The following is a 115,343-nucleotide window of genomic DNA, read 5'->3' on the forward strand; positions in this document are numbered from 1 at the left end:
TTTCCGCCAATCTTGGCGCACAAACGCCAACTCAAGCGCGAAAGCTTGGTATTCCCATTCAGATTCTGCAACTCGATCCCCGTCAGACAGTCAATGTCCAATGCTGTCTCAAATGGCTGTCAAATGCGGTCACACGATGGCAAAAATGCCACACATGATCAACCTTTTCTTTATAGAGTGAACGAGCTGCTAACAAGTGGTTTATGGACGGTAACCAAATGTGGTTGCCTTATTCTTAATAAAAAGGCGCCTATGCCGCATCTTTCTGAGGATTATCGGGGTCGATGCCGTAGTCCTTGAGCTTTCTGTAAAGTGTGGATCGCCCGATACCTAGCTTTCTTGCCACTTGACTCATTTGTCCTCGGTAGAACTTCAAGGCAAAACGAATCAGTTCTTCCTCGACATCGGCAAGACGCCTGACATCACCGGACTGATTGACGCTTGATATCGCGTTATCGGAAGCCTCGGTCCCGCGGCGCATCGTCTCGGCGACTGATTCCGCCTGATAATCCTCAGGGAATTCCGCGTCCGGATCGAGGTGCGAATTGTCGGCAACGAGCGCCAGATGATCCACGACCTCGTAGTTCGGAAGCTGGGCGGCGATCTGCGGGAAGTCCGCTTCAGTCAGCTCCGGACCTTCAGCAAGCACGACGGCGCGGAAGATCGCGTTTTCGAGCTGGCGGATATTGCCCGGCCAGTCATAGGCGGTCAGCAATGCCAGCGTGCCGGCATTGACCGTCATGCGGCGGCCGTTCTTCTGTTCGCTGGAGAAGCGGTCCGTGAAGACGCGCACCAGATGCGGAATGTCCTCCTTGCGCTTGCGCAGCGCCGGAATGGTGATCGGGAAGACGTTCAGGCGGTAATAGAGGTCTTCGCGGAAGTGGCCGTTCTTGACCTCTTCGATCAGATCCTTGTTCGTCGCCGAAATGAGTCGAACATTGACCTTGTGCGCAGTGCGCGCACCGACGGTCTCGATCTCGCCTTGCTGAACGGCGCGCAACAGCTTCACCTGCACCTCGAGCGGCAGATCGCCGATCTCGTCGAGGAAGATGGTGCCACCATCGGCTTCCATGAACTTGCCGATATGCTTTTCAGTCGCGCCGGTAAACGCACCCTTTTCGTGACCGAAGAGGATGCTTTCGACGAGATTGTGCGGAATGGCGCCGCAATTGACCGTCACGAACGGTTTGGTGGCGCGATCGCCCCCCGACTGGATGGCGCGTGCCACCAACTCCTTGCCGACACCCGATTCGCCTTCGAGCACGACCGGGATGTTGGACTGCGAGGCGCGCTGCGCCAGATCGATGACGCGGATCATCGCCGGGCTTGCCGAAACGATGTCGTCGAAGCCGACGGAGCCCGAACGTGAACGGCGGCCGGTACGGGCCTTCACCTCACGCTGGTCGAGCTTCATGGCATTGGAAATCGACGTGTTGATACGCTCAGGAGAAACCGGCTTGACGACGAAATCGAAGGCGCCGGCGCGCATGGCCTGCACGACTGTTTCGATGCCGCCCTGCCCCGTCTGGACGATGACCGGGATCTGGGTGCCGAAATCATGCAGTGCTTCGAGGAATTCGAGGCCGGTCATTTCCGGCATCATCAAATCGAGCACGATGACGTTGAAAAGGCCGGGATCGCGCTTCACCATCTCCAGCCCGATGCGGCCGTTTTCGGCCTGATGCACCACATGGCCGCTACGCTCGATCGCGTTCTTGAGCAGACGGCGCTGCACGGGATCGTCCTCGACCACAAGGATCTGCCCTGCCCCTTTGAGCTCATTGTAACCGGTCATTGTCGCCTCACTTCATGCGAAACCATAGAGCGCACTCTGACAGAAAGGCTTGAACATCCTGTTTTGAGAAACAATTGCATTTTAACTGTTATGACAGGCCGTTTTCGTGCCGTTACAGGCCCTTTCACACGCCGAAAACCCCTTGATGCTGGACCTTTCGGCGCTTAGACAGTCAGACCTGTTATAAAAGAGGAAGAGGAACCGCCCCATGAGACATATGCTTGCACACGCCGATCTTCACCTTTCGGCAACGGCTCCCGCTGCAGCATCGGACCCGGCTCTGGGCGAGCTTCCCTCCTGGCGACTGCAGGATCTCTACCCCTCGGCCACCTCCACCGCCTTCGTCGCCGATATGGAAAAAGCAGGGAAGGCCGCTTCCGCTTTCGAAGACAAATGGAAGGGCAAACTTGCCGAAGCAGCCGCCAAGAAGCGCGAGGAAGGCATCGGCCAGGCGCTGAAGGAATATGAGGCGCTCGACGATATCATGGGCCGCCTCGGCTCTTTCGCTGGCCTTACCTATTTCTCGGATACGTCCAACCCGGCAAACGGCAAGCTCTATGGCGACGTCCAGGCCAAGCTTACCGACTATTCCGGCCGCCTGTTGTTCTTCGCTCTCGAACTCAACCGCATCGACGATGCAGTGATCGATGCCTGCATGGCGAACGATCCGCTTGCCGGCCATTACCGCCCCTGGCTGGTCGACCTGCGCAAGGACAAGCCCTACCAGCTGGAAGACCAGCTCGAGCAGCTCTTCCTTGAAAAGTCGATGACATCAGCTGCCGCCTTCAACCGTCTCTTCGATGAGACGATGGCGGAGCTGCGCTTCGAGATCGACGGCGAGAAGCTGCCGCTCGAAGTGGCACTGAACATGCTGCAGGAAAAGGATCCGGAAGTGCGCCGCAAGGCGGCAATGGCGCTTGCCGAAACCTTCAAGACCAACATCCGCATCTTTACGCTCATCACCAATACGCTCGCCAAGGACAAGGATATCTCCGATCGCTGGCGCAGCTTCGAAGACATTGCCGACAGCCGCCATCTGGCGAACCGCGTCGAGCGCGAAGTAGTCGATGCTCTCGCTGCGGCCGTCAAGGAAGCCTATCCGCGCCTCTCGCATCGCTATTACAAGATGAAGGCGAAATGGCTCGGCATGGAGCAGATGAACTTCTGGGATCGCAATGCGCCGCTTCCGGAAACCTCGAGCGCCATCATCTCCTGGTCCGAAGCAAGGGACACGGTGCTGTCCGCCTACGGCAATTTCGCGCCGGAAATGGCTGCGATCGCCAAGCGCTTCTTTGACGAACAGTGGATCGACGCCCCGGTTCGCCCCGGCAAGGCACCTGGCGCCTTCGCTCACCCGACCGTTCCGTCGGCCCATCCCTATGTGCTCGTCAATTACATGGGCAAGCCGCGCGACGTGATGACACTCGCCCACGAACTCGGCCACGGCGTGCATCAGGTTCTTGCCAGCGCGCAAGGCGCCCTCATGTGCCAGACGCCGCTGACGCTTGCCGAAACAGCTTCAGTCTTCGGCGAGATGCTGACCTTCCGCGCACTGCTCAACCGGACGAGCGACAAGCGCGAGCGCAAGGCCATGCTTGCCCAGAAGGTCGAGGACATGATCAATACGGTCGTGCGCCAGATCGCCTTCTACGAGTTCGAGCGCAAGGTTCATACCGCCCGCAAGGCCGGCGAACTGACCGCCGACGACATCGGCGAGCTCTGGCTTTCCGTCCAGTCGGAAAGCCTTGGTCCGGCGATCAAGATTTCCGAGGGTTATGAGACCTACTGGGCCTATATCCCCCACTTCATCCATTCGCCCTTCTATGTTTACGCCTATGCTTTCGGCGACTGCCTGGTGAACTCGCTTTATGCCGTCTATCAGAAGGCCGAGAAGGGCTTTCAGGACAAGTATTTCGAGATGCTGAAGGCCGGCGGCACCAAGCATCATTCCGAACTGTTGAAGCCCTTTGGCCTGGATGCAACCGATCCTTCCTTCTGGAGCAAAGGCCTGTCGATGATCGAAGGCCTGATCGACGAACTCGAGGCACTGGACAAGGCATAAGACCGCCCAAAACGCGGCTTCGCTGGAAAGGCAATGGCAGCGTCCGAACCCTTCATCCTGTTCCGGGACGACACGACCGGCGAAGTCATGCTCTTCGCCGGCCCGGTAAACATGATCATCGCCCGCACGAAGGCGGAATTCCCGCCGGCGCTCAAGCGGATGGAAGAGGCGCGACAGGCCGGCAAATGGCTTGCCGGTTACATCGCTTATGAGGCCGGCCATCTCTTCGAAGAAAAGCTTGCTCCCTTCGCGAAAGAGAACCGCGAGACACCGCTGCTGCTGTTCGGTGTCTTCGACGCGCCGCAGCCAGATGATCATCCTCTAGCAAGGCCACGGCAGCGCCACGAAAACGAGGAATTCCTGACCGCACCAAAGGCAGCCTGGAACTTCGCTATATATAAAGAGCGTTTCGAGCGCCTCCACCGGCATCTGCGCCTCGGCGATATCTATCAGGCCAACCTGACGATGCCGATCGAAGCCCGTTGGAGCGGCGATCCGCTGGCCGCCTTCTGGTCGCTGATCGATCGCCAGCCCGTGAAATATGGCGCGTTTGCCGATCTCGGCGGTCCCATCATTCTTTCCCGCTCGCCAGAACTGTTTTTCCGCACCGACGAAGATGGCTGGATCGAGACGCATCCGATGAAAGGTACGGCCAAACGCGGTGCGACGCCGGCCGAAGATGCCGAAATCGTCGAAGCGATGAAGGCCGACATCAAGACACAGGCGGAAAACCGCATGATCGTCGATCTCTTACGCAACGATATCTCGCGCATCACTGAGGTCGGCACGCTCGACGTTCCAAAACTCTTCGAAATCGAGACCTATCCGACCGTCCACCAGATGGTCAGCCACGTCCAGGCGAAGCTCCTGCCTTATCTTTCCATCCGCGACATCTTCGCCGCCCTTTTTCCCTGCGGCTCGATCACCGGCGCGCCGAAGATCCGCGCCATGGAAATCCTCCACGACCTCGAGGATGGTCCGCGCGATGCCTATTGCGGCGCAATAGGCATGATCGCGCCCAACGGCGCGATGCGCTTCTCCGTTGCCATCCGCACCATGACACTCTTCGACGGTGGCAAAGCAGTCTTCAATGTCGGCGGCGGCATCGTCTTCGATTCCACAGCTGAAGCCGAATATGAGGAATGCCTGCTCAAGGCCCGCTTCGCCATCGGCGACCAATGGATTGCCCGATGACGGATTTTTCGCTGATCGAAACCCTGCGCTGGCAACCGGACGAAGGGTTCATTCGCCTGCGCCTTCATCTCGCCCGCCTCTCCCGCTCCGCCCGCCGCATCGGTTTTCCCGAACCGATGGATGTGGTCACGAAGCTCGAAGATGCCGTAAGAGATGGTAAGGAGCCGCGTCGTGTCAGGCTGACTTTCGACAGCCAGGGCCGGATCGATATTACCACCGCGCCCTTCACGCCGCTGCCGCAAGACACGATCTGGAAACTCCGTATCGCCAGCACGCGTCTCGATTCCACCGATAAGCTGCTGCGTATCAAGACCACATGCCGGGCTGTATATGACGCGGCGCGCGCCGAGTTCACGCCGCAGCAAGCGGATGAAGTCATCCTGCTCAACGAGCGGCAGGACGTCTGCGAGGGAACCATCACGTCTGTCTTCCTTGACGACGGCTCCGGCATTCTCAGGACACCGCCGATCTCCTGCGGCCTGCTCGCCGGCGTGCTGCGCACCGAGTTCATCTGCCAGCGAAAGGCCCGCGTCGGTCGCATCACGCTCGATGATCTGGACAAGGGTACGCTTTACGTTGGAAATTCGCTGCGCGGCCTGATCCGCGCCACGCTGCAAAAGGACTGACCATGCTGATCCTCTCCCTGACCTATGTGAAGCCCAATGAAGAGGCCGACAAGCACATGGAGCCTCACATGGCCTGGGTGAAGGAAGGATATGCGAAGGGCTGGTTCCTCGCTTCCGGCCGGAAGGTACCGCGCACCGGCGGAGTCGTTCTCGCCGTCGGCGACCGCGCCCAGATTGAAGCCTATGTCGCAGCCGACCCTTTCACCATCCATGGTGTTGCCGAATATGACATCACAGAAGTCGCGCTGACGACGGTGACGGAAGGGTTGGAGGTTCTGAAGCGCTGAGTTACAAACCGCACCCGGCAAATCGTCAGGCTCAAAAAGGAGCGGCGATGAAACGTCCGACCTACACGCCCTATGACGGCTCGGCCCGACCCTTCACGATCGGCCTGATGCCGCTCGATACCGCCCGCTGGATCGAACCCGACGACGATCTCAACCGCTACCTCGAGGAAAAGGCGCGGCTGGCGGGCGAGCGCCTCGACGACGTCTTCGTCGCAGAGGATGGGACGGAAGCAGCCCAGCAGGAGGCACTGAATATTCTCCTCGCTCACCTTGCCGATCGGCATCCGGCGATGCTCCGGCAGGATACGTCCGATCTGCCGCCTCTCTTTAAGGCCGGTTCACTCATCCAGGATGATCTCGTTCTGATGCGCCGCAAGGCCGATGGCTGGCATCTCGTTGCGGCCTATGTCGCCTTTCCCTCCTCGTGGTCGCTACATGAGAAATTCGGTCGGCCGATGCACGAGATCCATGCGGATGTGCCGGGCTTCGGCGAAGGCACGCGCAATGCCACACTGATTACCCGCATATTCGACAGCCTGCAGAGCGCCCAGCCGGTCGAGCGGCTCAACTGGTCGGTCAACACCACTGATGATCTCTTCCTTCCCGTCTCGAAACATCGCCGGCCGCCTTACACCGACGCCTTCACGCTTGAAGAGCGTTTCGTCCGCGTCGAGCGCCAGACCCTTCGCAAGCTGCCTGTCTCGGGCGACATTCTCTTCACCATCCGCATCTATATCGATCCGGTCGCCGTCATTGCCCGGCATCCGCAGGCGCGGAAACTCGCAGCCAGCTTTGCCGATCAACTGGAAACGCTCGACGACCAGCAGACCGCCTACAAGGGGCTGACCCTGCAGCGGACGGAACTCGTGCGGAAATTGCGGGCACTTTGCAGCCCCGATATTTGACCTTTCCAGGGGAACGCTCTTTATTGTGACGCCATTTTGTGATTAGAGCCGGTCACTTCGCGAGCTTCGCGGCATTTTCACATGAATTCTTTAGGCTGAAAGCCTTCGTTCCCTTCCAATAGGAGAAAAGAATGACGGAACAGAACTATCCGGTATATGGCGAAATTACCGGTCCGATCGTCATGATCGGCTTTGGCTCCATCGGCCGCGGCACGCTGCCCCTGATCGAGCGCCACTTCAAATTCGACAAGAGCCGGATGGTTGTCATCGACCCGCGCACGGACGATGCCCACATTCTGGAAAAGCACGGCGTAAAGCACATCCAGGCGCATGTGACGAAGGACAATTACAAGGAGCTGCTGAAGCCGCTCCTGACCGAAGGCGAAGGCCAGGGCTTCTGTGTCAATCTCTCGGTCGACACCTCGTCACTCGACATCATCAAGCTCTGCCGCAAGCTTGACGTGCTCTATATCGATACCGTCGTCGAGCCCTGGCTCGGCTTTTATTTCGATAAGGACATGAAGAACGAGGAACGCACCAACTACGCGCTGCGCGAAACCGTTCGCAAGGAAAAGGCCAAGAACCCAGGCGGCACCACGGCCGTTTCCACCTGCGGCGCAAATCCGGGCATGGTGTCCTGGTTCGTCAAGCAGGGGCTGCTGAACCTTGCCCGTGATATGGGCCTCAAGTTCGATGAGCCGGGCCAGGACGACCGCGAAGAATGGGCAAAGCTCATGAAGAAGGTCGGCGTCAAGGGCATCCACATCGCCGAGCGCGATACCCAGCGCACCATCCACCCGAAGCCGTTCAACGTCTTCTGGAACACTTGGTCCGTCGAAGGCTTCATCTCCGAAGGCCTGCAGCCGGCAGAACTCGGCTGGGGTACCCACGAAAACTGGATGCCGAAGAACGCCAAGAAGCATAAGAAGGGCTCCAAGGCCGCCATCTTCCTAGAACAGCCCGGCGCCAACACCCGCGTGCGCACCTGGTGCCCGACGCCTGGACCGCAATACGGCTTCCTCGTCACCCACAACGAGTCGATCTCGATCGCCGACTTCTTCACGGTGAAGGACAAGGACGGCGACGTCTCCTATCGTCCGACCTGCCACTACGCCTACCATCCTGCCAACGATGCCGTTCTCTCGCTGCATGAGATGTTCGGCAACGGCGGCAAACCGCAGCCCGTTCTCCACGTTCTCGACGAAAACGAACTGGTCGACGGTGTCGACGAACTCGGCGTACTGCTCTATGGCCACGACAAGAACGCCTACTGGTACGGTTCGCGCCTGTCGCTGGAAGAAACCCGCCGCATCGCCCCCTACCAGAACGCGACTGGTCTGCAGGTAACCTCTGCCGTTCTCGCCGGCATGGTCTGGGCTCTTGAGAACCCGAAGGCCGGCATCGTCGAAGCCGACGAGATGGATTACAAGCGCTGCCTCGAAGTGCAGCTGCCCTATCTCGGCCCGGTCGAAGGCCACTACACCGACTGGACCCCGCTCGATGGCCGGCCGGGCCTGTTCCCGGAAGACATCGACACCAAGGATCCGTGGCAGTTCAAGAACATCCTCGTTCGCTGAGCCCTGCCCTACGCTTTCGAAGATGCCCGCTGTTAGGCGGGCATTTTTGTAACGCCTGCTGTCTAAATGCCGGCCGACCTCCGTCGAAGGCTTGCCTTCGCGGAAGGCCCGCGCCATGTTTTTGGCGGACTGTCGCGGAAAGCTTCCGCTTAGATTCGCCGGGAGAAGCCTTATGAAAGTCAGAACTGGTCTCGTTCTTGCGGTTGCATCGGCAGCTCTTGCCGCCTGTGTTTCCTCCGGCCCGCGCCCCCTCCCCGTCGCATCATCACCCGCTCCTGCCGGTGTCGAAGGAACCTGGGCCGATCCGAACGGCATCGTCTCCACCTTCCAGTCCGGCACTTTCACGACGCGCACGACCGACAGCAACCAGCTTCTGGCCTCCGGCACCTATACCAATACCTCGCCGACGCTGGTGGAAATCAACATGACCTCGCTGGTTCGCAACACCCAGTCGAAGGTCAATTGCGCCCTCGTTACGACGAGCCAGCTGAACTGCACCTCGGATGCCGGCGCACAGTTCGTCCTGACCCGCCGCAGCTGAAAAGAGCAGATGGGGTGAAGGCTAAGCACCATGCGGGCTTTCGCTGGTTACCTCGTCCTGTTTCTCGCGACGCCGCTTGCCGCACTTGCGGTCATTTTGCCGGCTAATGTCTATCGTGCCCAAGGTATCGCCGCCCCCGATTGCGACGGGCCGCTGCAGGTGCTGATCTTCGCCGTGCCGGCGGTCCTGATCTACGGCGCAGGGGCAGTCCTTGCCTATCGGGCCGGCCGGCGCTTTCACCGCATCGTTTCCCTTCTTTGCTTGATCATTGCGCTCGCCACATTTCCGAATATTGCAGAGGCCATGCACGAACTCTACCGAAACGCTGCCGCCGGAGAATGCGTGGGATAACCAGTCGGTTTTTTGCCCGGTTCCCCCTTGGAAAGCGACTCTCCTGGCCCAGCTTTCCCTTGCGGCGGTGCATCGTCTGATGGAACATCCGCATGCCGGGAAACCACCCCGGCTGACTATGGAAGGGGCTGGCGAGGATCAGGGGGATCTTCGCCCTTAATCAGGAGAACAGGGATGACGAAGTCTTTCAGCTTCGGTCTTTTGACTGCGTCCATGCTGGCGCTGAGCACAGGCGCCGCTTTCGCGGATTACGAACTCAATATTCTTCATATCAACGATTTCCATTCACGCATTGAATCGATCAACAAGTTCGACTCCACCTGCTCGGCCGAGGAGGAAGGCAAGAATGAATGCTTCGGCGGCGCAGCCCGTCTGAAGACCGCCATCGACCAGCGCCGTCAGGCTCTGGCGGGCAAGAACGTGCTGCTGCTCAACGCCGGCGACAACTTCCAGGGCTCGCTGTTCTACACGACCTACAAGGGCGCGGCTGAAGCCGAAATGCTGAACCTCATGAAGTTCGACGCCATGACGGTCGGCAATCATGAATTCGACGACAGCGAGGATGGGCTCGCGACCTTCCTCGACAAGGTGCAATTCCCCGTCGTCACCGCCAACGTCAAGGCAAGTGCTGCCTCCAAGCTTGGCGACCGCGTCAAGCCTTCTCTCGTGCTTGATGTCAGCGGCCAGAAGATCGGTATCGTCGGTGCCGTCACCAATGACACGCCGGAGCTTTCTTCGCCCGGCCCGAACGTGACGATTGCCGATGACGTCCAGAGCATCACGGCAGAGGTCGAGAAACTGAAGGGCGAAGGCGTCAACAAGATCATTGCGCTCACCCATGTCGGCTACCCGCGCGACCTCGCCATGATCGCCAAGATCCCCGATGTCGACGTGGTCGTCGGCGGCCATTCGCACAGCCTGCTGTCGAACACCGATCCGAAGGCCGAAGGCCCCTATCCGACGATGGTCGACAATCCCGGCGGGTACAAGGTGCCGGTGGTGCAGGCAGCGTCCTACAGCAAATATCTCGGCGATCTCGTCGTTAATTTCGATGACAATGGCGTCGTCAAGGAGGTCAAGGGCGATCCTATCCTGATCGATTCTTCCTTCACGCCCGATCCGGCTGTCGCGGCACGCATTGTCGAACTGGCAAAGCCGATAGACGACCTGCGCAAGAAGGTGATCGGCTCCTCAGAAGGCCCCATCGAGGGCGACCGCAAGGTCTGCCGCGTCAAGGAATGCTCGATGGGCAATCTGGTGGCCGATGCCATCCTCGACCGTAGCAAGAACCAGGGCGTGACCATTGCCATCCAGAACGGCGGCGGCCTGCGCGCCTCCATCGACGGCGGCGACGTCACCCAGGGCGAAGTCATCACCGTGCTGCCCTTCCAGAACACGCTCGCAACCTTCCAGCTGACCGGTGCCGATATCGTCAAGGCGCTCGAAAACGGCGTCAGCCAGATCGACCAGGGTGCCGGCCGTTTCCCGCAGGTCGCCGGTCTGAAATTCACCTTCGACCAGTCGAAGCCGGTCGGCAGCCGCGTCAGCGATGTGCAGGTCAAGGATGGCAACAATTTCGTGCCGATCGACAATGCCAAGACCTATAGCGTCGCCACCAACAATTTCATGCGCGCCGGCGGCGATGGCTATGTCGCCTTCAAAGACGGCCAGAATGCCTATGACTACGGTCCGGACCTGGCCGACGTGACAGCCGAATATATTGCCGCGCACTCGCCCTATAAGCCCTATACAGACGGCCGCATTACTGAACTTGCGCAGGCGGCACCTGCTCCTTCCGCAGAGCAGGCTCCCGCAGCCCCTGCACCCACGGCCCCGGCTCCATCTGCCGAACCGACCCCAGCTCCTGCAGCACCGGCCCCGGCCGCTCCCGCTCCGGCAGTTGAACCTGCCCCGGCGGCCTCCGCACCGGCCACGCCCTCGACCCATGTCATCGTTGCCGGCGATACCTTCTGGGATCTCGCCAAGACCTTCTACGGCGACGGCGCCGAATGGCGCAAATTGTCGGAAGCCAATGGCAGCCCGAACCCGCGCCATCTGCGGGTCGGCGAGGAAATCCAGGTTCCCGCCAAGTAAGACGATTTGTCCCGATCATCAGAGCCGGTCCGGGGTTCCCCGGGCCGGCTTTTCTTCTTATAGGGTGAACCGTGATCGGCTGGCTGCGTATGAGCCGGCGAGACACGAAAGCGCGTTGGGGCCAGAATGACAGATACTACACTCCGCCCGGCGGACCATCCCGCCGTCAAATTCGGCAAGGTCGGCGTCCTGCTGGTCAATCTTGGTACGCCGGATGGTACTGATTACACCTCCATGCGCCGCTACCTGCGCGAATTCCTGACCGACAAGCGTGTCATCGAATGGTCGCCCTGGAAATGGTATCCGATCCTGTTCGGCATCGTCCTCAACACGCGCCCGCAGAAGGTGGGCAAGGCCTATGAGACGATCTGGAACAAGGATCTGAATGAAAGCTGGCTACGCACCTATACCCGCAACCAGTCTGATTTCATGGCCGAACGCCTGAAGGACCTGCCCGATGTCAAGGTGGACTGGGCGATGCGCTATGGCACGCCATCGATCCCTTCGCGTATCGAAGCGCTGAAGGACGAGGGTTGTGACCGCATCCTGCTCTTCCCGCTCTATCCGCAATATGCGGCGGCTACCACCGCGACCGTCAACGACAAGGCCTTCCAGAAGCTTCTGACCATGCGCTGGCAGCCGGCGTTGCGCACGGTGCCTGATTATCACGACGACGAGACCTATATCGAAGCGCTCGCCAAATCCGTCGAGCGGCACCTTGCCACCCTCGACTGGAAGCCCGAGATGCTGCTCGCCTCCTTCCACGGCATTCCGCTCTCCTACTTCCAACAGGGCGATCCCTATTACTGCCAGTGCCAGAAGACCGGCCGGCTGCTGCGCGAGCGCCTCGGGCTAACAAAGGAAAATTTCATGGTCACCTTCCAGTCCCGCTTCGGACCGGAGGAATGGCTGCAGCCCTATACCGACAAGACCGTCGAGAAGCTGGCGCAGGATGGCGTCAAGCGCATCGCTGTCATGAACCCCGGCTTTGTTTCCGACTGTCTGGAGACGCTGGAAGAGATTGCCGAACAGGCCGCCCATTCTTTCAAGCACAATGGCGGCGAGCAGTTCACGCATATTCCCTGCCTGAATGACGGAGAGGACGGCATGCAGGTGCTGGAAAAAGTCGTGCGCCGTGAGCTGCTGGGCTGGGCATGACAGACGCGGCGCCAGATTTTCTGGCGCCCTGCAATAGATAAAAATATCCCGCGCGCCAGATCTAAAGAATGGCCGATAGGCGATCGCAATCGCGTCAGATACGCGGCTGCGGCCCCGCAGATTCGCGGCCTGCTGCTTTATTGATCTGGACGTACTTTATGATTTCGGGTTTCAGAAAATTGATTGTCCTCGCCTGCTTGCTCGTCATCGCAGGTGGCGGTTATCTCGCGTGGGAGCACTATCAGCGGGTCTATGCCAACGCCCCTCCCAAAGGCATCGTCGGTCAGGTCGCGTGTCAGCTTCGCCTCCGCGATGTCAAAACCAGCAATCTGAAGCCGGACGATCAGCCGTTTCTCACCAATTGCCTGATGGGCGGCTACATCACAAAGAGCGACCTCGATGATGCCGGCCTATCACCCTGATTTGACRGGCGAGGCTGTCATTCCTTCCTTGCAAAGAACATGATAACTCACCACGTCAGATAGGTGGGCTTAGGGAGGAATGCATGCTGCTGAGCGGCTTCGATATCGTCGTGATCGTATTGGTGATTTTTGTCATCCTGGTGCTGTTTGCGGGCATCAAGACGGTTCCACAGGGCTACCGTTATACGATCGAGCGTTTCGGCCGCTATACGCGCACGCTGGAACCCGGCCTTAACCTGATCACCCCTTTCATCGAACGCGTCGGCGCCAGGATGAACGTGATGGAGCAGGTGCTGAACGTGCCGACCCAAGAGGTGATTACCAAGGACAATGCCTCGGTCTCGGCCGATGCCGTATCCTTCTACCAGGTGCTGAATGCCGCTCAGGCCGCCTATCAGGTTTCCAATTTGGAAAATGCTATCCTGAACCTCACCATGACCAATATTCGCTCCGTCATGGGCTCTATGGATCTTGATGAGCTGCTCTCCAATCGTGATGCGATCAACGACCGGCTGCTGCGCGTCGTGGACGAAGCCGTGCAGCCTTGGGGCATCAAGGTCACCCGCGTCGAGATCAAGGATATCCAGCCGCCGCGCGACCTCGTCGACGCTATGGCTCGCCAGATGAAGGCCGAGCGCGAGAAGCGTGCCCAGGTGCTGGAAGCTGAAGGTTCGCGCAACGCGCAGATCCTGAGAGCCGAAGGCGCCAAGCAGTCCGCCATCCTTCAGGCCGAGGGCCAGCGCGAAGCCGCCTTTCGCAATGCCGAAGCCCGCGAACGCTTGGCCGAAGCCGAAGCCAAGGCGACGAAGATGGTCTCGGAAGCGATCGCCGCCGGCGACATCCAGGCAATCAACTATTTCGTTGCCCAGAAATACACCGAGGCGCTCGCTTCGATCGGCTCGGCGCCCAATTCCAAGATCGTCATGATGCCGATGGAAGCGTCTTCCATTCTGGGCTCGCTTGGCGGCATCGGCGCGATTGCCCGGGAGGTCTTTGGGGAAGGCAACAATCCGCCGCCTCCGCCGCGTCCGCGGGCAGATTCGGCACGCTCCACGCCGTCGGTGGGCCCGGCCCCGGCCAATCCCTTCAATCCCAATCCGGAGCGATAAGCCATGCTGGCGAAGATCGTCGGCGAACTTGGGCCATGGAGCTGGTGGGTGGCAGGCCTCGTGCTGCTTGCCGCCGAGATGATCGTGCCGGGCTTCTTCCTGGTCTGGATCGGGCTTGCCGCACTTGCCGTCGGTGTTCTGTCACTGCTCTTCTGGGATGCCGCCTTCTGGGTCTGGGAACTTCAGTCGATTCTCTTCGCCGTCCTCGCGGTCGCAGCCATGCTTATCGGCCGGCGGCTGACACTGCGCAACGCCACGACGGATGAGCCGTTCCTCAACCAGCGCGGCGCGAGCCTCGTTGGCCGTACCGCGACGCTGCGCGAGCCGATCCGCGAAGGCCGCGGCCGCATTCGTCTGGATGACACGACGTGGCAGGTCATGGGGCCAGATCTTCCGGCCGGAACGCAGGTCAAAGTGGTTTCGAGCAATGGCCGCGACCTGACGGTCGAGCCGACCTGATCAGGCGACACCGATCCGCAAGAGATCATGGAAGTGAACGAGCCCGATCGGGCGCTGCTCGTCATCGATGACCATAAGCGCACCGATCTTGTATTGTTCGAGCAGTGCCAGGGCCGCAGTCGCCAGTATCGTCGGCCTGACCGTCTTCGGCGCGCGCGTCATGATGTCATCGACTGTCAGCTCCGCGAGATTGCGGCTGAGGTTGCGGGACATGTCACCATCAGTAACGATGCCGCAAAGCCGGCCCTCCGCATCCAGCACGCCGACGCAGCCGAAATGCTTGTGAGACAGAACCTTGATCGCCGCCGGCACAGACGTGCCCTGCGCGACCAGCGGCAGGCGGTCACCGGTATGCATGATGTCGGCAACATGCATCAGGCTCGCGCCCAGCTTGCCGCCGGGATGGAAAACATGGAAATCCGTCGCCGTGAAGCCACGCGCGTCCAGAAGCGCAATCGCCAGTGCATCGCCGAGCGCAAGCTGCATCATCGTCGATGTGGTCGGCGCCAGCCCGTTGGGACAGGCCTCCTCCTCATTGGGGATCAAAAGCGCGATATCTGCAGCCGTCGCAAGCGACGACTGCGGGCTGCAGGTCATCGCGATCAGCGGAATGGAAAAACGCCGTGTGTAGGAAATGATGCTTTTCAGTTCCGCGCTCTCGCCGCCCTTGGAAATCGCCAGCACGACATCGTCGCCGGCGATCATGCCGAGATCGCCGTGATTGGCTTCCGCTGCATGCACGAAAAAAGCGGGCGTTCCCGTTGAAGCGAAGGTGGCGGCGATCTTCGTGCCGATATGGCCGCTCTTGCCGACGCCGGTCACGATCACGCGGCCAGTATTCTCGCCAATCATCTCGACCGCACGAGTAAAGGGTCCGGCCAGCCCATCATCGAAGGCACGTTCGAGTGCTTCGAGAGCGCGCCTTTCGATGCTGACGGTGCGCTTGCCCGACTCCAGCACGCTGTTTTCGACGAGTTTTACCGCTCTCCTGATCATGGCAATGCGTTAGACCTTTTCACTTTACCTGTCCACCCGACAATGTTTCCCATGTATGAACGCGCAGCCCGCACGGCAACGAATGGTTAACCACAAGGCTTTAGTACACTGTTGTTTTACATACACAGCGCAATGCACCACTTTTTTAACGGTGACGTGGTGAAATTGCGCTGAGGTGAGAAATGGAAATTAGAGTGAGACCAAAGGCTTACTCGTACATTCGTATGAGTACGGAGCGGCAACTTTCCGGTGACAGTCTTAGACGCCAGTTACAGAACAGTCGCGACTACGCGCTGGCGCACGGTCTCGATTTGGATGAGACACTGCGCGATATAGGCGTTTCGGCCTATACCGGCGCCAACGTCGAGAATGGCGCGCTCGGAAAATTCCTTCAGTTAGTCAAATCTGGGAAGATCGATCAGGGCAGTCACCTGATTATTGAAAGCCTCGACCGATTGTCACGTAAGAACGTGCTTGAAGCGTTGCCGCCATTTTTGGCTATCATTAACGCGGGCATCATCATCGTTACGCTTGCAGACGAGCAAGTCTATTCTCAGCGCACGATTGAGAACAACCCATACCAGTTAATGGGCAGTCTCGTTGTGATGATCCGAGCGAACGAGGAAAGCAGCACAAAAAGCAAGCGCATCAAAGAAGCCATGACAAAGATGCGCGAAGCCGCGATGCGTGGCGAAAGCCGCTACAATATCAACCTGCCCTCGTGGATCGACGCCAGCAAAGGCGCAAAAGGTGAAATCACCTATAAGCTCAATCACCATGCTGCGACGGTAAAGATGATTTACGAGTTGGCGGCAGAAGGCTTAGGCCAGATGGAGATTTGCCGCATTTTGCACCGAGAGAACACGCCGGTTTTCAAGAAAGCGAAATCTGGCTGGCATCAATCCGCAGTTAGTCACTTGTTGAACTACCCCGCCGTGATCGGCACATATCAACCAAAAGAGCATCGGAACGGCAAATATTTCGACGCTGGGCCACCACAGAAGAACTTCTTTCCCGCCGCGATCGATGAAGACCTTTATCTTCGTGCGATGAAGGCGAAAAAGGCTCGCCCCCATAGAGGCCGCAAAGGTGAAACGTTCACCAACCTGTTTCAGGGCATGGTCACATGCGGGGTTTGCCAAGGTTCGATGACGCTCTATTTCGGTCGAAAAAAGCAGCAAAAGTACCTGCGCTGCTACAACCGAATGCGAACATTCAAACGCTACGGGGAAGAGAAAAAGCAGCATCAGTGCACGAATGGGAAAGGCATCAATTATGATCGTCTTGAAACCGCCATGCTGGATTTCGTACCCGAATTTCGATTGCACGAGATTTTCAAAATTCAGGACAGCACTGGCGACCTCAATCTGGTCGCGAGACGACTGATCGATATCGAAGCCGAGATTAAGGCTCTCGACCAGAAAAACATGTCGCTGATTGAAGAGATATCGACTGCACCGAAAAACCTCCGGCACCTCTTCCACAAGCAGTTGGATGCCAATTCTGAGAAACAAAAACAACTCGAAGCCGAGCAAGTCGATTTAGAAGCGCGACGCGCTGGTATTCTGACGGCGAACAAAGCCAAGATGGATATTGAAGCGGAGATTGCCGAAGAACGCGCCCGCTGGCCTACTCTGTCAAAAGAGGACCGTTATCGGTCACGATCTCGCGTGCATTTCGCTTACAAGCGTTTCATTCAGATGATGACGTTTGACCCTGAAACGCAGGAAGTGACCGTCTTCATCGCGAACGGTCTTCGCGCACACAAATTCAAATACGGGAAATTCACAAAGAGTTTCGATGCAGTCGCGGCAGGCTTCATCAACGACAAGCCCGGTTCAATGCGGCCTGAACATTTCGTGACTGATATACGTCTCGAACGCGATGATGAAAAAAACTTGCTGCCCAACAGCCAACGGGATTTGGCCGACGGCTTAGTAGTGGTCAAGACGCTCCTTGAAGCAAAAGAAAATGGGGCTCTGCCAAATCCAACTAATCCGCGTCTCAACGATCCCGATGTTATGAGAATGAAAGCCGAACGTCAGGCTCGTGCTGAGGCGTGGGTCGCTAGTCGTAATCAGCGACGGGCAGAGAAAAATCGCTAGTCGCCAACGCCGAGAGGCGCATCGAAGGACGCGGATTTTCGATTGGGAGATCAAAGCATAGCTATTTGATTTTTTAAACCGTTGGGCCAGTGCGCTATGTCTGCGCTAAAATTTGCGGATACGCTCTCTGGAGAGTAACCGAGCAATCATCAATTCCAGATCGTTGAGCGAAAGGGACTTTACGTATTCATTATACCGAAGAGTAGTGTCTTTAAGTTCCATGTCCCCGCACTCTTCTGTTGCGTCGACAAACCGCAACCTCCCCGCCTCCACGAGCTCGGGCCGGTTAAAAAGTATCTTGGTACGGGCCGCGTGCATCGCCTTAGAAAGGGGGTCAGTTGCCATCGGAATTGGACGTGGGTTGTGAGTTATTGTTTTTGTGAGACTGACTCGACTATGTGCTTCCTTCCATGCGTTATCGCGAGAAGAACCACACGCGTGAGTGTCGGACCCCGGGCGCGCTTCTGTCGAGCGACAGAACCACTTTGTGAAAGCAAGCAACTATTAGATAAGGCGATCCTGGCCGGCGCCACCAGGCCAATCTTTATTCTGCGATATGTTGATCATCAGCGGGTAATCATCCTTACTCCGAAGCGTGATCAATTGTGCAGAATGAGGATCCCGCAGCCTTAAAAGTTCATTCCTCACAACAGGGGCTGCTTCGGAGATTACTAAGTTAGCCTGGATTTTTGGCTCCGCATTGGCGCGATCAAGAGGCGTCGGGTACGGTACCGCCAACCATCGACCGTACTCCAACGCCGCCCTCGACGCGTGCAAGCTTCCGCCTTTTAGGTCAGACTGAATCATCACAACACCTTGGGCTAACCCCGCTTGCGTCCGGTCGCGTTTCACAAATTGTTGCGGCCTAGCGCCTTCACCAACCATATATTCCGACACCAGCGCGCCGCCGCGCTCAAGGATCATATCTGCAAGCTTTCGGTGCCGGCTAGGTGCTATGGTGTGAAGTCCGTGTGCCAAGACCGCGACCGTGTGCCCATGCGCATCAAGAGCCTCTTGGTGCGCGATAGCATCGCAGCCAATAGCTAACCCGCTGATAACGCTCCACTGCTGCTCCGCAAAGAAACGCGTGATACGCTTGGCGATTTCTTTGCCATGCGCAGTCGGCTCACGCGTGCCGATAATCGCCACTGCCTTCGACGGATCGCTATGAAGTCTTCCTCTCACGTATATCAGGAAAGGGTCGTCTTTCGTTGCTGCGAGAAGCGGAGGGTAGCCTTCATCTAAGGGGGACAAGATTTGAGCATTGAGCATTGCCGCGTCGTGAATTTGTTTGTCTGCCGCATCTTCTGCCCTGGTCCAATCAGCTAAGCTTTTAACGCCTCTTGAGATTGCTGGAGTCGATGAAGCTATCTGCTCGATAGACATATCGAGAAACCCGATGGTTCCGGATACTCGACGAAGCGTCGCGGGGCCGACGCCATTCAGCATCGACAGGGCAAGGAGTTTTCGGGTCGCTTCAGATATGTTATTCATACAGCACATTGCTAATGTTCATCGCTAGAGACAAACAAGTAACCTCTTTCGCTCCAGCGGCCACCAAATATTTTTTTGCAAAGATCAAGCTCGATCCAGTTGTTGATACGTCATCAATGACCAGAACCCGCGCGGCCCTTGCCGCAATCTCAGGTTTGTTGACGAACAGATGGTCTCGAACATTCGCAAAGCGCTCTAACGCACCTAGCTTATCATTGCTGTTTGATTTTACGCCCTCCTTGTACGCGAGTAGGTCTGGCACGAATGAAAATCTAACGATCTTGTTGATGGCAGTCTCGTCGTTTGACTCGCTGACTTGCCGCAGAAAATTCTCCAGGCGAGGTGTTCTGCCGGGCCTTGCCGGGATTACGGAAATTAGGTGCTCTGCCGCGAAGGGCCATCCAATAAACTGTCGCTTGATAAAAGTTCGCACGACTTGAATCCATTCATCAGGAAAAGTCGTGGCATCCTTTTGTTCTTGAATCTGTTTAGATAGCTTGTGCCATTTTCGTCGCCATTCGAGAGACGGGTATGCCGAAAAAGAACGGCCAGATGAGTAGATAGGAAACGCTGAATTATCGCCCCCAACGTCTTTGGGAATGAATTTGTTGATCTTATCGAAACGCGGTTGAGTACTACGGCTTTCCGCACCGGCCAGAAGACGCTCCAATTCTGGCAAGTAATCCTCATACGCACTCAGCACGTCGATCAGACTTTCAGGAGTATCAATGATCGCATCAGGTATCCACTTCAAGGAGTTCCAGTTATCCCGAGTATTCCGATGCCCCCACGAGGACCGATCCAGGACCACAACGCAGCCAGCATTGTAGGCAGCGCGTATGTCAACCTCGCCGTCACCTACAAGTATTACCTTCTTGATACTGGTGTAATCGAACGACCACATCGCCTTATCAATGCCTTCACCATAAGGCTTCGTGTGTTCTACGTCTTCATAGGCTATAATGACGTCCCAATCGATGCTCGGATACGCCAGCTGCAATATAGTTTCAGCATAGCTTCTCGGAGATCGGGTGAAAACTCCCAACTTCAGTTCTGGAAATTTCTTTCGTATGCTAAGTATAAGATTTTCAGAATAATAGTGCCTTTCTGAATTTTCATGATAATTCTCATTTACCTTGAGCTTGTATTTTTTGCTGCTATCGCCTTTTCCGGCTAGCCTTACCTCTTCCATGTCTCCTGTTTCTATTAGCGTTTGATCGAGGTCAAAGAGACATACTTGGAATTTTCTGGCCATGCCTGTTTCTCTTCTAAATAATTGTTCGTACTTAATCAGCGCGGAGAGAGTCCGTAAGCGATATCACCCCGTGATAGGGGCTCGATGGCGAATCACACCAACCTGGCGTATCTATGCATTAGATCGCATTTCAACTTAGAATACGTGAGATAATATGCTTTCATTTGAACAGGCAATAGTGGATTCAGCTCGTTTCTCGAAACGGCACCTGATTTTGGGAAATGGTTTCAGTATAGCCCTGAGGCCCGACATTTTTCTTTATGGCTCTTTGTTTCAGAGAGCGGATTTTTCGAAAAGACCACGGCTACCAAATGTGTTTGCCTCCCTCGGCACCCAAGACTTTGAATTCGCGATCCGGAGCCTTGAAGCTAGCGCGCGCCTTGCTTCGATTTACGGGGCGCCGCCGTCTGCCACACAAGAAATGTTAGATGACGCGGAAGCGCTCAAAGATATTCTCGTTGAGACAATTGCGGCTAACCACCCCGATATCCCGGCAGACATTCCTGACGCGAAATTTTGGGCGTGCAGAAATTTTCTCCGACATTTTCTGGGACCGAATGACGGGCAAGTTTTTACCCTCAACTATGATTTGCTGCTTTATTGGGTGCTAATGCACGAAGACAATCCATTCGTTCCATCGGCAGGGTCTTTGACTACCAATGACGGTTTCGGTAACGATGAAGACGATCCGTTGGCCGACTACGTTGTTTGGCAGGGCGAAGTCGGCGCCCATAATGCGAAAGTGCACTTTTTACATGGAGCACTGCATCTCTTCGACGCGGGCACCGAGCTTCAAAAATATACTTGGGTTAGAACAAATGCCCGCTTAGTCGATCAGGCACGTGCCGCGATCTCCGCAAACAAATTTCCTCTATTTGTTGCTGAGGGAACTGATCGCCAGAAAAAAGCAAAAATTCGGCACAATGCCTATCTTTATCAAGGTTTTAAGCAGCTTGTGGCCAACGCGCAACAAGCAAAGGTATGCTTCTTCATTCATGGCCACTCGCTGGCTGAAAACGACGACCACATTTTAAAGCGACTAGGACTTTCTAAGTTTCCACAACTTTACGTTAGTCTGTTTGGTGATCCACATTCGCCAAGTAATATGCAGATCATTCTGAGAGCGAATGCTTTGGCAGCAATGAGGAGGTCGTCGTCACCGCTTAACGTTACGTTCTATGATGCTCAGTCCGCTCGCGTCTGGGGCTAGGTTTGGCTTGCAAGCAGGATAGCGCGACCGTTCCTCAAGACGGCTTTGGTGCCGCACATTAAAGCGCGGTTGTGTGGGCAGATCTCCGAAAGTAGATCTTGGCTAATTGCTTTCTCGAATTCCGGCTGACTGTCTGGCGTTAGCGTTCTGATCCCGGTCGGGCCAGCATCACCGCCGGCCTGGCGCGAAAATTAAGTAGTTATTTTTCTTTTTCAATCCGGCAGACTATCTCCACGCGGTTGACCCGTACAGAAAGGTACTCCATCACATAGCCAAGTGAGAACTCGTACCGATGTAACACCGACAACCGCATAACACACTTCGTCTTTGCTTGAACTTAACTATGTGGGGGCGATAGTTCTGTTGAGAAACGCCTCTCGCGGGCGATGTTCAATTTGTTACGAAGATAATTTTAGAACGGCGACGGCAAGGTTTGGCTTCGGGAGACGGGGAATGAGCTATAAGAAATTGGCGCTTAAAGCGCTCCTGGTGAACAGCGCAAACGACCGGCACGGCGAACTGGAGAACGAAACGGCCGCCATCGCTTGGCTCTTCACGCATCACGAAAGCGCCATGCGAAAGCTGGCAAAGGACCTGACAGAGACAGGCGAGATTTATGAACCACCGCTGGTTTGGCCGGACGGCATGAACTACATCGTCTTCGATGGCAACCGCCGTGTCACCTGCCTCAAGCTCATTTTGCAGCCGAAGCGCGCACCTAGCCTGGAGCTGCAAGCCTTCTTTAAGGGGTTGAAGGCGAACTGGAAAGGCGTCTTTCCGGACCGGCTAGACTGCCAGATTGAGACCGACCGCGAGCGGATCGACGAAATCCTCTTGAGGCGACACACCGGCACGCGGGGTGGAATCGGTCGCAACCCTTGGACAGACCGGATGACGGCCACATTCGTCGAGCGAACCGGCAAGGGCGGTGGCGTGAACGTCGCCGACGAGATCGAAAAGCGCCTGGAGTCTGCCGGTATGCTGCCGGGGAAAAAGATACCTTGGTCAACGGCCAACCGGCTTCTCTCCTCGGAAGGACTGCGCAACCGCGTCGGCATCAGCGTCAGCCGAAGCAAATTCCAGCTCACTCACCCTGAGCCTTTGGTGCTGCCCATCTTCCGGCGCATCGCCGAGGATCTGACGAACCGTACTGTTGTGCTGGGCGACCTGTGGGACAACGAAGGTAAGGTTGCCTACCTTGATCGTCTGGAGACCGAGGGGGTTCTGCCGTTGCCGCCGTTACCTTCCCCATCAGCGGCGGGGCAACTTAAGCGACGCACTGGTCATGACGATGTTTCAGGATTGGGTGCCGGGCAGGGGTCAAGCAGCGGCGCCACCCCTAGTCCTGGCGCTCCTGCCAGCACGGCACCGCTCGCCAAACTGATCAAGCGCACGAGCTTAATTCCCCAGGTGAACCACGCAGTAGTCTGGCAGGCTCACGTGCAGCGGCAGCGGCAAATTTGGGATGAACTCCAGTTCAAGCTGAAGCTCGACGATCATCCCAATGCTATCTCAGTGCTGTTCCGTGTGCTCTTCGAATTGTCAATCGACAACTACATCTCCCGTACAAACCTCGTAAGCGTCAGTGCTAACGACAGTCTGAAGAACAAAGTCAAGAAAGTTGGCCTCGACCTTGAAGCAAACCGGAGAATTGACGGTAAATATGCTGGCGTGATCCGAAAGCTGGAGAGCGCTGACGGCATCTTTTCCATCGACACGATGAATCGATACGTCCACTCACCAGACTTCGCACCTTCACCGAGCCATCTCACAGCATTGTGGGATCAGGTATCGCAGCTCGTCGTGATCTGCTTAAACGCGTGACCGACGGCGATGAGCTAATAGAACTAGGGCTGGCCTCAGCGACGCCAAATACACGGCTGGCTATTAGATCTTACCACAACTGTTGAAGTATGAATCGGGTCTGTGACAGTCAAGACACCCGCACAGCAGCCATGCCATCTTCTTCTCTGAGAATCGCCAATCGCTAGCGCCGAAAGATGTCGAACTGATGCGTCAGACAAAAAGGAAACGCCGCGTGCTGGATATGCTCGCTCAGAGCCAACCACCTGGAGTGGCTCTACTGAATGAGCTTTGCTGCCGTTATTTAGAGGCGGAGCCGCCTCGCGGAAGGTCGGGAAGAGCAGACCGGCGAAAGTCATTTAATAGGACCGTCTTGTCTGGTTACGTCGTGGAAGTCCACCATCTCGCTGACAAGCAGTTCATTTACGGAGAGCTCACTGCCGGAATTTTCGCGCGTTGGGCGATTTGGGAGCTGCTTGATCAGAAATATCTCTCTGCAATCCCGCGACCAGAAGAGATGATCGTTGCTGTTGGAAAAGACGCGTGCGCCGCTTTTTCAGTTCTTAAAGGCGGGCAACTGGCTGTCATCGGACCAGCGACATTCATGAAAGATATTGTCGTGCTCGGCAACCGAGAGCTAAATTTCTCAGATTTCTATAAGTTGTCCGAGATACCATGGGCGTTATGGTGTTTCGCCGAAGACGGTGTAACGAAGGATCCCCACTGCCCTGTTGTCAAACTATCGCCGCTTCCTTATCACATTGAAATTGCAGGGAAGTCCGAGGTATCCACTGCGAGAAAGCGCCTCCTTTACCGCTGAAACTGGCTAGCTTATCGTCCTTAGACTCCCGGACATTAATTGCCTTTTTTTGAAGGAGGCGATGCCGATGACGGCTATCGTGAGATTTAGAACAGCTGTAAGAATATCGACGAACTCCATATCCGCAGCTTACCGATAGATGTGAAACAGCACAAGGCACCCCGGCAAGTTTAGGCATAGCAGATAATCAAGGTTAGCAAACACATGACTTTAGTTGCAGGTTTAAGTATTGGGGGACTTCCTGCGTTCATGGGCGATTTACTCCTGTCCTGGGGAATGCCGTCCGAGGTTGATCTGCCAACCTTGCGTAGCCCGGGAGTATTTCCTGGAACGGATAGGGATTACGCCGCGGGACTCGCCCAAAAACTTATCATTGTCAGACCCTATCTATTAATCGCTTGGGCGGGGCTGAAACGCGAGGCGACCAGAATTATAGAAGAGCTGGATAAAGCCTTGCCTCGGACCAAACAGTTGGAGGAACATCCGGAAGCTCTTTTCGAGATTCTAAACTCATGCAGTGAAGGCACCGAGATAATTGCGTTAATTATTGCAGGCACGTCGATATTTCCATTTTGCGTTCGAACGCGTGGTTTCGAGATTGACGACAAAAGGGTATATCTGTTGGGATCAGGTGCGGGCGATTTTTTCAGCTTTCTTCAGGAATGCCCTGAGCTCGTTCCATCGCAAGAACAAGTAGATGGGCTGCTGGCCCGAACCACTATGCTCCGTTTTGCTGCGAGGGCAATGGCATTTCAGGTCATTGGCAAAGGATTGGAAAATTCATGGGGCGGAGGATTTGAAGTTGCTTATCCAACATCCAATGGCTTTCAAAAGATTGATCGGCTCATGTTTCGAGCATGGAAATTATATCACGACGGTACGTATGAGTATTCGGGCCACTCGTTTTTCTCGCGATATGTCGGTCAAGATCTTCTTTTGAGCCGCTTTAACCCAGAGGAGAAGACTTATGTGGTCAAGTCTCCTCTGAGCGAATTGTCAATGCCGGAGGGCCATGAGAAAATCTGGCCAGAATGGACATTCGAGCTTTTTATCTTGTCTACAGGACAACTTGTCGAGGCCGCGCGATACCATCCTCCCGATCGCCCTGTAGGTGATTTCGTCGAATACTTTGATGGTGTCCTTGTTGGTTGGAGTTGGGACAAGGCACACGTTGACGAAGTTGCGCGACAAGCTGCTGCATTCGTTGCGGAGGGGAGCGCGTTCAAGCGACTTAATTATTAAAGTGCGTCGCTCTAAATGGGTATGCCGGTCAAATTGTAACATTTTCAAAGAATGAGCCATACCAGACACGTCCCCGGCGCGAATTTAGGCGCGGGCCTCCTAGACTCCACTATGAATCAGAACGCAACCGATACTGATTTTTGCACGTTATTACCTCGACAACTCTCTTTTGGCGTGAACTCAAGCGAACACCTTCTTTTCTGGCCAACACGTTGCCAAAGGCGATAGTCTATTGCCGGGCCCAGATTGGTTACTTATCCAAACAATGTGTATATCCGCTTTAGGCGCCGAACTTTAAACCGGCAAAACTTGAATGTTTGCATTATGTGGCTCGAAATTATTCGAGCGTCGCCATCAAGTAAGAATTAATGATCGCGCCAGCCGCTATAGCGAGGTGTTCAAGAGTGGGGGAAATTGATGCGGAACGAATTGCTGAGGATTGCGGCAGAGTTCACAGCTGAAGCGGCAAAAAATATCGCCGATAACACTTTGGCAGCCTTCATTCGTCATGACGCCCCCTCTGCCGTCAATAGGGTCGTCGACAGCCTGTTCGGATTCGGATTTAAGGTTGTAGGCAGCCCAGGTCAGGGAAATTGGGCTCGTATACCATGGATTGCGGTGTTCAATCCGGCGATTACGACAACCGCAACGCGCGGCTATTACGCAGTTTATCTTTTCTCTGCCGATATGGCCCGACTCTACCTAACCCTCAACCAGGGCACGACCGCCATCGAGCAAGAGTTTAAATCTCGTTATCTTCCGGAACTGGAACGCCGTGCGCAGCTCGGCAACGCGCGTCTCGGCAAGTTGCCATCTGGGATGAGCAAAACGGCAATCGATCTCGCCAGCAGTGGCACCTTACCGGATGGTTATGAGGCAGGCCACGTTTGCGGTTACAGCTATGACCTCACCAATCTTCCGTCTGAAGCCGTTCTCGCTCAACATCTAGGGGAAGTCTTGGGCATCTACCTAAAGCTCGATACCTTAGGCGGCCTAACCGACCTTCCGACCGCTGATGATGACGATGCCATTGAAGGCGACAGCGTTGATGAGCGCCGGAGATATCGCCAGCATCGAAGCATCGAACGCAATCCATCAACCAGCCGGAAGGTAAAGAAAGCTCTGGGCTATGTCTGCCAAGGCTGCAGTTTTGATTTCGAGAAGGTGTATGGGGAAATCGGGCATCAGTATATCGAAGCGCATCACTTAATCCAACTCGGCAATCTGCCACCGAACACAGTGGTACCTATGAATGTCAAAACGGATTTCGCAGTGTTATGTGCGAACTGCCATCGAATGATGCACCGGAAGAATGGGCCGGCGACGTTGGCGGACCTTAAGGCTGTTCACAAGCTTCCTGCACTAATAGAACTGTTCAACGGCAAATAGGCCATGTGTTCACTCGGCTCGCCTAACGAAAACCCAGATGATTCGGTTTCTGAACAGCGTCTCTCCGATAGATATGCCCCACGGTAGACCTTCTGCTTTCGGCCCCCAAAAGCGGTCACTCTTCCAACACGACCGCTATGTCTTCTACCGGCGGCGAATAGTCATCGCTTTCCCAAGGCGTCTAGAAAAGACAAACCTCACAAAACATACATTTTCTTAGATTTCGGCTTTCGACCCCTCTAACCTGCTGCGCTTGCAGAGCAATTTCCCTCCGGAAACAAACGCTCGCCCTCTTGGTTCATCAGTAACATAACGAACGGCACGGAAACGCTGTCTTTTGTGGGGTTCAGATGAAGCAAGCGCGGGTATTGACCGACGCGGAGTTCAAACGGCTGCTGGCCGTGGTCGCGCAGATGAAGCATGCTGGACGCAATCGGCTGGCGCTGATGCTGTCGCATCTCGCGGGCCTGCGCGTCGGTGAGATCGCCGCGTTGACCCAGTGCGATGTGTTCGAGAGCGACGGCAAGGTGCGGGAGCAATTGCGGCTCAGCGCGGAAATCACCAAGGGCGGTCATGCGCGCGTGGTATTCCTGAACGACAAGCTGCGCCGGGAGATCGAACGATATGCCGCCGAACACCTTGTCGACCGTGCATCGGACGCACCGCTACTGCTGACACAGAAGCGAACAGCCTTTTCCGCGAACACGCTCTGCCAGTTGATGGGCCAGCTTTATCGTGGTGCCGGGCTCGACGGTGCGACCTCGCATAGTGGCCGACGCTGGTTCATCACGCGACTTGCGCATTCTGGCGTCAGTCCGAAGGTCATCATGACGCTGGCCGGCCATCGGAACCTGACGACGACGCAACGCTATATCGATGTCCGCGACGAGATGATGAAGGCGGCCGTCGATCTGCTGTAACCCGTCGATCACGACCCTGCAGCTTCGGCAAGAGATCGTGTTACACGATCTCTTTACTGTTTGAGTTGTGTCTTTCTCCACGAATACTCGCGTAGGCTCGGCTTGGGGCATTCATCGAGGTCAACATGGCTCGCGCAGCAAGAACAACCAAAACACGCTCGCTTTCACCGCGAGCCGTTCATCCTGTTGTTGCTCGCCCCTTCATTCGGGCCGTCGAAGAGAACCGTGACAACTTTTTCAACGATATCAGAGCAGTCAGCGAACGCGATATCGAATGCCTCCTTGATAAGCTCGCGCCTATCTTTGAAGTGGCACGATCCAATCAAATGCTGTGGCAAGATTTGGTCGAGACCCGCGCAAAGCCTAAGCGCTCCTATGCATCCCGTTCCCGGCTCTTGACGCCGAAAGAGGGACCGATCGTACGGGGTCGTCAGGCAAACGATAGCGCCGGCTATGACAAACGCTCGCTCATCGAATACCAGATGCGCCGCCCCGAGTTCAACGGACCATCGCGGATCGATGCCATACGAGCCGACATCGATAGCATCTTGGCAACGGGTGAAAGCATTCGCGAACGCGAAATCAAGGCCGAACTGCACGAGCGCTTCGGCGTAGAGCTGTATCCTTCGTTCAGTCCTTCTCTGCTCAAGTTTTTCAAGGGACTGCAGCAGACCGAACGCTATGATTTCTTAGCAAGGATCGATGCGATTTCTTCCCACGATGCCAGCCGGCATCAAGCCGTGGCGGAAACGCTCACAGAAATCGCATCCTGGGTGCACAACCGTTCGTTCCGGACCTGCGAGCTTGTCTTCAATCTAGAGCGTCAATTGAACTCGCTTTCGGCAAAGGAATTGGCAGAAATGGCCACCCGGTATTGCGTTAGCCAGATGCCAGCATACCCGCAGCATGAGACATGGCTAACGCCGACATTGCTGATCGCCGTCGGCGTGGCTGCTGTCCAATCTTATTTGCCGAACCGTCTTAATAACTACATCGACCATTACGACGTCGATATCATCGTTCACAAGCTTGCAGCCTACGCTGCCGCTCAAAGGCTGCATACGCCGCTGAACGGTCGCCCGGATAGGGATCGCATGACGTCCCTCTATCCCCATTTCTTATAATATTTCGAAAAATGCCATACGGGCAGCTTCAACTCCCGGATCGGCGATCCTCCTGATCGTGACCTAACACGAACCAAGGAGGTTATTCATGTCACAAGCAGTAAACGTATCCGCAACTCTCATTGCTGACCTCAAATCCACGGCCGCCGCATTCGCTGAATTCGGCACACTGCAAGCTCGCGCCGACGCGGTGCTCTACAACGCTATCGCCTCTGTCGCCAAGGTTGCTGACAAGCACGAACGCAAGGACGTCATCGCTGCTGTTGCCGGCAAATTCACGATCCGCGAAGATACCCGGAAAGAAGCGATCATCATGAAACTCGCCTACGGGTGGGAAACAAAGACCAAGATCGCTCAGGTCAGCGCCTGGACGAAAGTCCTCAAGGTAGCGAAATCGGAAGGCATCGAACCCGATGGGCTGGTCGCGTGGATCGGGCGCTGCGGCGGCATCGAGGCCATCCGCAACGGCTGGTACAAGGAGACCGAAGAGGCGGCAAACGGGGCTCCGGCACTCGCTGAAAATTCGGCCGAGTCGGCGCAGCAGGATACGGCTTCGGTTGACGACGCCGTATCCGCAGAAGCGGTCGCCGTCGCACCGGCAACGGATGTGCCTGCTGCGCCTGCTCAGGACACACCTGCTCCGACCAGCGATGGCGAGACCGCCGAAAATGAGCGGAAGGTTCTTGCCGCCGTTGCGCAGTTTTCCGACGACGCGATTTCGGAGCTAGCCAAGCAGCAGCCGGTTTCTCCGCGTGCCCGTGCATTCCAGCTGCTCAACGGCCGCTACACGACACCTGCGACGATCCCGCAGTCCTTGTTGAACTTGGAGGCTGAGGCGAGCAACAGTGTCGCCTTCCCGCTCTTGCGGCAGAACGCCGCCGGCGATTGGGACGTGATTGCGGTGTGGACCGGCGGTCCAACTCATACCAACTCGCTCACCGCTCTCGGCGATTTCGTGCAACGGCTGGCCAAGGCGGAAAACGGCCAGGTTGAATTCTTCACGCTTTATGCCGAGGAAAAGGCGGATGCGGGCGAAGACGTCGCTGCCGTTGCTGATGCGGTCAGGAGCGAGAACGCCTCTGAGCAGCCCGATGAGGGAAAATACCGTTCCTTCATCGTTACGGATGCGGCGGACATTATTGCTGCTCGCACTAAAAGTCAGGTCGCCGAGCAATAAAAGCCGGCCGGCATCTCCGATGAGGTTCCCGCATCAGCGGGAGCCCCTTTCTCGCTGATAAAAAGGTAACTCACCATGTCTTTGCATCTTAAGCATGCGCCGGCAACACTTGCCGATTATTTGATCTGCGACGAGAAAATCGGCGCAGTGATCGGACGCTATCTGAACCGTACGTCCATGGACCCGCTGCTGCTGTACGGCCCGCCGGGAACCGGAAAAACGCAGCTTGCCCAGCTTCTCCCCCGAGCCGTCATCCCGAGCCTCGCGGAAACGCCTGCGGGGAAAGTCGAGCTGAATACGGGGGACACCCTCTTTCTGCGCAGCAACACGCTGTCCGGCAATCAGCTTCTCAAGCAGCTGGAAAGCTTTCTGAGCGTGACGAAACTAACCAATAATGAGGGAGCCAGCGTCATCATCATGGACGAAGTTGACACTCTCGGAGTGGCTTTCTTGAACGACCTGAAATCCACTCTGGATCATTACATGAGGGCGACGACCCCGTTGCTCGTCATCATGACTACGAACTACGTCGGAAAGATACCGCTAGCGCTCCAGAGCCGGTGCAACTGCGTTGAGATGGGATGCATCGCGCCGCAAAACCTTGTGCCGTTAGCCATGAAGGTTCTTATCGCGGAGGGGAAAACCTATACACCCGGTCAGGTCCATCGTGTGCTTTCGGCCGGTCTTACGACTTCACTCGACTTCCGCGAGATGTACAAGCGACTGGCACTACTCCTGTAGGCGCGACAAGAGATCGTGTAACACGATCTCTTGTCATGACACACGGTGGCGGCGATCGGTGATAGCGCGCCGCTCGATCTCGCTTGCGATCTGGTGCTGGAGTTCTAGCAGTGTCGGATCGGGCGCGGACTTGGACTGAGACCGCAGCTGTTCTAGTCGCCATTTGATCCCGCAAAGGGTGGCAAGGCCGGGCTCATGCCCGACGGCAATGAGGTGCGAATAATAGCGGTCGCTGCGGCCGAGCCAGATGCGCGAGAAATCGACCTGGGAATTCGTCAACCCTGCGGCTTTCATTGTGCCGTAAATATCTCTGATCATCGCGATTATCTCCTTGAAAAACTTATTTATCTCGATGTCGAACGGCATTGCGGCGGGCCTGCTTTATAAATAGTACATTGATTTATAAGGAGATTTTCATGTCAAAGGCTATGGATGAGTTGCGCGCCGCGCTGATGGTCAGGCGGCAGTTTCGCTGGGAAGAACGATGCCAACTGCGGTGGCTCTCACCGGGCAACGAAGAGCAACGCCAAACGGTCATGCACGCGCTCGGCTCGGACCATTCGTTGACGCCGCGCATGACCCGCTGCGGAGAAGTCAGCGAAACCAACAATGTGTTTTACTGCCAGATGCCGTTGTGCCCCCGTTGTTTCATGCGCGAGCGCGGCCGGCAGACACGTCAGGCCATCCGTGAGGTATTCGCCGGCGCCAACAACGAGGACTTGGCGTTCGTGACGATCCTGTTGCCGCCGTGCGAGGCGCTGAGCGATGCATCGGATCTGATCAAAAAGGAAAAGCGTCGGCTTACAAATTTCCTCGTACGCCAACGTAGCTTGGATGAGCGCTGGAATGATTTTCAGCTGTTCGGCTTTTGGGAAATGGGACGAACTACCCATGGAGATTTCCACAATGCCGGTCGCAAGACGAAGCTCGCGCTCAATCATCTGGGTTTCCCGATGGTCGGTGCTGATACCGATACCGTCTGGCTTCCCCACCTGCATGCGATCGTCGCGAGGGGACGGCTGTCAGATGCAGACATCGCCAAAGCTCTGCGCAACGACGGTCACAGCGCCCCTTATCAGGTCGATGTCCGCCGGTTTCACAGGTGTCGTTCGGTTGTAAAGAACCTGCAAAACGTCATTCGCTATTCACTGAAATTCCGCATCGAGAACGACACCGAACAACTGGACCCGCTCGATTTTATCGCATCTACCAAGGACGCGCCGCGAAGTCGAGACTGGTGGCCGGCGGAAGACATTAAGGCCTATGCGGAGTGGTTGCGCTTGCAGCGATCTGGCTTTCAGTCGCTTCGCTTTGTCTTGGGTCGTGGCGACAAAACCGGCCCGACTAATGTCTCCACCCAGCCGAATTGGCATGAGGTCGATGACTTTGCCGAAGGCTCGTTCGATCAGTCAGTGGTCTGTGAGGACGATGAGGTATTCGCAGAATATCGGAAAAAGGAAGAGGAGCAGAAGGCTCATGGGATTAATGATGTTGACTTTGATGTTCTTCGAAATGAAGAGCTTGGTGTCAGGTCCGTGGGTTCTTCCATGAGGTATTATTCTGTAAGGTATAATAATCCTTTACTAGATACTAACTGGACGGATGAGACCTACCAGAGGCGTTTCGGCGACTGTTCGGTGGCGAGCCGTACGGGCGAGAGAACCCGACTTCCGGCTTACGTGGGGAACATCGAGAGCTTGGCAGAACGCGTGCACCGTATCCGCGCCGATAGGTTTGCCGACAAGGCTTGATGTTGCTGGCGGCTCAGCTTGAGAACCGGTAATCCTCGTGGATTGTCCGACCGCGAAGCTGCTCAAGTGCAGGGCATTTCCGGCATTGATGATCGAAGATGCGCTGCACGGTTGCGGCTGGCTCAGGCAGTCGCAACCGCGGCACGCGCCCGGTGAGAGGCAAAACGGAAATCTCGTCTTCCCCTGCGATCCGGCCCGTCAGGGAGGCAGCTTCTATATAGGCGCCGATCGGTATGGTCGGCGCAAAGCTCTCATCCCGTATGAGCTTCATGCCGGTCTTGGCATCCAACCTCAGCAGGTCGGATATCCAAACCGGCTGGAACACTGGCCTCCCGTTGTCGAGATCATGCAGGACATCGACGGCATGGCCCATGCAGCGGCTGCGGCTGACGATGACGGTGGTCGGCCCCTTGGGATCGACAAGCTTCAGGACCGGGACGATATTGCGGCGGGCTTTAGCGTTTTCCTCAAACTGCCGCATGACGGCTTCGGGAAACAGTTCTGCCAGCCGTCCCGGCTCGTCCATCTCAAGGACGTTGAACTCCCGGCAGTCTTCCAGCGCAAACAGCATCAGCGCCCGCCAGGACAGTGCCGAGAAATAGGACCGTTCCTGTATGCGACCATCCGCTTCATAGCGTACCCAAAATGGCCTGCCGCCTTGGATGCGGTAGAGGGACCGGCCATTGACGTGCAGGTCGCTCATAAAAAGTAAGGCAAGGTCGATTTGGGTCTGGGATAATTGAGAAGTTTGCGTCTCGTCTTCGCTGTGTCGATGCATGCTGTTTCCGCTGGTTGCGGGCGCAGCAAAGTTCCATCGGGCGAAAAGGGCGAGCAAAGAGGCCGCGCGGTGAACGCAAAACCCAATCACCGGCCCGGCGTCATCCATATTGGGCAGGAATGAAGAAAGTGAAAAGGTGCTCCCACGCGCGCCGGACGCTGTCACAGGGGCGCATAGACATATCAAGGAACGTGGCGAAGGGCGAAAGCGCAGCTAGACAGCAGTCAGACCAGACGCGCGCCGTTGACGCTCCAATGGACCCGGAGGCAGAAAGCACGACCCCCATAAGATGATAATCCATCTTATGGGGGTCGTGCTTATCCGAGAGGAGAGAACACCGCTTACTTCGCCTTGCGCAGCAGCTTACCGCGTTCGGCCGCAGCCGCCGTCAGTTGCACATCAAGCTCACCGGTGCGGACGGCCTCAGCCAGCGTATCGATGATTGCCGGCAGTGCGGTAAGCTCGCCAACCTCGATGGCGTTCTTGTCCTTGGCGAAATCGATAGACCTGCCTGCATAGCGCAGGGCGAAGAACACCTCGCCCGCCGCATCCGCGAACCAGCCCTGACGAACGCGCTTAGCGGTTTCGACCTCGACGCGCTGGCCCTCGGCATTCTTGCGGCGAACGATATGCGTGGGTACGAATGCCTGACCGGCGATCTTCGCCTCGGCCATCTGCTTCTGCTCGATAAGGGCTGCGATCACCTTCTCCCGTGAACGCTGCACCGGATCGATGCTCGCGCGAACCGGAACTGCCTGAGCCAGCTTCAAACCCTTCAAATGAGACATGTCTTTGCCTTTCCCGAAACCGTTGATCGTAAATCCGGGAATACAGCCGTCTATCAAAAGGGCGAGCAAAGAGTTGGTAGCTACTTTGAAGGCAGTGCCGAACTTGTCGTCGTCGGAGCGCTGACTGGCGGCAATCTTATCACCGGATTGGGCTTGGAAATGAGCAAGACGATAAAGAGAACTACAAGCATGAAGCCGCCAATTAGGTAAAACGCTTTTAGCCTGCGTGTCGAATTCATCTTGAACCCGAAATGGGTAACCTCGCCGCTTGATTTTGTAATCGTTTCTCCCAAGCCGATCCCAGGAAGTCTATCCGCGTACATGGCTTCGATCTTGCTGGAATGGATCACCGCGCCCTTCAGAAGAACGTGGTACCAATGAGCATCCATCATGTAAAACGCGATCCATGATGCCATAGCGGCGATAACGATACCTGTGCCAGCCGGCAGCGTAATTCCGAAAACGCTCAACTGGAGCCCGTATTGGTAAGTGAAGCTGACAGTGGCGACGAGCGCGCCGACCACGGTGATTGCAAAGTTTCGAATACGCATGGAAAGGTCGTTGAAGTGCTGCTGCACGTCTACGGATTTTTTCCAGATCTCTAGCGCATTCTTCAATTCATCTTCGGCTTTGATCTCGCGCGTCCTTTCCTGTGTTGCAGGAACGAATTCACAATATTCAAAGATCTCTGAGAAACTCTCGTGAAGAGTGGCGCTGGGAATAAAATCAGCGCCGTTTTCGACGATTGATTTCTCACGTGCAATATCCGCATCGGTCCAATGCGAAACCGAACGAAGTAAGTCGTATTCGGGTAGCTTTTGTGCTTCGCCGTATTTGGCATGCAAATCAAAGATCCCTGCCTGACGGGCCATAGCAACGTCTTTGATTAGATTGTCTCCGACGTAGGCGCATCGAGATGCGTCGGCCCCGACCGATTTGATGATGTCTAGCAGCAGGCCGGGATTGGGTTTGAGTTCGCCTGCCGGCGTATGCCTGGTCTCTGTGACTTGCAGTTCGTAAAATTGATCCGGCAGGCTTCGAAATTTTGCTACCGACACGCCTTTGGGCATATCATGATCTTGGGGGCTGAAAAGCAGATCAATCAGACCATCAAGCCCGAGACGCTTCAGGCGGTACGCACTGTAGAAGCTCATGGATTCGGTATATGCGATAATCCTTGTCCCGGCCTCTTTCGCCGCCCATAGCGTTCGGAAAACACCTGGATATAACTGAAGTTTGCGGTCTCTCTCACTATGGGATGCCGCGACAGCGTCGGCAAAAAGCTCGCGGATCTCGTGCTTATTGCGGATCTCGCTGAGGACAGATACCTCCTCAAGCAGGAACGTATATTCGGAGGTGCCTCGTTCCTTGTGAACATCACGGATAGCTTTGTTCACATCATCGATCGGGACACCAGCAACCTTACAAATCTCGTCGTAGACTGGTTTGAATGTTCCATACCAAATGGCGAACCAATCATAGATCGTATTGTCCAGATCAATGATGAGCGTATCGATCTTTTTCCGCGTCACGCTGTCCACCTTTGGTTCCGTTTGTTTTCACCGCCTTACTGGCGAAGTGTGACAGCAATGTAAACGCAACTTGCGAAACAATCTCCGGGCAGCGAGGGTTCCTTATCGTTTCAAATTGATCAGCACGTCGAGTAAATCCGATCCGGTCTGGAAGACCTTGGAATTGGCCGTATAGCTGCGCTGGCTCTCGATCATCTCGGTGAATTCGAAGGCCAGGTCGGTGTTAGAGTTCTCCAGCGATCCCGACTTGATCGAACCAAAGCTCCCTGAGTTGGCAAAACCGATGACGGTGATGCCGGATGCGCCGTTGATTGAGTAGGCATTGCCGTTCAAGACCGTCAGATTGTCGGGGCTTGCTACATCGGCAAGCTGGATGCGGTATCTGGGATCGAACGTTCCATCCGCATATTTCAGGGAAACGATGCCGTCCTCCGAGATATCATAGCCAACGACCGAACTTGCACCATTGCCGTTCACATCGGCGTCGATGGCCATGAAATCGGCTGCAAGCTGCGTGGTGTCGGTAATATCGAGTTTTACCTGCTCGCCGTTCGGAATTGTGAATGTAATATTCGGCGAATTCGACAGCAACTCTCCCTGTAAGCCAAATCTTAGTAATGATTTGTCCGATTGCACCAATGGTTTATTCGAGAATTTTTATTTGGCGTTATTTTAATTTCAGCCTCACGCAAGCCTCGGTCCATAGCGTTCCGCCATATTCATTCGCATCAAGGATATATTGCTATGAGTTTGTTTGGCAGCATGAAGACCAGCGTGTCGGGCATGAACGCCCAAGCCAACCGGCTTTCCACCGTGGCCGACAATATCGCCAATGCCAATACGACCGGCTACAAGCGCGCGTCCACCAGCTTTTCCTCAATGGTGCTGCCGTCGGCTTCGGGCAATTACAATTCAGGCGGCGTGCAGACGAGCATTCGCCGCGCTATTTCCGAGCAGGGCGATATCAGCTTTACGACTTCCGACACCGATCTTTCCATCAGCGGGGCAGGCTTCTTCGTCGTGCAGGATGCTTCCGGCATTCCGGTGCTGACGCGCGCCGGTGATTTCACCAAAGATGCGTTCGGCAATCTGGTCAATTCGGCTGGTTACACGTTGATGGGATATACGTTTGACGGCGGGGCGCCGGCCGCCGTGGTCAACGGCTTTTCCGGTCTCGTGCCGATCAATCTCAATGGAAGCGGCCTGTCCGTCCATCCTTCGACCTCGGGTGTGTTCAAGGTCAATCTGCCAGCCAATGCGGACGAAGCCGCGACCGGCATGATGCATGCGCCATCGGACAACAAGTTACCGGCATCCTATGACCGCAAGTTCACGGTCTCCTCGTCCGATGTTACTGAGGATTTTTATGCTGACGTCTACGTGACTAAGGTTGGCGACAACAAATGGGAGGTTACGGCCTTCGGACGACATGGCGCGTTGTCGTCGAGCCTTCCCTATGACGTGTCCGATCCTGCGCCAATGGCGACGACCACGTTGACCTTCGATCCCGCGACGGGAGCCGTCGTCGGCGGCAATCCCATGCTGACGATCTCGGCCCTCGACGATCCCTTCACAATCGATCTTTCCGGCATGACGCAAGCGATAGGGCCGAGCACCAACAATATGGGAGCGCAGACAAACCTGCCGTCGGACGCTCCCGAGGTCGATACGGCAGGCGGCGAACTGCCGCCGTCTTCAAACGATCCTGCCAGCGTCTACGTTGCCAAGCAGACGTGGACAGGCTTTGTCGATTTTGGTCCGCCGACCTCGTTCGACGTCTATTACGCCAAGACCGGCCCCAACACATGGGAGGTCAGCTACTACAGCAGTGCAGCATCCACAGCGGGCGGCTTTCCCTATTCGACGCCGGCATTGACCACGCAGACCCTCACTTTCGATCCCTCGACTGGGGCGCTGCTTGGCCCGGCCTCGTTGACTGTGCCGATTTCGGCAGGCAACAGCTTCGATGTTGATCTGACCGGGATGACCTCGCTCCCAAGTAACGACCCGACCGTTGCTAATCGAAGCGGCGGCTTGAGCCTGTCCTACAATCTCTCACCATCAACCAGCATATTCAAACCCTTCCTGATCGGGCAGACACCGGCACAGAACCAGGCCGACAGCGTCCATACGAACAAGAGTTCGCTCATCGCCTATGACAAGCTCGGCGCTCCGGTTCAGTTGGATATCTATTACGCCAAAGGCCCCGATGGTGCCTGGGAGATGACGGTGTTCAATCATGCCGACGCGTCCAATGGCGGCTTTCCTTATGGCGCCCCTGGTTCGCCTCCGCTAGCCACAACATTACACTGATATAGCTGTTTGCACTTCCAGTCCGCCGACATCGGGTAGGAATATCGTCCGCCAAAAGGGCAAGCGAACAGTTCAGACAATGCGCAAGCTAAAGAAGGCGCAATCGGTCTTTGTTGTCGTTTCGCAAAGGTGGCGATGGATCGACCGTCAATCCAAATAGCAAGTCCTCGATCTCTTCCGGCGGAATGCGGAGGTCACGAGCGATATGATTTTTAGAAACGCCCTGCTTCCATAGGTCCTTGAGAACCATTTCCCACACCGCAGACTTTTCGTGAGGCAAGCCATCCGGTTCGGCTGTGCGATATCTGCGATTGAGTTGCACATATTGCCATTCCGTCAATCTGCCCAACTTGTTCAGTCGATAGGCAAGGGCCACAGCAGCAACCCCCCACCGCTTTTTTGCTCTGACGATTTGATCGACACTGCTGACGTAGGGAATATGAGACACCAGATCATCATGCGGCATCAAAAACGCTGATGCAAAGGCGTTTGCCTCGTTTTCAGCTTCTCGTCCTTGGGGCCCCCCATGCTTGTGCATCACCAAATGCCCAAGTTCGTGAGCCGCATCAAACCGGCTCCGCTCCGCTGTTTTGAACGTGTTTAAAAAGACGAATGCTTCATTGTCCCGCCAGCACGAAAAAGCATCGACGTTCTTTGTCTCCTCGGCGAGCGAGAAAACCCTGACGCCTTTGGTCTCAAGCAACTTGATCATATTGCCGATGGGCTTTTCACCAATCGCCCAATGCTGTCTTAATAGGCGCGCAGCCTTGCTCGGATCCCGCTCGTGGCTAAGATCGATAAGATCGATGATCGGCAAATCGTATCTTTGCTTAACCCATTCCAAGACGGCAAATGCCAACACGCCTGCCGACAGCGCGGCGTCACGCTCTCTTGCGCTCATAGATGTGAGGCTTCGAAAACTCGCAGCCTGAACATCAATGGGATTAACATCATCGAGAAAGAAAAAGTCACGCGGATACTTTAGCGCCTTAGCCAAAGCATCCACAGTGCTTTCATCAGGCGTTTGCTGGGCGTTAACTATGCGAGAGAGCGTGACCGGTGCTATTCCGGCCAACTCTGCTAACACCTTAGCCGTCACTCGCCGTCGCTGCCTAGCAAGTTCCAACCTCGTGAAATTGAACATCTTCCTACTTGCGTCGAACTACAGGTACGAACTCAACACCGTCTGGCTCAACGTCTTCCTTCACTCGAACATTTTCCCATTCACCTTTACGAATGATGAAAATGCGCTCCTCGAACTGCCTGAAATTTCCGTTAGAAACGCCCGCAGCTTTTGAAAGCTCCGCACGCACGTCCTCCCCATTGACGGACACACAGAAAAACCAAACGCCAACCGGGGGAGCCGTTACAGGCTGAAACGTCACCGCGTCAAGTTCGCCGTCGGGGAAAAGGCTGCCTTGAGCCAAGTCAATCGCTCGCTCGGCACCGCTGCCCTTTCCAGAAATAGCCTGCGGAATATGTTTCTCATCGCAAGCCACATCGACGCTCTGATAGATTATCTTGAGGTTGCTTTCAAAGTGGCGAACGGCCTCAATGTTTTCCTTTCTCTCGTGTCTCCAGCCCTTGGAACGAAAGAGAGCGCGGGTATGGCGTGTGCCATGAATATATGCGAACAAGCCAGCGGCGGTAATAGGGTCATCATCGACGGCATCCGCGCGCGCGCCCACCACTTCCCTTACGATGTTAATCAGCTCTTCACGAGTTGCATCAAATGCCGAAAGGCGTGTGTCAATTTCGATATCGTTGACGTAAAGATGGGCGGTCGCCATTATGTGCCTCGATAATTTTTTCTCCCTCATTTGTGATCGAAAAAATTATCGTCGTCAATCATGAAGTTTGCTCGATCACCGGATGCATCCATGCTAGCCCCAGGATAATACTGGAGGCAGTCATGCAGGGGTATTCGTCAAATAACCAATCATCGGGTCCAATTCGAGCCTATTCGTACGTGCGCATGAGCAGCCAACGGCAGCTTCGCGGCGATAGCTTGCGCCGGCAGCTTGAGCGGTCGCGGGCCTACGCTGACGAACACTCTCTGCTTCTGGACGACAGCTTGCAGGACTTGGGCGTGTCGGCATGGAAGGGAAAAAATTTCAAGCACGGTGCGCTTGGCCGATTTCTGGCGATGGTCGAGAATGGAGAAATCTCCAAAGGCAGCTATCTGTTGATCGAAAGCCTTGATCGCCTCTCACGGGAAGCAGTGCCGGATGCGCTGACGCTGTTCATGGCAATCATCAATGCGGGGATCGTCATCGTCACGCTCGGCCGCGACGGGCAACAGGTCTACAGCCGCGACGTTCTCAACGGTGACTGGACCAAGCTCATCATCGGGCTCGCAGTGATGTCGCGCGGCCACGAAGAGAGCCAGACCAAGAGCGAGCGCATCGGTGCGGCCAACAAGAGAAAGCGGGAAAAAGCCAGGGCCGGCGAAGGGCATATCACCGGACTGACGCCCGCTTGGATCGACGCCAGACGCATCGACGGCAACAGGTATGAGTTCACGTTGAACCACCATGCCGAGACGGTTCGCATGATTTACGAATTGGCGTCGCGTGGTCTCGGATCGACGGCGATTGCACGGCATTTCAATGCGAACGGCACTCCGACTTTCGGCACCAACAAAGGTTGGTATCAAAGCATCATCAAGCTTATCCTGAAACGCTCAGATGTCATCGGGACGTTCCAGCCGCATCGCGTGGTTGACGGCAAGCGCGTGCCGGACGGCGATCCGATAGAGGGTTATTTCCCTGCGGTTATCGACAAGGATTTATTTCTGCGGGTGCAGGCGATGCGTGATCTAATCGGCAAGCCGGGACGCAAGGGCAAGACGATCGCCAATCTCTTTACCGGGCTTTGCCATTGCGCTCATTGCCATGGGCCGATGACGATGAAGATCAGCCAGGTCAAAGACGGAGCTGCCCGCTACCTTGTTTGCGCGAACCACGTTCGAGGCCATCGCTGCAACGATGGACGCAAGAACTTCCGCTACGAACCCCTTGAAGCCGCTATTCTCGATCACGTCCGAGAACTCAATCTAGCCAATACACTACAAGCGACACGGTTCGACGCGGCACTTGCAGAGCTGGACCAAACCATCGCCAAACACACCCTAAAGCTCGATGATCTCCGCCGCAAGGAACAGCGGCTGGCACTACTGGTCGAGAACAGTAGCGAAGAGATCGAAAGCATCGTCCAATTGCTGAGAGCGCGTCAGATGGAACGGCGGATGATCGAGGAAGACTTGCAGCATTGCCGTGCGGAGCGGCAGCGAATCGTTCACCGCAACGCCGACCCCGCCGCGACAAGCAACCAGATTACGCAGCTACGCGAGGCGTGGGAGGCTTCCGACGACGAGCAGACGCGCTTTGCCCTTCGCGCTGAAGCCTACGCGGCGATCCGCGAGCTTATCAGCGAAACCACCTTTGACAGCATTAACAACATCACCACACTGGTCGTTGGCAGTGGTTTCCGAGCTTATCAGCTACGTGACGGAAAGCTCGTGAACGCTTTCGACGCCTTCAGGAGCGCAGCGGAATGACGAAATCTTTAGAGTGAAGCTTTCAGCTATCTCCGGCTGGCACCTGACAATGCCATTGTCCAGTTCGTCGGAGCGGATGACGACGTAAATGGATGTCGGATATTTTCACCAACTATTAACCATAAACTAACGTTTCCCGTTCAAAATCCAGTGCAAGCTCATTCGTAATTTTTATTGCTTGAAAACAAACACTTAAGCCGCTGCTCAATGTGTATGTAAAACAGCGATAGATATTACGCTTGGGTAAGACTTCGAAGCATTTCAGGCGCGGATTGAATGGGCCAGGGAAAACAGACGAGCAGTGTGACGCCGCTCCGCGCCATGAGCCGTGCCGTCTCCGTTGCGGCTATCGGCCTGCTGATTGCACCCATCGCTTACGCGCAGCAGACGACATCGCAGCAGCAGTCGGCAAGCACTACGAATTCGCGCACCGGGGCTACCTCCGCCACACAGCGCGCCGGCGCAAACAATGCGCCGCCGGACTTCGGTGACGCAGACGACGCCACGACCACTCCCGCCAATGCCGCTGCCCAAGATGCGAACTCCGTCGCAGCACCTGCTTCGGCGACGCAGCCCGATGACGAGATTACCGGCGCAATCCTCGACGAGGACATGCGCAGGCTGAACACTCGTGAGCCGCGCTTTGACGAAACGTCAACGCGAAAAGTGCCGGGGAGCGCCTCGACCGAAGAAACGCCGGGCATCCCCCTCGGCAGCTTCGTGCTGCGCCCAAGCGTCACCCAGACGATCAACAGCGAGACCACGAAGGACGGCGGCACGAAAAAGAGCCGCGGCTTCCTCGAAACCGATATGGGCGCAACGCTGACCTCCGACTGGAGCCGGCATCAGTTGACCGTCACATCGGAAGGCGCTTGGCAGAAGAACATCAGCGGCGAAGGTGAAGAGCAGCCTTCCTTCAAGATCGATGGCGATCTGCGGCTGGACCTGACGCGCGACACGGTCGGCCACATCACCGGCGGCTATAATTTCTATCGCGAGGATACGGATGATCCGGATGCGATCGCCAACGCCGATCAGCAATCCGATGTGCAGGAATTTACGGGCGGTGCTTCCATCGAGCACGATTTTGGAATCTTGCGCGGAACGGCCGCCGTTGCACTCTCCCGCTCGATCTATTCGGACGCCACGCTCTCGAACGGCACGACGGTTTCGCTGAGCGACCGCAATCAGACGACAGGCACGGTTCGCGGTCGCATCGGCTATGAACTGTCGCCGGCACTCATTCCGTTCATCGAAGCGTCAGTTGGCAAAACCAATTATGACGAACGCACCGATTCCTCGGGTTACCAGCGTTCGGGAGATAGCTACGGCGCCAAGGGCGGCGTGCAGGTCGATATGGGCGAAAAACTCAAGGGCGAGGTTGCGGTCGGTTATGCAACGGCGGATTTCGACGACAGTCGTCTGAAATCGATCGATACGGCAACACTCGATGCCAGCCTGCTCTGGTCGCCGATCCGCGGAACGAATGTCAATCTCAATCTCCAGACCAGCATCCAGCCCTCCACTTCGGCAGGCGAAAGCGGCTATGTCTCGCATCAGCTGACGACCACAGTCGATCATCAGCTGCGCGACAATCTGGTGGCGACGGTCATCGGCGGCGTGACGCTGCGCGATTATCCGAGCGGCAGCACCATAAATGACGAGACGGTTTACACCGCCTCGTCTGGTCTTGTCTGGAATATCAACCGCTACCTCGACTTCACCAGCACGCTTGGCTACGAGCTGACGACACGCAAGGAAGGCGACGACTCGCAGCAATGGCGAGCCGGCGTCGGTCTCAAGGTGAAGCGCTGATGAGCTTTAGCTCAGGCTGGCGAGAAGGTCCCTGAAGCCGCCCTCAACCGTCGGACGGATATCCGCACGCTCGAGAGCGAAGGCGACGTTGGCGAGGATGAAGCCGTCCTTGGCACCGCAGTCATAGGTCGCACCCTTGAAGTGGTAACCCGCGAAATCCTGCTCCTTGAGCAGCTTCAGCATGCCGTCGGTGAGCTGGATTTCGTTACCTGCGCCGCGTTCCTGGGTTTCCAGGATTTTGAAGATCTCCGGCTGCAGGATGTAGCGGCCGTTGATGAAGAAATTGGAAGGGGCCGTGCCCTTGGCCGGCTTTTCGACCATGCCGGTGATGCGAAAACCTTCGCCGATCGCATCACCAACGCCGACGATACCGTACTTGTGAGCCTGGTCGGGAGCGCACTCTTCAACAGCAATGATGTTGCCGCCGCTGTGCTCATAAAGTTCGATCATGCCCTTCATGCAACCCTTCTCGTCCTTCATGATCATGTCGGGCAGAAGAAGTGCGAAAGGTTCGTCGCCGACGATCTCGCGGGCGCACCAGACGGCGTGGCCGAGGCCGAGCGGCTCCTGCTGACGGGTAAAGCTCACCGTGCCTGCCTTGGGAAGCTGCTGCTGCAGCAGGGTGATTTCCGCCTTCTTGGCACGCTCCTTGAGCGTCTGCTCAAGTTCGAAATGAATATCGARGTAGTCTTCGATGACATGCTTGTTACGACCAGTAACAAAAACCAGATGTTCAATGCCTGCTTCAAGTGCTTCGTCGACAACATACTGAATGATTGGTTTATCGACGACCGTCAGCATTTCCTTTGGAACCGCTTTAGTGGCTGGAAGGAACCGCGTTCCCAGACCTGCGACTGGAAATACTGCCTTGCGAACTTTCTTATTCAGAGCCACACCGACCTCCTGTTTTGACTATACCGCTTTTAACGAAACGCTACATCGATTTGAACTAGTATAGAATTGCTACCGTTTTGCAAATGGTGACTGGACCGGCCGGGCATGGTAAAGAATTTGTTGACTCCGTTCCTGTAATTTCGGTGTAGGACGGACATGACGTACCGCCCAAGCTAAAACTGAAGATGACGGATACGACTGCCGATGACCCAGAAATATATAAACTCCCTTCGTGGTCTTGCTCTCGCCCTCGTTGTCGCCACCGCGACCGGACTGGCCCCCAATAATGCAAAAGCTGATGCCCGGTTCCAGAAGTGGATCGCGGACTTCTACCAAACTGCCGCGCAGAGTGGCATCAGTAAGGCAACGTATCAGAAAGCCTTTTCCGGGGTAAGCGAACCTGACCCCACTGTGCTGGAAAAGGCGACTTATCAGCCTGAATTCACATCGAAGATTTGGGATTACATCGATTCCCGCGTCAATCCCTACACTGTGGAAATCGGCCGCAAGATGGCCGCCAAGCATGCCAAGACGCTGGATGTGATCCAGCGCCACTTCGGCGTCGACAAATCGATTCTGCTCGCCATCTGGTCGATGGAATCAAACTACGGCGCAGTTCTCGCTAAGGATGAGCGCCTTCACTATGTGCCCCGCGCATTGGCAACGCTTGCCTTTGCCGATCCCAAGCGCGCGAAGTATGCCAAGAAGCAGTTGATCGCAGCCCTGAAGATTCTGCAGAACGGTGACGTGCCCGCCAAGGAAATGACCGGCTCCTGGGCTGGCGCCATGGGCCACACCCAGTTCATCCCGACGAGCTATCTTCTCTATGCGGTCGACGCTGACGGCAACGGCCATCGCGACATCTGGAATTCCGTTCCTGATGCGTTGGCGACCTCGGCTAATCTCCTCATGAAGAACGGCTGGGACGCTGGCAGAACCTGGGGCTACGAGGTCGCAGTACCGGCATCTGCCGCACAGCAGGTCGGCAAGACGCGCACGCTCGCCCAGTGGGCAGCCCTTGGTCTGAAGCGTCCGAATGGCAAGCCTTTCAAGGATGGCGACACCCGCGCCATGCTGAAGATGCCGGCCGGTGCGGATGGTCCGGGCTTCCTGATGACGGCGAACTTCTTCACCATCAAGAACTACAATGCCTCCGACAGCTATGCGCTCGCCGTCGGCCTGCTTGCAGACCAGATTGCCGGCTTTGGCGGCATGCAGCAGCGCTGGCCGCGTCCGGAAGGTGCGCTCGACATCACCGAGAAGTTCGAATTGCAGACGCGTCTGAAGACGCTTGGCTATTACAGTGGTGATGTCGACGGCAATTTCGGCTCCGGCTCCAAGGCAGCCATCGCCGCTGTTCAGGAGCGCATCGGCATGCAGCCGGATGGTGAACCTTCACTTTCGCTTCTCGACGCACTGCGCCGTTAGAGCCCCGTGCGTCCATTTGGACGCACAAAGGACATTCTAACTCCTTGAATCTACGTATCGTGCTTTCCGAAAATCATTCCGATTTTCGGGCCGATGCTGTAGAAGCGGGGAAAGCCTGACCTAAATAATATCGGTGGTGTGGACGGAAAGCAGCTGCCTATGCAAGATGCCCGGCAGATGCGGAACTGCCCGATGACGAGACAAATTGACCGGACCCGATGGATTCGTGGGCTTGCGCTTGCCGCAGCCACGCTATCCCTTTGCCTTGGTTCGATGCTGCCGGCCGACTATGCACAGGCGCAGGAGCTTCGCTATCAGCGCCGCTCCATCCTCGATTTCTTTCTCGGCCGCCGTTACATCGATGAGAACCCGCAGCCCGAAATACGCGGCCAACCGCGGCGGCAACAGCAACAACGTAGGCGCCCACCCGCGCAGAAGGCCGTGACGCCAATGCGCACGGCGCCCGTCGCGCCCGCTGAACCCGTGGTCCAAAAGCTGGACAATGCCCAGAAAATCCTGATCGTCGGTGATTTTCTCGCCGGCGGCCTGGGCGACGGCCTCACCGCCGCCTTTGAAACCTCGCCCGGCGTCGTGGTCGAGGCCCGCAGCAATGTCTCATCCGGCCTCGTGCGCGACGACTACTACAACTGGCCCGGCGAATTGCCGAAGATGATCGACGATCTGAAGCCGGCAATGGTCGTCGTCATGATCGGCGCCAATGATCGCCAGCAGATGGTGACCGATGCCGGCAAGGAAAAATTTCGAACCGACGGCTGGTTTACCGAGTATCAGCGCCGCGTGCTGGCCTTCGGCAAAGAGATCACGAGCCGCAAGATCCCGCTGCTCTGGGTCGGACTTCCTGCCTTTGAATCCGATTCGATGACGGCCGATGCCGTTCAGATGAACCAGCTCTACCGCAACCAGATGGAAAGCATCGGTGGCGAATTCGTCGACATCTGGGACGGTTTCGTGGACGAGAACGGCAAGTTCATCGTCACCGGCTCCGATGTCAACGGCCAGCAGGTACGCCTGCGCACCACTGACGGCATCAACCTGACCCAGGCCGGCCGCCGCAAGCTTGCCTTCTATGTGGAAAAGCCAGCGCGCCGCCTTCTCGGCACCCAGGCAAGTCCCGACTTGGTGCGCCTCGACCCCGGCAACCTGCCGGCGCTGACGCTGCCCACCAATCCGGTGGAACACACACAACCGATCAGCCTGTCCGACCCGAACCTTGATGGCGGAGCGGAACTGCTCGGCGCCAGCAAGACGCCACCGGTAACACTGACCAAATCGCCACGTGATCTGCTGGTCGAACAGGGAGAGATGGCACCGGCGCCGGCAGGCCGTATCGACGACTATCGCATGCCGACGCTGAAGACGACGGCGGAAGTTTCCGTGAAATGAGAAACGGCCGTTAGAGCGCCGTGCGCCCATTCGGACGCATTAGGGGCGCTCTAACTCTTTGAATCTACGCATTGACCCGAAAATCGATGGTCCCGAATTACTTGGCTGTCGCCTGCGGCCAAGTCAGATAGTAGAAGTCAGAGCCGATCTGGCCGAAATAGGCATTGCTGTTGTCGACCTTATCCACATAGTGACCGGCCTGCTTGACGAACGAGGCATCATCGCCGCGCTTCAGATGCGCGTTGAGAAAGTCGTTCCAGCCGCTGGCGTCGATATCGGTGCCGGGCTTGCTGTCCGTATTCGCTTCATCCGGATTTTCGACATCCCAAGCGGTGATGGAAACGCCTTGCGTCGGATCGGATACCGTCAGCGTACCGTTTTCAAGAGCTGCCAGCATGTCATGTGCCGTACCATCAGTGCCCTCCTGCTGGGCCGCCTCTTCAAGCTGCTTTTTGAGCATGGCCATGAAGGACGAACTCGTCACATCGGGATTTTCGCTTGATGTGTCCGTCGTCTCGTCAGTCTGATCGTTCTGCGTCGAAAGCGTGTCGAGCAGGCTTGCAAGCGCATTGTTGGAAAGCAGCGACGACGTGTCCGGGTCGAGACCATAGCTGCTGAGAATGCTGGCAGCGCTGGAGGAATCGGTGGCACTCTGACTGCTGTCGTCATCGGAACCGCGCAGGTTCTTCAGGGCGTATTGGGCTGAGACCAGCCGCGTACTGTCGATTGCGGAAACCATGGTTTGTCCTTTGTGATGGCCCGCAGCAACCATGTCCCTTGCGCCGCGGCCAACAGTGAAACGCCTCACGACTGAACGGGCGGGGGCATGTCCGGCCAGTCGCCGCAGGCCGGTTCGGGCCTGCATACGCAGGAAAACTGCAGCTCGGGAATTGCATGAAGCTTGCCGGAAGCCACGGCGCGTCAACCGGTCGCACCACGAAAAACTCCGCCGGAATGCGGCGGAGTTTTATTGCTCGACGAATTATTTGAGGCCGATCAGCGCGGCAGGACGGTGGAGCCCATCAGCGTCTCGTCGATCGCGCGTGCAGCCTGGCGGCCTTCGCGGATTGCCCAGACCACCAGCGACTGGCCGCGGCGCACGTCGCCCGCCGTCCAGAGTTTGTCGATCGAGGTCTTGTAGTCACTGTCGTTGGCAACGACGTTGGTCGATCCGCGCTTGTCGACATTGAGCGTCAGTTTGCCGTCGAGCTCCTTCAGCACGCTGTCGTTGAACGGACCGCTGAAGCCGATGGCAATAAAGGCAAGATCCGCCTTGATGATGAAATCCGTTCCCGGAACCGGGCGGCGGCGTTCATCAACTTCGCAGCACTTCACACCGGTCAGCACACCGTCTTCGCCGACGAATTCGAGCGTCGCCACCTGGAATTCGCGGATGACGCCTTCTGCCTGCGAGGAAGAGGTGCGCATCTTCGTCGCCCAGAACGGCCAGACTGCCAGCTTGTCTTCTTTTTCCGGCGGCTGCGGGCGAATGTCGAGCTGGGTCACCTTGACCGCACCCTGACGGAAAGCCGTGCCGACGCAGTCCGACGCCGTATCGCCACCGCCGACGACGACGATATGCTTGGCGCCGGCGAGGATCGGGTCGGATGGCCAGCCGGTGCTGTCGATGTTTTCGCGGCCGACGCGCTTGTTCTGCTGCACGAGATACGGCATCGCATCGTGAACGCCGGCAAGATCGGCGCCCGGAATGCCGGCTTCGCGCGGCGTCTCGGAGCCGCCGCAATAGAGCACGGCATCATAATCAGCCAGAAGCTGTTCGACCTTGACATCGACGCCGACATTGACGCCGCAATGGAAGGTCACGCCTTCGCCCTTCATCTGCTCGACGCGGCGATCGATGAAGTTCTTCTCCATCTTGAAGTCCGGAATGCCGTAACGCAGCAACCCGCCCGGCTTCGTCTCGCGCTCGTAGACATGGACGTCGTGGCCGGCGCGGCCGAGCTGCTGGGCCGCCGCCATGCCGGCCGGGCCAGAACCGATGATCGCGACCTTCTTGCCGGTATGGATCGTCGCTGGCTGCGGGCGGATGAAGCCGAGCTCGTAGGCCTTGTCGGCAATCGCCTGCTCGACCGTCTTGATCGCGACCGGAGCGTCTTCGAGGTTCAGCGTGCAGGCTTCCTCGCACGGCGCCGGGCAGACGCGACCGGTAAATTCCGGGAAGTTGTTGGTCGAATGCAGGTTCTGGATCGCCGCTTCCCAGTTGTTGTTGTAGACGAGGTCGTTCCAGTCCGGGATCTGGTTATGCACCGGGCAGCCGGTCGGGCCGTGGCAATAGGGGATGCCACAGTCCATGCAGCGGGCTGCTTGTTTCTGTACTTCCGGGTCTGACATCGGGATCGTGAATTCGCGGAAATGCCGGATACGATCCGACGCCGGCTGATACTTCGCTACCTGCCGGTCGATTTCCAGAAAACCTGTAACCTTACCCATATTTTCGTCCCTTACCGTCATGACCGCCTCGCCCGCGGCCAGTTGTCTGTTCAGCCTCGATCGCGGAGGCAGGTTGTTTGTCTTGACCGTCATTCGAACATATCCCCTGTCGCCATCCACGCAGTTGCACAAGCTTCAGGCTTGCGGCTGATCGTCGTGTGTCATTGAGATATTTCAGTCACCCGCCACGCGCTTTTCAGGCGTGGCGGATTGTTCGGTGCAATTACTCGGCAGCGATGCCCATCCGGCTGCGCTCCATTTCCTCAAGCGCACGACGGTATTCGACCGGCATGACCTTGCGGAATTTCGGGCGGTAATCGACCCAGTGCTCAAGGATTTCCTTGGCTCGGGTGGAGCCCGTATAGTGCAGATGGTTGGAGATCAGCTGATAGAGGCGCTCCTCGTCGTGACGCGTCATATCACCGGAAACGTCGACACGCCCCTTGTGCATGAGGTCGCCGCCGTGATGATGCAGCTTCTCCAGCATGTCGTCCTCTTCCGGAACCGGCTCGAGCTCGACCATGGCCATGTTGCAGCGGCTGGCGAAATCACCGGCCTCATCGAGAACATAGGCCACGCCGCCGGACATACCGGCCGCGAAGTTGCGGCCCGTTGCACCGAGCACGACGACCACGCCGCCCGTCATATATTCGCAGCCGTGGTCGCCCACGCCTTCGACGACAGTGATGGCGCCGGAGTTACGAACCGCGAAACGCTCGCCCGCAACACCGCGGAAATAGCATTCGCCTTCGGTCGCGCCATAGAGCACGGTATTGCCGACGATGATCGAGTTCTCAGCGACGATCCTCGAGTTCTCCGGCGGGCGGATGATGATCTTGCCGCCAGAAAGGCCCTTGCCGACATAGTCGTTGCCGTCGCCGATCAGGTTGAAGGTGACGCCGCGCGCCAGGAACGCACCGAAGCTCTGGCCGGCCGTGCCCTTCAGGGTGACATTGATCGTGTCTTCCTTCAGGCCGCGGTGGTTGTAGCGCTTGGCCACTTCGCCTGACAGCATCGCGCCGGCCGAACGGTCGACGTTCCTGATGTCGACTTCGAAGGCGACAGGTGTCTTCGATGCCAGTGCCGGTTCGGCCGCTGCAATCATCTTGCGGTCGAGAATGTCGTCGATCGGGTGCTTCTGGCGCGTCGTCCAGTAGGTCTCCTCCTTCGGCGCATCGACCTTGTGGAAGATCTTTGCGAAGTCGAGCCCCTTGGCCTTCCAGTGCGCCAGCATCTCGTCCTTCTCGAGCAGTTCCGAAGCGCCGATAATGTCATCGAGCCTGGTGAAGCCGAGAGAGGCCAGAATTTCGCGTACTTCGTTGGCGACGAAGAAGAAGTAGTTGACGACGTGCTCAGGCGTGCCCTTGAAACGCTTGCGCAGCACGGGATCCTGCGTCGCCACGCCAACCGGACAGGTGTTGAGGTGGCATTTGCGCATCATGATGCAGCCGGCCGCAATCAGCGGAGCCGTCGCAAAGCCGAATTCGTCGGCACCGAGCAGCGCGCCGATGATGACATCGCGGCCAGTCTTCAGGCCGCCATCGACCTGCAGGGCGATACGCGAACGAAGGCCGTTCAGCACCAGCGTCTGCTGGGTTTCGGCAAGGCCGATTTCCCACGGCGAACCGGCATGTTTCAGCGAGGTGAGCGGCGAGGCGCCGGTGCCGCCGTCGAAACCGGACACCGTGATGTGGTCGGCGCGCGCCTTGGCAACGCCGGCAGCAACCGTGCCGACGCCGACTTCGGAGACGAGCTTGACCGAGACATCCGAGGTCGGATTGACGTTCTTCAGGTCGTAGATCAGTTGCGCCAGATCTTCGATCGAATAGATGTCATGGTGCGGCGGCGGCGAAATCAGGCCGACGCCCGGGGTCGAGTGACGGGTTTTGGCAACGACAGCATCGACCTTGTGACCGGGCAGCTGACCGCCTTCGCCGGGCTTGGCGCCCTGCGCGACCTTGATCTGCAGCACGTCGGCATTGACCAGATATTCCGTCGTCACGCCAAAGCGGCCGGAAGCGATCTGCTTGATCGCCGAACGCTCGGGGTTGGCAGAACCATCCCGCAGCGGCATGTAGCGGTCGCTCTCTTCGCCGCCTTCGCCGGTGTTCGACTTGCCGCCGATCCGGTTCATGGCGATCGCGAGCGTCGTATGAGCCTCGCGGCTGATCGAGCCGAAGGACATAGCGCCGGTGGAGAAGCGCTTGACGATATCGATTGCCGGTTCGACGCTATCGAGCGGCACCGGCTTGCGGCCGAGCGCGTCTGCATCCTTGATCTTGAAGAGGCCGCGGATCGTGTTCATGCGCAGCGCCGACGTGTTCACCATCTCGGCGAACTCGCGGTAGCGATCCTCGGCATTGCCGCGCACCGCATGCTGCAGGGCAGCCACGGCATCCGGCGTCCAGGCATGGCTTTCACCACGCATGCGGTAGGCATATTCGCCGCCGATATCGAGCGTGCTTGCCAGGATCGGGTCGCGGCCGAAGGCGGACTTATGACGGACAACCGTCTCATCGGCGATTTCTTCCAGGCCGACGCCTTCGATGGTCGTCGCCGTGCCGAAGAAGTACTTGTCGACGAATTCCGACTGCAGGCCGATCGCATCGAAGATCTGCGCGCCGCAATAGGACTGGTAGGTCGAGATGCCCATCTTGGACATGACCTTCAGAATGCCCTTACCGACAGCCTTGATGTAGCGATAGACGACTTCGTTGGCGTCGACTTCCTTCGGGAATTCGCCCTTGGCATGCATGTCGAGCAGCGTGTCGAAGGCGAGATAGGGATTGATCGCTTCAGCACCATATCCGGCCAGCAGGCAGAAATGGTGCACTTCGCGTGGCTCGCCGGTTTCCACAACGAGACCGACCGAGGTACGCAACCCCTTGCGGATCAGATGATGGTGCACGGCGGCGGTCGCCAGCAGCGCCGGGATCGCGATACGGTCAGGCCCAACCTGGCGATCGGACAGCACGATGATGTTATAGCCGCCCTTGACCGCGGCTTCCGCCCGCTCACAGAGGCGGTCGAGCATCTCAGGCATGCCTTCGGCGCCGCGCTCCACGTCGTAGGTGAAATCGAGCGTCTTGGTGTCGAAACGGTCTTCCGTGTGACCGATGGAGCGGATCTTTTCGAGATCGCCATTGGTCAGGATCGGCTGGCGCACTTCGAGACGCTTGGCATTCGCCATGCCTTCATGGTCGAGGATGTTCGGACGCGGACCGATGAAGGAGACGAGACTCATGACGAGCTCTTCGCGGATCGGGTCGATCGGCGGGTTCGTAACCTGCGCGAAGTTCTGCTTGAAATAGGTGTAGAGCAGCTTCGACTTCTCGGACATGGCCGAGATCGGCGTATCCGTGCCCATCGAGCCGATCGCTTCCTGGCCCGTCGTCGCCATCGGCGACATCAGGATCCTGGTGTCTTCGCTCGTGTAGCCGAAGGCCTGCTGGCGGTCGAGCAGTGAAACGTCGCGGCGAAGCGCGCGCGGTTCGACCGGCTTCAGGTCTTCGAGGATGAGCTGCGTGCGGTTCAGCCAGCTGCGATAGGGATGCGCGTTCGCCAGCTGCGCCTTCACCTCGTCGTCGGAGATGATGCGGCCTTCTTCCATGTCGATCAGCAGCATCTTGCCCGGCTGCAGGCGCCACTTCTGAATGATGCTCTCTTCCGGAACCGGCAGCGTGCCGGCTTCGGAGGCGAGGATGACCCGGTCGTCGTTGGTGACGAGGTAGCGTGCCGGACGCAGGCCGTTACGGTCGAGCGTCGCACCGATCTGCTTACCGTCGGTGAAGGCAACGGCAGCCGGACCATCCCAAGGCTCCATGAGGGCGGCATGATATTCGTAGAATGCCTTGCGCTCCGGCGACATGGACTGGTTGCCGGCCCAGGCTTCCGGGATCAGCATCATCACCGCATGCGAAAGCGAATAGCCGCCGCGCAAGAGGAATTCGAGTGCGTTATCGAAACAGGCCGTATCCGACTGGCCTTCATAAGAGATCGGCCAGAGCTTGGAGATATCTTCACCGAACAGCGGAGACGAGACCGAGGCCTGACGCGCCGCCATCCAGTTGACGTTGCCGCGCAGCGTGTTGATTTCACCGTTATGGGCGACCATGCGGTACGGATGCGCGAGCTTCCAGGACGGGAAGGTGTTGGTCGAGAAACGCTGGTGCACGAGAGCGACCGCGCTTTCGAAACGCGGGTCCGCCAAGTCCTTATAATAGGCGCCGACCTGATAGGCCAGGAACATGCCCTTGTAGACAACGGTCGTGCTGGACAGCGACACCGGATAGAAGTGGCTCTCCTCACCGTCGAACTCGTCATAGATCCGGTTGGAGATCACCTTGCGGAGCGTGAAGAGCCGGCGCTCAAATTCGTCGTTCGTCGCAGCATCCTTGCCGGCACCGATAAAGACCTGCACGTGATGCGGCTCGGTCGCGGCAATCGCCGGCGCCTTGGAGAGCGAGGAATTATCCACCGGCACGTCGCGGAAGCCGATGAGAACCTGGCCTTCTTCGGTGATCACGTCCTTGATCACCTTCTTGAAGTGCTCGATCTGCTGCTCGTCGCGCGGCATGAAGATATGGCCGACGCCATATTCACCGGCCTTCGGCAGGGTGATGCCCTGCAGGGCCATTTCCTCGCGGAAGAAGCGATCGGGGATCTGCACGAGAATGCCGGCGCCATCGCCCATCAGCGGATCGGCGCCGACGGCACCGCGATGCGTCAGGTTTTCGAGGATGAAGAGACCATCTTTGACGATCTGATGCGACTTCTGGCCCTTCATATGCGCAACGAAGCCGACACCACAGGCGTCATGTTCATTTCGCGGATCGTAGAGCCCCTGTTTTTTCGGCAGGCCGGAGGCGAATTTACGCGTATTGGCCGTTGCGCGCACGTTTGCTGCTGCGAACTGGTCAATCTGCGTGGATGGCGTCTTCTTCGTCATCGTCTTCCTCCTGTCGAAGCCCGCGGGGCTGCGGGCGGCTTTTCGTCGCGCACCGCACCCTTTAAGATAGGTCCGGCGCGTGACAGCGCTGTTGCATTGTGAAGATCCGGTCGCAGACGTCTGCTTTTTAGGGAAAGCAAACCGTCGCGTTCCGCGCCTGCCATTCGCCTCCGCGCGCCGCCATGTGAAGGCTCAGCACTCGAAAGAACTATAGCGTGAAAGCCGCTCTGTTCCAGGGCTTTCGGCGCCTCTTCGGCCGGGAAGGCCAAAATAGGACAGCAACCCTGTCCTAGTTCATCAGTTCAATGACAGAAACAATTCCTCTTCGCAAGAGTGTGCTCTTAAAAAAACGTCAATTTGCGACGGAAGATTGCCAAATCAGCAAAAAGTGCGACATAAAATTACGCCATTTAATGTCATTTTGTTTATTGATTGCGCCGTTCAATTTTTGTRATGCATCCAGACTTCCGCCCTTGATCCCGTGAAGCTTTGGCGTAATGTCCCCATCCGAACCTCCCGCCCCATCATTTTCAATGGTTTCTTCCATGTTTTTTGCTTCTGACAATTGGGCCGGTGCCCATAAATCCATTGCCGAACGCCTGCTGGCTGAATCCGCTGGTTTTGCCGCCGCCTACGGCAACAGCGACTACGACAGGAAGGTGGAAGCCCGCTTCTCCGAAATCTTCGATCGCGAGGTTTCCGTCTTCTTTGTCGCCACCGGCACCGCCGCAAACTCGCTTTCGCTTGCAAGCGTGCAGCGTCCCGGCGGCATCGCCTTCTGCCATCAGGAAGCCCATGTGATGCAGGACGAATGTGGCGCTCCCGAATTCTTCTCCGGCTCCTCCCGCCTGGTGTCGGTCGCCGGCGATTTCGGCAAGATCGATCCGGCAGCGCTGTCTGCAAAGATTGCCGCCTTCCCCGAGGACGCCGTTCATCACGGCCGCGCCACCGCTGTGACCATCACCCAGGCAACCGAAATCGGCACCGTCTATTCTCTGCCGGAAATCGGCGAAATTTCCGCCATTGCCAAGAAGCGCAATCTGCCGCTGCACATGGACGGCGCCCGCTTCGCCAATGCGCTTGTCGCGCTCAACGCAACGCCTGCCGAAATGACCTGGAAGCGCGGCGTCGACATCCTTTCCTTCGGCGGCACCAAGAATGGCTGCTGGTGCGCGGAGGCGATCATCTTCTTCAATCCTGAACAGGCGAAGGAGATGCCCTTCATCCGCAAGCGCGCCGCCCAGCTCTTCTCCAAGTCGCGCTTTATCTCCGCCCAGTTCGACGCCTATTTCGAAAATGGCCTCTGGCTCGATCTCGCCCGTCACTCCAACGCCATGGCCGAACGTCTGCGCGCAGGCATCGGCGCCAGCAACTCGGCTCGGCTCGCCTGGCCGACCGCCTCAAACGAAGTTTTCGCAGTCATTCAGAAATCAGCGGCAAAGACGGCTGAGGGCAGAGGCGCAAAATTCTACGAGTGGCCGATTCCGGCCGGCATGCCGGACCTCGTTTCGGAGGGCGAAACGCTCGTCCGTCTCGTCACCAGCTTTGCAACGACCGAAGCCGATGTCGACGGCTTCCTGAAGTGCCTGGCTGCCTGATTTCTTCCGGCTCCAGGCATAGCATTGAGAAACAAAATCCCGCCGGCCCTGGCGGGATTCTTGTTTGAAGCGCTCATGCGGACCGCAAACCTCTGACCTTTTTCAGAATATCGTCCGAAAGTGCCGCCACGAGTGCCTGATCGGCCCCCTTGCGCGGCACCAGCACGAATTCGACGTCTTCCAGGACAGGCAGCCTGCCCGGCGCAATTTCCTTCAAGCCTGAAGGCGCCATGCTGCGCGGCTGAACGAGCACGCCCATGCCGGCGCGGGCCGCAGCAGTTAACCCACTGAGGCTGCCGCAGGTACAGACGATGCGCCAGGGCACGCCGTGACGACCGAGGGCTTCCAGCGCGATGGCGCGTGTGACGCTCGGCTGGGGGAAGGCGATCAAAGGTAGCGGGCCGGATGAAAGAATGTGCTCCGGATCCCGAGCCAGCCACACCAGCGGCTCCCGATAGACCAGCCGCCCATGCGCATCTCCAAGCCTTCGCTTGGCAAGCACGAGGTCGATCGCTCCTGCGTCCTGCATTTCATAGAGCACGCCTGAAAGCGCAACAGTCAGCTCCAGATCGACCGAAGGATGCGAGCGCACGAAATCCTCCAGCACCGCCGGCAATTGGCTTGTCACGAAATCCTCGGAAACACCAAGACGCAAACGTCCGCGCAGGCTGCCTCCCTTGAACAGCGACTGCACCTGCCCCTCGATCGACAACATGGCGCGCGCATGCGAAAGCAGTGCCTCGCCATCACCGGTCAGGACGACCTTATGCGTATCGCGCTCTAGCAACCGTCGCCCCAGCGAAGTCTCCAGCCTTTGGATATGCTGGCTGACCGTAGACTGCCCGAGGCCCAGCCTCTCGGCGGCCAGCGTGAAGCTCCCCATCTGCTCGACGGTGACGAAACTGCGTAGCTGCGAAAGGTCCAACATGAGGACAATCCAGATCCATGATAACTGTTATTCATTGCATCCTGGATCATAATGAGTGACAAAACAATGACTCATTTATCTTAGCGAGACCGCCATGCGCCGCTTCTTACCCGACACATTCACGATCCTGCTCGTCTGCACCGTCATCCTCGCCTCGATCTTCCCAGCGAGCGGCACCTTTGCCGGCTGGTTCGGTGTTGCGACTGATTTCGCCATTGCGTTGCTGTTCTTCCTGCACGGCGCGCGACTCTCGCGTGATGTTGTCATCGCTGGCCTGCTACACTGGCGGCTGCATCTCGTCATTCTGCTGACCACCTTCGGCCTCTTCCCGATCCTCGGCCTGGCGATAGGCTTCATCCCGGATTCGATCCTGCCGCAGCCGCTTTATCTCGGCATCCTCTTCCTCTGCGTGCTGCCGTCGACTGTGCAGTCCTCGATCGCCTTCACCTCAATGGCAGGCGGCAACGTGCCGGCGGCGATCTGCTCGGCTTCGGCCTCCAACATCTTCGGTATGTTCCTGACGCCGCTCCTCGTCGGCCTGCTCTTTTCGGTCGGCGGCCACGGCGGTTTCTCCTTCGACGCGCTCGAGCAGATCCTGCTGCAGCTTCTCGCGCCCTTCGTCGTCGGCCAGATCCTCCAGCCCTGGATCGGCGCCTGGATCCGCTCCAAGAAGAAGATCCTGATGCCGGTCGATCGCGGCTCCATCCTGATGGTAGTCTACCTCGCCTTCTCGACTGCCGTCGTCGAGGGCTTGTGGCACACCTTCTCGATCGCCGATATCGCCGCCGTCATCATCGCCGACATGGTGCTGCTGGCGCTCGTTCTCGTCATTACCATGTACGGCAGCCGTTGGCTGGGCTTCAACAAGGCCGATGAGATCACCATCACCTTCTGCGGTTCGAAGAAGAGCCTCGCAAGCGGCGTTCCGATGGCAAACGTCATCTTCGCCGGCCAGTCGATCGGCGCTATCGTCCTGCCGCTGATGCTCTTCCATCAGATCCAGCTGATGGTCTGCGCCGTCATCGCCCAGAAATATGCCGCCGCCGCAGCGCGCCGGGCTACCGAAAAGCAGCTTCAAGAAGCTGCAAGCCCAGCCTGATTGAACAAAATGACCGCAAACAAAAACGGCGCCCGCGAGGGCGCCGTTTCCGTCTGATCCGTCAAAGCGGATTAGTTGTTGACGACCTGTGCTTCGATCGCTTTCGGAGCCTCGACTGGCTCAGCGGCAATAGCGATCTTGCGGGGCTTAAGAGCCTCCGGGATGCTGCGCAGGAGGTCGATGTGTAGGAGGCCATTCTTCAGCGAAGCGGCGGTCACTTCGACATGGTCGGCAAGCTGGAAGCGGCGCTCGAAGGCGCGCTTTGCAATGCCACGATATAGGAACTCGCTGCCATCGGCATTTTCTTCGCGCTTTTCACCTTTGACGATGAGCGCGTGGGCATGCGATTCGATGGAAAGTTCGGTTTCGTCGAAGCCGGCAACGGCCATGGTAATACGGTAGGTGTTCTCACCGGTCCGCTCGATGTTGTACGGCGGATAGCTCGGAACCTGCTCCGGCTGGGAGAGGCTGTCGAGCATGGTAAAGAGGCGGTCGAAACCGACTGTGGAACGATAAAGGGGAGAGAAGTCTACGTGACGCATGATGTCCTCCTAGGGAAGCGACGTGTTGCGATATCATGCCCTGAAACCCCGTTCTTGGCGGCTTCGGGACGGTTGCGCGGACCCTTCTGGCGTCCGCAAAGTTCAGATGGGTATGGCTTTCTGAGACTTCAAGCCCCTTTTCAAAGCACCCGTGATGGCTGCGTGAACCCCGCATGAACGGCAGGTTCGGTGAGCGTTCAGGCGCTGCTGTCTAGAGGTAGGGGCATCGGGTGACACTGGCCCGAAGGCTGAAGTGTATCGTCCCTTCTTCTTCAGCCTAAATTCGGCCGGCCAAGAGCTCCCTCAGCTCCGCCGGCCTTTTTTCTTCAGGCGTAAAGCTCTGCAAGCTGATCCTGCGTCGCATCCAGCCTATCAGCCACGGCATCTTGATGGCTCAGCATAAGAGCGCTGACGATGCGCGACAGCGCAGCTGAATCACTGTTTGAAAATATCGACAAAGGGCTGCTGCTCTCCTTACCGCCGCTATTTGAAGGCGGCACCTCGGCAACGATGGAACCGCCGCCCGGCAACTTTGTGCTGATCGTGAACCCCTCCGCCGGAAGGGCGTCGCGGTTGTCGATGATCATCTGCTCGAGCGCAAGGAACTGGCCGTTTTCCGGCGAAATATCAGCATTCTGCGGCATTGCCATGACGGCAGAATATTCCCGCGCGAAAGCTGCCCGCGACTTCGGATTGTCGCTGAGCAGTTTCAGGATCGCCAGATGCACATCCGGCGGATCGATATCGAGATAATCCGACTGCAGATAGTCGAGAACGGACTCCGGCCGCTGCGGACCGGTTGATTGGTGGACGCCGGAATTGACAGACCCGACGGAAGAAACCGAACTCATGGCCAGCCTCCCGGCGCCCCAATCTTCAGTCATGAACGTGCGGATAACCGGCTTCATGCCGGGACAAATCTTTCGTTCGCACTAACCATAGCGTGTCTCTGCTTTCGCGAAGCTTGCCATATAGAAGAATCTTAATGTATTATACCTCGCTTATATTAGGCCACAATTTCGCCATTGATTTTCCCGGCCCCTGCGCTATCCCCTAGTATATCTCTCACGCGAAGAAACATTCTGCCTATGGAACAGGTTCTTTACTCGACCCCAGCCAATCCGACACCAGAGAACCGCACCGAAGGTTTTTTCGAGACCCACGACGGCCATAGGTTGCGTTATGCCGTCTTCCGGTCGCAGACACCGGTCGCTCATGGAACGGTGGTCCTCCTGCATGGGCGTAGCGAATATATCGAAAAGTATTTCGAGACGATCCGAGATCTCACCGCCAAGGGCCTCTGGGTCGCGACTTTCGATCTGCGCGGCCAGGGCGGTTCGCCTCGGCTGATCAAGAAACGCAATCATGGCCACATCCGCCGCTTTTCCGACTACGAGCGCGATCTCGATACCTTCCTCGAAAAGGTCGTGCTCCCGGATACCCGCCTGCCCTTCTATATGCTGGCTCATTCCACAGGCGCGCTGATTGCCCTTTCCGCCGCACCTTATCTCTCGACGCGTATCGAGCGCATGGTGCTCTCTGCCCCTTTCCTCGGCCTCATCGGCCAGGCCGCCTCCCAAGGCGTCATCCGCACGGTATCGAGCGCGCTCTGTGCTGTTGGCCTCGGCGGGATGCCGCTCGGCAAGATGAAGGAGCTACAATTCCCTGATAATCCGCTCACATCGGACGAAACGCGCTTCGAGCGTAATGCGGCTATTGCAAAAGCCCATCCGGAGCTTGCGCTGGGAGCGCCGACCGCGCGCTGGATGTATGAATGCATGAAGGCGATCGACCGGGTGACCCAGCCCTATCATCTCTTTTCGATCACCATTCCCTCTGTCGTCATCGCCCCGACACGCGACGGTCTGGTGCCCTATACGGTGCAGGAGAGGCTTTCGCGTTATTTCCGCGCCGGTCAACTCGTACCGATCAACGGCGCTCGCCACGAGATATTCCAGGAAAGGGATATGTATCGCACCGCCGCACTTGCCGCTTTCCACGCCTTCATCCCCGGCAGCGACGCCGAGGCGACTGATGACGTTACGGCACTCGGCGTCTGAACCTAAAAAACCGTTGCGATCTCCAGGATTCGCCCGCCATGCTTTAAGTTCTTATTTTACGCATGTGGTTATCACAAAACCACTGCACACTTTTGCACAACATGCGTTAGCGCTGCAGGATGGCGATCGCCTCTTCGTATACCGCCCTGCTGCCGGCAGCGATAATGGAGCCACCGTTTTCCGGCCGTCCACCGTCCCAGGTGGTCATAATGCCGCCGGCGCCCTCGATGACAGGAATGATCCCGCCGACGTCATAGGGTTTGAGGCTGTTCTCGATCACGAGATCGACATGACCTGCCGCCAGCAGCGCATAGGCGTAACAGTCACAGCCATAACGGAAGAGCCGCACCTGACTTTCGATTTCGCGATATTTCTCCATCTCCTCGCCGACGAAGAGATGCGGCGATGTGGTGAAGAGGATGGCATTGGAAAGAGCGCCGCAGTCACGCACCTGCAGCCGGCGTTCGCCCTCAGGCCCGCTATAGGTCGAACCGTTTTCGTCGCCGAAGTAACGTTCGCCGGTAAAAGGCTGCTCGATCATGCCGGCAACCGCCCGGCCATTCTTCTGCAGGCCGATCAGTGTACCCCAGACCGGAACGCCGGAGATGAAGGCGCGCGTGCCGTCGATCGGATCGATCACCCACACATGCTCGCGGTCGAGGCCGACATTGCCGTGCTCTTCGCCCAGAATGCCGTGCTCCGGAAAATGCGCCTCGATCAGCGTGCGGATGGCAGTTTCCGCTGCCCTGTCGCCTTCGGTGACCGGATCGAAGCCGGACGACAGTTTGTTGGTGACATTAATGCCCGAGCGAAAACGCGGCAGGGTTTCCGCCTTGGCAGCTTCGGCAAGACGGTTGAAGAACGAACGGTCAGGAAGCATGGAGAAATCCACATGGCTGGCGGGAAATGGCGTTTTTCATAGCGAAAAACCGGCGGAATGCAAACACAACAGGCAATTTCCGATTAGCTGCCTAAATATTTTGCAGTGCAATATATTGCTTGACAATTGTGCAATGCAGCAGTAGTTTCTTACCTACAGTCTTCTGACTGTAAATACCCTCCTTGGGTGTTTCCTCCCTAGACTTAGCCGCGCTGATAAAGCGCGGTTTTTTTTGACCTGAAGGCAGAAATCACTCGGCCGCAAGCGCCCGGTCGCCGGAGAATTTCTCGACATACTCAGCCATCTGCCGCATGAACGACGTGACGGCGGTTGCAACGATGTCGAAATCGGGCCGCTTCTCCAGCGTGACCTCATCGACGTAGATCGAACGGTTGACCTCGATCTGCAGCGCATGCAGCCCGCGTGACGGGCGGCCGTAATGTTCGGTGATGAAGCCACCGGCATAGGGCTTGTTGCGGATCGCTGCAAAACCCATTTCCTCGAGAATGCCGATTGCCGTACGCGATAGCTCTGCCGAAGCGCTGGTGCCGTAACGGTCGCCGATGATGAAATCGGGCCGCGCATTGCTGCCGGCAACGCGCACATTGCCCGGCATAGAATGGCAGTCGATCAGGACGCCGAAGCCAAACTGTACATGCGTGCGTGCAATCAGCCGCCGCAACGTCGAGTGATAGGGCTTGTAGACGCTTTCGACACGTTCCAGCCCCTCCTGAACGGGCAGCCGGCGCGCATAGATTTCCATGTTCTCAGCCACGATGCGCGGAATGGTGCCAAGTCCGCCGGCAACCCTGAGCGAGTTGATATTCGCATAGGGCGGCAACAGCCCGTCGAACATGCGCGGATCGAGCTCATAAGGCTCACGGTTGACGTCCAGATAGGCGCGCGGGAAATTCGCAAGGAGGAGTGGCGCACCGAGGTCCACGGCTGTGCCGAACAGCTCATCGACATAATGGTCTTCAGACCGGCGTATCGAGATACCTTCCAGCCGCGACTGCGCGATGAATTCCGGTGGATAAATACGGCCGCTATGAGGGGAGTTGTAGACGAAGGGAATGGTCTGCGACACGGGCTCATGCACTTCAAAAAGCTCGTATTCGCGTATTTCCGGCACTTTCTGCCCTCTTTACCATGTCATCAAGTGGCTATGACGGCTATGTTGCCAGTTGCCTGCCCTTAAGTCCATACTACATAGAAGGGATGGCGGTCGTGGCTAGGGCGATTTCACCGGTTGTTTACCGGGCGAAGTTTAGTGTAGACGGCTGGTATCCCAGAAAACATCAGTGATCAGCGGTCCGGATTAATGACTCAGAAGATACTTCTCGCCGAAGACGACAATGACATGCGCCGCTTCCTCGTGAAGGCGCTCGAAAAGGCCGGATACAAGGTCCTTTCCTACGACAACGGCGCTAGCGCTTATGACCGCCTGCGTGAGGAGCCCTTCTCGCTGTTGCTGACCGATATCGTCATGCCGGAAATGGATGGCATCGAGCTGGCGCGCCGTGCGACCGAACTCGATCCTGACCTGAAGGTCATGTTCATCACCGGCTTCGCAGCCGTTGCACTGAACCCTGATTCGAAGGCGCCGAAGGATGCAAAGGTCCTTTCCAAGCCTTTCCACCTGCGCGATCTCGTCGACGAGGTCAACAAGATGCTTGCCGCATAAGGCTTCTTGGCGGCTCGTCACAAAACTTCAAAAAAGCCTATTGACGGCTCCGGAGGTTTTGTGATCTATGCGCCGCCATCGGATGGGCGTGTAGCTCAGCGGGAGAGCACTACGTTGACATCGTAGGGGTCACAGGTTCAATCCCTGTCACGCCCACCATCCTAATTCGCTGAAAAGCAAAGGCCTTTCGAGAAATCGAAAGGCCTTTTCAGTTTCCCGTTTTAAGTTGCCGGATTCGTATTCCTGACCAAGCCACCTGCACCGGCTCTTCTCAAATCATATCCGAAGGGATCGAAACCAAATTCGGACACAGAGCCATGCCATGCGCGATAATAGAGCCCGAGGCGTTGATTCGCCTCGTCAGGACATAGGGTTCGAATCGAAATGAAATTATCCGCGCTTGCCATTGCCGCCTTCTCCACCCTCGCTTTTGCAGCTGCGGCGCAGGCCGACGACAATTTTCCGGGTGCGCCCGGCGTCATTGCCCTTGGCGGCAAGTGCCAGAAGCTCGTCGTTGCCAAGTTCGATGCCACGAAGGGCTGCAAGGGAGAGCTGGCAAGCGTGACGCTCGTCAACGGCACCGTGACCTTTATCTTCACCTCTGATGGTAAGCTGCTGGGCTTCCAGGGCGACGGAAAGGGCATCAAGCCCGCGTCCAATGGCAATGCCCGCCTGCCGCTCAGCCTTGTCACCACGGGCGTTGGAAATAAGATGACGGGTGAGGTGAAGGTTGCCGGTTCGTGCACCTTCGGCAATCCTTACTCCGGTAAGCCGACTGCCATCGAATGCACGGCCGAAAGCAAGGATTCGGCCTTCACCGGCAGCTTCCGTACCAGCGGCAAGGCGCCAGCGCGGAAATAACATACGTAAATAAGCGATCGTCAGACAAGCGGCCTCAAGCGCACCAGGAACCGCCGGCAGAGCCTGGCTTCCTGGCCAGGCCCTCATCGATAAGCCGCGTGCCGAAGGAACGCCCGTCGCGCGAAATGACACGCGGCGCACCCCGGTCATCCGACTTGCCGGCGGCATTCATGTTGAACGGACCGGCATTCAGCAGCGCCAGCAATCGCGACTTGGCAGCAAAGGCGATCTTCCGTTCGTCTTCGCAGCGTGCACGGTCCACGTCCGGGCTGACCATATCGGCGATGACGATCTTCTCGCCCTTATACCAGAAGGTACCAGCGTCACCGACGCAATTGATATGCTCGCCCTGCCCGCAATATCCGAAAGCCGCCTTGGCGGTTTCCGACGGGGATGGGGAAGCAGGAGAAATAGAGGCCGGCACGATCTTTGCCGTCGGCACCGGAGCCGAGGGAATCGCTGCAGGTGGTACTGGATCGTTCGTCTGCCGGGGCTTGACAGCAGGAGCCGCAACGGCGACCTGCTTCGGCGCATCCTTGGATGCCTGAGGCTTGGCTTCAGCCGCCTCACGGATGACTGCAGCTGGGGCCTTGCCAAGCATCGGGCGGATGCTCTTCCAATTGTCATAGGCGGCAATGGCGCCCACCGCCGCGATGCCGATCACCATCCAGGGCATCGCGCCGCTGGAGGACGCGCTGCTCTTCCTTTTTGCCGGCGCCTTGCGGCGGCGTGTCGCTGTCTTGGCCATCGATCCGATTCCCTTGAATGGGCCGGATTATCGCTGCCCAATCCTTTCGGAAAGGTTGGCAAGACATGGCCGTGGAACGCTTTCCCAGACCAGAACTCGTCGGAAAAGAAAACGCCCGGCGCATGGCCGGGCGTCTCATTCAAGCTCTGCCCTGTGTTCAGCAGCCTTGCGCGGCCGAAGGTGCAGCGGCGGGCTTTGCGGTTTGCCCGCCTGGCTGCACGGATGGCGTCTCGCGCTTGCCTATATCGATCCGGCGTTCGGCCGCCTCGCGCACGGCCTGCCACTCATATTCATGCTGGATGAAGATATCCCGCGGCACAAGATTGATCGTCATTCGTATTTCACCTGTCTTGTCGGTTGCGGAATTGGTTTTCAGCGCACGGGCTTTGCGACGTCGGCATCGTCGCTCTTGATATCAAGCCCGCCCTTGGAAAGGTCGCTGCCGGTCATATGCGCCGGCACATGAATGTCGTGGAGCGCGCCCGGGGTCAGCGTCAGGTCCACCTGGTGCGGGGGCAGAACCTGTGCCCTCTGCATGCGATTGGGTTTCGCCCGCTTCATGCGGTCCGACGCTTCCGTGCGCTTGTCGGGAACATGGGTCGAATTATGCATCGTCGCCCTCCTTCAAGAGTATCTGAGATGTTTTCATCGGCTCAGCTAGGACGGAACGGGTGAGCGCCAGTATGGTTCCAAAGAAATCGATAACCTTGCCCGCCGGTGCATCTTGAATGGCGCAGCAACATGACTACCTAGTGGTGCACCCGCAGCCTCATCCAGACATCGGCTGCGGGGGAACCCTGGTGCCGGGCCCCTCTGGCGAGAGTTTTTACGGCGCTCTCGTGATGTCGGTACCGCCTGCAAATTAGCCGGCGGATTTTTCATCGATGAAAAAGCTCACCATGCCAATCGCGCATGCCCTTTGTGGTATGCGTTTTTCTGTTTTCACCCCATCTTCAAAAACGGTTTGCGGCTGCGAGGTGCAGCCATGAACCAGCCTCAATCCTACAAATCCTCGCTCGGCTATTTCCGCTGGGCCTTCATCTTCACCGCGCTCGGCCTGGCACTCGGCGCATTCCTCGGCTGGCAGTCGACCGGCACGCTGGGTGGCATGGCCACTGTTTTCTTCATCTGCACGGTGCTGGCTGTGCTGGAGATCTCGCTCTCCTTCGACAACGCCATCGTCAATGCCAATAAGCTGAAAGAAATGACCCCTGTCTGGCAGCATCGCTTCCTGACCTGGGGTATCGTTATTGCCGTCTTCGGCATGCGTATCGTCTTTCCGCTGGCAATCGTCGCCATCGCGGCAAAGATCGGCCCATGGGAAGCGCTCGTGCTTGCGGCGCGTGAACCTGCCGAATATGCCCGCATCATGAATGATGCGCATCTGCCGATCGCAGCCTTCGGCGGCACCTTCCTGATGATGGTCGGCCTCAGCTACTTCTTCAACCATGAGAAGGAAGTCCACTGGATCGGCTCCTTAGAACGGCTGATGGCGCGTTCGGCCACGATCAAGGGCATCGAGATCGCCTTCGTGCTCCTGCTGATCCTGCTGTTCTCCTATCTCCTGGAAGGCGAAGACGCGACCACCTTCGTCTACTGCGCCGTCTACGGTCTCGTGACCTTCCTGGTGGTGGAAGTCATCGGCGGTCTTCTCGATGCATCGCAGCGCGCGATGAGCGAGGCGGCAAAGGGTGGCCTCGGCGCCTTCATCTATCTGGAAGTGCTGGATGCCAGCTTCTCCTTCGACGGCGTCATCGGCGCCTTCGCACTGACGCAGAACCTCTTCGTTATCGCCATCGGCCTCGGCATCGGCGCCATGTATGTGCGCTCCATGACGATCATGCTGGTGGAAAAGGGAACGCTCGCGGAATACCGCTATCTGGAACACGGCGCCTTCTACGCCATTCTGATCCTCTCGGTGATCATGTATGTGCAGACCTTGACGCACATTCCCGAGGTCATCACCGGCCTTGGCGGCGCAGCCCTGATCGGCATCTCGCTCTGGTCCTCGATCCACTACAACAGGCAAGAGCGGCAGAAGGAAGCGCATATCCCCGAGCGGGAGCGCCTGCACGCCTGACAATTAAAAAGCCGCTGCGGTCTGGCGCTGCGGCTTGCATAGTCCAAAAAACAAAGCCCGCGACCAACGGTTGCGGGCTCATTCATTCAATAGATGATCTGACACTCAATCTACGCATTCGGCACGTCTTACCGGATGACACGGCCAAAGCTTACCGGATCGATACCGAGTTCCTGCAGGTCACGTGCGCGCGGCTTGCGGCCACCTTCGACAGCGGCGCTGACTGCGTTTGCGGCACCGAGCGCTGCAAAGGCGCGGGCCAGGAAACCATTGTGGATCGACTTTCTGAAAGCGGACATCTTCTTTTCCTCTCGCTCTTTCGTTGACCCTTCCTAGATGGGGAAATCCGGATGCACCTACAACGCGCAAGAAATCACCGCTGCTATGCAAGAAGCGCATATTTCTTTCGCCGGCAAACGAAAAACGGCCCGGGTTCGCCTCGAGCCGCTTCGGAATTCGAATAATAATTCAGTCAGTTAGAACTCTGACCATTCCTGCTTCAAGGCAACATTTCCAACACTCGCGTATCCAGCCGTGCGCGTAGCCGCCGGCTTGGCCGATGCAGAAGGCGGAGTAGCGGCCCGGTGCGTCGAAGCATTGCCCTGACCGAGATCGAAGCGAGCAATCAGCTCGCGCAGTCTGCGGCTTTCGGTTGCCAGCGTGGCACTTGCCGCGTTGCTCTCCTCGACCATCGCAGCATTCTGTTGTGTCACCTGATCCATCTGGTTGACGGCAGAATTGACCTCCGTCAGTCCCGTGGACTGCTCCCGTGCTGAAGTGGCAATTGCTTCCATGTGCTTGTTGATCGTCACGACATAGTCGCCGATCGTGCTCAGAGCCCCACCCGTTTCACGCACCAGCTTCACACCGACGGCAACCTCACCTGTCGAGGCACTGATGAGATCCTTGATCTCGCGAGCCGCCTGAGCAGAGCGCTGAGCGAGTTCGCGCACTTCCTGGGCGACAACAGCAAAACCCTTGCCCGCTTCGCCGGCACGAGCGGCCTCGACACCGGCATTGAGCGCCAGCAGGTTCGTCTGGAAGGCGATGTCATCGATGACACCGATAATATTGGAAATCTGGCTCGAAGACTGTTCGATCCGCTCCATTGCGTGGACGGCATCAGCGACGACGGCACCGGATTTTGCTGCGCTGTCGTTTGCCTGGATTGCCACCGACTTGGCTTCATCGACGCGCTTGGAGGAATTCGCGACATTGACGGTGATTTCGTCAAGCGCTGCCGCCGTCTCCTCCAGAGAGGAGGCTTGCCGCTCGGTACGGCGGGAGAGATCGTCTGCACTCTGGCTGATCTCTCGGGTGCCGCTGTCGATGGATGAGGCGCTGGCGGTGACGGCACGCATGACATCGGCGAGCTGTGTAACCGACGAATTGAAATCGGCACGCAACGATTCAAAATCGGCGGCAAACGGTTCCCTCAATTGAAACGTGAGGTCACCGGCGGAAAGGTGCTTCAGACCGTTCCCGAGGCCAGCCGTGGCCCGTCGCATCTCCTCAGCCTTGAAATGCTCGTGTTCGGCGCTGCGACGACGCTCTTCCTCTGTGAGATTGCGCTGTGCCTCGCCCTCCTGCTCCAGACGGCGATTGGCGACCGAATTGGCGCGGAAGATTTCGACAGCCCCAGCCATGTCGCCGATCTCGTCGGAACGGCCCGGGAAGGGAATGGCGCTATCCGTATCGCCGGCTGCCAGCTTCTTCATCGAAACCGTGATCATCTCGATGGGGCGGGCAACGCCGATGATGGCAAAGGCCACTGCAGCCAGCAGGATCGCAGCACAGACTGCAATCAGGATAGCGGCTGCCAGAACCGTCGTCTGGAAGACCGAGATTCCATCGCGRTAGATCTTGTCGGAGCTTGACGTATTGAAGTCGAGCAGGTCCTTGAGATAACCGGACGCCTTGTCGAGCTTGGTGCGCATGTCGCCGGAAAGCAGCGCCTTCGCTTCCGCTTTCTTGCCGGCACTCGATAGAGAGATCATCTGCACCGCAACCTGCTTATAGTCGGCGACGCCGCCGTCGATAGCCTTTAGAAGTTCACCACCGCGCTGGGTGGTAACGAGTGGCCGGTACTTTTCAATCTGCTGCGAAAGCGTATCGGTGCGTTGCGCGATCTCGGTCTCCGCAGCCTTCGTCGCTTCGGGCGTATCGGCCAGGATATGCTCGAAATAGGCCGAGTTCAGCCGATAGAAAGCACTCTCAATGCTTTTGCCGGTAGCGATTTTCGGTATCCAGTTGGTCGCGATGACTTCCGTCTGGCCGTTCAAGAGCCGCATGCTGCTGATCGACATCCACGCAAGCAGGCCGAACATGATGGCGATGACGGCAAAGACAACGGAGAGTAATAATTTTACGCGTGGGCGTCTCATACAATGTTCCTGATAGAAAAGGGGAAGCGGCAGGCTGATGAGGGCTTCATGCCTGCGTCCCGGGAAGTGGTGATGCAAAATATTGGGAGATTCGCTTAAATTTAAATTAAACATCGGTTGGATCTGTGACTACGAAATTGCCGCGCCACAGAACAAGAGTCATACCTATTGGCTTTTCTTCAGGACGAAATTGCACAGGCTGTGAAAGGCATAGAAATGGCCGGCCCTGTTGCCACGGCCGGCCTGAATTAGGGGTCAGGTCGTCTTCTTGTTTTTAGTCTTCATTTGCCGCGAGCTGAGAGAGAACCTGGCCGCGGCCACGCAGTCTCAGGATCAGCGGAATGAGGAAGGCAGCAGCCGCGACGATCAGCAGGCCGCAGGCGATCGGCGACATGACGAGCGTGGTCACATCGCCTTGGCTGATCGAAAGCGCTCGGCGAAGCTGCTGCTCGGCCAGCGGCCCGAGGATGAGGCCGACGACAGTAGGCGCGATCGGATAGCCGAAGATCCGCATGATATAACCGAGCACGCCGAACGCGAGAAGCATGCCGAGCTCGAAGACCGAAGGATTGGCCCCGATAGTGCCGAGCGTGGCAAACAGCAGGATGCCGGCATAGAGCCACGGCTTCGGAACCGTCAGCAGGCGAACCCAGAGACCGATCATCGGCAGGTTCAGGACCAGGAGCATCGCATTGGCGATGAGCAGGCTCGCGATGAGACCCCAGACGAGCTGTGGGTTGGTGGCAAACAGCAACGGACCCGGCTGCAGGCCGTATTGCTGGAAGCCGGCGAGCATGATTGCCGCCGTCGCTGACGTCGGCAGGCCGAGCGTCAACAGTGGCACCAGCGTGCCGGCGGCCGATGCATTGTTGGCGGCCTCAGGACCGGCAACGCCTTCGATGGCGCCATGGCCGAATTCCTCGGGATTCTTCGATAGGCGCTTTTCCGTGGCATAAGAGAGGAACGTGCCGATTTCGGCACCGCCTGCCGGCATGGCGCCAATGGGGAAGCCGATGATCGTGCCACGCAGCCACGGCTTCCATGAACGCGCCCAGTCCTGCTTGTTCATCCAGAGCGAGCCACGAACCGCTTCCACCTTGTCCTCGCCGCGCTTTCCTTGTGCGGCGATGTAGAGCGTCTCGCCAATGGCGAACATCGCAACAGCCAGCGTCGTCACTTCGATACCGTCGAGCAGGTCGGGTATGCCGAAGGAAAGGCGCGCCTGGCCTGTCTGCTGGTCGATCCCGACCATGGCGAGCGCAAAGCCGATGAAGAGCGAGGTGAGGCCACGCAACGCCGAATCCCCGAAGGCCGAGGAGACGGTCACGAAAGCCAGCACCATCAGTGCGAAATATTCGCGGGGACCAAAGATCAACGCCAGCTTGACGATATAGGGGGCAATGAAGGCCAAGCCGAGCGTGGCGATGAGGCCGGCGACGAACGAGCCGATGGCCGCCGTCGCCAGCGCCGGTCCGCCGCGGCCTGCACGCGCCATCTTGTTGCCCTCGAGCGCTGTGACGATCGAGGCGCTTTCACCCGGCGTGTTCAGAAGAATCGAAGTGGTCGAACCGCCATACATGCCGCCGTAATAGATACCGGCAAACATGATGAGCGAGCCGCCCGGATCGAGCTTGTAGGTGACAGGCAAGAGCAGCGCCACGGTCAGCGCCGGGCCTATACCCGGCAGCACGCCCACGGCGGTGCCAAGAGTCACGCCGATGAGGGCGTAGAGCAGGTTGATCGGCTGCGCAGCAACCAGAATGCCCTGCCAGAGGAATTCGAATGTGCTCATGGTTTTGTCCCAAGCGGCGGCTCCTGAGGGGGCACAGGACCGTCCGCGCAAAAAACAGAGAACTGAAAGCGCCCGGCGCGAGGCGAGCGCTATCAGAAGAACAGGTGTTCGAGCGGGCCGGCCGGCAGCGTGAGCTGCAGCAGCTGCGAGAACATCGCCCAGACGATGAAGCTCAGCACGATGCCGATCGGCAGTGAGAACCAGATCTGGCGCTTGCCGAAGCCGCGCGCGGTCAGCGCAAAGAGCACGCCGGTCGCAATCGAGAAACCGGCGATGCGCAAAAGCAGCATCTGTCCGGCAAGGCCTGCGATGATCCAGATGACGGGCGCCACTTCCTGCTGCTCACGTTCCGGAAAATCGCCGCGCCAGGCTTCGATCGCCGTCCAGATACCAAGACAGAAGAGGCCGAGAGCAACGACCTTCGGCACCGTCGATGGGCCGATACGGTCATACTGCGCGATCGTCTTCAGATGCGAGGCATCCCAGAATACCACGACAGCGACAGCGATGAGGAAAGCGGCAATGACCAGCGCCGCCCAATCAGGGCGGCGCTTCGTTGCCGATGAGCTATCGGCTTCGCTCATTGAACGAGACCGATGTCTTTGAGAATGCCTTCGGTGGCCGAGACATCCTTTTCGAGCTGTGCCTTGAACTCGTCACCCGCGAGATAGGTGTCGGCCCAGCCCTTGGTCTTCAGGGTTTCCTGCCAGGCGGCAGACTTGTGCAGCTTGTCGAAGTCGGCAGCGATGGAAGCGACTTCTTCATCGGTCAGACCCGGAGCGGCAGCGACCATGCGCCAGTTCTGGATGGAAACGTCGGTACCGGCTTCCTTGAGGGTCGGGGCATCGACACCGGCGATACGGGCATCGCTGGAAACGCCGAGCAGACGCAGTGTGCCGGCCTTGACCTGTGATTCGAACTCGCTGTAGCTCGAAATGCCGGCCGTGACCTGGCCGCCGAGGATAGCGGCGAGTGCTTCGCCACCGCCCGAAAAGGCGACATAGTTGATCTTCGTCGGATCGACACCGGAAGCCTTGGCGATCAGACCGACGGCGATGTGGTCCGTGCCGCCAGCAGAACCGCCGCCCCAGGAAACAGCGCCCGGATCGGCCTTCAGCTTGGTGACGAGATCGGCAAGCGTCTTGATGTCGGAAGCGGCCGGAACGACGATGGCTTCATATTCGCCGGTCAGACGGGCGATCGGGGTGACGTCCTTCAGCGTAACGACCGACTTATTGGTCAACAGTGCGCCGACCATGACGTAGCCGCCGACGATGAGAGCGTTCGGATTACCGGCGCTCTGGCTGCTGAACTGGGCAAGGCCGATGGAGCCTCCGGCACCCGGTACGTTCTGAACCTGGACGCTTTTGGAAATGCCTTCCTGCTGCAGCACCGTCTGCAGCGAGCGAGCCGTCTGGTCCCAGCCGCCGCCGGGCGCGGCCGGAGCGATGATGGTGTAATCGGCCGCATAGGCCGGCAGCGCGATGGCCGCTGCCAAAAGGGTTGCGATGAAAGTGTGCTTCACGATGTGTCCTCCGTGCTGCGGCTGAGCGGACCGCCAGTGCTATTTTTGAAAATGAGGAGAGATCACCGATCGGTGGACGCAATTGTCCTGATAGCGAGCGGAAGTCCTCCCGGAAAATCTTCAACTCTCCGCCTCCACGGAGAGGAAGTAGCCCAAGCCATCATATGAAGCTGTCATTTAGCTGACATCGCCGGGATATCCAGTGCGGCAAGACACTTTTTTGCCGTAATTCAACTACCTTCCCGCGAAAGGCGAGAGGACTAGTACATTGTCTGTACTGGACGCTCTCAGGAACTTGGCCGATACTCGGCCATGGAGGGCGATCCGATGGCAAATGGCGGTTACAACCAGTTTTGTCCGGTTTCCAAGGCGTGCGAGCTGCTCGAGCCGCGATGGACCTTGTTGCTGCTCTGCGAAATGTGGTCCGGCTCCACACGTTTCAACGAGATCCGACGCGGCGTCCCGGGAATGTCGCCGACCCTCATGGCAAAACGGCTGCGCGAGATGGAGGCAAACGGCCTCGTCACCCGCTCGGAAAACCGCATCACGGGCGAGATCGTCTATAGGACGACCGAGATCGCCAACGAGTTGGAGCCGATCGTGCATGCGCTCGGCACCTGGGCGCATCGCAATATCGATGCCAGCGTAACGCTCGAAAAGCTCGATGCCCGCATTCTGATGTGGAACATGCGCCGCAAGGTCAACGCCGCTGCCCTGCCCTCGCGCAAGCGTAGCGTCATCCAGTTCACCTATCCCGAATTGCCGCGCGACGAACGGCATTACTGGCTCGTGGCTCGGCTAGGCACGCCTGTGGACCTCTGCCTCACAGATCCCGGTTACGATGTCGACCTCTTCGTCACCGCCGATTTGAAGGCGATGACCTCGGCCTGGATGGGCCATTCCAGCTTCGATACCGAAATCGCCAGGGAACGCATCTCCTTCATCGGCGACATGTCGCTCGCCACAAGCATCGGAAACTGGATGGTGCGCAGCTCCTACGCCGCCTGATCCATTTTCTGTACCGGTCCCAGTCCATTTTCTACACTAGGCCGATTGCCCATCCCGAGGCACGATCCCCCTGCAAGCGGACCTGGGGCACTCCAAGAGACTGGTCGAGCGCTACGCATACACCTGGATATCAGTGGAAAACCGGCAAGCGCTCGCGGCAACGGCCTGTGCTCGCCGAGATGAGAGGAGACATTCCATGCAAACCACAGCGAATGCCGTGACACAGCCCACACCCGATCTCGCCGCGTTGAAGTCGCGCCAGCAGGTCGCCTGGGCTTCCGGCGATTATTCCGTCATCGGCGCCCGGCTGCAGATCGTTGGCGAAAGCCTTTGCGAAGCCCTGGACCTGCGCTCCGGCGAAAAGGTTCTCGATATCGCCGCCGGCAACGGCAATGCGACGCTTGCCGCGGCGCGGCGCTGGGCCGAGGTGACCTCGACCGACTATGTACCGGAACTTCTGGAGCGCGGCCGCGAGCGGGCGATGGCAAACGGCTTGGCGGTGGAGTTCCAGCAGGCCGACGCGGAAGCCCTGCCCTTCAAGGATGCAAGCTTCGATGTCGTCGTCTCCACCTTCGGCGTCATGTTCACGCCGGATCAGGACAAGGCGGCAAAGGAAATGCTGCGCGTCTGCCGGACGGGCGGGCGTATCGGCATGGCGAACTGGACGCCGGAGAGCTTCATCGGCCAGGTCTTCAAGACGATAGGCAAGCATATTCCACCGATGCCGGGCGTCGGGTCGCCGGCGCTGTGGGGCACCAAGGAAAGGCTGGAAGAAATGTTCGGCGGCCACGCCAGCATCGAGGCGACGTCGCGCATGTATAATTTCCGCTACCGCTCACCCGCCCATTGGCTGGAAGTGTTCCGCACCTGGTACGGCCCTGTTCACAAGGCCTTCGAAGCTCTGCCACAACCGGGCAAGGCAGCTCTCGAAGAGGATTTCCTTGCGCTCATCGCCCGCTTCAACCGCGCCAAGGATGGCACCATGGTCGTGCCAGCCGAATATCTGGAAGTGGTGATACGCAAAGGCTGACCGTAGCTGCCGTGACGGCATAAATGCGAAAGGGCGAGGTTCGCTAGCAGCGACCTCGCCCTTTATATTTTTGAGTTAGAGCTCGGACCATTCCTGCTGAATGGATCAGCGCTTAGTCATTGAGAACATGTGATTTATTTTGGTCAGCGCGCCGGTTTCTATTGGGCGAGCGAGGTTTTTACTGCGTCCGCAGCACCTCATTCCAGTGCGCAATCAGCCGGGCGCGCTTCACCTGGTCGAGATAAACCATCAGACCGGGGCTGACAGGCACCGGACGCAACTGTGCGCCGAGCAGTTCCTGCAACGTATTGGCGGTATTCTCGCCCGCCACTTCCGGGCTGACGGCCGGGATCTGCAACTCTCGGGCCATGATCGTCTGACCTTCCTTCGACATGAAGAAGGCAAGGTAGCGCCGCCCGAGTTCCGGCTCGGCGGCAGCCTGCGGCACCAGGCCGATGCGCGACATCACGACCGTATAATCCTTCGGCAACACGATGCCGACGTCAGGATGACGCGAGGCCCAGTCGGCCGCATAAGAGCCGAGGATATTATAGCCGAGGACGAAACGCCCGTCGGCCACCCGCTCGAGGATTGCCGAACTTGTGGAATAGAGCTTCACGCCCGCCGCCCCCATCGCCCCGATCACCGACCAGATATCGCCGAACTGTTCCTGATCGCGCGCCATGAACAAAAAGCCCACGCCGGAACGTTCGATGTCATAGGTCCCGATCCGCCCATAAACCTCATTGCCCTTGCGTTTCAAATAGTCGACGAATTCCGCCCGCGAGCTCGGCACCGATTCATGAACAAAGCTCGGCTTGTGATAGACGAAGACGGCCGGTTCGAAGGTCAGCGCATAGGCGGTGTTGCGCCAGTTCGCCCATTTCGGCCATTGCGCGCTCATCGGCAGGTTGCTCACCTGCGCATAGCCGTCGTTCGAAAGCTTCACCTGCAGGTCCATCGCAGAGGAGAAGGCGAAGTCCGCCGTCTTGTGACCCGTATCCGTCTCCTTGACGATGCGGTCGTAGATATCCCCCGTCAGCATGTCCTCATATTTGACTGCCACATCCGGATTGGCTTCCTGGAAGCCACGGATCATCGGCTGCGCCAAGGGCTCGTCGAGCGAGGAATAGACTGTCAGCACCGGCGCATCGGTATTCCCCGACTTCGCCGGATAGAAGACCTGATCCGCTGCAGCAAGGCCGGGCATCAAGCACAGGAACAGAATGAAAAGGCTCCTCATCGCGCAAGAATGCCCGAGCCGCACACGCCAGACAAGGGTCGGCTTCCAGTAGTGGCTGCGGCCAGGCCTCAAAGCTCGCGCTCGAAGAACATCAGGATCGGCTTCAGATCATCAGGGATCTCGTAGTAGGCATCTCGCTCGCGAAAACCCAGGCGACGATATAGCTTCTGCGCAGCGACCTGCCGATGGCCGGTATCGAGCCGCATCATCCGGTAGCCATCCTTCTTGGCCTGTGCAAGGGACGCTTCGCAGAGTGCCTGCGCCGCGCCGCTTCCGCGTGCCCGCTCGGAAACGAAGAGCCGCTTCATCTCCGATATGCCCGGCGCGATCTCGTGCTGCATGACGCAGCCGACAATCTCTCCATCCAGCCGCGCCAGGAACATTGCCCCTTGTGGTCTTGCATGGATCTCCGGCAGGTCGGCGAGCATCGCCTCGAACTTTTCCGGACTGTAGTAAAGTTCTATCTGCGCCCGCTCGTCGGGATAGTTGTCGTAAAGCCATTGTCGGAAGGCGCGGCTGAGATGCCGAACGGCATCGATCTCTTCCGGGCTTTCCGCAAGCCCGACCGACAGGTTCCCCATCTGCAAAGCCTCCCGAACTTCCGATTGTCCTTACCACGACGGACTGCGCCCCGCCATCGGCATCTCGGCGCGGATCGAAACTGGTCCATGGCGTCGTGGCGGTCGGGCTCATGATGCGCAGGGCCTGAGGGGAGCGAATACCATCCTGCCATTCTCCGTTCACCAATTCCCAGAATCGCTGTGACATCGGGCTGTCATCCCTGATAAACTCCCCTAAAAAATCGAGGGAAACATCCGTTGCGCATCCTGCTTACCGAAGACAATATCGCGCTGGCCGATGGCCTGTCGGCGATCTTGCGCGGCACGGGCCATGCGGTGGATGTCGTCCATGACGGCGCCTCGGCCAATGCCGTCATCGCAGCGGAAAATTTCGATCTCGTCATTCTCGATCTGAACCTTCCCGAAATGGACGGCCTTGATGTACTGCGTGCCATGCGCTCCCGCGGCAGCCGGGCTGCCGTGCTCATCCTGACGGCCCGCGGCTCGCCGGAAGAGCGCGTGAAAGGCCTGGATCTCGGCGCCGACGACTATCTCATCAAGCCCTTCGACATCGCCGAATTCGAAGCCCGTGTGCGCGTGCTTCTGCGCCGCCAGGCCGGGCTGCATTCCTCGACAGTCAGCTTCGGATCGATCTCGCTCGACCTGAATTCCCGCGCATTTTCGGCCGGCGCCACGCCGCTCGACATCCCCTCTCGCGAGCTTGGCCTCCTGGAAATCCTTTTCATGCGCGCCGGCAAGGTCGTCGCCAAAGAAGCGATCATGCAGTCGCTGACTGCCTTCGATGACGACATTTCGGCCAACGCCATCGAGCAATATGTCAGCCGCCTGAGAAAAAGGCTTTCGCCGCATGGCCTGACGGTCAAGACCGCCCGCGGCATCGGCTATTATCTCGACAAGCTGCCCGAGGCCTCATGACGGCGGCCTATTCGCTCCGGCGCCGACTGCTTTTCTGGCTGCTTGTCTCGACTGCCGTTATCGGCACGCTGGCGCTCGCCGATACCTGGCGCGAAGCCGTCCAGACCTCGAACATCGTTTCCGACCGCGTGTTGGCCGGTTCGGCGCTGGCCATTGCCGAACGTGTCGTCGTCGCCGAAGACGGCACGCTCGAGGTCGATATTCCCTATGTCGCGCTGGAAATGCTGACATCGGCGGCACAGGACCGCGTCTTCTACCGTGTCGACGGCCCGCCGGGAAATTTCATCACCGGCTACCAAGCGCTGCCGGTGCTGAAGGAAACGCAGGGCGATACGGCTGCCTTTGCCGACGACATCTTCCGCGGTGAGCCGATCCGCGTGGCGACATTGGGACGCTCCGCCTCGACCGGCATCCGCTCTGTGCCCTTCGTCGTCACCGTCGCCGAAACCACTATTGCCCGCCGTCATCTGGCGCAGGCAATCCTCGTCCGCTCGGCGCTGCGCCTCGCCGTCATGATTGCCGGTGCCGCCGTTATCGTCTGGATTTCCGTTACGGTGGCACTGCGGCCGCTCTACAAGCTCGGCGACGCTATCGGCGAGCGCAACCCAGACGACCTGCATCCGATCGAGCAATCCGTTCCGAGCGAGGTGCAGCCACTTGTCGATACGGTCAACTCCTTCATGGTGCGCCTGCAATCGGCGCTTGATGCGCTGCGCAATTTCACCGGCAATGCCAGCCACCAGCTCCGCACGCCGCTCACGATCATCCGCACACAGCTTGCTCTTTCAGCCCGCGCCGGTTCTCTCGACGAGGCGCAACATGCCGCACTCAAAGGCGATCAGGCGGTTGCCCATGCCGAGCGCATCCTTGCCCAGCTTCTGCTGATGGCCAAGATCGACGCCGCGACCGCCAAGGAAGCGCTGACGGTCTCTGCCATCGATCTCGCGGCCATTGCCCAGGAGATCACCGGCGAGCAGATCCCGCGCGCCGCCGAGGCTGGCATCGATCTCGGCTTCGAGGGTGAAGGGCCTGCGATGATCCGCGCCGAGCCGCTGCTGATCGGCGAGATGCTGCGCAATCTCGCGGGCAATGCCATCGCCTATGCCGGCAAGGGCGCGGAAGTGACCGTCCGTATTCTTGAAGATGCCGAGACCGTACGGTTGGAAGTCGAGGATAACGGCCCGGGAATTCCGCCCGAAAAGCTGGAAGCCGTCAGAAAGCGTTTCTCCCGCGGCAATGAGTCCGGCGCGCCCGGCGCCGGCCTCGGCCTGCCGATCATCGAGGAAATCGCCAATCTTTTCAATGCGAGACTCGTGCTGATACCAGGCCGCGGCGGCAGGGGCCTGAAGGCGTCAGTGACGTTCAACAGAGCCGCCTGAAAGCCGTCACCGCGCCAACCTTTCCGCCTTGCATTCTTTCGCTGCATTGCACACACTGGTTTTGGGAACAGCTAAGCCGATCAACGGCAAGCGGATAAAAGAGCAATATGTCAATCAAAGCCAGCATCTATCATCTGACCCATTATCAGTATGACAAACCGATCCGCCTCGGCCCACAGATAATCCGCCTGAAGCCGGCCTCGCATTCGAAGACGCGGGTCTTGAGCCATTCTCTGAAGGTCACGCCGTCGAACCACTTCGTGAACCTGCAGCAGGATCCTTACGGCAATTATCTCGCCCGCTTCGTCTTCCCCGACCCCGTGACCGAATTCAAGATCGAGGTCGATCTCGTTGCCGACATGACCGTCTACAATCCCTTTGATTTCTTCGTCGAGGAGGAAGCGACGAAGTGGCCCTTCAACTACCCGGAATCGCTCCGTGAAGATCTCTCGATCTACATGATGCCGGAGCCGGCTGGCCCGCGCCTGAAGGCGCTGCTGCCGACGCTCGACTGGTCCCCCGATCAGCCGACGGTCGACATGATCGTCGGCCTCAATGCCCGTCTGCAGCGGCAGATCGGTTATGTCATCCGCATGGAAGCCGGCGTCCAGACGCCGGAGGAGACGCTGGAAACCGCCAAGGGCTCCTGCCGCGACACCAGCTGGCTGCTCGTCCAGATTCTGCGCCATCTCGGGCTCGCCGCCCGTTTCGTCTCCGGCTATCTCATCCAGTTGGCACCGGACCTGAAAGCGCTCGACGGCCCTTCCGGTACCGAGGTCGATTTCACCGATCTGCATGCCTGGGCGGAGGTCTATCTGCCCGGCGCCGGTTGGGTCGGCCTCGATCCGACCTCTGGACTTCTAACCGGCGAAAGCCACATTCCGCTGGCCGCCACGCCGCATTTCAGCAATGCCGCCCCGATCTCCGGCGGTTATTTCGGCGAGGCCGAAACCGAATTCGCCTTCGACATGAAGGTCTCCCGCGTCGCCGAGCACCCGCGCATCACAAAACCCTTCTCCGATGAAAGCTGGGACGAGCTCAACCAGCTCGGCGAGAAGGTCGACCGCGTCCTCGAAGCTGAGGATGTACGCCTGACGATGGGCGGCGAGCCGACTTTCGTCTCTATCGACGATTTCCAGTCAGAGGAGTGGAACACCGCCGCCGTCGGCCCGACCAAGCGCGAAAAGGCCGACAGCTTGATCCGCAGGCTGCAGGAGCGCTTCGCTTCCGGCGGCTTCCTGCATTACGGCCAGGGTAAATGGTATCCCGGCGAAAGCCTGCCGCGCTGGACCTTCTCGCTCTACTGGCGACGGGACGGCAAGCCGATCTGGCAGAACCTGGATCTGGTCGCCGCTGAAGGCAAGGATACTGGCGTCAAGGCTGAGGATGCCGAAAAGCTCCTGACGGCGATTGCCAGGGAACTGGCAATCAAGCCCGATATGGTGCAGCCGGCCTATGAGGATCCTGCAGACTGGATCATCAAGGAAGGCAGCCTTCCCGAAAACGTTGATCCGTCGAATTCGAAACTGAAGGACCCCGAGGAGCGCAACCGCATTGCCCGCGTCTTCGCCCGCGGCCTCACCGTGCCGACAGGTTATATCCTTCCCGTTCAGGTATGGAATGCCAAGGCCGCCGCAAGCAGGACCTGGGTCAGCGAAAAATGGCGCACGCGCCGCGGAAAGATCTTTCTTGTACCGGGTGACAGCCCGATCGGCTATCGCCTGCCACTCGGCACGCTGCCCTATGTCCCGCCGGCGCGCTATCCTTATATCCATCCGGCAGATCCGTCGATACCGCGCCCGCCGCTGCCTGACGTCTTCGTGCCCGCCGGCCGCGCCATGCCGGAAGCATCGTTCCAGACGGACGAAAGCCACGCCGTCCGTGTCGAACAGACCCTTGGCGACATAGGCGGCGCCGTGCGCACTGCCTTGTCGGTCGAACCGCGCGAAGGCAGGCTCTGCGTCTTCATGCCGCCAGTCGAGCGCGTCGAGGATTATCTGGAGCTGATCGCCGCTGCCGAAAACGCCGCTGCTGAACTCAAGCTTCCCGTTCACATCGAAGGCTACCCGCCGCCGCAGGACGAGCGCATCAACGTCATCCGCGTAGCCCCCGATCCGGGCGTCATCGAAGTCAACATCCACCCAGCCTCCAACTGGCAGGATTGCGTTGACATCACCACGGCGATCTACGAGGAAGCGCGCGCCACCCGGCTCGGCGCCGACAAGTTCATGGTCGATGGTCGCCACACCGGCACCGGCGGCGGCAACCACGTCGTCGTCGGCGCGGCCAATCCAAACAACAGCCCCTTCCTGCGCCGCCCGGACCTGCTGAAAAGCATCATTCTCCACTGGCAGCGCCATCCCTCCCTCTCCTACCTCTTTTCCGGCATGTTCATCGGCCCGACCAGCCAGGCGCCGCGCATCGACGAGGCCCGCCACGATAGTCTCTATGAGCTGGAGATCGCCATGGCGCAGGTCGGAGCGCCGGGTCGCGGTCAACTGCCGCTGCCCTGGCTCGTGGACCGATTGTTCCGAAATCTTTTGACCGATGTCACCGGCAACACGCACCGTGCCGAGATCTGCATCGACAAGCTGTTCTCGCCGGATGGCCCGACTGGACGGCTCGGCCTTATCGAGTTCCGCGGCTTTGAGATGCCGCCGAATGCACGTATGTCGCTTGCCCAGCAATTGCTGGTGCGCGCGCTGATCGCCCGCTTTTGGACGAACCCCGCCGACGGCAATTTCGTCCGCTGGGGTACGACCCTGCACGATCGTTTCATGCTGCCGCATTTCGTCTGGACCGATTTCCTCGATGTGCTCGCGGACCTGCGCGAAAACGGCTTCGACCTCAGCCCCGAATGGTTCAAGGCCCAGCTTGAATTCCGCTTTCCTTTCTGCGGCGAGGTCGAATACGAGGGCTCGAAGCTGGAACTGCGCCAGGCGCTGGAGCCCTGGCACGTCATGGGCGAGGAAGGCGCGCCGGGCGGCACCGTCCGCTACGTCGACAGCTCCGTCGAGCGCCTTCAGGTTCGGCTCGAAACGAACAACGTCTCGCGCTACATCGTCACCTGCAATGGCCGAATCGTACCGCTGATGCCGACGGGCACATCGGGTGTGTCCGTTGCGGGCGTGCGTTTCAAGGCCTGGCAGCCGGCTTCCGGCCTGCACCCTGTGCTGCCGGTGAATACGCCTTTGACTTTTGATATTTATGATACATGGTCGAAACGTTCGATCGGCGGCTGCATCTATCACGTTGCCCATCCGGGTGGTCGGAATTATGAAACCTTCCCGGTCAACGGCAACGAAGCGGAAGCGCGGCGGCTTGCCCGTTTCGAACCGTGGGGACATACGGCGGGTGGTTATATTCCGCGTGTCGAAACGGTTCCGCCTGAATTCCCGCTCACGCTGGATCTGAGGCGGCCCGTTGGAATTTGAAGAAACTGGGTCTGATGGGCAAGAAGCCTGCACTGGAACTGAGGGACGAAATCGAAGAACGCGCCGGCGCGGATGCGGTCTTCGACTATGAGCCCTTGCCCGGCATCGCCGACGAGATGGTGGACAATAAGGGCACGATCCGCCCGGTCTGGCAGCGCTTCCTCGCCCATCTGAACGTCATGCCGGAAAAGGATCTGGCCGAGCGGTTCGCCCGCGCCGACCGCTATCTGCGCGACGCCGGCGTCTTTTACCGGGCTTACGGCGCCAAGGGCAGCGGCGAGCGTGCCTGGCCGCTCTCCCACATTCCAGTGCTGATCGACGAACGTGAATGGCAGGCTCTTTCGGCAGGCCTCGTGCAACGCGCCAATCTCCTCGAAGCGATGGTTGCCGACATCTACGGCGACAACAAGCTCATTGAGGAGGGCATCGTTCCGCCCGCCCTCATTGCTGCCAATCCGGAATTCCAGCGACCTCTTGTTGGCGTAAAACCGGCAACCGGGCACTACCTGCATTTCTGCGCCTTCGAGATCGGCCGTGGCCCTGACGGCAATTGGTGGGTACTTGCCGACCGCACGCAGGCCCCCTCCGGCGCAGGCTTTGCGCTGGAAAACCGCGTGGCGACCACCCGCGCCTTTTCCGATATCTACGCCGAAACGCCGGTTCATCGCCTCGCTTCCTTCTTCGGCGCCTTCCGCGATGCACTGCAGACGATGAAACATTCGGGCGACGACCGCATCGCGGTTCTGACGCCCGGCCCGGCAAACGAAACCTACTACGAACACGCTTATATTGCCCGCTACCTCGGCTTCATGCTGCTGGAAGGCGAGGACCTGACTGTCGTCAACGGCCGCATCATGGTGCGCACCGTCGCCGGCCTGAAGCCGATCGGCGTGCTGTGGCGGCGTCTCGATTCCGCCTATGCCGATCCGCTTGAGCTGAACCAGAATTCGCATATCGGCACCCCCGGCCTTGTGGAGTCGCTACGCGCCGAAACGGTGACCATCGTCAATGCACTCGGCACCGGCGTTTTGGAAACGCGCGCCCTGCTCGCCTTCATGCCCGCCGTCTGTCGCCAGCTGCTGGGCGAAGATCTGCGCCTGCCGTCCATCGCCACATGGTGGTGCGGCCAGAAGGACGAGCGTGACCACGTGGCTGCCAATATCGAAAAGATGGTGATCGGCCCGGCCTATTCCCGCGCGCCCTTCTTTGATGACAGCGGCGAATCCGTCCTCGGCTCGTCGCTACGCGCCACCGCGAAGAACTCGATTGCAGACTGGCTGACAAGCGACGGCGCAAAGCTCGTCGGTCAGGAAGTCGTCACCCTCTCGACCACACCCGCCTGGGTCAACGGCAAGCTGACGCCACGACCGATGTCGCTGCGCGTGTTCGCCGCCCGTACCGCTAACGGCTGGCAGATCATGCCCGGCGGCTTTGCCCGCATCGGCTCGGGAGACGATGTCGCCGCCATCGCCATGCAATCCGGTGGCGCGGCGGCCGATGTCTGGATCGTCAGCGACAAGCCGGTCGAGCGCCACACTCTCCTGCCCGCCGAGGGCAGCTTCACCCGCAACATGCCGGGCAGCCTGCCAAGCCGCGCGGCCGATAACCTCTTCTGGCTGGGCCGCTATATTGAACGCGCCGAAGGGGCACTGCGCATCCTGCGCGCCTGGCATGCGCGTTACGCCGAGGCGGCCGACCCGAACCAGCCGCTGCTCGCTGACGTCACTGAATATCTTGCCGCCGTCGATATCGACACCGCCGAACCGGTGCCGGAATCGCTGCTGCGCAATATTGAGAGCGCCGTCTATTCGGCAAGCAACATCCGCGACCGCTTCTCGCCGGATGGATGGCTGGCCCTGAACGACCTCGCCAAGACCGCCCGCCGCTTCCACTCGACCATCACCGCCGGCGACGACGCAAGCCATGCAATGACCATCCTGCTGCGCAAGCTCGCGGGCTTCGCCGGTCTCGTCCATGAAAACATGTATCGTTTCACCGGCTGGCGCTTCCTCTCGCTCGGCCGATACATTGAACGCGGCCTGCACATGACGCGGCTTCTCGGCCATATGTCCGGCCCGGAAGCGCCTGACGGTGCGCTCGACATGCTGCTCGAAATCGGCGACAGCGTCATGACCCACCGCCGCCGCTACAACGTCAATACGGCGCCGCTGACGGTGACCGATCTTCTGGCGCTCGATCCACTGAACCCGCGCTCGGTGCTCTTCCAGATGAACGAGATCCACCGCGAGGTCGAGCAACTTCCGAACGCCTTCATCAACGGCCAGATGTCGCCCTTCTACCGCGAGGCGATGCGCCTGCATTCCGGCCTCGCCGTCATGACGCCAGAGACGATGAGCGGCGATGTCTATCACCGGCTGGAGCGCGAACTGGAACACCTCTCCGACCTCTTGGCGCAGACCTATCTCGGATGACGGCCGTGCTCTACGATCTCACCCTGCACATGGGCTATGCCTACGACACGCCTGCGTCAGGCGCGCGCCATATCATGCGTCTGATGCCGCTCTCGCTGGCGAACCGCCAACGGCTTGTCGCAGGCTCGATCAGCATTTTGCCGCAGCCGGACGAACAGTCGCATTTCGTCGATTTCTTCCAGCATCCGGCAACGTCCTTCCTGCTGCGCTCGCCGCATGAAACGCTCGATATCCGCATGCAGGCCCGCGTGCAGGTCGAAAGCCAGGTCATGTCGGCAGACTTCTCGCCGTTGCTGGCCGACCTGCCGGAGGAAGTCGCCGGAATCTGGTCGCTCGATTCAGAATCGCCCCACCATTTCCTTGGCGACAGTCCGCGCCTGACCGAAACCAAGGCGATCAGCGAATACGCAAAGACCTGTGTCCAGCCGTCGCTGACCGTCATGCAGATTGCTTATGCGCTTTGCGCCCGCATCAACAAGGATTTTACCTACGATCCGGAAGCGACGACCGTCGACACGACACCGCTGGAGTCCTTCAAACTGAAGCGTGGCGTCTGCCAGGACTTCACTCATGTCATGATCCTCGCGCTGCGCAGCCTCGGCATTCCCGCCGGCTACGTCTCCGGTTTCCTGCGCACAATCCCGCCGCCGGGCAAGGAACGGCTGGAAGGGGCTGACGCCATGCATGCCTGGGTCCGCATCTGGTGCGGTGAAACGGCCGGCTGGATCGAGCTCGATCCCACCAACAATATCCCTGCCGGAACCGACCATATCGTCGTCGCATATGGCCGCGACTACGCCGATGTCGCTCCCGTCATCGGTGTGCTCAAGAGTTATGGCAGCCAGCGTTCCGTGCAGGCGGTGGACGTAATTCCGCTCAAATAATCCCGAAATTGGAAAAAACAGCCAGTTGCCTGCAATTTTAGAGACTGGCTTTAGCACCCATTAAAGTCATCTGGTCCATCAAGAGCCAAATAGGGCTCCTTTGAACCGGTGGACATGATGAACACCCTGCATTTGCTTTTTGATCGGCTGCGGCGCGACCGTGGCGGCAATTTCGGTATCATGACGGCCATCTTGCTGCCTGTGCTTATCGGCGCCGCGGGTGTCTCCATTCAGGTAACAGACATGCTGCTTTCGCAGCGACAACTGCAGGAAGCGGCCGACGCGGCCGCGCTCGCAACCGCGACCGCGCTTGCAAACAAGACTATTCAGCCCGCCGATGCCCAGGCCTTTGCCCGTGATTTCGTCGCCGGCCAGATGGCGAACTATCTTCAGGACACAGATCCTTCGACGACCGACATCAAGAACAGCACCGCGGTGAACGTCTCGACAACCACCTCCGGCAAGTCTGTCTCATACCAGGTCACCGTAGCGCCGAACTACACGATCAATTTGAATCCGATGATGCGGGTAATCGGTTTCAAAACGCAGAACATCGCCGCATCAGGCACAACCGTTAGTGGACATTCGGAAACCCAGGGGTCGGTCTCCATGTATCTCGTTCTCGACCGCTCGGGCTCGATGGCTGAATACACCACGACAGTCAACGCCTCGACGCCGACGAGGGACGAGGATTGCAGCTATACCGACCCCAAGACCAACAAGAACGTGAAACAGACCTGCACAGTCACGAACTACTACACCAAGATCGAGGCGCTGAAGCTTGCCGTTGCCAGTTTGGCCGGCCAGCTCAATACTGCCGATCCCGATAGCACCTACGTTCGCACGGGCTCTGTTTCCTATAACGACAAGATGCAGACCGCACAGCCACTCGATTGGGGCACCTCCAAGGTTGTCAGCTACGTCAACGCGCTGACCGCCTCGGGCCGCACTGATTCCAGCGCGGCCTTCAAGAAGGCCTATGACAGCTTGGTGGACCCGAAGGAAGACAAGGCGCATCAGGATAAGACCGGACAGACGCCGACCAAATACATTGTTTTCATGACCGATGGTGACAACAACGTAGCCTCAGCTGACACCACAACCAAAAAATTGTGCGATGATGCCCGCGACAAGAAGATTCAGGTCTATACGGTCGCTCTCATGGCGCCCGCCGGCGGGAAAGCTTTGCTGAACTACTGCGCCACGACCTCCGCGCACTATTTTGCGGCGGAGAATATGACGGCGCTTCTGAATGCCTTCAAGTCGATTGGTGCCAAGGCAGCGAACCAGGTGACACGCCTAACCAATTAAAAGGCCATACTACAATGCAGCAAAAAGCCGCTCCGGAACAAACCGGGGCGGCTTTTCGTTTAAACTTTATTCGGCCCATCAGATCGGGAAAACCGATTGAAATCAAGTCCCTTGGGCCTGTCGAATATGAAGGTTCCGCAAATTTTTCGTTTGCCCAATTCCCTTGTTGCAAGTGCGTGATAACGGTGCATAAACTGCCCTGTCGGTGTAAGCGACAAATCGATTGAATCAGGCGTAAGATACTGTAACCAAATCAAAATTGGCGAGACCTGACATGAATACTGTTTCGAAGCCGATCATCCCCTCACCAGCTCCGCGCAGTTCCCGGCCAGAAATCCTCGCTGAGGAAATCATCGAGCGTCTGACCTACCGCATTGGCAAGGATGCCAAGGTCGCCAAGCCGCATGACTGGCTGACAGCAACCATTCTCGTGGTGCGTGACCGCATCATCGACAAGTGGATGGAGTCCACCCGCAAGGTTTATGAAACAGGCGCCAAGCGCGTCTACTACATGTCTCTCGAATTCCTGATCGGCCGCCTGATGCGCGATGCCGTGTCCAACCTCAACCTGATGGAAGAGGTTCGGGATGCGCTCGCTTCGCTCGGCGTCGATATCAACGTCATTGCCGCCCTCGAACCGGATGCCGCCCTCGGCAACGGCGGTCTCGGCCGTCTTGCCGCCTGTTTCATGGAGTCGATGGCAACTGTCGATGTTCCGGCTTATGGCTACGGCATCCGCTACGTCCACGGCCTCTTCCGCCAGCAGATGGCGGACGGCTGGCAGGTCGAGCTGCCGGAAAACTGGCTTGCCCACGGCAACCCCTGGGAATTCGAACGCCGCGAAAGCGCCTATGAAATCGGCTTCGGTGGCTCTATCGAGGTCATCAACAGCCATGACGAGCAGCCACGATACGTCTGGAAGCCGGCCGAGCGCGTCATTGCCGCCGCCTTCGACACACCTGTCGTCGGCTGGCGTGGCAAGCGCGTCAATACGCTGCGCCTCTGGTCGGCACAGCCGATCGACCCGATCCTGCTCGACGCCTTCAACGCCGGCGACCATATCGGCGCGCTACGCGAGAGCAACAGGGCTGAAAGCCTGACCCGCGTTCTCTATCCGGCCGACGCAACGCCTGCCGGCCAGGAGTTGCGCCTGCGCCAGGAATATTTCTTCTCTTCCGCCTCGCTGCAGGACATCCTGCGCCGTCACCTGCAGCAATATGACGACTTCACCTCGCTGCCGGACAAGGTGGCGATCCAGCTCAACGACACCCATCCGGCCGTTTCCGTCGCCGAACTGACGCGTCTGCTCTGCGACGTGCATGGCCTGGATTTCGATACGGCCTGGGATATCACCCGCCGCACCTTCTCCTACACCAACCACACGCTTCTTCCCGAAGCGCTGGAAAGCTGGCCGGTTCCGCTCTTCGAGCGTCTGCTGCCGCGCCACATGCAGATCATTTATGCGATCAACGCCAAGATCCTGATCGAAGCCCGCAAGACGCGGAATTTCTCCGACACCGAAATCCGTTCGCTCTCGCTGATCGATGAAAGCGGTGACCGTCGCGTGCGCATGGGCAACCTCGCCTTCGTCGGCTCGCATTCGATCAACGGCGTCTCGGCTCTGCACACCGACCTGATGAAGGTCACGGTCTTTGCGGACCTGCACAAGCTCTATCCTGATCGCATCAACAACAAGACCAACGGCATCACCCCCCGCCGCTGGCTGCAGCAGTGCAACCCCGGTCTGACCGGCCTGGTGCGCGAAGCGATCGGCGACGAATTCCTCGATGACGCCGAGAAGCTGCGCGCACTCGACAAGTTCGCAACGGACCCGAGTTTCCAGCAGAAGTTCGCAACCGTGAAGCGCGCCAACAAAGTGGCTCTTTCCAATCTCGTCGCCAGCCGCATGGGCGTGAAGCTCGATCCGTCGGCCATGTTCGACATCCAGATCAAGCGCATCCACGAATACAAGCGCCAGCTCCTCAACATCGTCGAAGCCGTCGCACTGTACGATCAGATCCGCTCGCATCCGGAGCTGGATTGGGTTCCGCGTGTAAAACTCTTCGCCGGCAAGGCGGCGCCGAGCTATTACAACGCCAAGCTCATCATCAAGCTCATCAACGATGTCGCCCGCACGATCAACAATGACCCGTCGGTCCGCGGCCTGCTGAAGGTCGTCTTCGTGCCGAACTACAATGTCTCGCTCGCGGAAGTCATGGTACCGGCGGCAGACCTCTCCGAGCAGATTTCCACGGCCGGCATGGAAGCATCGGGCACCGGCAACATGAAGTTCGGCCTGAACGGCGCGCTGACGATCGGCACGCTCGACGGCGCCAATGTCGAAATGCGCGATAATGTCGGCGAAGACAACATCGTCATCTTCGGCCTGCAGGCAGATGAAGTCGCCAAGATCCGTAGCGAGGGCCACAATCCTCGTGCAATCATCGAAGGTTCGCGTGAGCTGGCACAGGCGCTTGCCGCCATCAGCTCGGGCGTCTTCTCTCCTGACGACCGCAACCGCTACACCGGCCTCATCGACGGCATATATTCCCATGACTGGTTCATGGTCGCTGGCGATTTCGATGCCTATGCCGCCGCGCAGCGCGAAGTCGACCAGATCTGGACCAACCAGTCCTCCTGGTATGAGAAGACGATCAACAACACGGCGCGGATGGGCTGGTTCTCTTCCGACCGCACAATCCGGCAATATGCAGACGAGATCTGGAGAGCTTGATGAAGCCGCCGAAAGCCGCCCCTGAAGTGAAGCTTCCCTGGGAAATTTCGGCAAGCGAAATCGCGGCAATCCTCAGTGGCTCGCATGACAATCCCTTTGCCGTCCTGGGCGTGCACCAGGCCGGCGAGACCTTCATCACCAGGTGTTTCCTTCCGGGCGCCGAAGCTGTCACGGCAATGACGCTGGATGGAACGCCGATCGGCGATCTCCATCAACTCCATCCTGACGGTATTTTCGGCGGCCAGGTCTCGATCACAAAATTCCAGCCGGTGCGCTATCGCGCCCGGCGCGCCGACGCCGAATGGGCAGTGACGGATCCATACAGCTTCGGCCCCGTACTCGGCCCGATGGACGATTATTACGCCCGGCAGGGTTCGCATCTGCGACTCTTCGACAAGATGGGCGCTCACCGCATCAAGCATGAAGGCGCGACCGGCATCCACTTTGCCGTCTGGGCACCAAATGCCCAGCGCGTTTCCGTCGTCGGCGATTTCAATAACTGGGACGGACGGCGTCATGTCATGCGCTTCCGTTCCGACAGCGGGATCTGGGAAATCTTCGCTCCCGACGTGCCGCTCGGCGTTCCCTACAAATTCGAAATCCGCGGTCATGACGGCGTTCTGCTGCCGTTGAAGGCCGATCCCTTTGCCCGCCGCAGCGAACTGCGCCCAAAGACGGCCTCCGTGACCGCAGCCGAGCTTATACAGGACTGGCAGGACGAGCCGCATCTGAAGCATTGGCGCGAAACGGACCAGCGCCGGCAGCCGATCAGTATCTATGAGGTTCATGCAGGCTCCTGGCAGCGCCGGCAGGACGGCTCCATGCTTTCCTGGGATGAGCTTGCCTCGAGCCTCATCCCCTATTGCGTCGACATGGGCTTCACCCATATCGAATTCCTGCCGATCACCGAGCACCCCTATGATCCCTCCTGGGGTTACCAGACGACCGGCCTTTACGCCCCGACCGCCCGCTTCGGCGAGCCGGAGGGTTTTGCCCGTTTCGTCAACGGCTGCCACAAGGTCGGCATCGGCGTCATTCTCGACTGGGTGCCGGCGCATTTTCCGACCGACGAGCACGGCCTTGGCTGGTTCGACGGTACGGCACTTTACGAGCACGCCGACCCGCGAAAGGGCTTCCACCCGGACTGGAATACGGCGATCTACAACTTTGGCCGTACTGAAGTCGTATCCTACCTCGTCAACAACGCGCTCTACTGGGCCGAGAAATTCCATCTCGACGGCCTGCGTGTCGATGCCGTCGCTTCGATGCTCTATCTCGACTATTCGCGCAAGCACGGCGAATGGATCCCGAACGAATATGGAGGCAATGAGAACCTCGAAGCCGTCCGCTTCCTGCAAAACCTCAATACCCGCATCTATGGTGAACATCCCGGCGTCATGACCATCGCCGAGGAGTCGACATCCTGGCCGAAAGTTTCCCAACCGGTCCACGAGGGCGGTCTCGGCTTCGGCTTCAAGTGGAACATGGGCTTCATGCACGACACGCTGAGCTACATGAGCCGCGAACCCGTGTACCGCAAGCATCACCACAATGAGCTGACCTTCGGGCTGCTCTACGCCTATTCCGAAAATTTCGTCCTACCGCTCTCCCATGACGAAGTCGTGCATGGCAAGGGTTCGCTGATCGCCAAGATGCCGGGTGACGATTGGCAGAAATTCGCCAATCTGCGCGCCTACTACGCCTTCATGTGGGGCTATCCCGGCAAGAAGCTGCTCTTCATGGGGCAGGAATTTGCCCAATGGGCCGAATGGAGCGAAAACAAATCGCTCGACTGGAACCTGCTCCAATATCGTATGCACGAGGGCATGCGCCGCCTGGTGCGCGACCTCAACTTCACCTACCGCAGCAAGGCAGCGCTCCATGCGCGCGATTGCGAAGGCGACGGCTTCGAATGGCTGATCGCAGATGATTACGAGAACTCGGTCTTCGCCTGGCTGCGCAAGGCGCCCGGCCAGAAGCCGGTTGCCGTCATCACGAACTTCACGCCTGTCTATCGCGAGAACTATTCGATCCGGCTGCCTTCGCCGGGGCGCTGGCGGGAGATCCTCAATACCGATGCCGACATCTATGGCGGCAGCGGAAAGGGCAATGGCGGGCGCGTGCAGGCCGTCGATGCCGGCGGCGAGATAAGCTGCTCGATAACCCTGCCGCCGCTGGCGACAATCATGCTTGAACCTGAGAATTAGTGACTGGTGGGAGGAGAAAATGGTAGAAAGACGCATTCAGCCACTTGCCCGCGATGCAATGGCCTATGTTCTCGCCGGCGGTAGGGGAAGCCGCCTCAAGGAACTGACCGACCGACGCGCTAAACCGGCCGTCTATTTCGGCGGCAAGGCGCGTATCATCGACTTCGCATTATCCAATGCCTTGAACTCCGGCATCCGCCGTATCGGCGTCGCCACCCAGTACAAGGCACATTCACTGATCCGCCACATGCAGCGTGGCTGGAACTTCTTCCGGCCGGAACGGAACGAGAGCTTCGACATCCTGCCCGCCTCCCAGCGCGTTTCCGAAACGCAATGGTATGAAGGCACCGCCGATGCCGTTTATCAGAATATCGATATCATCGAGGATTACGGCGTCGAATACATGGTCATCCTCGCCGGCGACCATGTCTACAAGATGGACTACGAATACATGCTCCAGCAGCATGTCGATTCCGGTGCAGACGTAACAATCGGCTGCCTGGAAGTGCCACGCATGGAGGCTGTCGGTTTCGGCGTCATGCATGTCAACGACAAGGACGAGATCTTCGCCTTCATCGAAAAGCCGGCCGATCCGCCTGGTATTCCGGATAAGCCAGATTTCGCGCTTGCCTCCATGGGCATCTACGTCTTCCGCACCAAGTTCTTGCTCGATTTATTGCGCCGTGATGCGGCTGACCCGACCTCGAGCCGCGACTTTGGCAAGGACATCATCCCCTACATCGTCAAGAACGGTAAGGCGGTTGCCCATCGTTTCGCCAAGTCCTGTGTCCGTTCGGATTTCGAACACGAACCTTATTGGCGCGACGTTGGTACGATCGACGCCTACTGGCAGGCCAATATCGACCTGACAGCGATCGTTCCGGCCCTCGATATCTATGACAAGTCCTGGCCGATCTGGACCTACGCCGAGATCACCCCACCGGCGAAATTCGTCCATGACGACGAAGACCGCCGCGGTTCGGCAACCTCGTCCGTCGTCGCCGGCGACTGCATTATCTCAGGCGCAAGCCTCAACCGGAGCCTTCTCTTCACCGGCGTACGAGCCAATTCCTTCTCCAAGCTGGAAGGAGCGGTCATCCTGCCCAACGTGAAAATCGGCCGGCGCGCGCAGCTCAAAGATGTTGTGATCGACCATGGTGTCGTCATCCCGGAAGGTCYTGTCGTCGGCGAGGATCCGGAGCTCGACGCGCGGCGCTTCAGACGGACCGAAAGCGGCATTTGCCTGATCACGCAACCGATGATCGACAAGCTGGATATCTGACTTATGAAAGTTCTTTCGGTTTCGTCCGAAGTCTTCCCATTGATCAAGACAGGGGGCCTTGCCGACGTGTCAGGCGCCCTGCCAATAGCCCTCAAATCCTTCGGCGTCGAAACCAAGACCCTCATGCCCGGATATCCCAGCGTCATGAGGATGCTGCAGAACGCGGTCGTTCGGCTGGAATTTCCGGATTTGCTCGGACAGCCGGCAAGGGTGCTGGAGGTAGAGCATCAGGGTCTCGATATCCTCGTACTCGACGCTCCCGCCTATTACGATCGCCCGGGTGGTCCCTATCTCGATGCGACCGGCAAGGATCACCCGGATAACTGGCGCCGTTTTGGCGCCCTTTCGCTGGCTGGTTCCGAAATCGCCGCGGGCCTGTTACCTGGCTGGCGACCGGATCTCGTGCATGCCCATGACTGGCAGGCCGCCATGGTGCCGGTCTATATGCGCTATTATCCGACGCCCGAACTGCCGAGCATCCTGACGATCCACAACATCGCCTTCCAGGGCCAGTTCGGCGCCGATATCTTCCCCGGCCTGCGTCTGCCGCCCCATGCCTTTGCCACCGAAAGCATCGAATATTACGGCACCGTCGGTTTCCTGAAGGGCGGCCTGCAGACTGCCTCGGCAATCACCACCGTCAGTCCCTCCTATGCCGACGAGATCCTCACTCCCGAATTCGGCATGGGTCTCGAAGGCGTCATCGCCAGCCGCCGCGACGTACTGCATGGCATCGTCAATGGCATCGATGCTGACATCTGGAACCCGGCGACTGATCCGGTCGTCCACACGCATTACGGCCCGACGACGCTGAAAAACCGTCTGGAGAACCGCAGGTCGATCGAGGAATTCTTCCATCTCGACCATGACGACGCGCCGATCTTCTGCGTCATCAGCCGGCTGACCTGGCAAAAAGGCATGGATCTTGTCGCAAGCACTGCAGATAAGATCGTCGCACTCGGCGGCAAGCTCGTCGTGCTCGGATCCGGCGAGGCAGCCCTCGAAGGTGCGCTGCTCGCCGCCGCCAACCGCAACCCCGGCCGAATCGGCGTTTCCATCGGTTACAACGAGCCGATGTCGCACCTCATGCAGGCCGGCTGCGACGCAATCATCATCCCGTCACGCTTCGAGCCTTGCGGTCTTACCCAGCTCTATGGCCTGCGTTACGGCTGCGTGCCGATCGTGGCGCGCACCGGCGGTCTCAACGATACCGTGATCGATGCCAATCATGCCGCACTTGCGGCAAAGGTGGCGACAGGCATACAATTCGCACCTGTAAACGAAGAAAGCATGCTACAGGCACTGCGCCGCGCCATGCACCTTTACGCGGATCAAAAAGTCTGGACCCAATTGCAAAAGCAGGGCATGAAGTCGGATGTCTCTTGGGAGAAGAGCGCCGAACGTTATGTTGCCCTGTATTCAAGCCTCGTCTCGAAAGGCATGTGAACTAAAATGATCAAGTCCGTTCCCACCACGCCCTATCAGGACCAGAAACCCGGCACGTCAGGTCTGCGCAAGAAGGTTCCCGTCTTCCAGCAGCCGAACTATGCGGAGAACTTCATCCAGTCGATCTTCGATTCGCTGGAAGGCTACCAGGGCAAGTGCTTGGTCATCGGCGGCGACGGACGCTACTACAACCGCGAAGTCATCCAGAAGGCGATCAAGATGGCCGCCGCCAATGGCTTCGGCAAGGTCATGGTCGGCAAGGGCGGCATTCTTTCGACGCCGGCAGCCTCTCACATCATCCGCAAGTACAAGGCCTTCGGCGGCATCATCCTCTCGGCCAGCCATAACCCCGGCGGTCCGACCGAAGACTTCGGCATCAAGTACAATGTCAACAATGGCGGCCCGGCCCCGGAAAAGATCACCGACGCCATCTTTGCCCGCTCCAAGGCGATCGAGAGCTACAAGATCGCCGACTTCGCCGACGTCAATATCGACCGCATCGGCAAGGAAGAACTCCCCGGTGGCACGATCCTCTCGGTCATCGACCCGGTTGAGGACTATGCTGCGCTGATGGAAGAGCTCTTCGACTTCGGCGCGATCCGCAATCTCATCAGCCTTGGCTTTCGTATCGCCTTCGATGCCATGAGCGCTGTTACCGGCCCCTATGCCAAGGAAATCTTCGAGAACCGTCTCGGCGCGCCCTCCGGCTCCGTTCGCAATTTCATGCCGCTCCCGGATTTCGGCGGCCATCACCCCGACCCGAACCTCGTTCATGCGAAGGAACTCTATGACGAGATGATGGGTGAGGATGCGCCTGATTTCGGCGCTGCGTCCGACGGCGACGGCGACCGCAATCTCATCATCGGCCGCGGCATCTTCGTCACCCCGTCCGACAGCCTTGCAATCCTCGCCGCCAATGCCAACTTGGCGCCCGGCTATTCCGGCGGCCTCGCCGGCATTGCCCGCTCCATGCCGACATCGGGCGCGGCAGACCGTGTGGCGGAAAAGCGCGGCATCGGCATCTACGAGACCCCGACCGGATGGAAATTCTTCGGCAACTTGCTCGACGCAGGCATGGCGACGATCTGCGGTGAAGAAAGCGCTGGTACCGGATCCAACCATGTCCGCGAAAAGGATGGCCTCTGGGCCGTGCTGTTGTGGCTGAACGTCCTTGCCGTGCGTGGCGAAAGCGTGCAGGAAATCGTTACCCAGCACTGGCAGACTTACGGCCGCAACTACTATTCCCGCCATGACTATGAAGGCGTCGACAGTGATGCTGCAAATGGTGTGGTCGACAATCTGCGCAGCCAGCTTTCCACATTGCCCGGCAAGACCTTCGGCGACCTGACCGTCGAGAAGGCGGATGACTTCGCCTATCACGATCCGGTCGACAAGTCGGTCAGCGAACATCAGGGTATCCGCGTCCTTTTCCAGGGCGGCTCTCGCGTCGTCTTCCGCCTTTCCGGCACCGGCACGTCTGGCGCAACCCTGCGCGTCTATATCGAGCGCTATGAGCCGGATTCGACTCGCCATAATATCGAAACGCAGGAAGCGCTCGCCGATCTGATCGCGGCCGCCGAAAGCATCGCCAACATTCGTGAGCGCACGGGACGCAACGAGCCGACCGTGATCACCTGATCCCGGGGGGCATATGGGGGGCAACAGTTCCGCACAGGGCGGTGCCATCGTCTTTGAAACAGGCGTGGAGTTCGCTGTCTGGTCGCATCATGCAGCGCAGGTCGATCTCTGCCTCTTCGACGATGACGGCAAGGAATATGCGAGGCTCCCCATGGCCCGCGACAACGGCCATGTCTTCCGTCTTTTCGTCGATGGATTGAAGGAAGGCGCGCGCTACGGCTACCGCGCCGACGGCATTTACGCTCCGGATAACGGCCTGTGGTTCGACCCCTCGAAACTGTTGATCGATCCCTATGCCAAGGCGGTCGATGGGCCTTTCCATTACGACCCGCGACTCGGCATCTTCGGTGAAGATACGCAGCACCTGATCCCGAAGTCGATCGTTACCAAAGACGCGCCCCTCAAAAGCCGAAAGCCGCTCTTCAAACCGGGCGGCTTTATTTATGAGGTGGCAGTCAGGCCCTTCACCATCCTGCATCCGGACGTGCCGGAAGCTCAGCGCGGCACCGTCGCCGCTCTTGCTCATCCCTCCGTCATCGCTCACCTGAAGCGCATCGGCGTCGATGCCGTTGAGCTAATGCCGATCACCGCCTGGATCGACGAGCGGCATCTGCCGCCGCTCGGCCTGACGAATGGCTGGGGCTACAATCCCGTTGCCTTCATGGCACTCGATCCGCGTATCGTGCCGGGTGGTATCGCAGAGCTCAGCGAAACAGTGGCGAAGCTGCATGAGGAAGGCATCGCGGTCATCCTCGACCTTGTTTTCAACCATACGGGCGAAAGCGACAGATACGGCACGACGCTGTCGCTGCGCGGTATCGATAATCTCAGCTACTACCGCCACGTAGCGGACCGGCCATCCGTGCTCGTCAACGATACCGGCACCGGCAATACGGTTGCCTGCGACCATCCCTACGTCCAGCGGCTCATTATCGACAGCTTGCGCCATTTCGTCCGCAACGCCGGCATCGACGGCTTCCGTTTCGACCTCGCTCCGGTTCTCGGCCGCACCGCAAACGGCTTCGACCGTAACGGCACGCTGGCCGCGATCCTCGCCGACGACCTGCTCGCCGATCGCATCATGATCGCCGAACCCTGGGATATCGGCCCAAGCGGCTATCAGCTCGGCAATTTCCCGGCACCCTTCCTGGAATGGAACGACCGCGCCCGCGATGACATCAGGTGCTATTGGCGTGGCGATGGCTGGAAGACGGGTTCGCTCGCAACCGTGCTGGCCGGCTCGTCGAACATCTTCTCAGCCAATGGCGGAACAGAGACCCGCAGCGTCAATTTCCTCGCCGCACATGACGGCTTCACGCTCATCGACCTCGTGTCCTATAGCGGCAAGCACAATGAGGCGAACGGCGAGAACAACCGCGACGGCCACAACGAGAACCATTCCTGGAACAACGGCGTCGAAGGTGAAACGGCCTATCCCGTCATCCGGGAACGCCGCAAGGCCGATGTCATGGCGCTCATCTCCACCCTCTTTGCAAGCCGCGGCAGCGTGATGCTGACGGCAGGCGACGAGGGCGGCCGCACGCAGCACGGCAACAACAATGCCTATTGCCAGGACAACGAGATCACCTGGGTCGACTGGAAGCTGCTGGACGAAGACCTGATCGCCCACACCGCCTTCGTCGCCACGCTTCGCCGCCGCTTCTCGGTCTTCTCCGAACTAGCCTTCTTTTCCGGTAACGGCGATGTGGAGTGGATTTCTCTCGCTGGCGAGCCGATGACAACAGGCGAATGGGAAACGCCCTCGCTCTCCACCCTCGGCATGGTGCTTGCGACGCGCGATCGTTCCAGCCGCAAAGAGACCCGCCTCGCCGTGCTCTTCAACCGCTCCGAACAGCATCAACTCTTCACGCTTCCCTCAGCCAGCAAAGCAAACTGGCGCCAGCTTTTGCCGGATGGCGCACGGAAAGTCGGCGGCCGCGCCACCGTTGAGCCACGTTCGGTCGCCTTTTTCGTGGAAAATTGATCCACGAAACCGGCCACTGCGAATCGTTATCGCAATCGTCACGAATGCGCGATAAGGCTTGCGGCTGCGGCTTTTTACGAGGAATGCATGGTCATGGAAATTTCGCTCTCGGATGTCCGGGAGCTGGTTGGCACGGAAACAGGATTGTCTGACTGGATCCTCGTCGATCAGAAGATGATTGATGCCTTTGCCAAGGCAACCGGCGACCATCAGTTCATTCACGTCGATCCTGTTCGCGCAGCAGCCGAAAGTCCCTTCGGCGGAACCATCGCCCATGGCTTCCTGACGCTCTCGCTGCTGTCGACGATGAATTACAATTGCCTGCCCAAGGTGCGCGAGCAGACGATGGGCATCAATTACGGCTTCGACAAAGTCCGCTTCATGTCGCCGGTCAAGAGCGGCACCCGCATCCGCGGCCACTTCGTGCTCTCGGACGCCCGCTTCCGCGGCGCCGGCATGCTGATGACGACCTATGATGTCTCGATCGAAATCGAGAACGAAAAGAAGCCGGCGCTGACCACCCGCTGGATCACCATCATCCAGTTCGACCCGAAAGACCGGCCGGAAGACGTTTAAGGTCCTTTGCAGGCCTTAATGGCTTGCATCCTCGGCGCCTTCGGCGAGCAGCCCGAAGACATACTCCGAAAACGACCGCCAGCATTCCACCCGGAACGTATCCTCCTCGGTGCGGAAGAGCACGATCTCGACTTTGCCGAAGATCGTTCGCGAGCAAGCGCCCACCGGGAAAATTTCCAGAGAGAGGTCCTGCGGGCAGCCGGCGGACAGCGTCGCCTCCGCACCCGGGCCGGAAACAATGATACCGACGTTGCGGTGGGAGACATCGACCGCCGAATGCAGGGCATCAGCGCCGGAAAGAAGCGCCGGAAGATCCGAACCAGCCTCGTCAATTACGAGCCATTCGTCCGGGCCGAGCCAGAGCGCCGAACGCCCCCCGGCACGGCCGGAGGTCTTGGGTGATTTCGGCAAAGTCAGCCCCAGCGCGGAAGAGAGCGCCGATACGGATTCAGCCGGCGCACGCAGCGAAAGGCGGCTTGCGACCGGTGCCACCGTCAGGCGTACCGTCGCCGAACCGGCAAGGAGACCGGAGAGAGCCGGTTTGCGATTTGCGACCTCAGCCATGGATACGGCCTCCTTCCTTGTCAAAGAACACCAGATCCGTCACCTCGACCGGAATGGTCCGGTCCGGCATCGGCACATAGAGCGTTTCGCCCACCAGATTGCGGCCACCTTCAACCAATGCAAAGGCAATCGAGCGGCCACAATTTTCAGACCAGTAGGCCGATGTCACGTGACCGAGCATCGTCATCGGCTTAGGCTGGTTCGGGTTGGCGACAATCTGCGCGCCCTCTTCGAGCACCAGCTTCGCATCCTTCGTCGCAAGACCGACGAGCTGCTTGCGGCCTTCCTTGACGAGATCGGGCCGCTTCAGGCCGCGAATGCCGACAAAATCCGCCTTCTTCTTGGAGACAGCCCAGGAAAGCCCGGCGTCATCAGGCGTCACCGTACCATCCGTATCCTGGCCTACGATGATATAGCCCTTTTCGGCGCGTAGCACATGCATGGTCTCGGTGCCGTAGACACAAGCGCCGAGTGGCTCGGCATTGGCCCAGACTGCCTCCAGCACCGACTGGCCATAGTCGGCAGGCACATTGATTTCAAAGCCCGTCTCGCCCGTAAAGGAGACACGGAAGAGACGTGCCGGAATACCTGCCACCTTACACTCGGCGACACTCATATGCGGGAAGGCCTCGTTGGAAATATCGAGCCCTTCGACCAGAGGCGCGACGATCTCGCGCGCCTTCGGCCCCTGCACGGCGATAACGGCCCATTGCTCTGTCACCGATGTCAGCCATACCTTCAGATGCGGGAATTCCGTCTGCAGATAGTCTTCCATGTGGTTGAGAACACGCGGCGCCCCGCCGGTCGTGGTCGTCACATGGAAACGGTCATCGGAGAGACGACCGACGACGCCGTCGTCATAAACGAAGCCGTCTTCGCGCAGCATGATGCCGTAGCGGCATTTGCCTGGTTTCAGCGTGTCCCAGGCATTGGTGTACAAGAGGTTCATGAATTCAGCAGCATCGGGTCCGACGATCTCGATCTTGCCGAGCGTCGAAGCGTCGAAGATACCGGCAACCTCGCGCGCCGTGCGGCATTCGCGGGCAACGGCCTGATGCATCGTTTCGCCGGCGCGCGGATAAAACCAGGCGCGCTTCCAGTTGCCGACATCTTCGAAGACTGCCCCCTTGCCCTCTTCCCAGGTATGCAGCGGCGTCTTGCGCGTCGGGTCGAACAAGGCCCCACGCGAATGTGCGATCAGCGCTCCGTAAGTCACCGGCGTGTAGGGCGCGCGGAAAGTGGTAAGACCGACCTGCGGAATATCCTTGCCGAGCATTTCCGCGGCGATCGCCAGGCCATGCATGTTGGAAAGCTTGCCCTGGTCGGAGGCCATGCCGTTCGTCGTGAAGCGCTTGATATGCTCGATCGAGTGCATGCCCTCGCGCACCGCAAGGCGGATGTCCTTGGCGCATACATCGTGCTGGAAGTCGATGAACGCCTTGGCATTCGTCTCCGGCCCGGCGCCTTCGGCAGCACCAATCATGCCGCCCGTCCAGTCGAAAGCCTGCTCGACGGAAATGCCGATCTTGCTGCCCGCCTGTCTGCCGACGGCCTGCGCCATCAGCTCGCCGGCGGCAAGCGATTCCTCGACTGTCTGCTGCAGACCATCCGTGCCATTGCAGGCACCGACGGAAAGGCAGTCCTGCGCATAGGTGCCGGGCAGGAAACGCTGCGTCTCGGCATCGAAGGCAACCTTGCCCCGCGACTGGGAGAAGAGATGGACGGAGGGTGTCCATCCAGCGCAGACCAGCAGCGCATCGACGGCAATCTTGCGCGGTGATCCGCCTCCATTGCGCGCGACCGTCATCGACGAGATGCGCAGCGCACCCGACGTATCGACGACCGACTGGCCGGTCAGCACATCGATACCGAGCGTACGGGCTTCGGCCAATACTGCTGCACCCGGCGCCTGTCTACTATCGACAATCGCGGCGATCGAAACACCCGCCCTCTTCAGGTCGAAGGCCACCTCGTAGGCCGAATCATGCGCGGTGTAGATGCCGACCTTCTGGCCAACCGCAACGCCATAATGATTGAGATACATCCGCCCGGCCGAAGCGAGCATGATGCCCGGCCGGTCGTTGTTCGGAAACACCATATGCCGCTCGATGGCGCCGGTCGCCAAGATGACGCGCTTGGCGCGGACCTGCCACAGCCGTTCGCGCGGCAGATCGCGGCCGGGGCGGGCGATATGATCCGTGACACGTTCGACGAGGCCGATGAAATTATGGTTGTAATAGCCGAAGGCCGTGGTTCGGGTCAGGACCTCCACGTTCTCCATGGCTTTCAGCAGCGCAAGGGTCTTCTGCACCCAGGCGTAACCATCAAGCCCATCCACTTTCACGCCGGCATCGAAGCGCAACGCGCCGCCGGCTTCCGCCTGCTCGTCACAGAGGATGATTTTTGCGCCGGCTTCCGCAGCAGCCAATGCCGCCGAAAGACCGGCAATACCGGCACCGACGACCAGCACGTCGCAATGGGCATAACGGCTGGCATAGTGGTCGGGATCGTCTTCCGTGGGAGCGACGCCAAGACCGGCAGCACGGCGGATCATCGGCTCGTATACGCGCYTCCAGGCGGCCCGTGGCCACATGAATGTCTTGTAGTAGAAGCCCGCCGCGAAGAAGGGCGAGAACAGGTTGTTGACCGCGCCGACATCGAAGGAGAGCGACGGCCACCGGTTCTGCGACTTCACGATCATGCCGTCGAAGACTTCCTGCACGGTTGCCCGCACATTCGGCTGCTTGCGGGCGCTGTCGCGCGCGACGTCGATCAGCGCATTCGGCTCCTCGGCGCCCGCCGAAAGAATTCCACGCGGGCGATGGTATTTGAACGAACGGCCGACAAGATGCACACCATGGGCAATCAAGGCCGAGGCAACAGTATCGCCTTCGAGCGCCGTATAGCTGTTGCCGTCGAAGGTGAAACGCGCGGTTTTGGCGGGCGTCAGCCGGCCCTTGCCGGCAATACGGTTCGCGCCGCTCATTGGGCCTCTCCTTCAACTGCTTCGTAGGTCTCGACCGGCGCATGCGGCTCGGCCGCAGTCCCGATAGCAGGCTTCGGTTCGCCGGCCTTGTAGGTCATGATGAACTTGTCGCTGATGGTATCACGCGCCGCGTTGAAGAAGCGCCCGCAACCGTGCATGTGCCGCCAGCGCTCGAAGATCAGGCCTTTCGGATTGTCGCGCAGGAAGAAATATTCCTCGAACTGCTCGTCAGAGATTGAGGCGATATTGGCCGGCCGAACGATGTGGGCGTCACCGGCACCACGGAACTCGAGCTCGGAGCGCTCTTCCTGACAGTAAGGGCAATAGATCAGCAGCATGTCGTCCTCCTGTCAGTGCGCGACGGCGGCAGCCGCCGCCTCGTCAATCAGCCGGCCGGAGCGGAACCGCTCCAGCGTCAGCCCGGCATTGAACTTGTGCACCTCGTCGCGGGCGATCAGATGGGCGAAGAGATTGGCCGAACCCGGTGTCGCCTTGAAGCCACCGGTACCCCAGCCGCAATTGACGTAGAGCCCGGGAACGGGCGTCTTCGACTGGATGGCCGAACGATCCGGCGTATTGTCGACGATACCACCCCACTGGCGCATCATCTTCACGCGGCGGAACATCGGGAAAAGCTCGCAAATGGCGTCGAGCGTATGCATGATGATCTGCAGGCCACCGGTCTGCGAGTAGGAATTATACTGGTCCGTACCCGCACCGATGACGAGCTCACCCTTGTCGGACTGCGAGATATAGGCGTGCACCGTGTTCGACATGACGACGCAGGGAAAGATCGGCTTCAGCGGCTCGGAAACCAGTGCCTGCAGCGGGCTCGATTGCAGCGGCACGCGTACGTCCGCCATCTTCATGATTGTTGTCGTGTGGCCGGCAGCCGACACGCCAATCTTCTTCGCGCCGATGAAGCCCCTGTTGGTCTCGACGCCGGTGACCCGACCGTCCGGGCCACGGCGAATGCCGGTGACTTCGCAATTCTGGATGATGTGCACACCGCGGTCTGACGCCGCACGTGCATAACCCCAGGCAACCGCATCGTGACGCGCCGTGCCGCCGCGGCGCTGCAAGGCGGCACCGTTGATCGGGTAGCGAGCCGTCGCCGAAATATCGAGCGGCGGGCAATAGGCCTTGGCCTGCTCGGGTGTCAGCCATTCATTGTCGATGCCGTAGAGCCGGTTGGCATGGATATGCCGCTTGAAGCTCTGCATGTCGTGCACATTGTGCGACAGCATCATCACGCCGCGCGGCGAATACATGACATTGTAATTGAGCTCCTGCGACAGCCCTTCCCAGAGCTTCATCGAGTGCTCGTAGATGTGCATGCTCTCTTCATAGAGATAGTTGGAGCGGATAATGGTGGTGTTGCGGCCGGTATTGCCGCCGCCGAGCCAGCCCTTTTCCAGCACCGCCACATTGGTGATGCCGTGCTCCTTGGCGAGGTAATAAGCTGCGCCCAGCCCATGACCGCCACCGCCGATGATGATCACGTCATATTCGGGTCGCGGCTCCGGCGAAGTCCACTGCTTTTCCCAGCCCCTGTGCCCGCGCAGAGCCTCCCGCGCTACGGCAAAAACCGAATATTTCCGCATCCGCCATCATCTCCTTCAGGCAAAGGCATTTTCGTCGTGGCCATACAAATCGCAAATCGAATTGCGGCACAACGGTTCTTTTGCGACGTGAAAGAGCTTTTGTTTTGACACGGCGACGGCTGCATTGCGCCGCTTGGCGGCGATCGGCCTTCGCAAATGCGACATAACCCTTTTCTCACCCAACAGGGCAAGCAGAACGGGCCTGCTGGAAATGTTAGTATCCTCTTATGTGGGGTGTACGATGTTGGGTTGGCGTAGCATATGGATCGCGGGCATCTGCTTCGCGCTGTCAGGCGCGTGGCCTGCGTTCGCCGCTGAACCCGTCGGCCAGGCGACTCTCATCAAAACCGAAGTAACAGGACAGGGCGGGCCGATCATCGTCAATGACGAGGTTCACCGCGACGAGCGTATCCGCACCTCCCAATCGGGGCTCGGCCAGTTCATATTCCGCGACGGCACCAAGCTTGCCGTCGGCTGGGGCTCGTCCGTTATCATCGACAAATATGTCTACGACGATACCGATTCCGTCAAACGCCTCTCCATCAAGGCGGCCAAGGGCACGTTCCGCTGGGTCAGCGGCAATTCGAAATCCTCCGCCTATCAGATCCAGACGCCCGCCGGCACGATCGGCGTGCGCGGTACCGCTTTCGATTTCTATGTCGGCCCTGACGGAACGACTGCCGTCGTGCTGCTGAACGGCGCGGCGACCTTCTGCGGCCCTGGCGGCTGCCGGCAATTGCAGCAGCGTTGCGATTGCGTCATTGCGCGGCCAAACGGCAACATGACGGATGCCCAGCCCGTCAACCGCAGCGTGCTGCAGAGGCTGGGCAACCAGCGTGCCCTTCCCTTCCTCTCCGGCAATCAGAGTTTAACGGGCGGCCTCGGCTTGCTTGGCGGCTGCCGGATGGCCTCGGTTGACCCTGAGCACAAAGACCGGCTTCGCCAGACACCCCAGCCGCGAGATCCGGATCCACAGCGCCCACAGCAACCACAGAAGCAGGATGCTCCGCCGACGCAGCGGCCGGAAAAACCGCATCACGACAAGCCGCATCATGACAGGCCCCACCATGATAAGCCGGAGCGCGACTGGCATGACAAACACGACTGGCATGGCTGGAGGGACAACCACGATAGAGACGACCACCATGGCGATCATGGAAGACCGGACCGGCACGAAGGGTTCGATCGCCCGGACCGGCACGACGCACCTGACAGGCCGAGCCGCACGGAAAGGGCAGATAACCACCAGGACCGCAGCCATCAGGACAGACCGAGCACGCAGGAAAGAAGCGGAGGCGAAAACCAAACTTCCGGCAACGACCAGAGCGCGGGAAGAGATCGGGATCGTGACCATAGCCACGATCGGGATCAGAACGGAAATCGAGGCTGGGGCGGAAACGGAAATCGGGACCGCAACCGCTGACTGACTATTCGACGACCTGCTGTTCCGGCAGCCCGATATCCTCCCGAAAATGATCGTTCCTGGCCGATATCCGCTCATAGAATTCCGTGAGGCCGGCCAGGACCTGTACCCCAGCGAGTTTTGCCGCACCGATCAGCTTGCGGCTGTTCCTCGAACGCTCGCGCAAAGCGCCCATTACCTCCTCATGGACGAGATGCAGGGCGCCGAATTCCGGCGAGGCAGCGACCTTCTCATCGCCGACCACGGCGAAGATCTGCGTTCGGCTGCTCTTTCCTTTGAGCGGAATGGCTCCTGCCTCCAAGAGCGCCGCCCCGCTTTGCGCCCGTGCCGTGGTGTCGGAGATCAGGATATCGAAGCCGACGTCCTTGCAGCAGGATTCGATGCGCGCCGCGACATTCACCGCGTCGCCCACCGCCGAATAGTTGAAGCGTGTCTTCGCGCCCATGTTGCCGACACAGGCGAGACCGGTATGGATGCCAATGCCGATCCTCACCTGCTGAGCGCTGCCGAAACCGAAGGCGTCATGAGCATTGAGCTCGGCTAGGGTCTCCCGCATGGCGAGCGCTGCTCGCAACGCCTTTGCTGCATGATCCGAAACATCGACCGGCGCATTCCAGAATGCCATGATGGAATCGCCGATGAATTTGTCGAGCGTTCCCTCGTTCCCGACAACATGACGGCTCAGCGCATCGAGCAGCGTATTGAGAAACTGGACGACGGCGGTCGGCGTCAGCCTTTCACTGATCTCGGTGAAATTGCGCACATCGACGAACATCATGGTCAGCTCGCGCTCGTCCCCGCCGAGCTTCAGCGCATCGGGCGTATGCTCGATCCGGTGGAGCAGCGAAGGCGAGAGGTAATGGCCGAAGGCGCGCCGCACCTCCCGCCGCTCCCTGTCGATGACGAGGATGCGGAACGATGTCGCCGCGAAATGCGTGATGGAGCCGCTGATAATAGGCGCAAGCGGATCGAACAGCAGACCGGCATAAAGAAAGCACAGCCACGAAGCGGCAAGCGCCATCGCGGTGATCGCCAGGCCACAGACCAGCGCCACGGCCGGACTGACGAAGGTCGTTATGATGACGAGCAGGAAGCCAACCACGGCGATAGACAGGATCTCCAGCCCGTCGGCCCAGTCCGGCCGTGACAAGTAGCGGCCCGAAAGGATCTGCTCGACAGTCTGTGCCTGCAGCGAAACACCCGGCACATTTTCTCCGAGCGCGGTGGCGCGAATGTCCTGCAGCCCGACAGCAGAGGTGCCGATGAAGATGATGCTGCCTTCGACCTGGGCAGCGACATCAGGGGCCACTCCGCCGGCAGCAAGGACCTTTCCCGCCGAGATATAGCGCTCTGCCCGGTTCGGCGTCACATAAAGCCAGATCTCTCCGGCAGCCGTCAGCGGAACGATGAAATCGCCGATCTTCGCAGAGGTGATGATCCCTGCCCGGTCGGGTGCGCCGGCCAGCACATAGGTCGAGGCACCCTGCGCGACCCGCAACGCTTCGATCGCAAGATTGGGATAAAACTGCTCTCCATCGCTAAGGAACAGCGGCACTGCGCGTACCACCGATGACGAGCTGCCGGGATTGAGACTGACATGGCCAAGCCCTGCGGCATTCGCCTCCAGCCCCGGCCGGAGCGGCGTCGAAGCGCCAAGATGCGGAGGTGCCGACAGCGGACTTTCGCCGGTAAAGGCAAAGCCGGCTTTTACCGGCGGCTTATAATTGCCTTCGTTGGAAAGCCCGAAGCCGAGAACCACAGGCTTTCCCTCGATCGACTGCGCGAATATCTCGTCATTGTCAGGCAATTGCGCCGCAAGCGACGGATCGACGCCCTCCACCTCCTGGATGACATTGCGCGGCGACATCCGGTCGGGCTCGGCAAAGATGACGTCGAAGGCGATGGCCGCCGCTCCCATATCCGAGAGACGCTGGACCAGCATTGCCAGCCTGTCGCGGGGCCAGGGCCACTGGCCGAACTCCCGCAGGGAAGCCTCGTCGATATCGACTACTCTGACGGGCATGGCCTCAAAGCTGCGCGGCACAAGGCGCTGATATTCGTCGAAGGTAACGTCGCGGACCTGCCTGAGCACCGGCGGATCGCTTGCCCGGAACATCGTGAGCGCAGCCACGATGACGAGGCCGATCAGGACACCGATCTGCTGCAAACGCGTCATGCTTCCGTCGAAGTCCCCTACAAGCACTCCAAAGCTTTCCTGTCCGCCGGCAGGCTACGCTTGTTTGACGCCAAAGACTATTCGTTCATGCTCAGAAGCTGAAAAACCGCGCGAAATATGGCTGTCGGTACCGCCCAAGCATTTTCGCTCCGGTGTAACAGCAACACAGTGGGCAATTACTTCCAGATTTGGCCAACCGTTGCGGCCAGACTTTCCAGCTTCGGCCTTGCCGCGCATGCGACGAAATGTTTTTCTCCCTCAGGGATTTAACAATTCGATCATTGTCGAAGGGATGAGCCATGGCAGATCCGCAAGGAGAGACCACGGCAAAAACTGCGGAAAACTCGGCCTCTGCCGCCCGCAGAAGCGGCTATTGGCTGATCGCCGTCGTGCTGGCGATGCTGGCCGGGCTGCCGCTCGCCGTCTGGCTTGATATCAGCGACCTCTCCGAAAGTGCGCTGCGCCGGCAGGCGCGGGACATGAGTTCGCTCGTCACCAGCATACGCTCCTACTATTCAGCGAATGTCGTCGGCAGAGTGCTCGCCGCCCATCAGGCGGGCGATGTCAGCGGCACGGTCGTCTCACACAACTATGCCAATATTCCAGGCGCCATTCCTCTGCCCGCCACGCTTTCGCTGGAACTCGGCGACGTCATCAAGGAACAGCAGGCCAACATCACCTATCGTTTCCTCTCCGACCTGCCATTCAAGAATCGCGCGCCTCACGATCTCGACAATTTCGAAACGGCATCACTCGCATCCTTGCGCGCCAATTCCAGCCAAACACTGACCGACCTCACCCGCGTCGGATTTACCGATACGCTGCGGCTTATCACGCCTGTGATCATGGGCCAGGCTTGCGTCGCCTGTCACAACGCTCATCCTGAAAGCCCGAAGAAGGATTGGAAGGTAGGCGATGTGCGCGGCATTCAGGAAGTCATCATCCGCCAGCCCTATGCGAGCAACGTTCTCGCCTTCAAATATCTGCTGTGCTATTTCTTCTTCGTCGCCATCATCGGCATCAGCTTCATTTTTCTGCAGCGCCAGCAGACGCGCGTCATCCACAGTGCCAACCGCGATCTTGAAGCGGCTAACGAATTCCTCGCCAGCGTTTCCCTGAAGATTTCCCGCTATCTCTCGCCGCAGATCTACAAGAGCATCTTCAGCGGCCAGAAGGATGTGGTCGTCCATACCGAGCGAAAGCGCCTGACGATCTTCTTCTCCGACATCAAGGATTTCACCGCCACGACCGAGCGTCTGCAGCCGGAAGCGCTGACGGAAATGCTGAATGAATATCTGACCGAAATGTCCACGATCGCGCTCAAACACGGCGGCACGGTGGACAAGTTCATCGGTGATGCCATGCTGGTCTTCTTCGGCGATCCGGAAACCAAGGGAGCGGAAGAAGATGCCAAGGCTTGTCTGCGCATGGCGGTCGACATGCAACGCCGGCTCGGCGAACTGAAGGAGAGATGGCGCCGGAACGGCACGGAAGAGCCCTTCGTGGTGCGCATGGGAATCAATAGCGGCTATTGCAACGTCGGCAATTTCGGCAGCAGTGACCGCATGGACTATACGATCATCGGTGCCGAAGCGAACCTCGCCGCACGCCTGCAATCGATCGCACAGGGCGGCGAGATCGTCATCAGCTACGAAACCTATGCGCTGGTGAAAGATATCGTTGATGCCCATCCTTTGCCGCCGATCACCATGAAGGGCATCCAGCGGGAGATCGTCCCCTACGCCGTGGACGGGCTGATGCTCGGCGCCGATCACAAGAGCCGCGTTCTCAGCGAACATCTGGCCGGACTGGACCTGCATCTGGACACGGCTCGGCTTGAGCCGGCGGACCGCTCCCGTGTTATCGCCGCGCTGAAGGAAGCGATCGCTGCTCTGGACGAAACGAAACCCGAGAAGGCACGCTCCTAGCTTCGTATAGGCACGGGCGGGATTTTTCCGCCCGATCACATATCCCGTCTGGACTTCATTCCGTCGATCTGATATTTCGCAACACCAATCGCAAGGCCGCGGCCGCGCGAACGTTATATTTTTGCCCCAGGCGCTGCGCCGCCTTTCGGCATCAACCAAACCAAAGGAACGTGATTCTCGTGCAGGTACTTGTCCGCGATAACAATGTTGACCAGGCTCTCCGCGCTCTCAAGAAGAAGATGCAGCGCGAAGGCATTTTTCGCGAAATGAAGATGCGCGACTACTACGAAAAGCCGTCGCAGAAGCGTGCTCGCGAGAAGGCTGAGGCTGTTCGTCGTGTTCGCAAGCTGGCCCGCAAGCGCGCTCAGCGCGAAGGTCTGGTTGCAGCACGCTGAGGCGGTGCCGTCGTTTTTTCGACGTTTTCAGGTGCATGTGTGGCGGGGGCGATCAGTGTCGCCGCCGCCTTTTTAATTTTTTGCCGCCGAAGATTGCATATCCGCTTGTCCGGATATGATGCATGGGGAAAGCGAGCCCGAATGGCTGTAATAACCTTCAATCCGTCCCGCTCTTTGCGTTCGCAGAAATCGGTCATGCTTGTCTCGCTGGCGCTTGCCGCCGCGCTCGGCCTTGCCGGTTGTGAAACGACCAACACCTCGGATGCCGTGATCCGCATCGACAAGGCACAGGGCTCGCAGGAAAACATCGCTTCGCTGACCGGCGTCATCAACGCCAATCCGCGCGATCCGGAAGGCTATAACGTTCGCGGCTCGGCCTATGGCCGCGCCGGCGAATTCCGCAAGGCGCTCGACGACTTCAACACCGCGCTGCAGATCAATCCGCGCTTCTTCCAGGCCTATGCCAACCGCGCGCTGGTCTACCGCAACATGGGTCAGCAGCCGCAGGCAATCGCCGATTACAACGCCGCCCTGCAGATCAATCCGAGCTATGACGTCGCCTATATCGGTCGCGGCAATGTCTACCGCATGGCCGGCCAGGACGATCAGGCCTTCAATGATTTCTCAAAAGCGATTCAGCTCGGCACCACCGATGGTCGCGCCTATCACAATCGCGGTCTGATCTACCAGAAGCGCAATCAGCAGGATAAGGCAATCGACGACTTCTCGAAGGCGATCTCGCTGTCGCCGAACTCGCCCGAGCCCTATAATGGCCGCGGCATTTCCTATATCGCGCTGAACGACAACGACAACGCATTCGCCGACTTCAACCACGCGATCGAGCTCAACGGCAACCTCGCCGAATCCTGGGCAAACCAGGCTCTCGTCTACGAGCGCCGCGGCGAGAAGGACAAGGCCATCCGCTCCTACCGCCACGCTGTCGGCCTCGATCCGAAATACCAGCCGGCCCGGGATGGACTTGCCCGCGTCGGCGGCACCACCGGCTGACGGATAACGGGAAGAGGTGGCGACGATGACAGCGAAACCGCATGTGATCGTCGTCGGCGCTGGCATCATCGGTGCCTCGATTGCCTGGCATCTCACACACAAGGGTGCAGCAGTCACCGTCGTCGGCGAAGAACTCGGCGGCGTGGCGACACCCTGTTCCTTTGCCTGGATCAATGCGAGCTGGGGCAATCCCGAATTCTATTTCCATTTTCGCCGTCGGGCGATGGCGGAATGGAAGCGGCTGGCACGGGAACTGCCCGGCCTGCCGCTCGCCTGGTGCGGCGGTCTCTGCTGGGATAGGCCGGTGGCCGATCTCGAAGCCTATGCCGATGAACATGGCCGCTGGGGCTACGGTATCAGCCGGCTGAACCGGGAAGAAAGCGCGCTGCACGAACCCGGCCTTGGCGAATATCCGGATTTCGCCCTCTATATCGCAGAAGAAGGTGCGGTGGAGCCTGTTGCCGCCGCACGTTTGATGCTTGCTGATGCCGAAGCACGTGGCGCGACATTCGTTCATGCCACGGTCAACGGTCTGTTGCAGAGTGCCGGACGAATCGTCGGGCTTGTCACGTCGGAAGGCATGCTCGAAGCCGATCATGTCGTGCTGGCCGCAGGTGCAGGCGCAGTTCCGATCGCTGCCTCAGCGGGGATCACATTGCCGCTGTCTGCACCAGCCGGCCTGATCGTGCACTCCCGTCCTGTCTCGAAGCGGTTGAACGGCCTAGTCATGACACCGCAGCTGCATATGCGCCAGACGGCGGAAGGCCGTATCATCGCCGGCTCGGATTTCGGTGGCGGCGATCCCGGTGAAGATCATCAGGCAAGTGCAGCGGAACTCTTCGCACGCGTAAAAGCGATGATCATAGACAATGCCGATCTGAAGCTCGATTTCTTCACGGTCGGCTATCGCCCGACACCGGCTGATGGTTTTCCCATCATCGGCAATGCTGGCCTGCCGGGTCTCTATGTCACGGTTATGCACTCCGGTGTCACGCTTGCTCCGCTTGCGGGCCTGCTTGCTGCCGATGAGCTTCTGTCAGGCAAGAATGACGAAAGCCTCATGCCCTTCCGGTTGCAGCGGTTCACGGACGCAGAATAGTCCTTAAAAAATCGACGATTTTGCACCTGACTATTTTAGTAGGTTGCAACCAAATGCCCCGCCCCCTAACATGATCCTGCTTTGATAGCGGGCTATTGGGCGGTACGAAATGTAAGGGGCGTTTGCGAGCGATGCGGATTCTTGCTTTCGTTAGACTCTGCGAAACCGAGCTTCCCCAGCATCCAGCCCCGGCAGTTCGGGGGCGGTATCGATGAGGTTCGCCGTACGTCTTTTTCCGAAAGCTTCCATCGGAACATATCTTATCGCCATGGCCGTGGCGATTGCACTGCCGATCTTTGCCTTCGTTGCCCTTCTTCTCATGCAGCTGGAAGACAATCAGCGGTCCACGCTCAAGCGCGAAACCGCGCAGGATGCGCTCGCCCTCTCACGCACCATCGACCGCCAGCTTCAGGATATGGCAACGACGCTTCGGCTACTGTCCTCCTCGCCGGAGCTGGAGAGCGGCGACTATGAGTCTTTCTACAATCGCACGGAAACAGCGCTGCGCGGCGATACGCTCTATGTGATCGCCGTCGACAGGGCCGGGCAGCAATTTCTGAATACCCGTCGCGCCTTCGGCACGCCGCTCGGCAAGACGACGAACATCGCGGCTTTGGAAGCCGCAATGAAGTCCGGCCGGATCGAAGCCTCCGACGTCTTCATGGGCGCGACGAGCGGCATGTGGGTCTATAACGTCACCCTGCCGCGTGACGAGGATCCTGTCGCCGCATTGATCATCACCCAGAATGCCACCGATCTTGCAAAACTCGTCACGACCGAGGGCCTTGCCTCCGGCTGGTCGGCGGCGGTCATCGATCAGGGTGGTCATGTCGTGGCGAGCCGCGGCCCTGCCAATCTGCAGCCTGGCGAACCCTTCGACCCGCGCATCCTGCCTTCGCTCGTCGCATCCAGCGGCGTTTTCGAAGACAGCGATATCCTCCCGCATGCCCTGTTGGGCTATGCGCAGATTCCCGGCTGGTCCTGGAAGACTGTGGTATGGGGGCCGATCGCCACCGCCCAGGCACCGATCCTCAGCACCTGGCGCTTCCTGCTGATCGGCGGCCTCGTGCTGCTGCTCGTTGCCGTACTTGCCACCTATGCCGTTGCCCGGCAGGTCCGCTCGACGATCCGCGAAATAGCCGACATGGCGAACCGGCTCGGCGAAGGCCATATCGTCTCTCCGGTCGAAACCAGTGTCATCGAGGCCAACCAGGTGGCGATTGCGCTTTCCAATGCCTCTTTCGACCGTAGCCAGAGCGAAGACCGGTTGCGCTTCGTCATGCATGAGCTGGTTCATCGCACCAAGAACCTGCTGACGCTTGTTCTCGCAATGATGCGCCAGCTCTCCAAGCAGGCCGACAGCGTCGAGACATTCCGGCTGGCCGTCGCTCACCGCCTTGAAGGGCTCGTGCGCTCGATCGAGCTTCTGACGGGCGAGCAATGGTCCGGCGTCTCGCTGCATCGCGTCATCGATATTCATCTCCAGGCCTTTCCACAGGCTCGCGAGCAGGTGAAAATCGAGGGCATGGATTTCATCCTCAAGCCCGATGCCGTGCAGAATCTCGGCCTGGCGCTGCATGAACTCGCCACCAATTCGGTGAAGTACGGAGCGCTCTCCGTGCCACAGGGCCGTGTGCGCTTCGAATGGCAGCCAGCAGAGGACAACATGTTGCGTTTCACCTGGACTGAAAGCGGTGGCCCGCCCGTCAGCCCGCCGTCGCGCACCGGTTTCGGGACCACCGTCATCAAGGCGCATGCCGCCTCCGCTTTCCGGGGCAAGGTCGATGTCGACTTCCGCCCGGAAGGTCTCGTCTGGACCCTCACAGCCCAGCGTGGGACGATGGAGCGCGAGTAGCGCAACCGGAACAATCACTGCAATCGCCCGTTTCGAACTGGTCATTCAAAAGGAGAAGGACCATGTTCAAGCAAACCATGATTGCTGCCGCAATCGTTTCGGCTGCAACCTGGGCCAGCTCGGCCGCAGCAGCCGACTATATGTCGCTTGGCCGGCTCGTCTGCGGATCGGATGGCGGCCAGGGACTGATCGTCACTTCTGAGAAAAACCTGATTTGCACCTATACGCCGGCTTCCGGTGGCCCTAAGGCGGTCTATGCTGGCAAGATCGAGAAATTCGGCATCGATATCGGCCAGACAGGCAAGAGCGTGATGATCTGGCAGGTGCTCGCCAAGACCGGCACCAACATGCCTGATTTCGCACTCGCCGGCGAATATTACGGCATCGGCGCAGATGCCAGCCTCGGCGCCGGTGGAGGTGCCAAAGTCATTGCCGGCGGGACCGACAAGGCCTTCATGCTGCAGCCGCTGAACCTGCAGGCTCAGGAAGGTCTCAATCTCGCCGTCGGTGTCGAGAAGATGACGCTGGTGCCGGGCGAAATCTGACGGTTCGCCGATGATAAAAGAAAAGCCTGCCGAAGCGGACTTTTCGGTTAGTGGGCGATTGCCTTGTTGATCTCTTCGGTCACCTTCTTGGCGTCCCCGAGCAGCATCATCGTGCCGTCCTTGTAGAACAGCGTGTTATCGATACCAGCGTAACCCGAGCCGAGCGAACGCTTGACGAAGAGGCAGGTTTTGGCCTTGTCGACGTCAAGGATCGGCATGCCGTAGATCGGCGAGGACTTGTCGTCGCGCGCCGCCGGATTGGTGACGTCATTGGCGCCGATAACATAGGCGACATCGGCCTGGGCGAATTCCGAGTTGATGTCCTCAAGCTCGAAGACTTCATCATAGGACACATTGGCCTCGGCAAGCAGCACGTTCATATGACCCGGCATGCGGCCGGCAACCGGATGAATCGCGTACTTCACTTCAACGCCGTTCTTCTTGAGATTGTCGGCAAGCTCGCGCAACGCATGTTGTGCCTGTGCCACCGCCATGCCGTAGCCTGGCACGATGATGACCTTGGAGGCATTCGCCATCAGGTAGGCCGCATCCTCGGCCGAACCAAGCTTGACGATCTTCTCCGACGTATCCGCCGCGCCGCCTGCCGTCTCGCCGCCGAAACCGCCGAGGATGACGGAGAGGAAGGAGCGGTTCATGCCCTTGCACATGATGTAGGACAGGATCGCACCCGATGAGCCGACCAGCGCACCGGTAATGATGAGCGCCAGATTGCCGAGCGTGAAGCCGATGCCGGCGGCAGCCCAGCCCGAATAGGAATTCAGCATCGACACGACGACAGGCATGTCTGCACCGCCGATCGGCACGATCAGCAGGATACCGAGTAGCAACGAGAGCGCAACGACCGCCCAGAAATCCAGGTGGCTCTCAGTCACCGCCAGGCCGATGATGAAGAGCACGATCAGGACAGCGAGGGCGATGTTGATCAGATGGCGGAAGGGTAACAGGATCGGCTTGCCG

The 115,343-nt window shown here is 58.7% G+C and carries 95 protein-coding genes and 1 tRNA gene (2 of these 96 cut by a window edge); 58 read left to right on the forward strand and 38 right to left on the reverse strand.

The annotated features are described in order from the left end of the window. Both AC1DM5_RS09450 and AC1DM5_RS09455 read right to left on the reverse strand, forming a co-directional pair. Positions 1 to 71, reverse strand: the start of a protein-coding gene (locus tag AC1DM5_RS09450) for a peptidoglycan L,D-endopeptidase MepK (protein ID WP_477818263.1). 1,804 nt of this gene lie to the left of the window's left edge; the window shows 71 of its 1,875 coding nt (coding positions 1–71); the start codon lies at positions 69 to 71; its stop codon lies beyond the left edge, outside the window. 179 nt (positions 72 to 250) lie between these two features. Next, positions 251 to 1,795 carry a sigma-54-dependent transcriptional regulator gene (locus AC1DM5_RS09455; protein ID WP_477818262.1) on the reverse strand — a complete coding sequence of 515 codons (1,545 nt, stop codon included), beginning with the start codon at positions 1,793 to 1,795 and terminating at the stop codon, positions 251 to 253. A gap of 208 nt (positions 1,796 to 2,003) precedes the next feature. On the opposite strand from AC1DM5_RS09455, the gene AC1DM5_RS09460 reads away from it, so the two are divergent. The 13 genes from AC1DM5_RS09460 to AC1DM5_RS09520 all read left to right on the forward strand — a co-directional run bounded on the left by AC1DM5_RS09460 (position 2,004) and on the right by AC1DM5_RS09520 (position 14,580). Beyond that, a complete protein-coding gene (locus tag AC1DM5_RS09460; protein WP_477818261.1) occupies positions 2,004 to 3,857 on the forward strand; it encodes a M3 family oligoendopeptidase in 1,854 nt (617 codons plus the stop codon). 33 nt (positions 3,858 to 3,890) lie between these two features. Further along, the gene (locus AC1DM5_RS09465; RefSeq protein WP_477818260.1) at positions 3,891 to 5,051 is read left to right on the forward strand and encodes an aminodeoxychorismate synthase component I; all 1,161 of its coding nucleotides are present in this window, start codon (positions 3,891 to 3,893) and stop codon (positions 5,049 to 5,051) included. After that, the gene (locus tag AC1DM5_RS09470; RefSeq protein ID WP_477818259.1) at positions 5,048 to 5,677 is read left to right on the forward strand and encodes an aminotransferase class IV family protein; all 630 of its coding nucleotides are present in this window, start codon (positions 5,048 to 5,050) and stop codon (positions 5,675 to 5,677) included. The genes AC1DM5_RS09465 and AC1DM5_RS09470 overlap by 4 nt, the downstream gene beginning before the upstream one ends. 2 nt (positions 5,678 to 5,679) lie before the next feature. Next, complete coding sequence (locus tag AC1DM5_RS09475) at positions 5,680 to 5,964, forward strand: YciI family protein (RefSeq protein WP_477818258.1); 285 nt, start codon at positions 5,680 to 5,682, stop codon at positions 5,962 to 5,964. 47 nt (positions 5,965 to 6,011) lie between these two features. Further along, positions 6,012 to 6,869: a heme-dependent oxidative N-demethylase family protein gene (locus AC1DM5_RS09480; RefSeq protein ID WP_477818257.1), complete on the forward strand. Its 858-nt coding sequence runs from the start codon at positions 6,012 to 6,014 to the stop codon at positions 6,867 to 6,869. Between the two features lie 131 nt (positions 6,870 to 7,000). After that, positions 7,001 to 8,446 (forward strand): homospermidine synthase, encoded by a 1,446-nt coding sequence (locus tag AC1DM5_RS09485; protein ID WP_477818256.1) that lies wholly within the window; start codon positions 7,001 to 7,003, stop codon positions 8,444 to 8,446. A gap of 172 nt (positions 8,447 to 8,618) precedes the next feature. Then, on the forward strand, positions 8,619 to 8,987 hold the full coding sequence (omp10, locus tag AC1DM5_RS09490) for an outer membrane lipoprotein Omp10 (RefSeq protein WP_477818255.1): 369 nt from the start codon (positions 8,619 to 8,621) through the stop codon (positions 8,985 to 8,987). A gap of 30 nt (positions 8,988 to 9,017) precedes the next feature. Further along, positions 9,018 to 9,338, forward strand: coding sequence for a hypothetical protein (locus tag AC1DM5_RS09495; RefSeq protein WP_477818254.1), 321 nt, complete (start codon positions 9,018 to 9,020; stop codon positions 9,336 to 9,338). Between the two features lie 174 nt (positions 9,339 to 9,512). Further along, positions 9,513 to 11,432 (forward strand): 5'-nucleotidase C-terminal domain-containing protein, encoded by a 1,920-nt coding sequence (locus AC1DM5_RS09500; RefSeq protein ID WP_477818253.1) that lies wholly within the window; start codon positions 9,513 to 9,515, stop codon positions 11,430 to 11,432. A 126-nt stretch (positions 11,433 to 11,558) separates the two neighbouring features. Then, positions 11,559 to 12,590, forward strand: coding sequence for a ferrochelatase (hemH, locus tag AC1DM5_RS09505; protein ID WP_477818252.1), 1,032 nt, complete (start codon positions 11,559 to 11,561; stop codon positions 12,588 to 12,590). Between the two features lie 158 nt (positions 12,591 to 12,748). Continuing rightward, complete coding sequence (locus tag AC1DM5_RS09510; protein ID WP_310383616.1) at positions 12,749 to 13,012, forward strand: hypothetical protein; 264 nt, start codon at positions 12,749 to 12,751, stop codon at positions 13,010 to 13,012. A gap of 83 nt (positions 13,013 to 13,095) precedes the next feature. Continuing rightward, positions 13,096 to 14,121 carry an SPFH domain-containing protein gene (locus AC1DM5_RS09515; protein WP_477818250.1) on the forward strand — a complete coding sequence of 342 codons (1,026 nt, stop codon included), beginning with the start codon at positions 13,096 to 13,098 and terminating at the stop codon, positions 14,119 to 14,121. 3 nt (positions 14,122 to 14,124) lie between these two features. Further along, on the forward strand, positions 14,125 to 14,580 hold the full coding sequence (locus AC1DM5_RS09520; RefSeq protein WP_477818249.1) for an NfeD family protein: 456 nt from the start codon (positions 14,125 to 14,127) through the stop codon (positions 14,578 to 14,580). On the opposite strand, the gene AC1DM5_RS09525 is transcribed toward AC1DM5_RS09520, so the two are convergent. Beyond that, positions 14,581 to 15,576, reverse strand: coding sequence for a KpsF/GutQ family sugar-phosphate isomerase (locus AC1DM5_RS09525; protein WP_477818248.1), 996 nt, complete (start codon positions 15,574 to 15,576; stop codon positions 14,581 to 14,583). It lies immediately after the preceding gene. A gap of 194 nt (positions 15,577 to 15,770) precedes the next feature. On the opposite strand from AC1DM5_RS09525, the gene AC1DM5_RS09530 reads away from it, so the two are divergent. Continuing rightward, entirely contained in the window at positions 15,771 to 17,681 is a 1,911-nt protein-coding gene (locus tag AC1DM5_RS09530) for a recombinase family protein (RefSeq protein WP_477974896.1), read from the forward strand. Positions 17,682 to 18,185: 504 nt separating this feature from the next. On the opposite strand, the gene AC1DM5_RS09535 is transcribed toward AC1DM5_RS09530, so the two are convergent. Together AC1DM5_RS09535 and AC1DM5_RS09540 are read right to left on the reverse strand one after the other, a co-directional pair. Next, entirely contained in the window at positions 18,186 to 19,175 is a 990-nt protein-coding gene (locus tag AC1DM5_RS09535; protein ID WP_477974898.1) for a DNA-processing protein DprA, read from the reverse strand. Beyond that, positions 19,168 to 20,430 (reverse strand): HAD hydrolase-like protein, encoded by a 1,263-nt coding sequence (locus AC1DM5_RS09540; RefSeq protein WP_477974900.1) that lies wholly within the window; start codon positions 20,428 to 20,430, stop codon positions 19,168 to 19,170. Before AC1DM5_RS09540 ends, AC1DM5_RS09535 begins: the two co-directional genes overlap by 8 nt. 154 nt (positions 20,431 to 20,584) lie before the next feature. Between AC1DM5_RS09540 and AC1DM5_RS09545 the strand changes: the two genes are divergently transcribed. The 9 genes from AC1DM5_RS09545 to AC1DM5_RS09585 all read left to right on the forward strand — a co-directional run bounded on the left by AC1DM5_RS09545 (position 20,585) and on the right by AC1DM5_RS09585 (position 30,856). Then, the gene (locus AC1DM5_RS09545; RefSeq protein WP_477974902.1) at positions 20,585 to 21,640 is read left to right on the forward strand and encodes a DUF4917 family protein; all 1,056 of its coding nucleotides are present in this window, start codon (positions 20,585 to 20,587) and stop codon (positions 21,638 to 21,640) included. A gap of 453 nt (positions 21,641 to 22,093) precedes the next feature. Further along, positions 22,094 to 23,464, forward strand: coding sequence for a hypothetical protein (locus AC1DM5_RS09550; protein ID WP_477974904.1), 1,371 nt, complete (start codon positions 22,094 to 22,096; stop codon positions 23,462 to 23,464). Positions 23,465 to 23,678: 214 nt separating this feature from the next. Further along, a complete protein-coding gene (locus AC1DM5_RS09555; protein WP_477974906.1) occupies positions 23,679 to 24,263 on the forward strand; it encodes a hypothetical protein in 585 nt (194 codons plus the stop codon). 204 nt (positions 24,264 to 24,467) lie between these two features. Further along, a complete protein-coding gene (locus tag AC1DM5_RS09560) occupies positions 24,468 to 25,505 on the forward strand; it encodes a hypothetical protein (RefSeq protein ID WP_477974908.1) in 1,038 nt (345 codons plus the stop codon). A 417-nt stretch (positions 25,506 to 25,922) separates the two neighbouring features. Beyond that, on the forward strand, positions 25,923 to 26,894 hold the full coding sequence (locus AC1DM5_RS09565) for an MrcB family domain-containing protein (RefSeq protein ID WP_477974910.1): 972 nt from the start codon (positions 25,923 to 25,925) through the stop codon (positions 26,892 to 26,894). Between the two features lie 350 nt (positions 26,895 to 27,244). Next, positions 27,245 to 27,814 (forward strand): tyrosine-type recombinase/integrase, encoded by a 570-nt coding sequence (locus AC1DM5_RS09570; protein ID WP_477974912.1) that lies wholly within the window; start codon positions 27,245 to 27,247, stop codon positions 27,812 to 27,814. Between the two features lie 125 nt (positions 27,815 to 27,939). Next, on the forward strand, positions 27,940 to 28,938 hold the full coding sequence (locus AC1DM5_RS09575) for a hypothetical protein (protein WP_477974914.1): 999 nt from the start codon (positions 27,940 to 27,942) through the stop codon (positions 28,936 to 28,938). An 88-nt stretch (positions 28,939 to 29,026) separates the two neighbouring features. Then, a complete protein-coding gene (locus AC1DM5_RS09580) occupies positions 29,027 to 30,115 on the forward strand; it encodes a hypothetical protein (RefSeq protein ID WP_477974916.1) in 1,089 nt (362 codons plus the stop codon). 75 nt (positions 30,116 to 30,190) lie between these two features. Next, entirely contained in the window at positions 30,191 to 30,856 is a 666-nt protein-coding gene (locus AC1DM5_RS09585; protein ID WP_477974918.1) for an ATP-binding protein, read from the forward strand. A gap of 33 nt (positions 30,857 to 30,889) precedes the next feature. Here the strand turns inward: AC1DM5_RS09585 and AC1DM5_RS09590 are convergent, their stop codons facing one another. Beyond that, complete coding sequence (locus tag AC1DM5_RS09590) at positions 30,890 to 31,222, reverse strand: DUF6626 family protein (RefSeq protein ID WP_477974920.1); 333 nt, start codon at positions 31,220 to 31,222, stop codon at positions 30,890 to 30,892. 50 nt (positions 31,223 to 31,272) lie between these two features. On the opposite strand from AC1DM5_RS09590, the gene AC1DM5_RS09595 reads away from it, so the two are divergent. Next, entirely contained in the window at positions 31,273 to 32,607 is a 1,335-nt protein-coding gene (locus AC1DM5_RS09595; protein WP_477974922.1) for a hypothetical protein, read from the forward strand. A 13-nt stretch (positions 32,608 to 32,620) separates the two neighbouring features. Here AC1DM5_RS09595 and AC1DM5_RS09600 read toward each other — a convergent pair whose 3' ends face one another. The 4 genes from AC1DM5_RS09600 to AC1DM5_RS09615 all read right to left on the reverse strand — a co-directional run bounded on the left by AC1DM5_RS09600 (position 32,621) and on the right by AC1DM5_RS09615 (position 36,296). Continuing rightward, the gene (locus tag AC1DM5_RS09600; RefSeq protein WP_477974924.1) at positions 32,621 to 33,550 is read right to left on the reverse strand and encodes a DUF2958 domain-containing protein; all 930 of its coding nucleotides are present in this window, start codon (positions 33,548 to 33,550) and stop codon (positions 32,621 to 32,623) included. Positions 33,551 to 33,726: 176 nt separating this feature from the next. Then, positions 33,727 to 34,173, reverse strand: coding sequence for a DUF6641 family protein (locus tag AC1DM5_RS09605; RefSeq protein ID WP_477974926.1), 447 nt, complete (start codon positions 34,171 to 34,173; stop codon positions 33,727 to 33,729). 80 nt (positions 34,174 to 34,253) lie between these two features. Next, positions 34,254 to 35,714 carry an HAD family hydrolase gene (locus AC1DM5_RS09610; RefSeq protein ID WP_477974928.1) on the reverse strand — a complete coding sequence of 487 codons (1,461 nt, stop codon included), beginning with the start codon at positions 35,712 to 35,714 and terminating at the stop codon, positions 34,254 to 34,256. 93 nt (positions 35,715 to 35,807) lie between these two features. Next, on the reverse strand, positions 35,808 to 36,296 hold the full coding sequence (locus AC1DM5_RS09615) for a flagellar hook-basal body complex protein (protein ID WP_477974930.1): 489 nt from the start codon (positions 36,294 to 36,296) through the stop codon (positions 35,808 to 35,810). Positions 36,297 to 36,449: 153 nt separating this feature from the next. Between AC1DM5_RS09615 and AC1DM5_RS09620 the strand changes: the two genes are divergently transcribed. Beyond that, positions 36,450 to 38,018, forward strand: coding sequence for a flagellar hook-basal body complex protein (locus AC1DM5_RS09620; protein WP_477974932.1), 1,569 nt, complete (start codon positions 36,450 to 36,452; stop codon positions 38,016 to 38,018). Positions 38,019 to 38,106: 88 nt separating this feature from the next. On the opposite strand, the gene AC1DM5_RS09625 is transcribed toward AC1DM5_RS09620, so the two are convergent. Together AC1DM5_RS09625 and AC1DM5_RS09630 are read right to left on the reverse strand one after the other, a co-directional pair. Next, positions 38,107 to 39,162: a helix-turn-helix domain-containing protein gene (locus AC1DM5_RS09625; RefSeq protein WP_477974934.1), complete on the reverse strand. Its 1,056-nt coding sequence runs from the start codon at positions 39,160 to 39,162 to the stop codon at positions 38,107 to 38,109. Between the two features lie 4 nt (positions 39,163 to 39,166). Next, a complete protein-coding gene (locus AC1DM5_RS09630; protein ID WP_477974936.1) occupies positions 39,167 to 39,808 on the reverse strand; it encodes a hypothetical protein in 642 nt (213 codons plus the stop codon). A 122-nt stretch (positions 39,809 to 39,930) separates the two neighbouring features. On the opposite strand from AC1DM5_RS09630, the gene AC1DM5_RS09635 reads away from it, so the two are divergent. Both AC1DM5_RS09635 and AC1DM5_RS09640 read left to right on the forward strand, forming a co-directional pair. Next, the gene (locus AC1DM5_RS09635) at positions 39,931 to 41,577 is read left to right on the forward strand and encodes a recombinase family protein (protein ID WP_477974938.1); all 1,647 of its coding nucleotides are present in this window, start codon (positions 39,931 to 39,933) and stop codon (positions 41,575 to 41,577) included. A 276-nt stretch (positions 41,578 to 41,853) separates the two neighbouring features. After that, a complete protein-coding gene (locus AC1DM5_RS09640; RefSeq protein ID WP_477818247.1) occupies positions 41,854 to 43,392 on the forward strand; it encodes an outer membrane beta-barrel protein in 1,539 nt (512 codons plus the stop codon). Positions 43,393 to 43,398: 6 nt separating this feature from the next. On the opposite strand, the gene galU is transcribed toward AC1DM5_RS09640, so the two are convergent. Beyond that, entirely contained in the window at positions 43,399 to 44,286 is an 888-nt protein-coding gene (gene galU / locus AC1DM5_RS09645; protein WP_477974940.1) for a UTP--glucose-1-phosphate uridylyltransferase GalU, read from the reverse strand. Between the two features lie 204 nt (positions 44,287 to 44,490). Here galU and AC1DM5_RS09650 point away from each other — a divergent pair, with 204 nt between their 5' ends. Together AC1DM5_RS09650 and AC1DM5_RS09655 are read left to right on the forward strand one after the other, a co-directional pair. Further along, positions 44,491 to 45,714, forward strand: coding sequence for a lytic murein transglycosylase (locus AC1DM5_RS09650; RefSeq protein WP_477818246.1), 1,224 nt, complete (start codon positions 44,491 to 44,493; stop codon positions 45,712 to 45,714). Between the two features lie 192 nt (positions 45,715 to 45,906). Then, positions 45,907 to 47,118 carry an SGNH/GDSL hydrolase family protein gene (locus AC1DM5_RS09655; RefSeq protein ID WP_477818245.1) on the forward strand — a complete coding sequence of 404 codons (1,212 nt, stop codon included), beginning with the start codon at positions 45,907 to 45,909 and terminating at the stop codon, positions 47,116 to 47,118. Positions 47,119 to 47,215: 97 nt separating this feature from the next. Here AC1DM5_RS09655 and AC1DM5_RS09660 read toward each other — a convergent pair whose 3' ends face one another. The 4 genes from AC1DM5_RS09660 to AC1DM5_RS09675 all read right to left on the reverse strand — a co-directional run bounded on the left by AC1DM5_RS09660 (position 47,216) and on the right by AC1DM5_RS09675 (position 55,064). Next, the gene (locus tag AC1DM5_RS09660) at positions 47,216 to 47,857 is read right to left on the reverse strand and encodes a hypothetical protein (protein ID WP_477818244.1); all 642 of its coding nucleotides are present in this window, start codon (positions 47,855 to 47,857) and stop codon (positions 47,216 to 47,218) included. A 257-nt stretch (positions 47,858 to 48,114) separates the two neighbouring features. After that, positions 48,115 to 49,569, reverse strand: coding sequence for a glutamate synthase subunit beta (locus tag AC1DM5_RS09665; protein ID WP_477818395.1), 1,455 nt, complete (start codon positions 49,567 to 49,569; stop codon positions 48,115 to 48,117). Between the two features lie 223 nt (positions 49,570 to 49,792). Further along, a complete protein-coding gene (gene gltB / locus AC1DM5_RS09670) occupies positions 49,793 to 54,517 on the reverse strand; it encodes a glutamate synthase large subunit (protein WP_477818243.1) in 4,725 nt (1,574 codons plus the stop codon). Between the two features lie 352 nt (positions 54,518 to 54,869). After that, the gene (locus tag AC1DM5_RS09675) at positions 54,870 to 55,064 is read right to left on the reverse strand and encodes a hypothetical protein (protein ID WP_477974942.1); all 195 of its coding nucleotides are present in this window, start codon (positions 55,062 to 55,064) and stop codon (positions 54,870 to 54,872) included. On the opposite strand from AC1DM5_RS09675, the gene AC1DM5_RS09680 reads away from it, so the two are divergent. Then, the gene (locus AC1DM5_RS09680) at positions 55,063 to 56,115 is read left to right on the forward strand and encodes a threonine aldolase family protein (protein ID WP_477818241.1); all 1,053 of its coding nucleotides are present in this window, start codon (positions 55,063 to 55,065) and stop codon (positions 56,113 to 56,115) included. The two genes, AC1DM5_RS09675 and AC1DM5_RS09680, sit on opposite strands and share 2 nt — an antisense overlap. A 73-nt stretch (positions 56,116 to 56,188) precedes the next feature. Here AC1DM5_RS09680 and AC1DM5_RS09685 read toward each other — a convergent pair whose 3' ends face one another. Then, positions 56,189 to 57,043: a LysR family transcriptional regulator gene (locus tag AC1DM5_RS09685; RefSeq protein ID WP_113181487.1), complete on the reverse strand. Its 855-nt coding sequence runs from the start codon at positions 57,041 to 57,043 to the stop codon at positions 56,189 to 56,191. 94 nt (positions 57,044 to 57,137) lie between these two features. Here AC1DM5_RS09685 and AC1DM5_RS09690 point away from each other — a divergent pair, with 94 nt between their 5' ends. After that, positions 57,138 to 58,142: a bile acid:sodium symporter family protein gene (locus AC1DM5_RS09690; protein WP_477818240.1), complete on the forward strand. Its 1,005-nt coding sequence runs from the start codon at positions 57,138 to 57,140 to the stop codon at positions 58,140 to 58,142. 71 nt (positions 58,143 to 58,213) lie between these two features. Here AC1DM5_RS09690 and AC1DM5_RS09695 read toward each other — a convergent pair whose 3' ends face one another. Together AC1DM5_RS09695 and AC1DM5_RS09700 are read right to left on the reverse strand one after the other, a co-directional pair. Next, a complete protein-coding gene (locus AC1DM5_RS09695; protein WP_007822816.1) occupies positions 58,214 to 58,684 on the reverse strand; it encodes an Hsp20 family protein in 471 nt (156 codons plus the stop codon). Between the two features lie 326 nt (positions 58,685 to 59,010). Then, complete coding sequence (locus tag AC1DM5_RS09700; RefSeq protein ID WP_477818239.1) at positions 59,011 to 59,535, reverse strand: hypothetical protein; 525 nt, start codon at positions 59,533 to 59,535, stop codon at positions 59,011 to 59,013. A gap of 237 nt (positions 59,536 to 59,772) precedes the next feature. On the opposite strand from AC1DM5_RS09700, the gene AC1DM5_RS09705 reads away from it, so the two are divergent. Beyond that, positions 59,773 to 60,744, forward strand: a complete 972-nt coding sequence (locus tag AC1DM5_RS09705) for an alpha/beta fold hydrolase (protein WP_477818238.1) — start codon at positions 59,773 to 59,775, stop codon at positions 60,742 to 60,744. Between the two features lie 106 nt (positions 60,745 to 60,850). Here AC1DM5_RS09705 and hisN read toward each other — a convergent pair whose 3' ends face one another. Continuing rightward, the gene (gene hisN, locus AC1DM5_RS09710) at positions 60,851 to 61,624 is read right to left on the reverse strand and encodes a histidinol-phosphatase (RefSeq protein ID WP_113181491.1); all 774 of its coding nucleotides are present in this window, start codon (positions 61,622 to 61,624) and stop codon (positions 60,851 to 60,853) included. Between the two features lie 250 nt (positions 61,625 to 61,874). Further along, positions 61,875 to 62,756 (reverse strand): N-formylglutamate amidohydrolase, encoded by an 882-nt coding sequence (locus AC1DM5_RS09715; protein ID WP_477818237.1) that lies wholly within the window; start codon positions 62,754 to 62,756, stop codon positions 61,875 to 61,877. 189 nt (positions 62,757 to 62,945) lie between these two features. On the opposite strand from AC1DM5_RS09715, the gene cpdR1 reads away from it, so the two are divergent. The 3 genes from cpdR1 to AC1DM5_RS09730 all read left to right on the forward strand — a co-directional run bounded on the left by cpdR1 (position 62,946) and on the right by AC1DM5_RS09730 (position 64,169). After that, a complete protein-coding gene (cpdR1, locus tag AC1DM5_RS09720; protein ID WP_003542883.1) occupies positions 62,946 to 63,308 on the forward strand; it encodes a response regulator CpdR1 in 363 nt (120 codons plus the stop codon). Between the two features lie 84 nt (positions 63,309 to 63,392). Next, positions 63,393 to 63,467 (forward strand) — tRNA-Val (locus AC1DM5_RS09725). A gap of 225 nt (positions 63,468 to 63,692) precedes the next feature. Further along, positions 63,693 to 64,169: a hypothetical protein gene (locus AC1DM5_RS09730; RefSeq protein ID WP_007822806.1), complete on the forward strand. Its 477-nt coding sequence runs from the start codon at positions 63,693 to 63,695 to the stop codon at positions 64,167 to 64,169. Between the two features lie 34 nt (positions 64,170 to 64,203). On the opposite strand, the gene AC1DM5_RS09735 is transcribed toward AC1DM5_RS09730, so the two are convergent. From AC1DM5_RS09735 to AC1DM5_RS09745, 3 genes are all read right to left on the reverse strand, one after another. Next, positions 64,204 to 64,917 carry a hypothetical protein gene (locus AC1DM5_RS09735; protein WP_477818236.1) on the reverse strand — a complete coding sequence of 238 codons (714 nt, stop codon included), beginning with the start codon at positions 64,915 to 64,917 and terminating at the stop codon, positions 64,204 to 64,206. 157 nt (positions 64,918 to 65,074) lie between these two features. Beyond that, on the reverse strand, positions 65,075 to 65,251 hold the full coding sequence (locus AC1DM5_RS09740; RefSeq protein WP_477818235.1) for a hypothetical protein: 177 nt from the start codon (positions 65,249 to 65,251) through the stop codon (positions 65,075 to 65,077). Positions 65,252 to 65,289: 38 nt separating this feature from the next. Further along, positions 65,290 to 65,529 carry a hypothetical protein gene (locus AC1DM5_RS09745; protein ID WP_113181493.1) on the reverse strand — a complete coding sequence of 80 codons (240 nt, stop codon included), beginning with the start codon at positions 65,527 to 65,529 and terminating at the stop codon, positions 65,290 to 65,292. A gap of 373 nt (positions 65,530 to 65,902) precedes the next feature. On the opposite strand from AC1DM5_RS09745, the gene AC1DM5_RS09750 reads away from it, so the two are divergent. Further along, complete coding sequence (locus AC1DM5_RS09750; RefSeq protein ID WP_477974944.1) at positions 65,903 to 66,997, forward strand: DUF475 domain-containing protein; 1,095 nt, start codon at positions 65,903 to 65,905, stop codon at positions 66,995 to 66,997. A 128-nt stretch (positions 66,998 to 67,125) separates the two neighbouring features. Here AC1DM5_RS09750 and AC1DM5_RS09755 read toward each other — a convergent pair whose 3' ends face one another. The 5 genes from AC1DM5_RS09755 to AC1DM5_RS09775 all read right to left on the reverse strand — a co-directional run bounded on the left by AC1DM5_RS09755 (position 67,126) and on the right by AC1DM5_RS09775 (position 72,698). Continuing rightward, positions 67,126 to 67,296: a hypothetical protein gene (locus tag AC1DM5_RS09755; RefSeq protein WP_007822797.1), complete on the reverse strand. Its 171-nt coding sequence runs from the start codon at positions 67,294 to 67,296 to the stop codon at positions 67,126 to 67,128. 177 nt (positions 67,297 to 67,473) lie between these two features. Beyond that, positions 67,474 to 69,381 carry a methyl-accepting chemotaxis protein gene (locus AC1DM5_RS09760; RefSeq protein ID WP_477818233.1) on the reverse strand — a complete coding sequence of 636 codons (1,908 nt, stop codon included), beginning with the start codon at positions 69,379 to 69,381 and terminating at the stop codon, positions 67,474 to 67,476. A gap of 274 nt (positions 69,382 to 69,655) precedes the next feature. Further along, the gene (locus tag AC1DM5_RS09765; protein WP_477818232.1) at positions 69,656 to 71,173 is read right to left on the reverse strand and encodes a tripartite tricarboxylate transporter permease; all 1,518 of its coding nucleotides are present in this window, start codon (positions 71,171 to 71,173) and stop codon (positions 69,656 to 69,658) included. A 92-nt stretch (positions 71,174 to 71,265) separates the two neighbouring features. Further along, a complete protein-coding gene (locus AC1DM5_RS09770) occupies positions 71,266 to 71,757 on the reverse strand; it encodes a tripartite tricarboxylate transporter TctB family protein (RefSeq protein WP_477818231.1) in 492 nt (163 codons plus the stop codon). Beyond that, positions 71,754 to 72,698, reverse strand: a complete 945-nt coding sequence (locus tag AC1DM5_RS09775; RefSeq protein ID WP_477818230.1) for a Bug family tripartite tricarboxylate transporter substrate binding protein — start codon at positions 72,696 to 72,698, stop codon at positions 71,754 to 71,756. Before AC1DM5_RS09775 ends, AC1DM5_RS09770 begins: the two co-directional genes overlap by 4 nt. Positions 72,699 to 73,025: 327 nt before the next feature. On the opposite strand from AC1DM5_RS09775, the gene AC1DM5_RS09780 reads away from it, so the two are divergent. Together AC1DM5_RS09780 and AC1DM5_RS09785 are read left to right on the forward strand one after the other, a co-directional pair. Beyond that, on the forward strand, positions 73,026 to 73,706 hold the full coding sequence (locus tag AC1DM5_RS09780) for a winged helix-turn-helix transcriptional regulator (RefSeq protein WP_477818229.1): 681 nt from the start codon (positions 73,026 to 73,028) through the stop codon (positions 73,704 to 73,706). A 196-nt stretch (positions 73,707 to 73,902) separates the two neighbouring features. Then, the gene (locus AC1DM5_RS09785) at positions 73,903 to 74,736 is read left to right on the forward strand and encodes a class I SAM-dependent methyltransferase (RefSeq protein WP_477818228.1); all 834 of its coding nucleotides are present in this window, start codon (positions 73,903 to 73,905) and stop codon (positions 74,734 to 74,736) included. Positions 74,737 to 74,914: 178 nt separating this feature from the next. On the opposite strand, the gene AC1DM5_RS09790 is transcribed toward AC1DM5_RS09785, so the two are convergent. Continuing rightward, a complete protein-coding gene (locus AC1DM5_RS09790; protein WP_477818227.1) occupies positions 74,915 to 75,979 on the reverse strand; it encodes an ABC transporter substrate-binding protein in 1,065 nt (354 codons plus the stop codon). Positions 75,980 to 76,047: 68 nt separating this feature from the next. Further along, a complete protein-coding gene (locus AC1DM5_RS09795; protein ID WP_477818226.1) occupies positions 76,048 to 76,560 on the reverse strand; it encodes a GNAT family N-acetyltransferase in 513 nt (170 codons plus the stop codon). A gap of 237 nt (positions 76,561 to 76,797) precedes the next feature. On the opposite strand from AC1DM5_RS09795, the gene AC1DM5_RS09800 reads away from it, so the two are divergent. The 13 genes from AC1DM5_RS09800 to AC1DM5_RS09860 all read left to right on the forward strand — a co-directional run bounded on the left by AC1DM5_RS09800 (position 76,798) and on the right by AC1DM5_RS09860 (position 98,782). Continuing rightward, complete coding sequence (locus AC1DM5_RS09800) at positions 76,798 to 77,475, forward strand: response regulator (protein ID WP_007822773.1); 678 nt, start codon at positions 76,798 to 76,800, stop codon at positions 77,473 to 77,475. Next, entirely contained in the window at positions 77,472 to 78,854 is a 1,383-nt protein-coding gene (locus tag AC1DM5_RS09805) for a sensor histidine kinase N-terminal domain-containing protein (RefSeq protein ID WP_477818225.1), read from the forward strand. The genes AC1DM5_RS09800 and AC1DM5_RS09805 overlap by 4 nt, the downstream gene beginning before the upstream one ends. A 107-nt stretch (positions 78,855 to 78,961) precedes the next feature. Continuing rightward, positions 78,962 to 82,288: a transglutaminase family protein gene (locus AC1DM5_RS09810; protein WP_477818224.1), complete on the forward strand. Its 3,327-nt coding sequence runs from the start codon at positions 78,962 to 78,964 to the stop codon at positions 82,286 to 82,288. 14 nt (positions 82,289 to 82,302) lie between these two features. Continuing rightward, on the forward strand, positions 82,303 to 84,720 hold the full coding sequence (locus tag AC1DM5_RS09815) for a circularly permuted type 2 ATP-grasp protein (protein ID WP_477818223.1): 2,418 nt from the start codon (positions 82,303 to 82,305) through the stop codon (positions 84,718 to 84,720). Beyond that, positions 84,717 to 85,604 carry a transglutaminase family protein gene (locus tag AC1DM5_RS09820; RefSeq protein ID WP_477818222.1) on the forward strand — a complete coding sequence of 296 codons (888 nt, stop codon included), beginning with the start codon at positions 84,717 to 84,719 and terminating at the stop codon, positions 85,602 to 85,604. The genes AC1DM5_RS09815 and AC1DM5_RS09820 overlap by 4 nt, the downstream gene beginning before the upstream one ends. A gap of 117 nt (positions 85,605 to 85,721) precedes the next feature. Beyond that, a complete protein-coding gene (locus AC1DM5_RS09825; protein ID WP_477818221.1) occupies positions 85,722 to 86,915 on the forward strand; it encodes a VWA domain-containing protein in 1,194 nt (397 codons plus the stop codon). A gap of 274 nt (positions 86,916 to 87,189) precedes the next feature. Beyond that, a complete protein-coding gene (locus AC1DM5_RS09830; RefSeq protein WP_477818220.1) occupies positions 87,190 to 89,649 on the forward strand; it encodes a glycogen/starch/alpha-glucan phosphorylase in 2,460 nt (819 codons plus the stop codon). Next, entirely contained in the window at positions 89,649 to 91,856 is a 2,208-nt protein-coding gene (gene glgB, locus AC1DM5_RS09835) for a 1,4-alpha-glucan branching protein GlgB (protein ID WP_477818219.1), read from the forward strand. Before AC1DM5_RS09830 ends, glgB begins: the two co-directional genes overlap by 1 nt. A gap of 19 nt (positions 91,857 to 91,875) precedes the next feature. Then, entirely contained in the window at positions 91,876 to 93,138 is a 1,263-nt protein-coding gene (gene glgC / locus AC1DM5_RS09840) for a glucose-1-phosphate adenylyltransferase (RefSeq protein ID WP_477974946.1), read from the forward strand. A 3-nt stretch (positions 93,139 to 93,141) separates the two neighbouring features. Continuing rightward, positions 93,142 to 94,584: a glycogen synthase GlgA gene (gene glgA / locus AC1DM5_RS09845; RefSeq protein ID WP_477818217.1), complete on the forward strand. Its 1,443-nt coding sequence runs from the start codon at positions 93,142 to 93,144 to the stop codon at positions 94,582 to 94,584. 6 nt (positions 94,585 to 94,590) lie between these two features. Further along, positions 94,591 to 96,222, forward strand: coding sequence for an alpha-D-glucose phosphate-specific phosphoglucomutase (locus AC1DM5_RS09850; protein ID WP_477818216.1), 1,632 nt, complete (start codon positions 94,591 to 94,593; stop codon positions 96,220 to 96,222). 13 nt (positions 96,223 to 96,235) lie between these two features. Further along, entirely contained in the window at positions 96,236 to 98,206 is a 1,971-nt protein-coding gene (glgX, locus tag AC1DM5_RS09855; protein ID WP_477818215.1) for a glycogen debranching protein GlgX, read from the forward strand. An 87-nt stretch (positions 98,207 to 98,293) separates the two neighbouring features. Then, a complete protein-coding gene (locus tag AC1DM5_RS09860; RefSeq protein ID WP_477818214.1) occupies positions 98,294 to 98,782 on the forward strand; it encodes a MaoC family dehydratase in 489 nt (162 codons plus the stop codon). 15 nt (positions 98,783 to 98,797) lie between these two features. Here AC1DM5_RS09860 and AC1DM5_RS09865 read toward each other — a convergent pair whose 3' ends face one another. The 4 genes from AC1DM5_RS09865 to AC1DM5_RS09880 are packed head-to-tail and all read right to left on the reverse strand — an operon-like array spanning position 98,798 to position 103,936. Then, positions 98,798 to 99,346: a sarcosine oxidase subunit gamma gene (locus tag AC1DM5_RS09865; RefSeq protein WP_477818213.1), complete on the reverse strand. Its 549-nt coding sequence runs from the start codon at positions 99,344 to 99,346 to the stop codon at positions 98,798 to 98,800. Continuing rightward, complete coding sequence (locus tag AC1DM5_RS09870) at positions 99,339 to 102,332, reverse strand: sarcosine oxidase subunit alpha (RefSeq protein WP_477974948.1); 2,994 nt, start codon at positions 102,330 to 102,332, stop codon at positions 99,339 to 99,341. Before AC1DM5_RS09870 ends, AC1DM5_RS09865 begins: the two co-directional genes overlap by 8 nt. After that, entirely contained in the window at positions 102,329 to 102,670 is a 342-nt protein-coding gene (locus AC1DM5_RS09875; protein ID WP_007817381.1) for a sarcosine oxidase subunit delta, read from the reverse strand. Before AC1DM5_RS09875 ends, AC1DM5_RS09870 begins: the two co-directional genes overlap by 4 nt. A 12-nt stretch (positions 102,671 to 102,682) precedes the next feature. After that, a complete protein-coding gene (locus tag AC1DM5_RS09880; RefSeq protein WP_477818211.1) occupies positions 102,683 to 103,936 on the reverse strand; it encodes a sarcosine oxidase subunit beta family protein in 1,254 nt (417 codons plus the stop codon). Positions 103,937 to 104,177: 241 nt separating this feature from the next. Here AC1DM5_RS09880 and AC1DM5_RS09885 point away from each other — a divergent pair, with 241 nt between their 5' ends. Continuing rightward, a complete protein-coding gene (locus AC1DM5_RS09885) occupies positions 104,178 to 105,359 on the forward strand; it encodes a FecR family protein (protein ID WP_477818210.1) in 1,182 nt (393 codons plus the stop codon). 4 nt (positions 105,360 to 105,363) lie between these two features. On the opposite strand, the gene AC1DM5_RS09890 is transcribed toward AC1DM5_RS09885, so the two are convergent. Then, entirely contained in the window at positions 105,364 to 107,535 is a 2,172-nt protein-coding gene (locus AC1DM5_RS09890; protein WP_477818209.1) for a CHASE2 domain-containing protein, read from the reverse strand. A 299-nt stretch (positions 107,536 to 107,834) separates the two neighbouring features. On the opposite strand from AC1DM5_RS09890, the gene AC1DM5_RS09895 reads away from it, so the two are divergent. The 6 genes from AC1DM5_RS09895 to AC1DM5_RS09920 all read left to right on the forward strand — a co-directional run bounded on the left by AC1DM5_RS09895 (position 107,835) and on the right by AC1DM5_RS09920 (position 114,365). Next, entirely contained in the window at positions 107,835 to 109,463 is a 1,629-nt protein-coding gene (locus tag AC1DM5_RS09895) for an adenylate/guanylate cyclase domain-containing protein (protein ID WP_477818208.1), read from the forward strand. 179 nt (positions 109,464 to 109,642) lie between these two features. Beyond that, positions 109,643 to 109,858 (forward strand): 30S ribosomal protein S21, encoded by a 216-nt coding sequence (gene rpsU, locus AC1DM5_RS09900; protein WP_003542939.1) that lies wholly within the window; start codon positions 109,643 to 109,645, stop codon positions 109,856 to 109,858. Positions 109,859 to 109,999: 141 nt separating this feature from the next. Beyond that, a complete protein-coding gene (locus tag AC1DM5_RS09905) occupies positions 110,000 to 110,866 on the forward strand; it encodes a tetratricopeptide repeat protein (RefSeq protein ID WP_113320966.1) in 867 nt (288 codons plus the stop codon). A gap of 25 nt (positions 110,867 to 110,891) precedes the next feature. Then, positions 110,892 to 111,965, forward strand: a complete 1,074-nt coding sequence (locus AC1DM5_RS09910) for an NAD(P)/FAD-dependent oxidoreductase (protein ID WP_477818207.1) — start codon at positions 110,892 to 110,894, stop codon at positions 111,963 to 111,965. A gap of 211 nt (positions 111,966 to 112,176) precedes the next feature. Continuing rightward, the gene (locus tag AC1DM5_RS09915; RefSeq protein ID WP_310383722.1) at positions 112,177 to 113,820 is read left to right on the forward strand and encodes a sensor histidine kinase; all 1,644 of its coding nucleotides are present in this window, start codon (positions 112,177 to 112,179) and stop codon (positions 113,818 to 113,820) included. 62 nt (positions 113,821 to 113,882) lie between these two features. Further along, complete coding sequence (locus tag AC1DM5_RS09920) at positions 113,883 to 114,365, forward strand: DUF992 domain-containing protein (RefSeq protein ID WP_477818206.1); 483 nt, start codon at positions 113,883 to 113,885, stop codon at positions 114,363 to 114,365. 47 nt (positions 114,366 to 114,412) lie between these two features. Here AC1DM5_RS09920 and AC1DM5_RS09925 read toward each other — a convergent pair whose 3' ends face one another. After that, positions 114,413 to 115,343, reverse strand: partial view of an NAD(P)(+) transhydrogenase (Re/Si-specific) subunit beta gene (locus AC1DM5_RS09925; RefSeq protein ID WP_477818205.1) — the 3' portion only. Its footprint extends 464 nt past the window's final position; only the last 931 of its 1,395 coding nucleotides appear in the window; its start codon lies beyond the right edge, outside the window; the stop codon is at positions 114,413 to 114,415.

Source organism: Rhizobium sp. 01T437 (assembly GCF_056398505.1).

What these genes read in the sequence shown, in the direction of transcription:
- AC1DM5_RS09910 (WP_477818207.1), top strand. Translation starts at nt 110,892, where the DNA reads ATGACAGCGAAACCGCATGTGATCGTCGTCGGCGCTGGCATCATCGGT.
- AC1DM5_RS09875 (WP_007817381.1), bottom strand. Translation starts at nt 102,670, where the DNA reads ATGCTGCTGATCTATTGCCCTTACTGTCAGGAAGAGCGCTCCGAGCTC.
- AC1DM5_RS09755 (WP_007822797.1), bottom strand. Translation starts at nt 67,296, where the DNA reads ATGTCCGCTTTCAGAAAGTCGATCCACAATGGTTTCCTGGCCCGCGCC.
- AC1DM5_RS09920 (WP_477818206.1), top strand. Translation starts at nt 113,883, where the DNA reads ATGTTCAAGCAAACCATGATTGCTGCCGCAATCGTTTCGGCTGCAACC.
- AC1DM5_RS09570 (WP_477974912.1), top strand. Translation starts at nt 27,245, where the DNA reads ATGAAGCAAGCGCGGGTATTGACCGACGCGGAGTTCAAACGGCTGCTG.
- AC1DM5_RS09785 (WP_477818228.1), top strand. Translation starts at nt 73,903, where the DNA reads ATGCAAACCACAGCGAATGCCGTGACACAGCCCACACCCGATCTCGCC.
- AC1DM5_RS09705 (WP_477818238.1), top strand. Translation starts at nt 59,773, where the DNA reads ATGGAACAGGTTCTTTACTCGACCCCAGCCAATCCGACACCAGAGAAC.
- hisN (WP_113181491.1), bottom strand. Translation starts at nt 61,624, where the DNA reads ATGCTTCCTGACCGTTCGTTCTTCAACCGTCTTGCCGAAGCTGCCAAG.
- AC1DM5_RS09620 (WP_477974932.1), top strand. Translation starts at nt 36,450, where the DNA reads ATGAGTTTGTTTGGCAGCATGAAGACCAGCGTGTCGGGCATGAACGCC.
- AC1DM5_RS09695 (WP_007822816.1), bottom strand. Translation starts at nt 58,684, where the DNA reads ATGCGTCACGTAGACTTCTCTCCCCTTTATCGTTCCACAGTCGGTTTC.
- AC1DM5_RS09650 (WP_477818246.1), top strand. Translation starts at nt 44,491, where the DNA reads ATGACCCAGAAATATATAAACTCCCTTCGTGGTCTTGCTCTCGCCCTC.
- AC1DM5_RS09655 (WP_477818245.1), top strand. Translation starts at nt 45,907, where the DNA reads ATGACGAGACAAATTGACCGGACCCGATGGATTCGTGGGCTTGCGCTT.
- AC1DM5_RS09585 (WP_477974918.1), top strand. Translation starts at nt 30,191, where the DNA reads ATGTCTTTGCATCTTAAGCATGCGCCGGCAACACTTGCCGATTATTTG.
- gltB (WP_477818243.1), bottom strand. Translation starts at nt 54,517, where the DNA reads ATGACGAAGAAGACGCCATCCACGCAGATTGACCAGTTCGCAGCAGCA.
- AC1DM5_RS09885 (WP_477818210.1), top strand. Translation starts at nt 104,178, where the DNA reads ATGTTGGGTTGGCGTAGCATATGGATCGCGGGCATCTGCTTCGCGCTG.
- AC1DM5_RS09560 (WP_477974908.1), top strand. Translation starts at nt 24,468, where the DNA reads ATGACTTTAGTTGCAGGTTTAAGTATTGGGGGACTTCCTGCGTTCATG.
- AC1DM5_RS09635 (WP_477974938.1), top strand. Translation starts at nt 39,931, where the DNA reads ATGCAGGGGTATTCGTCAAATAACCAATCATCGGGTCCAATTCGAGCC.
- AC1DM5_RS09895 (WP_477818208.1), top strand. Translation starts at nt 107,835, where the DNA reads ATGGCAGATCCGCAAGGAGAGACCACGGCAAAAACTGCGGAAAACTCG.
- AC1DM5_RS09890 (WP_477818209.1), bottom strand. Translation starts at nt 107,535, where the DNA reads ATGACGCGTTTGCAGCAGATCGGTGTCCTGATCGGCCTCGTCATCGTG.
- AC1DM5_RS09605 (WP_477974926.1), bottom strand. Translation starts at nt 34,173, where the DNA reads ATGTCTCATTTGAAGGGTTTGAAGCTGGCTCAGGCAGTTCCGGTTCGC.
- AC1DM5_RS09665 (WP_477818395.1), bottom strand. Translation starts at nt 49,569, where the DNA reads ATGGGTAAGGTTACAGGTTTTCTGGAAATCGACCGGCAGGTAGCGAAG.
- hemH (WP_477818252.1), top strand. Translation starts at nt 11,559, where the DNA reads ATGACAGATACTACACTCCGCCCGGCGGACCATCCCGCCGTCAAATTC.
- AC1DM5_RS09770 (WP_477818231.1), bottom strand. Translation starts at nt 71,757, where the DNA reads ATGAGCGAAGCCGATAGCTCATCGGCAACGAAGCGCCGCCCTGATTGG.
- AC1DM5_RS09580 (WP_477974916.1), top strand. Translation starts at nt 29,027, where the DNA reads ATGTCACAAGCAGTAAACGTATCCGCAACTCTCATTGCTGACCTCAAA.
- AC1DM5_RS09825 (WP_477818221.1), top strand. Translation starts at nt 85,722, where the DNA reads ATGAACACCCTGCATTTGCTTTTTGATCGGCTGCGGCGCGACCGTGGC.
- AC1DM5_RS09470 (WP_477818259.1), top strand. Translation starts at nt 5,048, where the DNA reads ATGACGGATTTTTCGCTGATCGAAACCCTGCGCTGGCAACCGGACGAA.
- AC1DM5_RS09565 (WP_477974910.1), top strand. Translation starts at nt 25,923, where the DNA reads ATGCGGAACGAATTGCTGAGGATTGCGGCAGAGTTCACAGCTGAAGCG.
- glgB (WP_477818219.1), top strand. Translation starts at nt 89,649, where the DNA reads ATGAAGCCGCCGAAAGCCGCCCCTGAAGTGAAGCTTCCCTGGGAAATT.
- AC1DM5_RS09795 (WP_477818226.1), bottom strand. Translation starts at nt 76,560, where the DNA reads ATGGGGAACCTGTCGGTCGGGCTTGCGGAAAGCCCGGAAGAGATCGAT.
- AC1DM5_RS09780 (WP_477818229.1), top strand. Translation starts at nt 73,026, where the DNA reads ATGGCAAATGGCGGTTACAACCAGTTTTGTCCGGTTTCCAAGGCGTGC.
- glgA (WP_477818217.1), top strand. Translation starts at nt 93,142, where the DNA reads ATGAAAGTTCTTTCGGTTTCGTCCGAAGTCTTCCCATTGATCAAGACA.
- AC1DM5_RS09455 (WP_477818262.1), bottom strand. Translation starts at nt 1,795, where the DNA reads ATGACCGGTTACAATGAGCTCAAAGGGGCAGGGCAGATCCTTGTGGTC.
- AC1DM5_RS09730 (WP_007822806.1), top strand. Translation starts at nt 63,693, where the DNA reads ATGAAATTATCCGCGCTTGCCATTGCCGCCTTCTCCACCCTCGCTTTT.
- cpdR1 (WP_003542883.1), top strand. Translation starts at nt 62,946, where the DNA reads ATGACTCAGAAGATACTTCTCGCCGAAGACGACAATGACATGCGCCGC.
- AC1DM5_RS09830 (WP_477818220.1), top strand. Translation starts at nt 87,190, where the DNA reads ATGAATACTGTTTCGAAGCCGATCATCCCCTCACCAGCTCCGCGCAGT.
- AC1DM5_RS09500 (WP_477818253.1), top strand. Translation starts at nt 9,513, where the DNA reads ATGACGAAGTCTTTCAGCTTCGGTCTTTTGACTGCGTCCATGCTGGCG.
- AC1DM5_RS09520 (WP_477818249.1), top strand. Translation starts at nt 14,125, where the DNA reads ATGCTGGCGAAGATCGTCGGCGAACTTGGGCCATGGAGCTGGTGGGTG.
- AC1DM5_RS09575 (WP_477974914.1), top strand. Translation starts at nt 27,940, where the DNA reads ATGGCTCGCGCAGCAAGAACAACCAAAACACGCTCGCTTTCACCGCGA.
- AC1DM5_RS09805 (WP_477818225.1), top strand. Translation starts at nt 77,472, where the DNA reads ATGACGGCGGCCTATTCGCTCCGGCGCCGACTGCTTTTCTGGCTGCTT.
- omp10 (WP_477818255.1), top strand. Translation starts at nt 8,619, where the DNA reads ATGAAAGTCAGAACTGGTCTCGTTCTTGCGGTTGCATCGGCAGCTCTT.
- AC1DM5_RS09820 (WP_477818222.1), top strand. Translation starts at nt 84,717, where the DNA reads ATGACGGCCGTGCTCTACGATCTCACCCTGCACATGGGCTATGCCTAC.
- AC1DM5_RS09460 (WP_477818261.1), top strand. Translation starts at nt 2,004, where the DNA reads ATGAGACATATGCTTGCACACGCCGATCTTCACCTTTCGGCAACGGCT.
- AC1DM5_RS09480 (WP_477818257.1), top strand. Translation starts at nt 6,012, where the DNA reads ATGAAACGTCCGACCTACACGCCCTATGACGGCTCGGCCCGACCCTTC.
- AC1DM5_RS09860 (WP_477818214.1), top strand. Translation starts at nt 98,294, where the DNA reads ATGGTCATGGAAATTTCGCTCTCGGATGTCCGGGAGCTGGTTGGCACG.
- AC1DM5_RS09790 (WP_477818227.1), bottom strand. Translation starts at nt 75,979, where the DNA reads ATGAGGAGCCTTTTCATTCTGTTCCTGTGCTTGATGCCCGGCCTTGCT.
- AC1DM5_RS09630 (WP_477974936.1), bottom strand. Translation starts at nt 39,808, where the DNA reads ATGGCGACCGCCCATCTTTACGTCAACGATATCGAAATTGACACACGC.
- AC1DM5_RS09660 (WP_477818244.1), bottom strand. Translation starts at nt 47,857, where the DNA reads ATGGTTTCCGCAATCGACAGTACGCGGCTGGTCTCAGCCCAATACGCC.
- AC1DM5_RS09590 (WP_477974920.1), bottom strand. Translation starts at nt 31,222, where the DNA reads ATGCCGTTCGACATCGAGATAAATAAGTTTTTCAAGGAGATAATCGCG.
- AC1DM5_RS09750 (WP_477974944.1), top strand. Translation starts at nt 65,903, where the DNA reads ATGAACCAGCCTCAATCCTACAAATCCTCGCTCGGCTATTTCCGCTGG.
- AC1DM5_RS09465 (WP_477818260.1), top strand. Translation starts at nt 3,891, where the DNA reads ATGGCAGCGTCCGAACCCTTCATCCTGTTCCGGGACGACACGACCGGC.
- AC1DM5_RS09525 (WP_477818248.1), bottom strand. Translation starts at nt 15,576, where the DNA reads ATGATCAGGAGAGCGGTAAAACTCGTCGAAAACAGCGTGCTGGAGTCG.
- AC1DM5_RS09865 (WP_477818213.1), bottom strand. Translation starts at nt 99,346, where the DNA reads ATGGCTGAGGTCGCAAATCGCAAACCGGCTCTCTCCGGTCTCCTTGCC.
- AC1DM5_RS09905 (WP_113320966.1), top strand. Translation starts at nt 110,000, where the DNA reads ATGGCTGTAATAACCTTCAATCCGTCCCGCTCTTTGCGTTCGCAGAAA.
- AC1DM5_RS09685 (WP_113181487.1), bottom strand. Translation starts at nt 57,043, where the DNA reads ATGTTGGACCTTTCGCAGCTACGCAGTTTCGTCACCGTCGAGCAGATG.
- AC1DM5_RS09700 (WP_477818239.1), bottom strand. Translation starts at nt 59,535, where the DNA reads ATGAGTTCGGTTTCTTCCGTCGGGTCTGTCAATTCCGGCGTCCACCAA.
- AC1DM5_RS09545 (WP_477974902.1), top strand. Translation starts at nt 20,585, where the DNA reads ATGCTTTCATTTGAACAGGCAATAGTGGATTCAGCTCGTTTCTCGAAA.
- AC1DM5_RS09515 (WP_477818250.1), top strand. Translation starts at nt 13,096, where the DNA reads ATGCTGCTGAGCGGCTTCGATATCGTCGTGATCGTATTGGTGATTTTT.
- AC1DM5_RS09485 (WP_477818256.1), top strand. Translation starts at nt 7,001, where the DNA reads ATGACGGAACAGAACTATCCGGTATATGGCGAAATTACCGGTCCGATC.
- AC1DM5_RS09550 (WP_477974904.1), top strand. Translation starts at nt 22,094, where the DNA reads ATGAGCTATAAGAAATTGGCGCTTAAAGCGCTCCTGGTGAACAGCGCA.
- AC1DM5_RS09690 (WP_477818240.1), top strand. Translation starts at nt 57,138, where the DNA reads ATGCGCCGCTTCTTACCCGACACATTCACGATCCTGCTCGTCTGCACC.
- AC1DM5_RS09625 (WP_477974934.1), bottom strand. Translation starts at nt 39,162, where the DNA reads ATGTTCAATTTCACGAGGTTGGAACTTGCTAGGCAGCGACGGCGAGTG.
- AC1DM5_RS09535 (WP_477974898.1), bottom strand. Translation starts at nt 19,175, where the DNA reads ATGAATAACATATCTGAAGCGACCCGAAAACTCCTTGCCCTGTCGATG.
- glgX (WP_477818215.1), top strand. Translation starts at nt 96,236, where the DNA reads ATGGGGGGCAACAGTTCCGCACAGGGCGGTGCCATCGTCTTTGAAACA.
- AC1DM5_RS09680 (WP_477818241.1), top strand. Translation starts at nt 55,063, where the DNA reads ATGTTTTTTGCTTCTGACAATTGGGCCGGTGCCCATAAATCCATTGCC.
- AC1DM5_RS09475 (WP_477818258.1), top strand. Translation starts at nt 5,680, where the DNA reads ATGCTGATCCTCTCCCTGACCTATGTGAAGCCCAATGAAGAGGCCGAC.
- AC1DM5_RS09915 (WP_310383722.1), top strand. Translation starts at nt 112,177, where the DNA reads ATGAGGTTCGCCGTACGTCTTTTTCCGAAAGCTTCCATCGGAACATAT.
- AC1DM5_RS09880 (WP_477818211.1), bottom strand. Translation starts at nt 103,936, where the DNA reads ATGCGGAAATATTCGGTTTTTGCCGTAGCGCGGGAGGCTCTGCGCGGG.
- AC1DM5_RS09810 (WP_477818224.1), top strand. Translation starts at nt 78,962, where the DNA reads ATGTCAATCAAAGCCAGCATCTATCATCTGACCCATTATCAGTATGAC.
- AC1DM5_RS09765 (WP_477818232.1), bottom strand. Translation starts at nt 71,173, where the DNA reads ATGAGCACATTCGAATTCCTCTGGCAGGGCATTCTGGTTGCTGCGCAG.
- AC1DM5_RS09850 (WP_477818216.1), top strand. Translation starts at nt 94,591, where the DNA reads ATGATCAAGTCCGTTCCCACCACGCCCTATCAGGACCAGAAACCCGGC.
- AC1DM5_RS09815 (WP_477818223.1), top strand. Translation starts at nt 82,303, where the DNA reads ATGGGCAAGAAGCCTGCACTGGAACTGAGGGACGAAATCGAAGAACGC.
- AC1DM5_RS09740 (WP_477818235.1), bottom strand. Translation starts at nt 65,251, where the DNA reads ATGACGATCAATCTTGTGCCGCGGGATATCTTCATCCAGCATGAATAT.
- AC1DM5_RS09595 (WP_477974922.1), top strand. Translation starts at nt 31,273, where the DNA reads ATGTCAAAGGCTATGGATGAGTTGCGCGCCGCGCTGATGGTCAGGCGG.
- AC1DM5_RS09640 (WP_477818247.1), top strand. Translation starts at nt 41,854, where the DNA reads ATGGGCCAGGGAAAACAGACGAGCAGTGTGACGCCGCTCCGCGCCATG.
- AC1DM5_RS09540 (WP_477974900.1), bottom strand. Translation starts at nt 20,430, where the DNA reads ATGGCCAGAAAATTCCAAGTATGTCTCTTTGACCTCGATCAAACGCTA.
- AC1DM5_RS09495 (WP_477818254.1), top strand. Translation starts at nt 9,018, where the DNA reads ATGCGGGCTTTCGCTGGTTACCTCGTCCTGTTTCTCGCGACGCCGCTT.
- AC1DM5_RS09510 (WP_310383616.1), top strand. Translation starts at nt 12,749, where the DNA reads ATGATTTCGGGTTTCAGAAAATTGATTGTCCTCGCCTGCTTGCTCGTC.
- AC1DM5_RS09735 (WP_477818236.1), bottom strand. Translation starts at nt 64,917, where the DNA reads ATGGCCAAGACAGCGACACGCCGCCGCAAGGCGCCGGCAAAAAGGAAG.
- AC1DM5_RS09745 (WP_113181493.1), bottom strand. Translation starts at nt 65,529, where the DNA reads ATGCATAATTCGACCCATGTTCCCGACAAGCGCACGGAAGCGTCGGAC.